Source organism: Paracoccus sp. pheM1 (assembly GCF_018499825.1).
Classification (GTDB): Bacteria; Pseudomonadota; Alphaproteobacteria; order Rhodobacterales; family Rhodobacteraceae; genus Paracoccus; species Paracoccus versutus.
In genome coordinates this window covers 2326201-2436039 of record NZ_JAGXCX010000001.1, presented here as the reverse complement: position 1 = coordinate 2436039, position 109839 = coordinate 2326201, and the positions used below count along the sequence as shown (strand labels likewise).

General features: G+C 69.3%; 112 protein-coding genes (2 of these 112 cut by a window edge). 55 read left to right on the top strand and 57 right to left on the bottom strand.

The window, feature by feature from the left end:
- Nucleotides 1-18, top strand: the 3' portion of a protein-coding gene (gene hslV / locus KF941_RS12360; RefSeq protein ID WP_214273455.1) for an ATP-dependent protease subunit HslV. Its footprint begins 537 nt before the window's first position; only the last 18 of its 555 coding nucleotides appear in the window; its start codon lies beyond the left edge, outside the window; its stop codon occupies nt 16-18.
- Between the two features lie 97 nt (nt 19-115).
- Here the strand turns inward: hslV and KF941_RS12355 are convergent, their stop codons facing one another.
- Nucleotides 116-733 carry a WYL domain-containing protein gene (locus KF941_RS12355; RefSeq protein ID WP_116171031.1) on the bottom strand — a complete coding sequence of 206 codons (618 nt, stop codon included), beginning with the start codon at nt 731-733 and terminating at the stop codon, nt 116-118.
- Between the two features lie 130 nt (nt 734-863).
- On the opposite strand from KF941_RS12355, the gene hslU reads away from it, so the two are divergent.
- Genes hslU through KF941_RS12340 form a run of 3 tightly spaced genes read left to right on the top strand, consistent with a single transcriptional unit; the run spans nt 864 to nt 3533 of the window.
- Nucleotides 864-2168, top strand: coding sequence for an ATP-dependent protease ATPase subunit HslU (gene hslU, locus KF941_RS12350; RefSeq protein WP_072462137.1), 1305 nt, complete (start codon nt 864-866; stop codon nt 2166-2168).
- A 54-nt stretch (nt 2169-2222) separates the two neighbouring features.
- Nucleotides 2223-2399 carry a PLD nuclease N-terminal domain-containing protein gene (locus KF941_RS12345; protein ID WP_072462136.1) on the top strand — a complete coding sequence of 59 codons (177 nt, stop codon included), beginning with the start codon at nt 2223-2225 and terminating at the stop codon, nt 2397-2399.
- A gap of 60 nt (nt 2400-2459) precedes the next feature.
- Complete coding sequence (locus KF941_RS12340) at nt 2460-3533, top strand: alpha/beta fold hydrolase (RefSeq protein ID WP_214273454.1); 1074 nt, start codon at nt 2460-2462, stop codon at nt 3531-3533.
- On the opposite strand, the gene KF941_RS12335 is transcribed toward KF941_RS12340, so the two are convergent.
- Together KF941_RS12335 and KF941_RS12330 are read right to left on the bottom strand one after the other, a co-directional pair.
- Entirely contained in the window at nt 3530-4126 is a 597-nt protein-coding gene (locus KF941_RS12335; protein ID WP_116223208.1) for a Smr/MutS family protein, read from the bottom strand. The genes KF941_RS12340 and KF941_RS12335 overlap by 4 nt on opposite strands.
- A 3-nt stretch (nt 4127-4129) precedes the next feature.
- Nucleotides 4130-4786, bottom strand: coding sequence for a Tim44/TimA family putative adaptor protein (locus tag KF941_RS12330; protein ID WP_072462134.1), 657 nt, complete (start codon nt 4784-4786; stop codon nt 4130-4132).
- A 114-nt stretch (nt 4787-4900) separates the two neighbouring features.
- Between KF941_RS12330 and KF941_RS12325 the strand changes: the two genes are divergently transcribed.
- The 3 genes from KF941_RS12325 (at nt 4901) to KF941_RS12315 (ending at nt 6801) form a co-directional block, all read left to right on the top strand.
- Nucleotides 4901-5470 carry an FxsA family protein gene (locus KF941_RS12325; RefSeq protein ID WP_214273453.1) on the top strand — a complete coding sequence of 190 codons (570 nt, stop codon included), beginning with the start codon at nt 4901-4903 and terminating at the stop codon, nt 5468-5470.
- A gap of 49 nt (nt 5471-5519) precedes the next feature.
- Entirely contained in the window at nt 5520-6044 is a 525-nt protein-coding gene (gene secB / locus KF941_RS12320) for a protein-export chaperone SecB (RefSeq protein WP_036758599.1), read from the top strand.
- A 148-nt stretch (nt 6045-6192) separates the two neighbouring features.
- Nucleotides 6193-6801, top strand: coding sequence for an HD family hydrolase (locus tag KF941_RS12315; RefSeq protein ID WP_072462133.1), 609 nt, complete (start codon nt 6193-6195; stop codon nt 6799-6801).
- A gap of 44 nt (nt 6802-6845) precedes the next feature.
- On the opposite strand, the gene KF941_RS12310 is transcribed toward KF941_RS12315, so the two are convergent.
- The 3 genes from KF941_RS12310 to KF941_RS12300 form a co-directional block, all read right to left on the bottom strand.
- Nucleotides 6846-7154: an H-NS histone family protein gene (locus tag KF941_RS12310; RefSeq protein ID WP_036758604.1), complete on the bottom strand. Its 309-nt coding sequence runs from the start codon at nt 7152-7154 to the stop codon at nt 6846-6848.
- Between the two features lie 81 nt (nt 7155-7235).
- Nucleotides 7236-7784: an ActR/PrrA/RegA family redox response regulator transcription factor gene (locus KF941_RS12305; RefSeq protein WP_036758606.1), complete on the bottom strand. Its 549-nt coding sequence runs from the start codon at nt 7782-7784 to the stop codon at nt 7236-7238.
- A gap of 52 nt (nt 7785-7836) precedes the next feature.
- Nucleotides 7837-8478: an SCO family protein gene (locus tag KF941_RS12300; RefSeq protein ID WP_214273452.1), complete on the bottom strand. Its 642-nt coding sequence runs from the start codon at nt 8476-8478 to the stop codon at nt 7837-7839.
- Between the two features lie 89 nt (nt 8479-8567).
- On the opposite strand from KF941_RS12300, the gene KF941_RS12295 reads away from it, so the two are divergent.
- The 3 genes from KF941_RS12295 (at nt 8568) to KF941_RS12285 (ending at nt 12308) form a co-directional block, all read left to right on the top strand.
- The gene (locus KF941_RS12295; RefSeq protein ID WP_139293963.1) at nt 8568-9911 is read left to right on the top strand and encodes an ActS/PrrB/RegB family redox-sensitive histidine kinase; all 1344 of its coding nucleotides are present in this window, start codon (nt 8568-8570) and stop codon (nt 9909-9911) included.
- Nucleotides 9912-9986: 75 nt separating this feature from the next.
- The gene (locus tag KF941_RS12290; RefSeq protein WP_214273451.1) at nt 9987-11582 is read left to right on the top strand and encodes a PAS-domain containing protein; all 1596 of its coding nucleotides are present in this window, start codon (nt 9987-9989) and stop codon (nt 11580-11582) included.
- Between the two features lie 60 nt (nt 11583-11642).
- Nucleotides 11643-12308, top strand: coding sequence for a 5'-methylthioadenosine/S-adenosylhomocysteine nucleosidase (locus KF941_RS12285; protein ID WP_240540290.1), 666 nt, complete (start codon nt 11643-11645; stop codon nt 12306-12308).
- Between the two features lie 298 nt (nt 12309-12606).
- Here the strand turns inward: KF941_RS12285 and KF941_RS12280 are convergent, their stop codons facing one another.
- From KF941_RS12280 to KF941_RS12255, 6 genes are all read right to left on the bottom strand, one after another.
- Nucleotides 12607-14232, bottom strand: a complete 1626-nt coding sequence (locus KF941_RS12280; RefSeq protein WP_214273450.1) for a DUF4139 domain-containing protein — start codon at nt 14230-14232, stop codon at nt 12607-12609.
- Between the two features lie 106 nt (nt 14233-14338).
- Nucleotides 14339-15361 (bottom strand): aspartate-semialdehyde dehydrogenase, encoded by a 1023-nt coding sequence (locus KF941_RS12275; RefSeq protein WP_036758613.1) that lies wholly within the window; start codon nt 15359-15361, stop codon nt 14339-14341.
- 101 nt (nt 15362-15462) lie between these two features.
- A complete protein-coding gene (locus KF941_RS12270) occupies nt 15463-16077 on the bottom strand; it encodes a glycosyltransferase family 29 protein (RefSeq protein ID WP_214273449.1) in 615 nt (204 codons plus the stop codon).
- Complete coding sequence (locus KF941_RS12265) at nt 16074-17120, bottom strand: glycosyltransferase family 4 protein (protein ID WP_036758617.1); 1047 nt, start codon at nt 17118-17120, stop codon at nt 16074-16076. The genes KF941_RS12270 and KF941_RS12265 overlap by 4 nt, the downstream gene beginning before the upstream one ends.
- Complete coding sequence (locus KF941_RS12260; RefSeq protein WP_214273448.1) at nt 17113-18306, bottom strand: MFS transporter; 1194 nt, start codon at nt 18304-18306, stop codon at nt 17113-17115. The genes KF941_RS12265 and KF941_RS12260 overlap by 8 nt, the downstream gene beginning before the upstream one ends.
- Before the next feature lie 76 nt (nt 18307-18382).
- The gene (locus tag KF941_RS12255; protein ID WP_036758622.1) at nt 18383-19639 is read right to left on the bottom strand and encodes an MFS transporter; all 1257 of its coding nucleotides are present in this window, start codon (nt 19637-19639) and stop codon (nt 18383-18385) included.
- A 121-nt stretch (nt 19640-19760) separates the two neighbouring features.
- Between KF941_RS12255 and KF941_RS12250 the strand changes: the two genes are divergently transcribed.
- Nucleotides 19761-20348 (top strand): glutathione S-transferase family protein, encoded by a 588-nt coding sequence (locus KF941_RS12250; RefSeq protein WP_036758630.1) that lies wholly within the window; start codon nt 19761-19763, stop codon nt 20346-20348.
- On the opposite strand, the gene KF941_RS12245 is transcribed toward KF941_RS12250, so the two are convergent.
- From KF941_RS12245 to KF941_RS12225, 5 genes are all read right to left on the bottom strand, one after another.
- A complete protein-coding gene (locus tag KF941_RS12245) occupies nt 20324-21562 on the bottom strand; it encodes a TIGR03862 family flavoprotein (protein ID WP_346428984.1) in 1239 nt (412 codons plus the stop codon). The two genes, KF941_RS12250 and KF941_RS12245, sit on opposite strands and share 25 nt — an antisense overlap.
- Nucleotides 21559-22587, bottom strand: a complete 1029-nt coding sequence (gene holA, locus KF941_RS12240) for a DNA polymerase III subunit delta (protein ID WP_214273446.1) — start codon at nt 22585-22587, stop codon at nt 21559-21561. Before holA ends, KF941_RS12245 begins: the two co-directional genes overlap by 4 nt.
- On the bottom strand, nt 22584-23069 hold the full coding sequence (lptE, locus tag KF941_RS12235) for an LPS assembly lipoprotein LptE (protein WP_036758638.1): 486 nt from the start codon (nt 23067-23069) through the stop codon (nt 22584-22586). Before lptE ends, holA begins: the two co-directional genes overlap by 4 nt.
- Nucleotides 23056-25653 carry a leucine--tRNA ligase gene (leuS, locus tag KF941_RS12230; RefSeq protein WP_214273445.1) on the bottom strand — a complete coding sequence of 866 codons (2598 nt, stop codon included), beginning with the start codon at nt 25651-25653 and terminating at the stop codon, nt 23056-23058. The genes lptE and leuS overlap by 14 nt, the downstream gene beginning before the upstream one ends.
- A 75-nt stretch (nt 25654-25728) precedes the next feature.
- Nucleotides 25729-26241: a DUF3576 domain-containing protein gene (locus KF941_RS12225; RefSeq protein ID WP_052096154.1), complete on the bottom strand. Its 513-nt coding sequence runs from the start codon at nt 26239-26241 to the stop codon at nt 25729-25731.
- Between the two features lie 305 nt (nt 26242-26546).
- Between KF941_RS12225 and KF941_RS12220 the strand changes: the two genes are divergently transcribed.
- From KF941_RS12220 to KF941_RS12175, 10 genes are all read left to right on the top strand, one after another.
- Nucleotides 26547-27539 carry a porin gene (locus tag KF941_RS12220; protein WP_214273444.1) on the top strand — a complete coding sequence of 331 codons (993 nt, stop codon included), beginning with the start codon at nt 26547-26549 and terminating at the stop codon, nt 27537-27539.
- Nucleotides 27540-27609: 70 nt separating this feature from the next.
- On the top strand, nt 27610-28263 hold the full coding sequence (locus tag KF941_RS12215; protein WP_214273443.1) for a YggS family pyridoxal phosphate-dependent enzyme: 654 nt from the start codon (nt 27610-27612) through the stop codon (nt 28261-28263).
- 158 nt (nt 28264-28421) lie between these two features.
- Nucleotides 28422-29285, top strand: coding sequence for a calcium-binding protein (locus KF941_RS12210; RefSeq protein WP_346428983.1), 864 nt, complete (start codon nt 28422-28424; stop codon nt 29283-29285).
- 144 nt (nt 29286-29429) lie between these two features.
- Nucleotides 29430-29699, top strand: a complete 270-nt coding sequence (gene rpsO, locus KF941_RS12205; RefSeq protein ID WP_024842753.1) for a 30S ribosomal protein S15 — start codon at nt 29430-29432, stop codon at nt 29697-29699.
- Nucleotides 29700-29869: 170 nt separating this feature from the next.
- On the top strand, nt 29870-30535 hold the full coding sequence (locus KF941_RS12200) for a hypothetical protein (protein ID WP_214273442.1): 666 nt from the start codon (nt 29870-29872) through the stop codon (nt 30533-30535).
- Between the two features lie 241 nt (nt 30536-30776).
- On the top strand, nt 30777-32921 hold the full coding sequence (gene pnp / locus KF941_RS12195) for a polyribonucleotide nucleotidyltransferase (RefSeq protein ID WP_036758720.1): 2145 nt from the start codon (nt 30777-30779) through the stop codon (nt 32919-32921).
- Between the two features lie 78 nt (nt 32922-32999).
- Nucleotides 33000-33746 carry a glycosyltransferase family 25 protein gene (locus KF941_RS12190; protein ID WP_166435619.1) on the top strand — a complete coding sequence of 249 codons (747 nt, stop codon included), beginning with the start codon at nt 33000-33002 and terminating at the stop codon, nt 33744-33746.
- Nucleotide 33747: 1 nt separating this feature from the next.
- A complete protein-coding gene (locus KF941_RS12185) occupies nt 33748-34644 on the top strand; it encodes a hypothetical protein (RefSeq protein WP_214273441.1) in 897 nt (298 codons plus the stop codon).
- Nucleotides 34645-34648: 4 nt separating this feature from the next.
- On the top strand, nt 34649-35395 hold the full coding sequence (locus KF941_RS12180; protein WP_036758654.1) for a hypothetical protein: 747 nt from the start codon (nt 34649-34651) through the stop codon (nt 35393-35395).
- A 44-nt stretch (nt 35396-35439) separates the two neighbouring features.
- On the top strand, nt 35440-36204 hold the full coding sequence (locus KF941_RS12175) for a glycosyltransferase family 25 protein (RefSeq protein WP_036758657.1): 765 nt from the start codon (nt 35440-35442) through the stop codon (nt 36202-36204).
- Between the two features lie 34 nt (nt 36205-36238).
- Here the strand turns inward: KF941_RS12175 and KF941_RS12170 are convergent, their stop codons facing one another.
- Nucleotides 36239-36895 (bottom strand): peroxiredoxin, encoded by a 657-nt coding sequence (locus tag KF941_RS12170; RefSeq protein ID WP_214273440.1) that lies wholly within the window; start codon nt 36893-36895, stop codon nt 36239-36241.
- 161 nt (nt 36896-37056) lie between these two features.
- On the opposite strand from KF941_RS12170, the gene KF941_RS12165 reads away from it, so the two are divergent.
- The 3 genes from KF941_RS12165 to KF941_RS12155 all read left to right on the top strand — a co-directional run bounded on the left by KF941_RS12165 (nt 37057) and on the right by KF941_RS12155 (nt 40208).
- Entirely contained in the window at nt 37057-38508 is a 1452-nt protein-coding gene (locus tag KF941_RS12165) for an aldehyde dehydrogenase family protein (protein WP_214273439.1), read from the top strand.
- Nucleotides 38509-38595: 87 nt separating this feature from the next.
- Nucleotides 38596-39333, top strand: coding sequence for an SDR family oxidoreductase (locus tag KF941_RS12160; protein ID WP_214273438.1), 738 nt, complete (start codon nt 38596-38598; stop codon nt 39331-39333).
- A 29-nt stretch (nt 39334-39362) separates the two neighbouring features.
- Nucleotides 39363-40208: an ureidoglycolate lyase gene (locus KF941_RS12155; RefSeq protein WP_214273437.1), complete on the top strand. Its 846-nt coding sequence runs from the start codon at nt 39363-39365 to the stop codon at nt 40206-40208.
- 115 nt (nt 40209-40323) lie between these two features.
- Here the strand turns inward: KF941_RS12155 and KF941_RS12150 are convergent, their stop codons facing one another.
- The 11 genes from KF941_RS12150 to efp form a co-directional block, all read right to left on the bottom strand.
- Complete coding sequence (locus tag KF941_RS12150; RefSeq protein WP_036758671.1) at nt 40324-41046, bottom strand: GntR family transcriptional regulator; 723 nt, start codon at nt 41044-41046, stop codon at nt 40324-40326.
- A 44-nt stretch (nt 41047-41090) separates the two neighbouring features.
- Entirely contained in the window at nt 41091-42101 is a 1011-nt protein-coding gene (locus KF941_RS12145; protein ID WP_240540288.1) for an aldose epimerase family protein, read from the bottom strand.
- Complete coding sequence (locus KF941_RS12140; protein ID WP_036758674.1) at nt 42098-42943, bottom strand: SMP-30/gluconolactonase/LRE family protein; 846 nt, start codon at nt 42941-42943, stop codon at nt 42098-42100. Before KF941_RS12140 ends, KF941_RS12145 begins: the two co-directional genes overlap by 4 nt.
- Nucleotides 42940-43542, bottom strand: coding sequence for a 2-dehydro-3-deoxy-6-phosphogalactonate aldolase (locus tag KF941_RS12135; protein ID WP_214273436.1), 603 nt, complete (start codon nt 43540-43542; stop codon nt 42940-42942). Before KF941_RS12135 ends, KF941_RS12140 begins: the two co-directional genes overlap by 4 nt.
- Nucleotides 43539-44471 (bottom strand): 2-dehydro-3-deoxygalactonokinase, encoded by a 933-nt coding sequence (locus KF941_RS12130; RefSeq protein WP_346428982.1) that lies wholly within the window; start codon nt 44469-44471, stop codon nt 43539-43541. The genes KF941_RS12135 and KF941_RS12130 overlap by 4 nt, the downstream gene beginning before the upstream one ends.
- Nucleotides 44468-45652, bottom strand: coding sequence for a multiple monosaccharide ABC transporter permease (gene mmsB / locus KF941_RS12125; protein WP_036751628.1), 1185 nt, complete (start codon nt 45650-45652; stop codon nt 44468-44470). Before mmsB ends, KF941_RS12130 begins: the two co-directional genes overlap by 4 nt.
- Nucleotides 45645-47219 carry a multiple monosaccharide ABC transporter ATP-binding protein gene (gene mmsA / locus KF941_RS12120; protein ID WP_214273435.1) on the bottom strand — a complete coding sequence of 525 codons (1575 nt, stop codon included), beginning with the start codon at nt 47217-47219 and terminating at the stop codon, nt 45645-45647. The genes mmsB and mmsA overlap by 8 nt, the downstream gene beginning before the upstream one ends.
- Before the next feature lie 62 nt (nt 47220-47281).
- Entirely contained in the window at nt 47282-48346 is a 1065-nt protein-coding gene (gene chvE / locus KF941_RS12115) for a multiple monosaccharide ABC transporter substrate-binding protein (protein WP_036751624.1), read from the bottom strand.
- Between the two features lie 239 nt (nt 48347-48585).
- On the bottom strand, nt 48586-48945 hold the full coding sequence (locus KF941_RS12110; RefSeq protein WP_346428981.1) for a GNAT family N-acetyltransferase: 360 nt from the start codon (nt 48943-48945) through the stop codon (nt 48586-48588).
- 39 nt (nt 48946-48984) lie between these two features.
- A complete protein-coding gene (locus KF941_RS12105) occupies nt 48985-49734 on the bottom strand; it encodes a hypothetical protein (RefSeq protein WP_214273434.1) in 750 nt (249 codons plus the stop codon).
- A gap of 106 nt (nt 49735-49840) precedes the next feature.
- Complete coding sequence (gene efp, locus KF941_RS12100) at nt 49841-50404, bottom strand: elongation factor P (RefSeq protein WP_036751620.1); 564 nt, start codon at nt 50402-50404, stop codon at nt 49841-49843.
- 346 nt (nt 50405-50750) lie between these two features.
- Here efp and KF941_RS12095 point away from each other — a divergent pair, with 346 nt between their 5' ends.
- Nucleotides 50751-51071 (top strand): DUF6280 family protein, encoded by a 321-nt coding sequence (locus KF941_RS12095; RefSeq protein ID WP_024842734.1) that lies wholly within the window; start codon nt 50751-50753, stop codon nt 51069-51071.
- 254 nt (nt 51072-51325) lie between these two features.
- Nucleotides 51326-51751, top strand: a complete 426-nt coding sequence (locus KF941_RS12090; protein ID WP_214273433.1) for a VOC family protein — start codon at nt 51326-51328, stop codon at nt 51749-51751.
- A 63-nt stretch (nt 51752-51814) separates the two neighbouring features.
- On the opposite strand, the gene KF941_RS12085 is transcribed toward KF941_RS12090, so the two are convergent.
- Together KF941_RS12085 and KF941_RS12080 are read right to left on the bottom strand one after the other, a co-directional pair.
- Nucleotides 51815-52531 (bottom strand): LrgB family protein, encoded by a 717-nt coding sequence (locus KF941_RS12085; RefSeq protein ID WP_036751616.1) that lies wholly within the window; start codon nt 52529-52531, stop codon nt 51815-51817.
- The gene (locus KF941_RS12080; protein WP_036751614.1) at nt 52528-52881 is read right to left on the bottom strand and encodes a CidA/LrgA family protein; all 354 of its coding nucleotides are present in this window, start codon (nt 52879-52881) and stop codon (nt 52528-52530) included. The genes KF941_RS12085 and KF941_RS12080 overlap by 4 nt, the downstream gene beginning before the upstream one ends.
- A 153-nt stretch (nt 52882-53034) precedes the next feature.
- Between KF941_RS12080 and KF941_RS12075 the strand changes: the two genes are divergently transcribed.
- The 5 genes from KF941_RS12075 to KF941_RS12055 are packed head-to-tail and all read left to right on the top strand — an operon-like array spanning nt 53035 to nt 59359.
- Entirely contained in the window at nt 53035-56478 is a 3444-nt protein-coding gene (locus KF941_RS12075; RefSeq protein ID WP_214273692.1) for an AAA family ATPase, read from the top strand.
- Between the two features lie 43 nt (nt 56479-56521).
- Nucleotides 56522-56977 (top strand): YbjN domain-containing protein, encoded by a 456-nt coding sequence (locus tag KF941_RS12070; protein ID WP_240540287.1) that lies wholly within the window; start codon nt 56522-56524, stop codon nt 56975-56977.
- 9 nt (nt 56978-56986) lie between these two features.
- A complete protein-coding gene (locus tag KF941_RS12065; RefSeq protein WP_024842728.1) occupies nt 56987-57427 on the top strand; it encodes a RidA family protein in 441 nt (146 codons plus the stop codon).
- On the top strand, nt 57427-58182 hold the full coding sequence (locus KF941_RS12060; RefSeq protein ID WP_214273432.1) for a glycerophosphodiester phosphodiesterase family protein: 756 nt from the start codon (nt 57427-57429) through the stop codon (nt 58180-58182). Before KF941_RS12065 ends, KF941_RS12060 begins: the two co-directional genes overlap by 1 nt.
- A gap of 31 nt (nt 58183-58213) precedes the next feature.
- Nucleotides 58214-59359 carry a GNAT family N-acetyltransferase gene (locus KF941_RS12055; protein WP_036751608.1) on the top strand — a complete coding sequence of 382 codons (1146 nt, stop codon included), beginning with the start codon at nt 58214-58216 and terminating at the stop codon, nt 59357-59359.
- On the opposite strand, the gene KF941_RS12050 is transcribed toward KF941_RS12055, so the two are convergent.
- Together KF941_RS12050 and KF941_RS12045 are read right to left on the bottom strand one after the other, a co-directional pair.
- Nucleotides 59346-60143 carry a TIGR02186 family protein gene (locus KF941_RS12050; protein WP_214273431.1) on the bottom strand — a complete coding sequence of 266 codons (798 nt, stop codon included), beginning with the start codon at nt 60141-60143 and terminating at the stop codon, nt 59346-59348. The two genes, KF941_RS12055 and KF941_RS12050, sit on opposite strands and share 14 nt — an antisense overlap.
- Nucleotides 60140-61063, bottom strand: coding sequence for a sulfite exporter TauE/SafE family protein (locus tag KF941_RS12045; protein WP_036751604.1), 924 nt, complete (start codon nt 61061-61063; stop codon nt 60140-60142). Before KF941_RS12045 ends, KF941_RS12050 begins: the two co-directional genes overlap by 4 nt.
- 190 nt (nt 61064-61253) lie before the next feature.
- On the opposite strand from KF941_RS12045, the gene surE reads away from it, so the two are divergent.
- Genes surE through KF941_RS12030 form a run of 3 tightly spaced genes read left to right on the top strand, consistent with a single transcriptional unit; the run spans nt 61254 to nt 63911 of the window.
- Nucleotides 61254-62048 (top strand): 5'/3'-nucleotidase SurE, encoded by a 795-nt coding sequence (surE, locus tag KF941_RS12040; RefSeq protein WP_036751602.1) that lies wholly within the window; start codon nt 61254-61256, stop codon nt 62046-62048.
- Between the two features lie 8 nt (nt 62049-62056).
- The gene (locus KF941_RS12035; RefSeq protein WP_036751599.1) at nt 62057-62707 is read left to right on the top strand and encodes a protein-L-isoaspartate(D-aspartate) O-methyltransferase; all 651 of its coding nucleotides are present in this window, start codon (nt 62057-62059) and stop codon (nt 62705-62707) included.
- A gap of 31 nt (nt 62708-62738) precedes the next feature.
- Nucleotides 62739-63911, top strand: a complete 1173-nt coding sequence (locus KF941_RS12030; RefSeq protein WP_214273430.1) for a LysM peptidoglycan-binding domain-containing protein — start codon at nt 62739-62741, stop codon at nt 63909-63911.
- A gap of 30 nt (nt 63912-63941) precedes the next feature.
- On the opposite strand, the gene kynU is transcribed toward KF941_RS12030, so the two are convergent.
- The 14 genes from kynU to KF941_RS11960 form a co-directional block, all read right to left on the bottom strand.
- Nucleotides 63942-65186: a kynureninase gene (gene kynU, locus KF941_RS12025; protein ID WP_214273429.1), complete on the bottom strand. Its 1245-nt coding sequence runs from the start codon at nt 65184-65186 to the stop codon at nt 63942-63944.
- The gene (locus KF941_RS12020; RefSeq protein ID WP_116223181.1) at nt 65183-66232 is read right to left on the bottom strand and encodes a substrate-binding domain-containing protein; all 1050 of its coding nucleotides are present in this window, start codon (nt 66230-66232) and stop codon (nt 65183-65185) included. Before KF941_RS12020 ends, kynU begins: the two co-directional genes overlap by 4 nt.
- Nucleotides 66233-66560: 328 nt before the next feature.
- The gene (locus tag KF941_RS12015; protein ID WP_214273428.1) at nt 66561-66848 is read right to left on the bottom strand and encodes an I78 family peptidase inhibitor; all 288 of its coding nucleotides are present in this window, start codon (nt 66846-66848) and stop codon (nt 66561-66563) included.
- Between the two features lie 2 nt (nt 66849-66850).
- Entirely contained in the window at nt 66851-67189 is a 339-nt protein-coding gene (locus tag KF941_RS12010) for a hypothetical protein (protein ID WP_024842717.1), read from the bottom strand.
- 120 nt (nt 67190-67309) lie between these two features.
- Nucleotides 67310-67954 carry a TetR/AcrR family transcriptional regulator gene (locus tag KF941_RS12005; RefSeq protein ID WP_036751594.1) on the bottom strand — a complete coding sequence of 215 codons (645 nt, stop codon included), beginning with the start codon at nt 67952-67954 and terminating at the stop codon, nt 67310-67312.
- 475 nt (nt 67955-68429) lie between these two features.
- Entirely contained in the window at nt 68430-68816 is a 387-nt protein-coding gene (locus KF941_RS12000; RefSeq protein ID WP_214273427.1) for a hypothetical protein, read from the bottom strand.
- On the bottom strand, nt 68813-69919 hold the full coding sequence (locus tag KF941_RS11995) for a flagellar type III secretion system protein FlhB (protein ID WP_214273426.1): 1107 nt from the start codon (nt 69917-69919) through the stop codon (nt 68813-68815). The genes KF941_RS12000 and KF941_RS11995 overlap by 4 nt, the downstream gene beginning before the upstream one ends.
- Nucleotides 69916-70674, bottom strand: a complete 759-nt coding sequence (locus KF941_RS11990) for a flagellar biosynthetic protein FliR (protein ID WP_214273425.1) — start codon at nt 70672-70674, stop codon at nt 69916-69918. The genes KF941_RS11995 and KF941_RS11990 overlap by 4 nt, the downstream gene beginning before the upstream one ends.
- Complete coding sequence (locus tag KF941_RS11985) at nt 70671-72752, bottom strand: flagellar biosynthesis protein FlhA (protein ID WP_214273424.1); 2082 nt, start codon at nt 72750-72752, stop codon at nt 70671-70673. The genes KF941_RS11990 and KF941_RS11985 overlap by 4 nt, the downstream gene beginning before the upstream one ends.
- Nucleotides 72749-73030, bottom strand: a complete 282-nt coding sequence (locus tag KF941_RS11980) for a hypothetical protein (protein WP_036751584.1) — start codon at nt 73028-73030, stop codon at nt 72749-72751. Before KF941_RS11980 ends, KF941_RS11985 begins: the two co-directional genes overlap by 4 nt.
- A complete protein-coding gene (motA, locus tag KF941_RS11975) occupies nt 73027-73893 on the bottom strand; it encodes a flagellar motor stator protein MotA (protein ID WP_116223175.1) in 867 nt (288 codons plus the stop codon). Before motA ends, KF941_RS11980 begins: the two co-directional genes overlap by 4 nt.
- Nucleotides 73894-73901: 8 nt before the next feature.
- Nucleotides 73902-74444: a hypothetical protein gene (locus KF941_RS11970; protein ID WP_036751579.1), complete on the bottom strand. Its 543-nt coding sequence runs from the start codon at nt 74442-74444 to the stop codon at nt 73902-73904.
- A complete protein-coding gene (locus KF941_RS11965; protein WP_036751577.1) occupies nt 74437-74784 on the bottom strand; it encodes a hypothetical protein in 348 nt (115 codons plus the stop codon). Before KF941_RS11965 ends, KF941_RS11970 begins: the two co-directional genes overlap by 8 nt.
- Nucleotides 74781-75263, bottom strand: coding sequence for a flagellar basal body-associated FliL family protein (locus KF941_RS11960; protein ID WP_036751574.1), 483 nt, complete (start codon nt 75261-75263; stop codon nt 74781-74783). The genes KF941_RS11965 and KF941_RS11960 overlap by 4 nt, the downstream gene beginning before the upstream one ends.
- A gap of 114 nt (nt 75264-75377) precedes the next feature.
- On the opposite strand from KF941_RS11960, the gene fliF reads away from it, so the two are divergent.
- The 7 genes from fliF to KF941_RS11925 all read left to right on the top strand — a co-directional run bounded on the left by fliF (nt 75378) and on the right by KF941_RS11925 (nt 83856).
- Nucleotides 75378-76937 (top strand): flagellar basal-body MS-ring/collar protein FliF, encoded by a 1560-nt coding sequence (gene fliF / locus KF941_RS11955; protein ID WP_214273423.1) that lies wholly within the window; start codon nt 75378-75380, stop codon nt 76935-76937.
- Complete coding sequence (locus tag KF941_RS11950) at nt 76934-77494, top strand: hypothetical protein (protein ID WP_072461407.1); 561 nt, start codon at nt 76934-76936, stop codon at nt 77492-77494. The genes fliF and KF941_RS11950 overlap by 4 nt, the downstream gene beginning before the upstream one ends.
- Nucleotides 77495-77496: 2 nt before the next feature.
- A complete protein-coding gene (locus KF941_RS11945) occupies nt 77497-77754 on the top strand; it encodes a FliM/FliN family flagellar motor C-terminal domain-containing protein (protein WP_072461405.1) in 258 nt (85 codons plus the stop codon).
- Entirely contained in the window at nt 77751-78476 is a 726-nt protein-coding gene (gene fliP / locus KF941_RS11940; protein WP_083539034.1) for a flagellar type III secretion system pore protein FliP, read from the top strand. Before KF941_RS11945 ends, fliP begins: the two co-directional genes overlap by 4 nt.
- A gap of 135 nt (nt 78477-78611) precedes the next feature.
- Nucleotides 78612-79667 carry an efflux RND transporter periplasmic adaptor subunit gene (locus KF941_RS11935; protein ID WP_214273422.1) on the top strand — a complete coding sequence of 352 codons (1056 nt, stop codon included), beginning with the start codon at nt 78612-78614 and terminating at the stop codon, nt 79665-79667.
- Nucleotides 79668-79681: 14 nt separating this feature from the next.
- Nucleotides 79682-80764 (top strand): efflux RND transporter periplasmic adaptor subunit, encoded by a 1083-nt coding sequence (locus tag KF941_RS11930; RefSeq protein ID WP_240540285.1) that lies wholly within the window; start codon nt 79682-79684, stop codon nt 80762-80764.
- Nucleotides 80761-83856 (top strand): efflux RND transporter permease subunit, encoded by a 3096-nt coding sequence (locus tag KF941_RS11925; protein WP_214273421.1) that lies wholly within the window; start codon nt 80761-80763, stop codon nt 83854-83856. The genes KF941_RS11930 and KF941_RS11925 overlap by 4 nt, the downstream gene beginning before the upstream one ends.
- 488 nt (nt 83857-84344) lie before the next feature.
- Here the strand turns inward: KF941_RS11925 and recQ are convergent, their stop codons facing one another.
- A complete protein-coding gene (gene recQ / locus KF941_RS11920; protein WP_214273420.1) occupies nt 84345-86378 on the bottom strand; it encodes a DNA helicase RecQ in 2034 nt (677 codons plus the stop codon).
- Nucleotides 86378-86671: a YggT family protein gene (locus KF941_RS11915; RefSeq protein WP_036751557.1), complete on the bottom strand. Its 294-nt coding sequence runs from the start codon at nt 86669-86671 to the stop codon at nt 86378-86380. The genes recQ and KF941_RS11915 overlap by 1 nt, the downstream gene beginning before the upstream one ends.
- A gap of 142 nt (nt 86672-86813) precedes the next feature.
- On the opposite strand from KF941_RS11915, the gene KF941_RS11910 reads away from it, so the two are divergent.
- The 6 genes from KF941_RS11910 (at nt 86814) to KF941_RS11885 (ending at nt 92464) form a co-directional block, all read left to right on the top strand.
- The gene (locus tag KF941_RS11910) at nt 86814-87386 is read left to right on the top strand and encodes a thioesterase family protein (RefSeq protein WP_072461400.1); all 573 of its coding nucleotides are present in this window, start codon (nt 86814-86816) and stop codon (nt 87384-87386) included.
- A 67-nt stretch (nt 87387-87453) separates the two neighbouring features.
- On the top strand, nt 87454-88812 hold the full coding sequence (locus KF941_RS11905) for an MFS transporter (RefSeq protein ID WP_072461398.1): 1359 nt from the start codon (nt 87454-87456) through the stop codon (nt 88810-88812).
- The gene (gene mepA / locus KF941_RS11900) at nt 88809-89681 is read left to right on the top strand and encodes a penicillin-insensitive murein endopeptidase (protein WP_036751551.1); all 873 of its coding nucleotides are present in this window, start codon (nt 88809-88811) and stop codon (nt 89679-89681) included. The genes KF941_RS11905 and mepA overlap by 4 nt, the downstream gene beginning before the upstream one ends.
- Nucleotides 89654-90622, top strand: coding sequence for an esterase-like activity of phytase family protein (locus KF941_RS11895; RefSeq protein ID WP_036751549.1), 969 nt, complete (start codon nt 89654-89656; stop codon nt 90620-90622). Before mepA ends, KF941_RS11895 begins: the two co-directional genes overlap by 28 nt.
- On the top strand, nt 90619-91752 hold the full coding sequence (locus KF941_RS11890; RefSeq protein ID WP_214273419.1) for a serine hydrolase domain-containing protein: 1134 nt from the start codon (nt 90619-90621) through the stop codon (nt 91750-91752). The genes KF941_RS11895 and KF941_RS11890 overlap by 4 nt, the downstream gene beginning before the upstream one ends.
- 97 nt (nt 91753-91849) lie before the next feature.
- Nucleotides 91850-92464, top strand: coding sequence for a queuosine precursor transporter (locus KF941_RS11885; RefSeq protein WP_036751545.1), 615 nt, complete (start codon nt 91850-91852; stop codon nt 92462-92464).
- Between the two features lie 401 nt (nt 92465-92865).
- Here the strand turns inward: KF941_RS11885 and KF941_RS11880 are convergent, their stop codons facing one another.
- Nucleotides 92866-94047: an acetyl-CoA C-acyltransferase family protein gene (locus KF941_RS11880; RefSeq protein ID WP_114536447.1), complete on the bottom strand. Its 1182-nt coding sequence runs from the start codon at nt 94045-94047 to the stop codon at nt 92866-92868.
- 106 nt (nt 94048-94153) lie between these two features.
- Here KF941_RS11880 and KF941_RS11875 point away from each other — a divergent pair, with 106 nt between their 5' ends.
- From KF941_RS11875 to KF941_RS11855, 5 genes are all read left to right on the top strand, one after another.
- A complete protein-coding gene (locus tag KF941_RS11875) occupies nt 94154-94510 on the top strand; it encodes a LysR family transcriptional regulator (RefSeq protein ID WP_214273418.1) in 357 nt (118 codons plus the stop codon).
- Nucleotides 94511-94576: 66 nt separating this feature from the next.
- Nucleotides 94577-95317 (top strand): molybdate ABC transporter substrate-binding protein, encoded by a 741-nt coding sequence (modA, locus tag KF941_RS11870; RefSeq protein ID WP_036751542.1) that lies wholly within the window; start codon nt 94577-94579, stop codon nt 95315-95317.
- Nucleotides 95314-96030 (top strand): molybdate ABC transporter permease subunit, encoded by a 717-nt coding sequence (gene modB, locus KF941_RS11865; RefSeq protein ID WP_036751541.1) that lies wholly within the window; start codon nt 95314-95316, stop codon nt 96028-96030. Before modA ends, modB begins: the two co-directional genes overlap by 4 nt.
- Nucleotides 96030-97085 carry a molybdenum ABC transporter ATP-binding protein gene (gene modC / locus KF941_RS11860; RefSeq protein ID WP_072461393.1) on the top strand — a complete coding sequence of 352 codons (1056 nt, stop codon included), beginning with the start codon at nt 96030-96032 and terminating at the stop codon, nt 97083-97085. Before modB ends, modC begins: the two co-directional genes overlap by 1 nt.
- 74 nt (nt 97086-97159) lie before the next feature.
- The gene (locus KF941_RS11855; RefSeq protein WP_036751539.1) at nt 97160-97738 is read left to right on the top strand and encodes a lytic transglycosylase; all 579 of its coding nucleotides are present in this window, start codon (nt 97160-97162) and stop codon (nt 97736-97738) included.
- A 14-nt stretch (nt 97739-97752) separates the two neighbouring features.
- Here the strand turns inward: KF941_RS11855 and KF941_RS11850 are convergent, their stop codons facing one another.
- Together KF941_RS11850 and KF941_RS11845 are read right to left on the bottom strand one after the other, a co-directional pair.
- Nucleotides 97753-98349: an outer membrane lipoprotein carrier protein LolA gene (locus KF941_RS11850; protein ID WP_036751537.1), complete on the bottom strand. Its 597-nt coding sequence runs from the start codon at nt 98347-98349 to the stop codon at nt 97753-97755.
- Nucleotides 98350-98438: 89 nt separating this feature from the next.
- Nucleotides 98439-99698 (bottom strand): UbiH/UbiF/VisC/COQ6 family ubiquinone biosynthesis hydroxylase, encoded by a 1260-nt coding sequence (locus KF941_RS11845; protein ID WP_214273417.1) that lies wholly within the window; start codon nt 99696-99698, stop codon nt 98439-98441.
- Nucleotides 99699-99794: 96 nt separating this feature from the next.
- Here KF941_RS11845 and KF941_RS11840 point away from each other — a divergent pair, with 96 nt between their 5' ends.
- From KF941_RS11840 to KF941_RS11830, 3 genes are all read left to right on the top strand, one after another.
- Nucleotides 99795-101120 (top strand): amidase, encoded by a 1326-nt coding sequence (locus KF941_RS11840; protein WP_214273416.1) that lies wholly within the window; start codon nt 99795-99797, stop codon nt 101118-101120.
- Between the two features lie 128 nt (nt 101121-101248).
- Complete coding sequence (locus tag KF941_RS11835; protein WP_116223158.1) at nt 101249-102442, top strand: aminotransferase class I/II-fold pyridoxal phosphate-dependent enzyme; 1194 nt, start codon at nt 101249-101251, stop codon at nt 102440-102442.
- A 3-nt stretch (nt 102443-102445) separates the two neighbouring features.
- Nucleotides 102446-105133, top strand: a complete 2688-nt coding sequence (locus tag KF941_RS11830) for a DNA translocase FtsK (protein WP_214273415.1) — start codon at nt 102446-102448, stop codon at nt 105131-105133.
- 60 nt (nt 105134-105193) lie between these two features.
- Here KF941_RS11830 and KF941_RS11825 read toward each other — a convergent pair whose 3' ends face one another.
- From KF941_RS11825 to KF941_RS11805, 5 genes are all read right to left on the bottom strand, one after another.
- Entirely contained in the window at nt 105194-106072 is an 879-nt protein-coding gene (locus KF941_RS11825; protein ID WP_214273414.1) for an alpha/beta hydrolase-fold protein, read from the bottom strand.
- A 105-nt stretch (nt 106073-106177) separates the two neighbouring features.
- On the bottom strand, nt 106178-107260 hold the full coding sequence (locus KF941_RS11820; protein WP_214273413.1) for an HlyD family secretion protein: 1083 nt from the start codon (nt 107258-107260) through the stop codon (nt 106178-106180).
- On the bottom strand, nt 107257-108930 hold the full coding sequence (locus tag KF941_RS11815) for an MFS transporter (protein WP_214273412.1): 1674 nt from the start codon (nt 108928-108930) through the stop codon (nt 107257-107259). Before KF941_RS11815 ends, KF941_RS11820 begins: the two co-directional genes overlap by 4 nt.
- Nucleotides 108927-109358, bottom strand: a complete 432-nt coding sequence (locus tag KF941_RS11810) for a MarR family transcriptional regulator (protein WP_036751520.1) — start codon at nt 109356-109358, stop codon at nt 108927-108929. The genes KF941_RS11815 and KF941_RS11810 overlap by 4 nt, the downstream gene beginning before the upstream one ends.
- Nucleotides 109359-109471: 113 nt before the next feature.
- On the bottom strand, nt 109472-109839 hold the final stretch of the coding sequence (locus KF941_RS11805) for a translocation/assembly module TamB domain-containing protein (RefSeq protein WP_214273411.1). 4138 nt of this gene lie beyond the right edge of the window; only the last 368 of its 4506 coding nucleotides appear in the window; its start codon lies off the right edge, out of view; the stop codon is at nt 109472-109474.

Sequence of the window (109839 nt, the reverse complement as noted above, 5' to 3'; positions counted from 1 at the left end):
GTCGAGGTTCTGGGCTAGCGGGGGCTTCGCCCCCCGCCCCGCAAGCCCCTCGACGGGGCTTGCGGGGCGTCCCCCAGGGTATTTGTGCAACGAAGAAAGCGGGCAGGCGCCGGGCTTAGGCGCCTTCCTTTGCCGCCAGCCCTTGCAGCAGCGCCAGGCGGTCGCGGCGGAAATCGCCGGAGCCGGTGGCTAGCCCCTGCATGGCGCGCACGAAGAACTGGCGGTAGTCCTGCGCCTTTTCGCACCAGGCCAGCAGCTTGACGCCCTGCGGCGGGTGGACCAGCGCCAGCGGCAGGGCCGTTCGCTGCGTTTCATTGCCGGCAAGGTCGGCATAGCCGAAGGCGACCGGCCGGCATGCGCGCATCGCCGCATGCAGCAGCGCCAGGTCGGCGGCGGCCGCTTGGGGCATGTCCTCGCGGTAATGGGCGGCGGGGCGCACGTCCAGCTTGCGATAGAGGCGCAGGAGCAGCGCGCCTTCGGGGTCGGCCTGTTGCAGCCGGTCCATCGCCGCGCGGGCGGCGGCGGCATGCACCGGATCGCCGCGATGATCCGCCAGCGCCAGGCCGCGCAGCGCGGCGTCGCGCAGCTCCGGGTCGAGCGCCGGCGCGGCGGGCGCCTGCGCCGCGGCCGCGCGCGGGCCCAGGCCCAGCGTCGCGGCAGCCGCGGCCAGCCGCGACGCCAGGGCACGGCGGGACAGCATCGGGGCGGCGGGCGGGTCGCGACGCGGTCGCATGTTCGGCTTCCTTGCTGGCCTGGGGAAAAAGGCGGCCGATCTGGCGCGGATTCGGACTTGGGTCCAGCCGCTTGGTTGAATCGGCCCCCCGCGGACTTTAAGTGATGCCGAAATGAGACAGGAGCCCCGAATGTCCGACCTGACCCCGCGCGAAATCGTCTCCGAACTGGATCGCTTCATCATCGGGCAAAGGGATGCCAAGCGCGCCGTGGCCGTGGCCTTGCGCAACCGCTGGCGCCGGCGGCAGCTGGGCGACGACCTGCGCGACGAAGTCTATCCCAAGAACATCCTGATGATCGGCCCGACCGGCGTCGGCAAGACCGAGATCAGCCGCCGCCTGGCCAAGCTGGCCCGCGCGCCCTTCCTGAAGGTCGAGGCGACCAAGTTCACCGAAGTGGGCTATGTCGGCCGCGATGTCGAGCAGATCATCCGCGACCTGGCCGATGCCGCCGTCATCGAGACCCGCGAGCGCATGCGCGAGGAGGTCAAGGCCCGCGCCCATAAATCCGCCGAGGAGCGCGTGGTCGCCGCCCTGGCCGGCGAGGGCGCGCGCGAGCAGACCCGCGAGATGTTCCGCGACAAGCTCAAGCGCGGCGAGCTGGACGATACGGTGATCGAGCTGGAGGTGCAGGACAATTCCAGCCCCTTCGGCATGATGGAGATGCCCGGCCAGCCCGGTGCCATCGGCGGGATGATGGACCTGTCGGGGTTGATGAAGGCATTCGGCGGGCGCCGGGTGCGGCGCAAGGTGACGGTGGCGGAAAGCTATGAGCTGCTGATCGCGGAAGAGGCCGACAAGCTGCTGGACGACGAGGCCGTCAAGGCCGCCGCGCTGGAGGCGGTGCAGGAGAACGGCATCGTCTTCATCGACGAGATCGACAAGGTCGCCGCGCGGACCGACGCCCGCGGCGGCGATGTCTCGCGCGAGGGGGTGCAGCGCGACCTCTTGCCGCTGATCGAGGGCACCACGGTTTCCACGAAATACGGGCCGGTCAGGACGGATCATATCCTGTTCATCGCCTCGGGCGCGTTCCACATCGCCAAGCCCTCGGACCTCTTGCCGGAATTGCAGGGCCGGCTGCCGATCCGGGTCGAGCTGCGCGCGCTGACCGAAGAGGACTTCGTCCGCATCCTGACCGAGACCGACAACGCCCTGACCCGGCAATATACCGCGCTGATGGCGACAGAGGGCGTGACGGTCCAGTTCACCGAGGATGGCATCCGGGCGCTGGCGCGCATCGCGGCCGAGGTGAACGGCTCGGTCGAGAATATCGGCGCGCGGCGGCTTTATACCGTGATGGAGCGGGTGTTCGAGGAGCTGTCCTTCAGCGCGCCGGACCGCTCGGGCGAGACGGTGGTGGTGGACGGGGCCTTCGTCGAGAAGCACCTGGGCGACCTGGCGCGCTCGACCGACCTGTCGCGCTACGTGCTGTAAGGAACCCCGGCGCCTTCCCGCCGTTGTGGAATGACGCAACGGCGGGGGACGCGCATGAACTATCTTTTCGGCATCATCATCTTCGTGCTGGATGTCTGGGCCATCGCCTCGATCATCAACACCAACGAGACCATGACCACCAAGCTGATCTGGATCGCGCTGGTGGCGATCCTGCCGGTGCTGGGCTTCATCATCTGGTGGTTCGCGGGGCCCAAGGCGAATTACGGCTGAGGGCTTTCCCTGCCCCCGCCGCGGTGGCATTGTCGCCCGCAAGACGAAAGGGCGGGGGACATGCCGGGGCGGATCCTTGTTTCGCTGTTGCTGCTGCTGGCGGCCTGCGCGCCGCGCGGCGAGATCACCGTCGCCCCAGAGGCGGCGCGCCTTCGCCATGTCGAGCGCATCTATGTCGCCAGCAACCGCACCCCCGAGGGCAGCCGGCAGGAAGGCGTCAGCTTTGGCCGGGTCGATGTCTCGGTCCCGCCCGAGCGGCGGCCCGGCACCATCACCTATCCCCGCAAGGGCGCGAGGCCCGATCCGCAGCGGGACTTCCTGGTCTCGGAATATGCCCGCTTTGCCCGGCCCGAGGATTTCCAGGCCGACCTGCGCCGCGCCGTCGCCGCCCGCCCGCCGGGCGACCGCGACGTTGTGCTGTTCGTGCATGGCTACAACAACACCTTCGCCGAGGGGCTCTATCGCTTTGCCCAGATCGAGCGCGACCTGAGCCTGCCGGGCGTGCCCTTGCATTTCTCATGGCCGTCGCGCGGGCAGCCGTTGGCCTATGCCGCGGATCGCGACAGCGTGCTTTATTCCCGCGACGGGCTTGAGCGCAGCATCGAGATCGCCACCGAGGCGGGCGGCGGCAGGGCGATCCTTGTCGCGCATTCGATGGGCGCCCTGCTGCTGATGGAAAGCCTGCGCCAGATGGCCATCGCGGGCGAGCGCCGCACCCTGGACCGGATCGGCGCGGTGGTCCTGCTTTCGCCCGACATCGACGTGGGCGTGTTTCGCACCCAGGTCCGGGCCATCGGCAGGCTGCCGCAGCCCTTCGTCATCTTCACCTCGGGGCGGGACCGGGCACTGAACCTGTCGGCGCTGATCTCGGCCGAGCCGGTGCGGCTGGGCAGCCTGACCGATGCCGGGCCCGTGGCGGACCTGCCGGTGATGCTGGTCGATGTCGGTGCCTTCTCGACCGGGGACGGGCATTTCAACGTGGCGACCTCGCCGGCGCTCTTGCGCATCCTGGCGCAGGCGCAGGAGCTGAACAGCGTGTTTTCCGAGGACGTGGGCGGCGGGGTCGGGCCGCTGACCCGCGCGGCGCTGCATGCCGAGCGGGCGGCGCAGATCGTGATCTCGCCGGCTTTCTAGCGGCGCAGGTAGACGTAATAGGCGCCCTCGCCGCCATGGCGGCGGTGCGCGGGGCGGACTTGCAGCACCACGGCGTTCAGGGGCGGCATGTGCAGCCAATGCGGCACGTTGTGGCGCAGCGCGCCCGGCCTGACCGGCAGCGGCGCGTCCGGCCCGCCTTCGCGCCCCTTGCCGGTGATGACCAACACCAGCCGCCGCCCTTCGGCCTTGGCTTGCAGGATGAAGCGGATCAGCACCGGCTGGGCCACGGCCAGCGTCATGCCGTGCAGGTCGATGCGTGCCTCGGGGGCGAGCTTGCCGCGGCTCATCTGGCGATGCGTCTTGTGATCCATGCGCAGCGGCTGGGCATGCAGCGCCTCGCGCGGGGGCGGCGACAGGTCCAGCCGAGTCGAGCCCGAGCCGGGCTGCCCGCCGATCCGCAGCCCGGCCAGCGGCAGGGGCGCGGCCTGCGGCATGGCGGGCGGCTTTTTCAGCGGCTGGGGCGCAGGCGCGGGCTCCGCCTGCTTGCGGGCAGGGTGCATCGGCACCGCGGTCGCGGCGACGCGGGACCACAGGGCCTTGTCCTCGGCCGAGAGTCCCCGCCGCCGTGCCATGGTTCAGGCCGTGGCGACCAGCTGCCAGTTCGGGTCGTCCTGACCCATGCGGCGGGCGAAGGTCCAGGTGTCGCGCTGCTTGCGGGCGGCCTTGGGGTCGCCCTCGACCACGTTGCCGTCGGCGTCGCGGGTGGCGACGATCATCTCGCCGACGAAGCGCACCGAAAGCTCGGCCATGCCGGTCGCCGGGGTGAACTCGGCCCCCGCCAGCGCGGTTTCGCGGGTGCCCAGGAACTGCGCCTCGGTGGTCAGGTTGCGGGCCTTGCGATCCTCGATCACCGATTCGAACGCTTCGGCCACCGGCGGCGCCAGGAAGCCGCGCACCTCGGACAGGTCGCCGCGCTCGAAGGCCATCAGGATCATCTCATAGGCGGATTTCGCGCCGGACAGGAACGGGCCCACGGCGAAGTCGGGCTCGACCCGCTTCATCTCGGCCAGGGCCTTGGCGGCGGGGCTGCCCGGTTCGGCATGGTCGGTGATGTCGCTGTCGCCCGCCTCGGCGGTGCCGTCGATCACGTCGAAGCGGCGGCGCTGGACCGGCTCTTCGGGGACGCGCGGCGGCTCGAATCCGTCGCGGGTGCCAAGAACCCCGCGCAGGCGCAGGATCAGGAACACGGCGATCGCCCCAAGGACGAGCAGTTGCAGCAGGGGGTTCGACATCAACGGACCTAACGAGCTTTGTAACGGCGCTTTCGCATGCTTATGTAGGGTGAGGACCGGCCCAAGTCCAGTTTGGGCGCCGGGAAATAGAAAGTGCCGGAGGAAAAAGGCGTTATGTGGCTGCTGTTGCCCTTCGTGATCCTGCCCATCGTCGAGATCGCGCTGTTCATCCAGGTGGGGGGCGCGATCGGCGTCCTGCCCACCATCGCGCTGGTCCTGGTCTCGGCCGTGGCCGGCGTGGCGGTGATGCGCCACCAGGGCGCACGCGCCGCGCTGGACGTGCAGCGCGCCATGCAGGATTTTCGCGATCCCGCCCGGCCGATGGCACATGGTGCGCTGGTGATGATCGCCGGGCTGCTGATGGTGGTGCCGGGCCTGTTCACCAGCACGCTGGGGCTTTTGCTGCTGATCCCGGCGGTGCGCAGCCTGATCCTGCGGCAGATGGCCGCGCGCATGCGGGTGACGGGCGCCGGCTTCAGCTATCGCCAGAGCTATGGCGCCGAGGGCGATTTCGGCGCCGATCCGGCGGGCTTGCGCCGCGGTCCCGGCTGGCGCGAGGACGGGGTGATCGACGGCGAATATTCGGTGCAGGACGACCCGCCCGGCCCGGTGCGCGAAGGGCTGACCGACCAGGGCGACGCGGCGCCTCCGCGGCGTGGCAATTCCGGCTGGACCCGGCATTGAGCGCCGGGCGGCGGGGTGCTAGAACCCCGTCAGATCCGAGGAGATTTCCATGAGCGACGAGAACAACAGCGACGCCGCCGCCGCGTCCGAGGCCCAGAATGCAGCGCAGCCGGCCGTGCGGCTGCAGATCCTGACGCAATATATCCGCGACCTGTCCTTTGAGAACGCGGTAGCGCAAAAGGGCCTGCCCTCGGGCGAGGTGCAGCCGGAAATCAGCGTGCAGGTCAGCCTGGATGCCCGCAAGCGCCCGACCGAGCACCAATACGAGGTGATCAGCAAGTTCCGCGTGCAATCCGCGAACGCCGCCGACAAGTCGCCCCTGTTCCTGTGCGAGCTGGATTACGGCGGCATCTTCCATGTCGAGGGCGTGCCCGAGGACCAGCTGCACCCCTTCCTGATGATCGAATGCCCGCGCATGATGTTCCCCTTCGTGCGGCGCATCGTGTCGGACATGACCCGCGACGGCGGCTTCCCGCCCTTCAACATGGACCCGGTGGATTTCGTGGCGCTTTACCGCCAGGAAATCGCGCGCCGGGCGCAGGCCCAGCGGCCGGCCGACCAGCCGCTGTCCTGAGCTGATCACTTCTGCGTGAGGCAGGCCCCCATCGGCCCGCGGCTCCCCCGGTCGCGGGCCTTTCGCTTGTCCGGTGCACCCGCCCAGGCGGCGCTGGCGCGGCCGCGGCGATGGCGCTAGTTTCGCGCGGCACAAGACGGAGAGCGGCATGGCGAAAGGCGCGAAACGGGCCTGGCAGAGGATGCTGTCGGGGCGCAGGCTGGATCTTCTGGACCCGACGCCCATGGATGTCGAGATCGGCGACATCGCCCATGGCCTTGCCTTCGTCGCGCGCTGGAACGGCCAGACCCGCGGCGACTGGGCCTATAGCGTGGCCGAGCATTCGCTGCTGGTCGAGGAAATCCACGCCCGCAGCAACCCCGATTGCGAGCCGCGCTGGCGGCTGGCGGCGCTGCTGCACGATGCGCCGGAATATGTCATCGGCGACATGATCTCGCCGGTCAAGGCGGCGCTTGGGCGGGAATACGGGGAAATGGATGCGCGGCTGGCGGCGGCGATCCATCGCCGCTTCGGCCTGCCCGCGCAATTGCCGGCGGTGGTGAAACGCGCGATCAAGCGGGCCGACCGCATCTCGGCCTGGCTGGAGGCCGTGCAGATCGCCGGGTTTTCCAGGGCCGAAGCGGACCGCCTGTTTCCCGCGCCCCGGCCGGAATTGCTGCAGGGGCTGGAAATACGCCTGCGCCCGCCCCTGGAAACGCGCAATGCGTTTTTATCGCGCTTTACCCAGCTTATTGCGGAAATCGACCGCAAAGCGTGATCCCGGACGAAAAAGCCCCGCATCCTGGATGCGGGGCGATGGGCTCAGATTTCCATGGCGTCCAGTTTCTTGCCGGCATCCAGCGCCTCTTGCACCCAGCGCGGCTTGCGGCCGCGGCCGGTCCAGGTCTGCGAGGGATCGGCGGGATTGGCGTATTTCGGCGCCACCTTGCCGCGCGCCTGCTTGGCGACGGTCAGGTCGGCAAGGTTGAAGCCAAATTCGCGCGCCGCACTTTCGGCAGCCGCCAGCGCCTCGCGCTTGCGGCGGTCCTCGAAGGTGGAAATGGCACGGTCGAGCTTGTTGCGCAGATCCCGAAGTTCCCGCAAGGACATTGCGTCCAGGTCTATGCTCATATCTTTATCCTTGGTTTTGGCAGTATGCTCTCACTATTTGCATTCCAATATGAATTGCAATCTTTTTTGAGAACCGGATTATTAACGCGGGCTGCGTTTGGCCAAAATCCGCTGGAGAGTCCGCCGGTGCATATGCAGCCGGCGCGCCGTTTCGCTGACATTGCGGTCGCATTGCTCATAGACGCGCTGGATATGTTCCCAGCGCACCCGGTCGGCCGACATCGGCGTTTCGGGCGGGGGCGGCAAAGTGTCGCCCCGCGCCAGCAGCGCATGGGTCACGTCGTCGGCATCCGCCGGTTTCGACAGGTAATCCGTCGCCCCCATCTTGACCGCGGCCACCGCCGTCGCGATGGCGCCATAGCCGGTCAGCACGACGATCCGGGCATCCTCGCGCGCCTCGCGCAGGGCATCCACCACATCGAGCCCGTTCCCATCCTCGAGCCGCAGATCGACCACCGCATAGGCGGGCGGGTGTTCGGCCACCGCCGTCCGCGCCTCGGCGACCGAGGCGGCGCGGGCGACCGAGAAGCCGCGTTTTTCCATCGCACGGGCCAAACGGTTCAGAAAGATCTCGTCGTCGTCGACCAGCAGCAGGCTGGGGTCGGGGCCGATTTGGTAATCCTCTGCCATATTCACTTGCCCTTGAAAGTTCACTGTTGATTAGAGTGTTTTGTCCAGTCGGTCAAACCCCGTTGCCTGACGCCGCGTCAATGAAACAGGCGGTGCGTTCCGCAAGTTGCTGCGCGGAAAGCTCGCGGCCGAAGAGCTCGACAGTGCCGATGCCGGGAATCACAAGATAGGTATTGGTCATGTGATCCACCAGATAGTTCTGCGGATCTTCCTGGTCATTCACCTTGTAATAGTTGCGCCAGGCTTTCGCGACCGCATCAATCTCGGCCGTGGTTCCGGTCAATCCGATCATCCGTTCGTGCATGGCCTGGGTAAAATCGCCCAGCACCTCGGGCGTGTCGCGTTTGGGATCGACGGAAATGAAGACCGGCGTGACCGTCATTCCCCGTTCCTCCAGCATCGCCACCGCCTCGGCATTGCGGGCGCTGTCCAGCGGGCAGACATCCGGGCAATAGGTATAGCCGAAATAAAGCAGCGCCGGCTGCGCCAGCACCTGCCGGTCGCTGACCCGCCGCCCGTCCTGGTCCGTCAGCTCGAAGGGCGCGCCCAGACTGTCCAGCCCGCCCTGCACCCCGCCCTGGCGGCAGGGGGCAAAGGGATCGGCCGCGCCGCGCGACAGCCACAGCCCGCCCGTCACCAGCACCAGGGCCGCGGCCAGGCTGCCGAGGATCAGGATCGTTCCGTCTTTGCCCATCAGGCGCGTCTCCGTCCGCTTGGACGCATTGATCGCCCATCCGGCCATGGGTATCAATGCAAAAGCCCGTCCCATCAGGAAGTCCCAGCGTGCCCCTCGGCCTTGTTTCCCACCGCATCGACCTGCTGCCCGGCCAGCCCGCGCCCGAGCCGATCCGCCTGCGCACCCTGATCCTGCTGCGCTGGGTGGCGATCGCGGGACAGCTGGCCGCCGTCGGCGCGGCGCTGGTGATCGGGGCGGATTTCCCGCTGGCGGCGGTGCTGGCGGTGATCGGCCTGGCGGTGGCGCTGAACCTGGCGCTGACGATGCGGCCGGACCGGCGCATCTCGGCCCGCGAGGCGGCCTGGCAGCTAGGCTTCGACCTGGGGCAGGTGGCGGCGCTGCTGGCGCTGACCGGCGGGCTCTCGAACCCATTCGCCCTGCTTTTGCTGGCGCCGGTGACAGTCGCCGCCACCGCCCTGCCGCCGCGGCAGCTGCTGGCGCTGGGGGCCGCAACCTTCCTGATGGTCACGCTGTCGGCGATCTGCGCCCAGCCGCTGACCTTCGGCGCCGGCGGCCTGGTCACGCTGCGCGAGCCGCTGCTGGTCGGCCACTGGTTCGCCATCGTGATCGGCGCGGTGTTCTTTGCCGGCTATGCCCGGCTGGTCGCGGCCCAGGTCAACGCCACCTCGGACGCGCTGTTCGCCGCCCGCCTTGCGCTTGAGCGCGAGCAGAGGCTGCAGCATCTGGGCGGCGTGGTCGCCGCCGCCGCGCATGAGCTGGGCACGCCCCTGGCCACGATCAAGCTGGTCAGCGCCGAGCTGGCGGACGAGCTGGACGAGGCCCTGCCCGAGCGCGAGGATCTGGCCGAGGACGTGGCCCTGCTGCGCCAGTCCGCCGACCGCTGCCGCGACATCCTGAAATCCATGGGCAGCGCCGGGCGCGACGACCTGCTGATCCGCTCGGCCCCGCTGACCGAGGTGCTGGCCGAGGCCGCCGCCCCCCACCGCGGCCGCGGCGCCGAGATCATGGTCCAGCCCCCGCCCGAGCCGCTGATCGTCCAGCGCGACGCCGCGGTGATCCACGGGCTGCGCAACCTGATCCAGAACGCCGTCGATTTCGCCGCCCGCCGCGTGACCATCGAGACCGGCGCCGACCGCCGCGACCTGTGGGTGCGGATCGCCGACGACGGGCCGGGCTTTCCCCCCGCGCTGCTGCCGCGCATCGGCAGCCCCTTCCTGACCACCCGCCCGCGGGCCGAGGACGGCCGCAGCTACGAAGGCATGGGGCTGGGCCTGTTCATCGCCAAGGCGCTGCTGGAACGCTCGGGCGCGCGGCTGCGCTTTGCCAATGGCGCCAAGGGCGGGGCCGAGATCCTGGTGACATGGCCGCGCGACATGATCGAGGCCCAGGATCGTATCCCCCTGGGCCCCAATCCCGAGATTCTGGCCTGATCTCCAGCCGCGTTAACCACTTCTTAAATTATCCCGCTATAGTTGTAGGTGGCTGTATCGTGCGGGGATGTTTCGATGGTTGCGCAATTCCTTATCGCCTTCGCGGCGGCGGGGCTGGCCGTCCTGCTGGCGCTGGTGTGGCTTCGGCTGGCGGACCGGGGCCTTGCCGGGGCGCCGGTGGCGCGCGGATTGGAGCGTGCGCTTGAACCGATCGCCTTCCTGTTTCGCGACGGGACGCTGGTCGATGCCACCGTGCCGGCGCGCACCCTGCTGGCCAGCCTGCCCGGCGACAGCGAATGGCAGCGGCTCAGCGCATGGCTGGGCATGCGCCTGCCGGAATTCAGCGCGCTGCTGCCCGACCTGGGCGGCGCCGCGCGGATCGAACTGACAGAGCGCGGCGGCCACAGCCCGCTGCGGCTTCTGGCCGAGGATCTGGGAGAAGGGCTGCTGCGGCTGACGCTTGCCGACCCCGCGGCCGAGGATGCCGGCATCCTGGTCGATTCGCTGTCCCTGCACGCGATGGAGCAGGAGCTGGAAATCCTGCGCAGCGCCATGGACCATTCGCCGATGCTGGCCTGGCGGCAGGATTTGCAGGGGCAGGTCACTTGGGCCAATTCGGCCTATCTGAACCTGGTCGAGGCCAAGGCCCAGGGGCAGACGGTCTGGCCGCTGCCCCGCATCATCGACTTGTCGGCCCGGCCGGTCCAGCCCGCCGCCCCCGGCGGCGCGCGGCGGATGCAGATCGACCATGACGGGCAAAGCCGCTGGTATGATTGCCACCTGCACGAGATCGGCGGGCAGACCGTGGCCATCGCCCTGCCCGCCGATGCGGCGGTGCGGGCCGAACGCTCGTTGCGCGAATTCGTCCAGACCCTGACCAAGACCTTTGCCGACCTGCCCATCGGGCTGGCGATCTTCGACCGCGAGCGCAACCTGCAGCTGTTCAACCCGGCGCTGATCGACCTGACCGGGCTTGCCACTGGCTTCCTGACCGCGCGGCCGACGCTTTACGCCTTTCTCGACCGGCTGCGCGAGGCGCGGATGGTGCCGGAGCCCAAGGATTACCGCAGCTGGCGCAACCAGATGAACACGCTGGAGGCCGCCGCCTCCTCGGGGCACCATGTCGAGATGTGGTCGCTGCCCGGCGGGCAGACCTATCGCGTGACCGGCCGGCCGCATCCCGACGGCGCGGTCGCCTTCCTGTTCGAGGACATTACCTCGGAAATCTCGCTGACGCGCAAGTTCCGCGCCGACCTGTCGCTGGGCGCCGAGGTGCTGGACGCGCTGGAGGATGCGGTGGCGGTCTTTGCCGCCAATGGCGAGCTGCTGATCTCGAACCGCCGCTATGCCGAGCTGTGGGGCGCGGCGGCGCCCGCCACGCTGGAGGGCCATGTGCAGGTCTGGACCCAGGCCTGCGGCGCAAGCCCCGGCCTGGTCGCCCTGCGCGACGCGCTGAACGCGGCGCTGCCGGACGAGCCGCTGCGCGGGGCCATGGCCGGGCCGGCGGGCGGGCTCTTGTCCTGGGGGCTGCGCGGCCTGTCCGGCGCGCGGCTGCTGCTGAGCTTTGCCGCCCCGGTGCCGCCCCTGCCGATGGGGCGCGAGGCGCCGCGCGCCGCCGACAAGCCCGAGCCCGCGGCATCTGCCGCGATGCAGCGCGCCCTGACCGGCTGATCGGGTCTTGCCCTGCGGGCGCGGCTGCGCTTCCCTTGCGAAAACTGTCGGAAAGGGATCATGGATGGCGGATGCAAGGGGGCGGTCGTGACCGCGGGGCCGGATGTCCTGGCCGGGCGGCGGGTGCTGTTCGTCATGGCCGTGGATGCCGAATACGGCCCGCAACTGCGGGCGCGGATCTCGCCGCTGATGACCGGCGTCGGCCCGGTCGAGGCGGCGGTGGCGCTGACCGCGGCGCTCTCGGTCCTTCAGGCGCGGGGCGAGTTGCCGGACCTGGTGGTCTCGCTGGGCTCGGCCGGTTCGCGCCGGCTGGCGCAGCTGGGCATCTACCAGGTCGCCTCGCTGGAATATCGCGACATGGATGCCTCGGCCCTGGGTTTCGCCAGGGGCGAGACGCCGCTTCTGGGCCTGCCGGTGCGCGTCGAACTGCCCTTGCGAATCCCCGGCATTGCCGCGGCCAGCCTGGCGACCGGGGCCAGCATCGTCAGGGGGGCCGGCTATGACGCCATCGCCGCCGAGATGGTCGATATGGAAAGCTTCGCGGTGCTGCGCGCCTGCCAGCGCTTCGACCTGCCGCTGATCGGGCTGCGCGGCATTTCGGACGGGGCCGAGGAACTGGCGCAGCTCTCGGACTGGACGCGCTACCTGCACCTGGTCGATGAGCGCCTGGCCGAGGCCGTGGACCGGCTGGCCGAGGCGCTGGAGCGGGGCGAACTGGCGCTGTAGGTGGTGCCGTCCTTGGCGGCTCCGGCGAGAGGCATGGCGCGCCCGCGTCCAGCCCGTCCGGTGCCCTTGCCGCGTCGCAGGGGGCGTGTCATCGGGGCAAAGCCGGCCTGCGGCAAGATGCGCCGGCCGGCGCCTTGCGGGATGGCGCCATCGCCCAGCACCACCGCGGCGACAAGGGCTGCGGCATCGTCGCCGGCGATCTCGATCATCGCGTGGTTGCGCATCATCGACCCGTCGACCGAAAGCGGGAAGGGCTTGACCAGCCCTCGCCCCCCCTTGCCGGCGGCGGGCCAGGCGCCTAGTCGCCGCCGACCAGCACCTGCCCCTCGGGCCAGCGCAGCGTGGTGGTCAGGGTGATGATGCGTTCCTCGCCCGCGCCGATGCTGCCGTTCCAGACCAGCAGCCCGCGCTTGCCCTCGGGGTCGGTCTCGTCGGGGCTGGGATCGGCGGACCAGTCGATGCGCAGGTTTTCCTGGGTCGAGACCGGCACGCGGTCGATCACCCGCAGCGGCCATTCCTCGCCCGTCAGGTTGCGCAGCCGCAGGATCGCGGTTTCCCGCCGCTCCGAGGATTTCGAGATCAGCCCGCGATTGCCCTCGATCTCGTCGGGGATGCGGCGTTCCAGCTTGATGCTGGTCAGCGGGCCGAAGCCCAGCTTCATGTCGTCCCCGGCGGCGGTCAGTTCCAGCGCGCCGCGCCCGACCATGGCGCCGTCGGCATGAAAGGTCGCGTCGCCGGGCAGGATCACCGCCCCGGTGGAGTTCACCGTATCCGCCACCAGATAGGCGGTGTCGTCGCGGCGCGGCACCGCCTCGGCGACGATCTCGGGCGCCAGCTCGTGCGAATCCAGCGGCAGGCGCAGCGCATCGGCGCCGGCGCGCATGTCCACCGGCGTCGGATAGTCGTAGACCACGGTCTCGCCCACCATCCCCGCCAAGGCCGCGCCGGCCATGGGTGCCGGTGCAGCTATCGCGCGTTCCATCGAATCCATGGCGGCTTCGGCCATAGGCGCGGCCGAGCGGCTGTAAAGCTTGGCCTCGGACTCGCCGATGCGGGGGAAGTCCGGCTGCAATTCGCTGGGCGCCGACTGGTCCATCGGCCGGGCTGTGGACAGCACCAGATGCACGCCGCGCCAGTCCTCGCCGGTGTCCTGCCGCACCAGCAAGCCGCGATCCAGCCGCAGCCTGCCCTCCTTGCGCTGCAGGGACAGGTCGTAGACCGGCACCCAGCTGGCCGCGCCGGTCAGGCTGGTGATGCGGATGCGGGCGGGCTGGCCCTGGCCCTGCACGGCGATCACCAGCGCGCCGCGATCCGCATCCGGGCCGCGCAGCGCCTCGAGCCGGGCCTCGGCGCGGGCCAATTCGTCGGCCAGCTCCTCGCGGCCGGCATCGGCGGCCTCGGCTTCCAGCCCGGCGCGGATCGCGGTCTGGCGGGCCTGCAGCAGCTGTTCGCCCACCACGCGGGCCAGCGCCGCGATGTCGGCGGTGCTGGCAGCGTCGGATTCGGCCAGCTTCATCAGGAAGTCGATGCTGTCCTCGGCCGCCTCGGCCCGCGCCTTGATCTCGGCCACGCCGGCATCGCGTTCGGCCAGCGCGGCTTTCAGGCGGCGGACCTCATCCTCGGCCGCGCGCAATTCGGGGGATTTCGCCGGGGTTTCCGGCAAGGCGCGTTCCTGCTGGAGGCCGGTCGCGCCGATCACCGCGCCTTCGGCCGCAATGCGCAGGCTGGCGGGGTCGATGCCCGCGGGCATGCCGGGGATCACCAGCTCATGCGCGCCGGCGGGCAGGTCCAGCGCCGCCTCGCGGGTGACGCCGGCACCCCAGGGATAGACGGTGACATCGGTGACGCGGGCCACGGTCTCGATCCGATCGGCCAGGGCGGGGCCGGCCAGCAGGATGGCGGTGGAAATCAGCAGATGGCGCATCGGGCCCCCCTTGTCATGACCCGGCCAAGGTCCGCGAGGGGGCCCCGAAATGCAAGAGGGCGCCCCCGCGAAACCCGCGGGGGCGCCCTCACATATCCGTATCGGATCAGCCCTTCTTCAGGCAGCGATTGCCCAGAAGCTCGGCGATCTGCACCGCGTTCAGCGCCGCGCCCTTGCGCAGGTTGTCGCTGACGATCCACATGTTCAGGCCGTTTTCCACCGTCACGTCCTGGCGGATGCGGCTGACGAAGGTGGCGAAATCGCCCACGCATTCCACCGGGGTCGAGTAGCCGCCCGGCTCGCGCTTGTCGATGACCAGGATGCCCGGCGCCTCGCGCAGGATGTCGCGGGCCTCGTCCTCGTCCAGGAAATCCTCGAATTCGATGTTCACCGATTCCGAATGGCCGACGAAGACCGGCACGCGCACGCAGGTCGCCGTGACCTTGATCGCCGGATCGACGATCTTCTTGGTCTCGACCACCATCTTCCATTCTTCCTTGGTGTCGCCGCTGTCCAGGAAGACGTCGATCTGCGGGATCACGTTGAAGGCGATCTGCTTTTGGAACTTCTTCGGCTCGACTTCCTGGCCCGGAACATAGACGCCCTTGGTCTGGTTCCACAGCTCGTCCATGCCCTCTTTGCCGGCGCCCGAGACCGATTGGTAGGTCGAGACGACCACGCGCTTGATGCGGGCACGGTCATGCAGCGGCTTCAGCGCCACCACCATCTGCGCGGTCGAGCAGTTGGGGTTCGCGATGATCATCTTGTTGCGGTAATCCTCGACCGCGTCCGGGTTCACCTCGGGCACGACCAGCGGGATCTCGGGGTCGTAGCGATAGAGCGACGAGTTGTCGATCACCACGCAGCCCTGCGAGGCGGCGATGGGCGCATAGGTCTTGGTCGCGTCCGAGCCGATGGCGAATAGCGCGATGTCGCAGCCGGTGAAGTCGAACCCCTCGATGTCCTTGCATTTCAAGGTCTTGTCGCCATAGCTGACCTCAGTGCCAATGCTCCGGCGCGAAGCCAGAGCGACAACCTCATCAGCAGGAAACTGGCGCTCGGCCAGGATGTTCAGCATTTCACGGCCCACGTTCCCCGTGGCGCCGGCGACAACGACCTTGTAGCCCATTGGGGTCTCCTTCAACAAAGGACGCCGCGATATAGGGGGTATTGCGGCAAAGGGAAAGCGAGATTTCGTCAAAACGCCCGCTGATCTGGCAGGATTTCGGCTTAATGCCGAAGAATCCGGCGATCTGCCACAATGAGTTCCCGCACCCATTCGGATTCGCCTTTGAAATCATGGGGAACCTGCTCGGCGGTCCGCCGGCCGGAAAGCGAGAGCGAGGCGAAGAAATCAAAGCCGTAAAGCTCCAGCCGCGCCATTTGCGAGCGCGCGATCAGGTCGATCATCATCGCGCCGGTGGTGGGCGGGGCGCCCAGCCGCGCCATCAGCGCCCGGTAATCCGCCAGCGGGTGCAGGTAGAAACCGGGGCTGGAGGCGGTGCGCCAGTCCAGCCGCTTGCGCTTGGGCGACATCCACAAAAGGCGCGCGGGCGCGATGCGGGCGCGGTCGGCATCCGAAAGCCGCACCGCCAGCGCCAGCCAGTCGGTGCGGCTGCCGTGGCTTTCGGCCGAGGGCATCGGCGCGCGATTGATGCGGATCACCAGGTCGGCGGCGTCGATCTGCGCGCCGTGCCGGGCCTCGGCCAGCGCGCGGGCATTGCCGACCAGCGCGACACGCTTGCCCGCCAGATCGTCCAGAAGCGCGGATTGCGGCGCCGAGAGACATTGCAGCGCGCCCTCATCCCGCAGGGTGCGGGCGACCAGGAAGCCGAGCCGGTTCACGACAGCAGCCCGCGATAGACCTCGACCAGGGCGCGGGCCTCGGTCTCGATGGCGTGGTTCGCCGCGACATGGGCGCGGGCCGCCTGCCCCGCCGCCTGCCGCGCGGCATCGTCGTCCAGCCAGCGCGCGACGGCGGCCTGCATGGCGGGCTGGTCCTCGGGCGGGACCAGGCTGCCGGTCACGCCGTCCCGGACCAGTTCCTCGAAGGCGCCGACGCGGGTCGCCACCACGGGAACGCCGCAGGACATGGCCTCGAGCGGGGTCAGGCCGAAGCCCTCCCAGCGTTGCGGCGCGACATACAGGTCCAGCGCGCCATACCATGCCGCCATCCGGTCCACCGGCACCTCGGGCGGGAACAGGATGCGCTGGGACAGGCCCGCCCCGGCCACCTGCGCCTTCAGGTCCGCCAGATAGGCGCGGTGCTTTTCCGTGGCCCGGCCCATGACCAGCGCGGTCACGCCGGGGCGCGAGGGCAGCAGGGCCAGCATCGCCTGCACGAAATCGCCGGTGCCCTTTTGCGCCCGGATGCGGCCGTAGCAGCCGACCAGCACCTGGTCCGGCGGCAGGCCCAGGCTTGCGCGCAGCGCGGCCCGGTCGGCGGGCGGCGCGAAGCCGTCGGTGTCGATGCCGTGGTGGATCACGCGGGCCGGACGCTCCAGATAGGCCGCGCCCCTGGCCGAGGTCGCCACCAGCGCGTCCATCCGCGAGATCAGCCATTTCGTATAGCGGCTGTGCCGGCGCTGCGAGGCCGAGGTGAAGAGCAGCCGGTAGCGCCGCCGCAGCACATGCCGCAGCACCAGCCCCAGCGCCATTTCCGTGTTGCGCCGGGCGTGCCAGACCCGCCAGCGGTCGCGCGGCAGCAGCGCGGCGCGGGCCAGCGGGATATGCGGCAGGCCGGGCGGCAGGCCGGGGCCGGTGGCGACGATGCCGATCATCCCGGCCTGCACGGGGATCAGCCGCACCACGGTCGCCGTCACGCCCGACAGGCGGCGTTTCAGGTTCGGGGCGACCACGTCGATCCGGTCGGCGGGTATCTCAGGCATCGGGGGTCTCGGGCGTCAGGAAATACAGCAGGAACCCCACCGTAAGCGGAATCAGGAAGAACAGGAACAGGGTCGAGTAAGCCTCGGCCGGGGTGCCGTGGGCGCTGGCCCAGCGATAGACCGGGCGCGAGGTGAATTGCAGCACCCCGGCCCCGCCGATCGAGAACAGGTTGAGGAAGGTGACGCCCCGCCCCACCAGGTGCGGGGGCAGGAAGGCCCGGCCATGCGCCATCAGCACGGTATAGGTCGCGCCCGACAGCCCGACCAGCGCCAGCAGCGCCACCGACAGCGCCACGCCCTCGGCCGGAAACAGCCACAGCCCGGCCATGACCGCCACGCCCGCGGCATTGGCGATCAGCGCCAGCCGCCGGATCGAGCCGACCAGCCGCGTCGCCGGCCCGACCAGGAAACTGCCGACCACCATGGCGACGCCCATGGCCAGCGTCGCCCAGCCGATCAGCTGGTCCGAGGCGCCGTGGACCTCGGCCATGTAGGGCCCGGCCCAAAGGCCGCGGATCGCGGCCGAGGCGGCATAGTTCACGGAAAACAGCGGCAGGATGAACCATAGCGGCCGCAGCCGCAGGATCTCGGCCAGCGATCCGCGCGGCGCGGTGGCCGCCAGCCGTTCCGGGTCGCGGGTAAAGGCCAGGATCGCCAGCGCCACCGCCAGCGTGACCCCGGCCAGCGCCCACAGCGTCTCGCGCCAGCCGAAGGCCTCGGTCGCCCAGACCAAGGGCGCGGCGCCCAGGATGTTGCCCATCGAGCCAAAGCCGACCACCGCGCCCGCCAGGGTGCCGAACAGCGCCGCCGGATAGGTGCGGGCAAAGATGTAATAGCTGCCCATCAGCGCCGGCGCGCAGCCGATCCCCATCAGCGCCAGCGCGACATGCAGGTGCCAGGGCGCCTGCGCCAGGGCAAAGACCGCCGCCCCGCCCGCGCCCCCCAGCGCCAGCAGCACGGCCACCGTGCGCCGCGGCCCGGCGCGGTCCAGCGCGCCGCCGATGGGGATCTGCATCAGCGCGAAGGTCAGGAACCACATCCCCGACGAGATCGCCAGATCCTCGGGCCCCGCCCCCAGCTCGGCCTGCAAGACCGGCGACAGCACGGCCAGGAAGGCGCGGTAGAACTGACTGAGCGTATAGGCCAGGATCAGGCTGATGATCCCCGCCGACAGCAATGCGCGCATGAACCGTCCCCCTCCGCTGCACCGGGCCGAGATTTGTCGATTGCCCGGCGGGACGCAATGGCCCCCGCGGGCCGGATCAGGCGGTTTTCGCGGCGCCCTCCAGCCGGGCCGGCGCCTCGCGCACCGGCAGGTGGATCAGCGCGCTGAAGGCGCCGACGCCCACGCCGACCCACCAGACCATGGTGTAGTCGCCATAGATGTCATAGAGCTTGCCGCCCAGCCACACGCCCAGGAACGAGCCGATCTGGTGGCTCAGGAACACGAAGCCGTAAAGCGTGCCCATGTAGCGCAGCCCGTAGATATAGGCGACCAGCCCCGAGGTCAGCGGCACCGTGGCCAGCCACAGCCCGCCCATCACCAGCGAAAAGACGATGACGCTGGTGGGCGTGATCGGCATCAGGATGAAGGCGGCGGCGGCGATGGTGCGCAGGGTATAGATCCCGGCCAGCAGGTATTTCTTGGTATAGCGCTTGCCCAGCCAGCCGGCAAAGATCGAGCCGGCGATATTCGCCAGCCCGATCAGCGAGATCGCGGCCGCCCCCAGCGTCGAGGTGGTGGTGATGCCGATGCTGGCCAGCGTGCCCATGGGGCTGATCGGCCCGCACATCTCGGTCACCATGGCGGGGAAATGCGCGGTGATGAAGGCCAGCTGGTAGCCGCAGGAAAAGAAGCCGGCAAAGATCATCAGATAGGACGGGTCGGTGAAGGCGCGCTTCAGCACCGAGCCCATGCTTTCTTCCAGCTCGCTGCGGCTGGCGGGCTTGCCGCTGCCCAGCATGGGCAGGAAGAACAGGCAGGCCAGCACGATCACGCCGAAGATGACGAAGACGCTCTGCCACGGGTAATGCATCAGCAGCACCTCGGCCAGGGGCGCGCCGAAGACCTGCCCGGCCGAGCCGGCGGCGGTGCCGATCCCTAGCGCCAGGCTGCGGTTCTCGTCGCTGGCGGCCCGGCCGATCACCGCCAGGATGACGCCGAAGCCGGTGCCGGCGATGCCGAAGCCGACCATGACCTCCAGCAGCTGCATGGCCAGCGGGTCGGTCGCATAGGCTGTCAGGATCAGCCCGGCGGAGTAAAGGAAGGCGCCGATGATGACCGACCAGCGGTCGCCCCAGCGCTCGGCCAGGGCGCCGAAGATCGGCTGGCCGATGCCCCAGGCCAGGTTCTGGATGGCGATGGCCATGCTGAACTCGGCCCGCGGCCAGTCGAATTCCTGCGCGATCGGGATCTGGAAGACGCCGAAGCTGGCCCGCAGGGCAAAGTTGATCAGCAGGATGATCGAGCCGCCGATCAGCACCGGCGTGAACAGCGGCGCGCGCATTGCCTTGGTCATGTTGCCCTCCCTCTCGCAGCCTGCAATTCCTGCGCCCGGCCGGGGGCCGCGTCAATGGCGTCGATTGCCTGAATCGGGCGGCGGCGCTAGCCTTGGGTTTCAACGCCATGCGGGGAACTGGATGTATCAGGTGATCGGAACCGGCAAGAGCCGCGCCATGCGCGTGCTGTGGATGCTCGAGGAACTGGGCCAGCCCTATGAACATGTCGCCGTCAACCCGCATAGCGAGGGCGTCAGGCCCTTCAACCCGGCCGGCAAGGTGCCGGTCCTGGTGGTGGACGGCGTGCCCGTCACCGATTCCACCGCGATCCTGACCTATCTGGCCGACAAGCACGGCGCGCTGACCCATCCGGCGGGCACGCTGGACCGGGCGCGCCAGGACAGCCTGACGCAATTCGTGCTGGATGAATTCGACGCCGCGCTGTGGCTGGCGGCGCGCCACAGCTTCGTGCTGCCCGAAGAGATGCGGCTGGCGGCGATCAAGAACACGCTGCGCTGGGAATTCGAGCGCAGCCAGCGCACCCTGGTGCATCGCATCGCCGAGGGGGGCTTCCTGATGGGCGACCGCATGACCGTGCCCGACATCATCCTGGCGCATTGCCTGACCTGGGCGCTGACCGCGCGCTTCCCGATCACCGAACACCGGCTGACCGACTACCTCGAGATGATGCGCGCCCGCCCGGCCTACCTGCGCGCCGCGGCCAGATAGGCGGCGGCGCCGCGCCCGGCCAGCCGCCCGGTGGCCAGGCAGCCGGTCAGCAGGTAGCCGCCGGTCGGCGCCTCCCAGTCCAGCATCTCGCCGGCGGCAAAGACGCCGGGCAGCGCCTTCAGCTCCAGCGCCGCGGTCAGGCTTTCGGCAGCGATCCCCCCGGCCGAGGAAATCGCCCGCTCGATGCCCATCGCGCCCTGGTGCCGCAGGTGCAGCGCCTTGGCGCGCATGGCCAGCCGCTCGGGCTCAAGGGGCAAGGGCCGGCCCCATTCCATCAGCAGCGCCGCGCGCAGCGGATCGCCCAGCACCCGCCGCAGCCGGTTGCCGACCGAGAGCTTCGAGGGCGCGCGCGCAAGGCGCCGCGCCAGTTCCTCGGGCGCGAGATCGGGGGCCAGGTCGACGAAAGCCTCGGCCCCGTCGCGCATCGCGGCCGCGACCTCGTAGATGCCGCCGCCCTCGATGCCTTCGGCCGTCACCACCCATTCGCCGCGGCCGACGCGATCGCCGACATGCAGCGCGACGCCCTTGGCCGCCTGGCCGAAATGCCGCGCCATCGGCGCCGACCAGGCGACGCGAAACCCCATGTTCGCCGGCCGGAACGGCGCCACCACCACGCCGCGCCCGGCAAGCCACGGCACCCAGGCCGCATCCGAGCCGAGCCGGGGCCAGCTCGCCCCACCCAGCGCCAGCACCACGACGCGGGGCCGCAGCAAGGCTACCCCGCCCGGAACCTCGAAGCACCAGTTCTGGCCCTGAAAGCCGGTCCAGCGCCAGCGCGTCCGCAAGGCGACGCCCTGCCCCGCCAGCCGCGCCAGCCAGGCCCGCAGCAATGGCGAGGCCTTCATGCCCACAGGGAACACCCGCCCGGTCGAGCCGGTGAACAGCTCCACCCCCAGCCCGCGTGCCCAGGCCATCACCGCTTCGGGCCCGATTTCTTCGTTCTGCAAATACTCCGGGGGACGCGCGCCCGACCCCGTCGAGGGGTCGGGCGCGCGGGGGGCAGAGCCCCCGTATCGCGTCACGAACAGCGCCCAGGGCTCGTCCCTGGTCAGGTTCAGCCCGGATTTTCCCGCCATCAGGAACTTGCGCGCCGGGGTCGGCATGGCCTCGGCCACCACCACCCGCGCGCCCTGCCCGGCCAGCACCTCGGCCGCCATCAGCCCCGCCGGCCCGGCACCGATCACCAGCGCCTCGACCTCTGCCGCCTCGCTCACCGCCCGCCCCGCGGCATCATGCACAGCCGCAACAGCATCCGCTCCATCAGCGCCATGGCCGGCGCGCGCGAGGACGAGCGCAGCACCAGGTCGGTGTCGATCAGCTGGTGGATCGCATCCTCCAGCGCCCGCATGCCCCAGTCCTGCGCCTGGCGAATCATCCGGTCGCGGCGCGGGCCGAAGACCGGCGGCCGCAGCCGGGCCAGCCCCGCCCCCGGCCCGCCGGGGTCCGAGGCCGCCGCGTGCAGCGCCCGGAAATGCCGCAGCGCCGCGATGCACAGCGTCACCGGCAGGGTTCCCTGCCCCTCGATCCGCCGCATCAGCGCGCCGAATTCGCGGGCGCGGCCCTCGGCCACGCAGTCGATCAGCTCATCCACCTCGGCCTCGATGGTCGCGGGCGCCAGCGCGGCGATCTCGGCCGGCGTCAGCGGCTCGGCATCGCCATGCTTGTAGAGACCGATCTTTTCCACCGTCTGCCGGAAATCGCCGGGATCGAGCGCCCGCGACAGCGCCATCAGGTCGCGCATGGCGTCGCGCGGCACCTCGCGCAGGCCGGCATCCTTCAGCCAGCGCCCGACCTCGTCCTCGCCGGGCGGGTCGTCATAGATCGGCGCGGCCACGGCGGCGGGATGCGGCTCGAACAGCTTGCGCAGCGCCGAGGACTTGCTCAATCCGCCCGCCGCGACCACGATCACCGCGTCGCCCGGCTTCCATTCCGCGATGGCCGAGGCGACGGCCGGCGCCGCCGCATCCGGCGCATCATCGACCAGCACCACGCGCTGGCCGGGAAAGAACCCCACCGCCTTGACCGCGTCCAACAGCGCCGCCGGATCCTTGCGCAGGTCGGCGCCGGGAATGCGGGTCAGGCGCATCTCTTCCTCGGCCCCCGCCCCGACCAGGGCCTTGACCGCCTCGGCCCGCTTCAGCGCCACGCGCATCGCGTCCTGGCCATGGATCAACAGCGCCGGGCGCGTCGGATCGGGCCGCGCCAGGTAGCGTCCGATCTCGGCGCCCTTCAGGATCATGGCACGGCGTCGGGCTGGATGGCCAGCAGCCGCGTCACCACCTGGTCGGCCAGCATCCGCGCCAGCCGCTCATGCGCGTCCTGTTCGGCGGCCATGGTGGCGATGGTGGTGCCGGTGGTGGAATAGGAGGTAAAGCTGCTGACCTGCCCGCGCGTCACCTCGCGGCCGGTGCCGGCCTCGGTCAGGGTGAAATCGGCGGTGCCGTTCAGCGCATAGCGCGTCGTCACCTCGTCGGGGGTGATCGCCTGCGGCACCACGGCGATGCGCAGCCGGTAGTCGAGCAGGAAGCGCGCCTGCGCATCGGGCCCCAGCCGCTCGGCGATGCGGCCGGCAAAGGCAAAGTCGTCGGGCGTGCGCGGATCGGCGGTGCGGACCTGGCCGAACAGCTTGCCCCCCGTCCCCCCCGGCCCGTAGACCGGGGAAAAGCCGCAGCCGGCCAGGGCCAGCGCGCCCAGGATCACCGCCCGCCTAGACCACGACATTGACGATCCGCCCCGGCACCACGATCAGCTTCTTCGGCGCCTGACCCTCCATGAAGCGCTGCACGGTCTCGTCGGCCAGCACGATGGCCTCGATCTGGTCCTTGGGCATGTCCTTGGGCACCTCGATCTCGGCCCGGCGCTTGCCGTTGATCTGGATCGGCAGCACCACGCTGTCGGAAACCAGCATCGCCGGGTCCGCCTTGGGCCAGGCGGCATCGACCACCATGCCCTGCCCGCCGGCCTTGGCCCAGACCTCCTCGGCCAGGTGCGGCACCATCGGCGCCATCAGCTGCGCCAGGATGCGCAGCGCCTCGCGCCGACTTTCGCCGCCCGCGGCCGACTTGGCCGTCGCGTTCGCCAGCTCATAGATCTTGGCCACGGCCTTGTTGAAGGCAAAGCCCTCGATGGCGCGCGTCACCTCGTCGATGGCGCGATGCGCGGCGCGCGTCAGCTCGGGATCGGCCCCGCCCTCGGGGATCTCGTCGGCCAGCCGCCAGACCCGGGCGAGGAAGCGGTTCGCGGCCTCGGCCCCGGCGGCGGTCCATTCCACGTCGCGCTCGGGCGGGCTGTCGGACAGCATGAACCAGCGCGCGGTATCGGCGCCGAAGCTTTCGACGATGTTCACCGGATCGACGACGTTCTTCTTGGATTTCGACATCTTGGCCGAGGGAATCACCTCGACCGGGGTGTTGCTCCCTTTCAGAAACACACCATCTTCACGGCGTTCTACCTCTTCCGGGAGATGATAGATTTTTCTTAAGCCAGAGTATGTCTGAGAGCCGTCGCGCTTCACACTACCATCATGCAGGAATGGCTGCTGAGTCATGTAGATCTCATGCGTGACCATGCCCTGGGTGAACAGCGCGTCGAAGGGCTCCTTCGCGCCTTCCGGCAGGTGGCCGGTCCTGACCATGGCGCGGGCGAAGAAGCGGGAATAGAGCAGGTGCAGGATCGCGTGTTCGATGCCGCCGATATACTGGTCCACGTTCATCCAGTAGTCGGTCTCGGCCCGGTCGGTCGGCGTCGCCGCGTGCGGCGCGGTAAAGCGGGCGTAATACCAGGACGAATCGACGAAGGTGTCCATGGTATCCGTCTCGCGCCGGGCCGGGCCGCCGCATTTCGGGCAGGTGGTCGCGGCCCAGGTCGGGTGCCGGTTCAGCGGGTTTCCGGGCACGTCGAAGCTGACGTCCTGCGGCAGCAGCACCGGCAGGTTCGCCTTGGCCTCGGGCACGGTGCCGCAGGCGTCGCAATGCACCACCGGGATCGGGCAACCCCAATAGCGCTGGCGCGAGATGCCCCAGTCGCGCAGGCGAAACTTGGTCACGCCCTCGCCATAGCCGGCGGCCTCGGCGTGCAGGATGGCGGCATCGACCGCGGCCTCGCCGGTCTGGTCGGCCTCGCCGGCGAAGCCGCGCACATAGGTCACGGTCTCGGATTTCAGCGGCACATAGGGCGCCTTGGCCACCAGCGCGTCGGCGGCGGCCAGGTCCATGCCGCGCTCGCCGAAGGTGGCGCGGATCGGCAGGCCGTATTTGGTGGCGAATTCATGGTCGCGCTCGTCATGCGCGGGGCTGCCGAAGATGGCGCCGGTGCCGTAGTCCATCAGCACGAAATTGGCGATCCAGATCGGCAGCTGCCAATCCGGGTCCAGCGGGTGGCGCACGGTCAGCCCGGTGTCGAAGCCCATCTTGGGCGCGGTCTCGATGGCTTCCTCGGTGGTGCCGATGCGGCGGCACTCCTCGACGAAAGCCGCGACCTTCGGGTCGGATGCGGCCAGCGACTTGACCAGTGGATGATCCGGCGACAGCGCCACGAAGCTGGCGCCCATCAGCGTGTCGGGCCGGGTGGTATAGACCTCGATCTGCGGGAAATCGGGCAGGCCGACGGTTTCAAAGCGGAATTGCAGCCCGCGCGACTTGCCGATCCAGTTGGCCTGCATCAGCCGCACCTTTTCCGGCCAGCCCTCCAGCCCGTCCAGCGCCGACAAAAGCTCGTCCGAGTAATCCGAGATCTTGAAGAACCACTGCGTCAGCTCCTTGCGCTCGACCGTGGCTCCGGATCGCCAGCCCTTGCCGTCGATCACCTGCTCGTTGGCCAGCACGGTCATGTCGACCGGATCCCAGTTCACCTGCGCCGACTTGCGGGTGATGAGGCCGGCCTCCAGCATGTCCAGGAACAGCGCCTGCTGCTGGGCGACATAGGCGTCGTCGCAGGTGGCGAATTCGCGGCTCCAGTCGATGGACAGGCCCAGCGGCTTCAGCTGGCCGCGCATGGTGGCGATATTGCCATAGGTCCAGTCGCGCGGATGGCCGCCCTGCTCCATCGCCGCGTTCTCGGCCGGCATGCCGAAGGCGTCCCAGCCCATCGGGTGCAGCACGGAAAAGCCCTGCGCGCGCTTGAAGCGGGCCACGACGTCGCCCATCGTGTAGTTGCGCACATGGCCCATGTGGATGCGCCCCGAGGGATAGGGGAACATCTCCAGCACGTAATACTTGGGCCGCTCGTCCCGCATGGCGCGGAACGTATCGGCCTGCTCCCACGCCTCTTGCCAGCGCGGTTCGCTGATTGCGGGATCATAGGGCATGGAAACCTCCGGGCGACAGATTGCCCGCAGGGTATTAGCCGCTTGCCCGATGCAGGTCCAGCGGGCTCGGCGGGATCAGAGGTTGCGGTCCTGCACCCGCAGCTGCCGGGCCCGCGTCAGGATCGCATCCTCGACCGCGCGCACGGTATCGGGCGCCACGGCGGCGCCGCCCGCCCCCTGCAACGAGACCTTGAGCGCGCGCGCATCCAGTGCCGGGTCGCTGACCTTGATCGTGGCGCGATAGGACCGCCCGCCGCCCGGCGGGGTGCCGTAGCCGGTGACGATGACGCCGGTGAAGGGGTCGATCGACTGGATCGGCAGGAAGTTCAGCACGTCCAGGCTGGCGTTCCACAGGTATTTGTTGACCGCCACCGTGTCGTTGGGGTTGCGCCGGTCCGAGAACACGTCCCAGATCGTCTCGCGCCGCTCGACGGTCTGCGGCTGGGCCTGGCGATTCCCGCCGCCCGGCATCGAGGTCGCCGATCCGGCCGAGCCTGCCGAACCCAAGCCCGAGCCGCCCCCCGAACAGGCGGCAAGCCCCGCCAGGATCAGCAGGGCGGCGGTCAGCCGTGCGGCGCGTCTGGTCATCTGATGTCCCCCGGATCGTCCTTGCCGCGAGCCATAGCGCAATTCCGCCCCTTGCGACAAGAGAGGCTGCGCCCCTGGCCCGCAATCCCCCGTCCCGGAGGGGATATGGCTCGCGCGCGTAAGGGCGTCCGCGGCGGGGCGGGGGGCGTTGCAACGGGGTGTGGCCCATGTGCATCACAGCAGGTCGGAATCGGGCTAAGCCGATGCGATTCCGTTGCAATGCAGGGGGGAAAGCGCGACACAACTGGCATACCCCAAACCGGCATACCGGGTGGGGCATACGAGAGAGACAAGAGGGAAACATCATGAAAAAGGCTCTTATCGCCTCCACCGCGCTGCTCCTGACCGCGGGCGTGGCCGCCGCCGACGTCACGATCTCGGGCTACGGCCGGACCGGTGTGATCTACTACGAAAACACTGCTGCTCAAGACGCCGCCGGCGTGAACGAAGCGCGCATCGTCAGCCGCCTGCGGATGAACATCGACGCCTCGACCTCGACCGATTCGGGCGTCGACTTCGGTGCCCGCTTCCGCCTTCAGTGGGACCAGGGCGATGCCGGCACCGGCTCGAACCCCGGCAAACTGTGGGTCAGCGCCCAGGGCTTCACCGTTGAGGTCGGCAACGTCGACACCGCCCTCGACTCGAACGGCCTGATCTACGCGACCGAACTCGGCTCCTATGACCGTTCGGTCGGCTTCAGCGCCGTGACCGGCAACTTCTTCGCCTACTCGGCGAAGAGCTATGGCCTCGACCAAGCCGATCGCGTGGGCATCCGCGCCCTCTACACCCTGGCCGACGTGGAGCTGCAAGCGTCCTATGTCGATCCCGACCAGTCGGGCGTGAATGAAGCGAACCACGAAGAAGAGTTCTCGCTGTCGGCCGACTACACCTGGAACGACCGTCTGGAACTGTCGGCCGCTGCCGCGTTCAACGGCGAAGGCATCGACGGCAACGACATCTTCTTCCTCGGCGCCCGTTATGCCGTCATGGAAAACGCCCGCATCGGCCTGAACTATGTCAACGCCGAGGACTCGGCGGTGAACGCGGGTCCGGTGTCGGCCACCAACAACTATGGTCAGACCTTCGCCCTCTATGGCGACTACACCCTGGTTGACGGCCGCACCAACATCGAAGCCTACATCGCCAACAACGACGGCGACTGGGCTGCGAAAGAAACCGACAACGCGTTCGGTATCGGCGTGAACTACGACCTGGGCGGTGCCCGTCTGGGTGCGTCGCTCCAGCGCGACTACGAAGAGCGCGTGACCGCCGACATGGGCGTGCGCTTCGAGTTCTGATCCTACGGGATACGGAAAACAGGAAGAGCGGGCCTTGCGCCCGCTCTTTTCTTTTGGAAATCATGCCGCCATGGAACTGGATGACATCAGGCGCCGCATTGCCGCGGCCGAGAAAGCCGCCGGACGCGCGCCTGGCGCGGTCACGCTGATCGCCGTCAGCAAGGTGCAGCCCCCCGACCGGGTCGAAGCGGTGCTGGACGCCGGCCAGCGCGTCTTCGGCGAAAACTACGTGCAGGAGGCGGCGGGGAAATGGCCCCGCTGGCGCGAGCGTTTCCCCGGCATCGAGCTGCACATGATCGGCCCCCTGCAGACCAACAAGCTGAAACCCGCGCTGGAGCTTTTCGACGCCATCCACACGCTCGACCGCCCCTCGCTGGCCGAAAAACTGGCGCGGCAGGTGCAGGCGCGCGGGGCCTGCCCGCAGCTTTTCGTGCAGGTGAACACCGGCGCCGAGCCGCAAAAGGCCGGCGTCCTGCCGGACGAGGCCGACGCCTTCATCGCCCGATGCCGCGCGCTGGACCTGGCGATCGCCGGGCTGATGTGCATCCCGCCCGAGGATCTGGACCCGGTGCCGCATTTCCGCGCCCTGCGTGATATTGCCGCACGCAACGGCCTGGCCGGCCTGTCGATGGGCATGAGCGCCGATTTCGAAACCGCCATCGCCGAGGGCGCGACCCATGTCCGCATCGGCAGCGCCATCTTTGGCGCGCGCGACTACGGCTGACCGCGGGGGCGCCCCGGTCCGTTAAGCCTTTATTAGCAATAAGGATGCGGGGCGGGCGGCGACGGGATAAGGTGCCAATGTGGGTCGCGTGATTCGCTTGGGTTCCCGTCATGTTGTTGATCAGTAGTCTGCTCAGTTTGGTATTCGCCGGCCTTGCCGTGGATGTGACCGGGACCGCCCGCACTCCCGGCGGCGAGCATGACCCCGACGACCCGCCTTTTCCTGAATCATCCGATCGCGACGGGCCCAAGGGGCTGACAACCGAGGGCAGCGAGGGCTCGGACTGGCTGGCCGGCAGCGATGGCGACGACCTGTTGACCGGCCTTGGCGGCAACGACGACCTGCATGGGGGACTGGGCAGCGACACGCTGCTGGGTGGCGACGGCACCGACTGGATCTATGGCGACGGCGACTATGGTCCGGGCGGCGACGATTCCATCGACGGCGGCGCGGGCGACGACTATCTGGCCGGGCAGGGCGGCAACGACACCGTGCATGGCGGCCCCGGCAACGACACGATCTTCGGTGGCGAGGGGGACGACCTGCTGACCGGGGGCGACGGCGACGACTGGATCTCGGGCAATGCCGGCAACGACACGCTGATCGCCGGCGGCGGCGAGGATGACCTGGACGGCGGCGAGGGCGACGATTTGCTGATCGGCTCGGCCGAGCACGAGCGGGCCTGGCTGCATGGCGCCGCCGGCCGCGACACGCTGCAGCCCGGCCTGGGCGATTTCGCCGAGGGTGGCGAGGGCGAGGATCTGTTCCTGCTGGACGTGCCGGGCGAGGATCTGGACGATCCGGGCGAGACGCTGCCGGTCATCGCCGATTTCGACCGGCAGCTGGACCGGATCGAGCTGCGCTATCGCGGCGACGGCCCCGATCCCGTGGTCGCGCTGGAGCACGAGACCGACGGATCGGCGGTGATCCGCGTGGACGGGGTGGCGGTGGGCCGGGTGTTGCAGGCCGAAGGGCTGCGGGTTGCCGACATCGCCCTGACGCGGATCGCACCGGGCGGCTGAGCCGCAGAAAACCCTTTCCTTTTCGGCCGATTTTGCCTATACGCCCGCATCCGACCGGGCGATTCCGGCGGATCTCTCCACGGGCCTGTGCTGGACGACATCCCGGCCTGTGCCATAACCCTTTGATCCTGAAAGGAGACCCCGATGTCGATCACCGTCGAGGAAAAGAACCGCGTGATGACCGAATTCGCGACCAAGAAAGGCGACACCGGCTCGCCCGAGGTGCAGGTCGCCATCCTGTCGTCGCGCATCGCCACGCTGACCGAGCATTTCAAGACCCACAAGAAGGACAACCATTCGCGTCGTGGTCTGCTGAAGCTGGTCGCGCAGCGCCGCAAGCTGCTGGACTACCTGAAGCGCAAGGACGAAGCCCGCTATACCGACCTGATCGGCAAGCTGGGCCTGCGCCGCTGACCGGCCGGCCGCGATCCCGCGGCCCTTGGATTGCAGGAAACGCCCGCGGCAAAGGCTGCGGGCGTTTTTCGTTGCGGTGCGGCCGGTCAATTAAAATCCAACGGATTGCTTTCTGGATTCCTAACGGGCGGCCTTTATCCTGTGGCTTTCTTCAAGATGGAGATCGTAAGATGGTAATCAGTTCACTTTTCAAGCCTATTTCCTCTTCTGCCCCAGCCGCCGCCTCGGGGGCCGGTTCGACGCCCTTGCAGGCTGTCTCGAACGCCGTCGATACGCTGGCCGGATCGCTGCTGGGCGTGAAGCCCGCGGATGGCGACGGGGTCCGGTTCGACTTCTCGTCCCAGGCGATGCAGGCTTCTGCCGATGGCGCGGCCCCGGCCGATGAACCACCGGCCCCTGTCGCCGCCGCGGCCGCGAAGCACCCGGCGCCCGAGGCTGCAGTCCCTGCGGCGGCCCAGGCCCCGGCCGGGGGCGCCGATCCGGCGGAGGCGGCAGCGGGGCCTGCCGCCGTGGTGCTGGCCGCGCAGGCTTCGGCCCAGGCGGCGGCCGCGTCCGGCGGGGTTGATGCGGCCACCCCGGACGAGGTTGCGGCCCCAGCCGAAGCCGCGGCCAGAAGCGCGGCCCAGGCCGCCGATCCCGATGCCGAGGCGCTGGCCCGCGCCTGGGCGATCAAGGCCCAGGACAAGGAGGGCGTGCAGACCATGGTCGATCGCGTCGCCGCGCTCAGCACCCGGCCCTGGCCGACCGACGCGGCCGCCGAAAGGACCGAAAAGGCGGTGAAGGTGCTGAAGGCCGATCAGGAAGCCGCCGCGTCCAGAACGCTGGCCGTGGCCTGATCGCCCCATGCGCGGAACAAGGCGGGCGGCTGCCGACCGGGCGCCGCCCGCTTCGATTCGCAGGGGCGGGGCGGATGCCAAGCCACTTTCCATGTGCCTTGATTTCCTGTATGGGGCGTCTCCATCTGTGACGTGACGCCAGGCCCCTGGGCACATGCGAAGGATAGGGGCGGCGGCAATGGGGCCGCCATTTGACACGGGACGCGACCGGAAGGGCCGGCGCGTCGCCAGAGGAAACCAGATGTTTGATGAAGTGAAGAAATCCATCCAGTGGGGCCAGGAAACGCTCACGCTGGAAACGGGCAAGGTTGCCCGCCAGGCCGACGGCTCGGTCATCGCCACCCTGGGCGAGACCAGCGTGATGGCCAACGTCACTTTCGCGAAAGAACCCAAGCCCGGCCAGGACTTCTTTCCCCTGACGGTGCATTACCAGGAAAAATACTATGCCGCCGGCAAGATCCCCGGCGGTTTCTTCAAGCGCGAGGCCCGGCCTTCGGAAAAGGAAACCCTGACCGCGCGCCTGATCGACCGGCCGATCCGCCCGCTGTTCGCCCCCGGCTTCAAGCATGAAGTGCTGGTGATGTGCACGGTGCTGAGCCACGATCTGGTCAACGATCCCGACATCGTCGCCATGATCGCCGCCTCGGCCGCGCTGACGATTTCCGGCGTGCCCTTCATGGGCCCGATCGCCGCCGCCCGCGTCGGCTTCGCCAATGGCGAATACGTCCTGAACCCCGAGGTGCAGGACATGGACCAGCTGCGCGGCAACCCCGAGCAGCGGCTGGACCTGGTGGTCGCCGGCACCCGCGACGCGGTGATGATGGTCGAATCGGAAGCCTATGAGCTGACCGAGGCCGAGATGCTGGGCGCGGTGAAATTCGGCCACGAGGCGATGCAGCCGGTGATCGACCTAATCATCGACCTGGCCGAGGCCGCCGCCAAGGAACCCTTCCCCTTCGCCTCGCCGGATTACAGCCCGCTTTACGCCCGCGTGAAATCGCTGGGCGAGACCGAGATGCGCGCCGCCTATGCCATCCACGACAAGGGTGAGCGCCGCGACACCATCGAGGCCGTGAAGGTGAAGATCCTCGAAGGGCTGACCGAGGAAGAGCGGCTCGACCCGAACCTGGGCTCGGCGCTGAAGAAGCTGGAATCGGGCATCCTGCGCGGCGGCATCATCGACGGCCGCCCGCGCATCGACGGCCGCGACAACAAGACCGTGCGGCCCATCGACTGCGAAGTGGGCTTCCTGCCGCGCACCCATGGCTCGTCGCTGTTCACCCGCGGCGAGACGCAGGCACTGGTCGTGACCACGCTGGGCACCGGCGACGATGAGCAGATCATCGACGCGCTGCATGGCAATTCCCGCTCGAACTTCCTGCTGCACTACAACTTCCCGCCCTATTCGGTGGGCGAGGTGGGCCGCGTCGGCAGCCCCGGCCGTCGCGAGATCGGCCATGGCAAGCTGGCTTGGCGTGCGCTGCAGGCCGTGCTGCCGGCCGCGACCGACTTCCCCTATACCATCCGCGTGGTTTCCGAGATCACCGAGTCGAACGGCTCGTCCTCGATGGCCTCGGTCTGCGGCGGTTCGCTGTCGATGATGGATGCGGGCGTGCCGCTGAAGGCGCCGGTCGCCGGCGTCGCCATGGGCCTGATCCTGGAAGAGGACGGCCGCTGGGCGGTGCTGACCGACATCCTGGGCGACGAGGACCACCTGGGCGACATGGACTTCAAGGTCGCGGGCACGGAAAACGGCATCACCAGCCTGCAAATGGACATCAAGGTCGCGGGCATCACGCCCGAGATCATGGAGCAGGCGCTGGCCCAGGCCAAGGACGGCCGGCTGCACATCCTGGCCGAGATGTCCAAGGCGCTGTCCGAAGGCCGGCGCGAGTTCAGCGCCCATGCCCCGCGCATCGAGACGATGACCATCCCGACCGACAAGATCCGCGAAGTGATCGGCTCGGGCGGCAAGGTGATCCGCGAGATCGTCGAGACCTCGGGTGCGAAAGTCGACATCAGCGACGACGGCACCATCAAGATCGCCTCGGCCAATGCCGATTCGATCAAGAAGGCCTATGACATGATCTATTCGATCGTGGCCGAGCCGGAAGAGGGCAAGGTCTATGTCGGCAAGGTCGTGAAGCTGGTCGATTTCGGCGCCTTCGTGAACTTCTTCGGCAAGCGCGACGGGCTGGTGCATGTCAGCCAGATCGCCAACAAGCGCCTGAACCACCCCAACGAGGTGCTGAAGGAGGGCCAGGAGGTCAAGGTCAAGCTGCTGGGCTTCGACGACCGCGGCAAGGTGCGCCTGGGCATGAAGATGGTCGACCAGGAGACCGGTGAAGAGATCACCGAGAAGAAAGAGGAATCGGCCGAAGGCTGAGGCTTTCGCCGCGATTCGACTGTTGGAGCCTCGGCAATGCCGGGGCTCCTCCATGTTCGGCGGGACGGGATATCAACGATGCAGACGAATTGGCCGATCTTCGTATTGACATTGGCAGGCGACGAGGCGCGTCGTCAGCCATTGTTGGACCGGCTTGCCGAAAACGGCTTGCAATGGCGCCTGGTCTACGGGGTCGATGGACGGCGGGGCCTGCCGCCGGAATACTTGCCGATGATCGACCGCGACGCCGCTCAGGATCGACTGAAACGGCCGATGACGGATTCGGAATTTGCCTGCGCCTTGTCGCATCGGCGTATTTACGAGATTATCATGGCCGAGGGTCTTGATGGGGCGCTCGTGCTTGAGGATGATGCAATCCTGACGCCGGACTTTCCCGACTTCATTCGTGCGGGGCACCATTTGACCGATACGTTGGCCTTGCTGTATCACTATTCCGGCCGCGCGCTGCCCTGGCAACGCAGGAAAGCCGGTCGGTGGTTGATGTATCGTCCGACGCGACGGGCATCGGGCTGCACCGGCTACACGCTGTCCCGAAACATGGCGCATGAGCTGTTGCAGGCGATGACCCCGGTCAGTTTCGTGTCCGACTGGCCCGTGGACTTGTATGATTCGCGAGCTTGGTTGGTCGCCCCGCGTGTCGTGCATCATGCCCCTCCGGGACAGGGGCTTTCGCATCTAGCCCAGGAGCGAACCGTTGCGGAGATGCAGCGGCCCTGTGAAAAGAGGAATCCGGCCCGTTTCCTTAAGGCAAGTTATTACCGCGGGCTTGTTCGGCGCAGGCTGGCGCGCCGCGTGGACTCCTAGCATGACTCCTTCGGATTATATCGCCGGGGCGGGCCTGTCCTTCCGGCCGGTGCCAGAGGCGCTGGCGGACCCGCGGGGCAGAGTGATTGCCCATCTGCGCCGCCCGGACGGTGTCGATCTGGCCTGCACGGCCGATCTCACGCAAGAGATCGCGCTTTACGAAACCCCCCAGGGCGAGGCGCCGCTTTTCGTTTCCTACTATACCACCGATACGCCATATGAGGCGCTTGCCGCCGATCTGCGCGCCTCGCTGGACCGCCACGGCCTGCCCCATCGGATCGAGCCGGTGGCGTCGCGCGGGTCATGGGTCGCCAATACCGGGCTCAAGGCGCGGGTGATCCAGGCGGCCTGGCAAGACAGCGGCCGCCCGGTCTGCTGGATCGACGCGGATGCGGCGATCCTGCGGCCGCCCAGCTTTCTGATGGGCAATCCCTTTGATGTGGCTTTCGTCCGCCGCGCGGGGTGGGAAGATATTTCCTATTTGATTTACCTTAACGCCACCGAGGCGACGGGCAGGATGCTGGCGGAATGGGTGCGGCTTTGCGACCAGCATCCGAATGTCTGGGATCAGGTGCTTTTCAGCCTGGCCTGGTTCCGCACCGCTCGCGAGACGGCGCTGGCGAGCCAATGGTTCAACGGCGGGGTGTCCCGCACTCCCCGGCCCAAGATCCGCGATCTGCGGGACAGGCTGTTCTACTATCCGTTCGGGCGCAAGATCCGGCCCTTCATCGACCAGAAACAGGCATCGCGCCGGCTCAAGGCATATGTGAACGCCTCAGCCCGGCCGAAGGATGAGATCGGAAGCGACGACCTGAGCGCTGGCTATCGCGCCGCGCTGGCGAACCTTGATTTCAGTTTCGATCCGCAACTGGATGCGATCGTCTCGCGGCGGACATAGGCGAATGGTCAGGCGCAGGAAATCCCGGCTAGAGCGCTTCTTTTCGCTCAATCAGCATCGCAAGCGCTGGGGCGCGCGGCGACATGTCCTGGCCGCCCCCGACCTGGTCGCGATGCGCGAGCGGATCGTCCAGGCGGGCGAGCCGGTGCAGACCCGCGGCTCGGATAAGTCGCTGGAGCGGCACCTGGCGAACCTGCGCTGCGAGTTTTCGGGCCGCCCCGAGCTTTTGCTGCATCACGCCACGCTGATCGTTCTGATCCGTCGCGAGGTGCGGCTGGCCGAAAGTCTCGGCCAATTCACCGCGCTTTGGGCGCAGGAGGCGGAGTTTCTGTGTCGGCACCTGAACCTGCGCTGGCTGATCTCGGCGGCGGATACCTTTGCCGACCATGGCCCTGATCCGCAGGCCCGCGCGGTCGCGATGATGGCCTCGCTTCTGGCCAATACCGTCAAGATCGGTGAATCCGACCGCTATGTCCGCGGTTCGGAGACATCGGCGCCGCTGCCGGAGCGGATCGAAGAACTCCAGACCGAACTGGTTCCGCTTTTCGAGGGGATGTCGGTTTTTACCGTCGGCACCGACGATACGCTGCGCAACATGTATTGGCGGCTGGAGCCCTTCTTCGCCGCCGGTTCTGCGGGGATGATCCTCAAGACGGTCTATGATCGGATGCAGGTCAACGATACGGCTTTTGCCCGGCTCCGGGCGCTGCACCGCCGCGACCGCACCGGTTGGTGGGAGGACGAGACATGAGTGTCCTTGGCTTGTCGGATTGCTTGGTCGCGAGGGGCGAATAGATGCGCCTTCCCGCCTATCTCATCAACCTTGACGGCTCGGACGAGCGGCTTCGTTCAGCCTCCCGGCAGTTGGACGAGGCGGGCGTGCCCTTCGAGCGCGTCCCGGCCTTTGACGGCAGGGCGCTGCGGGTCGAGGAATTTCCCGATTACGATCCCGCTGGGGCGATGGCCTATATGGGCCGGCCTTTGCGCGGGGGCGAGATCGGCTGCTATCTCAGCCATCTCGACTGTGCGCGGCGCTTTCTGGACAGCGGCGCCGAATATGGCCTGGTGTTCGAGGATGACATGCAATTGCAGCCTGGCTTTGCCGAGGGGATGCGCATCCTCATGGGCTGGCTGGACCGGCATGATCGCGACTGGGATCTGATCAATTTCGGCGCCAGACAGCACAAGATCTATACCCCGGTCATGGGGTTCGAGGTTGCGGGTCGGCATCATGAGCTGACCCGCGCCCATTACTTTCCGATGACGGCCACCGCGCTGCTCTGGTCGCGGCAGGGGGCCGAAACCTTTATTCGCACCCATCGGCGCATCACGGCGGGCGTGGACAATCATTTCCGCCACTGGCTGACCCGCAACGACCGGGGGCTGGCGGTCTGGCCGCCTCTGGTCACGACGACCGGCGTGGAAAGCCAGATCGAAGACGGCAAGGGCAAGCGGTCGGCAGGCGGGCGGCACCCGCTTTACGGATTGATCAAGCAACGCCGGCAGATCGTCAACAAGCTGATCGCGTGGCGCCACAAGCGGCGGCTGGCACGCCGGTAGAAAGGCCGCGGGCGGTGCCGCGGCCTTTGCAGGATCAGGCCGGATCCTTGGCAAAGCGCAGATAGGGCAGCGCCTTGTTCAGCTGGCCGTATTTCGCCTCGGCCGCCGCGTCGTCCAGCGCCAGCGCTACGATCACGTCCTGGCCCGGTTCCCAGTTCGCCGGGGTGGCCAGCGGCACGCCGTCGGTCTTTTGCACCGCATCCAGCGCGCGGATGATCTCGGCGAAGTTGCGGCCGACCGACATCGGATAGGTCATCGTCAGCCGCACCTTCTTGTCCGGCCCGATGATGAAGACCGTGCGCACCGTGGCCGAATGCTGCGGCGTGCGGCCCTCGGCCGGCAGGTAATAGTCGGCCGGCAGCATGTCATAGGCCTTGGCCACCGTCAGCTCGGTGTCGTCGATGATGGCGAAATTCGCCGGGACGCCTGCGACCTTCTCGATGTCGGCCTTCCATTTGCCGTGGTCCTCGGCCGAATCGACCGAGACGCCCAGAACCTTGGTGCCGCGCTGCTCGAACTCGGGCACCAGCTGCGCCACCACGCCGAATTCGGTGGTGCAGACCGGGGTGAAATCGCGCGGATGCGAGAAAAGAACCGCATAGCTGTCACCGATCCAGTCGTGGAAACTGATCTGGCCCTCGGTCGAATTGGCGGTGAAATCCGGGGCGGTGTCGTTGATGCGCAGGGACATTGCAGATCCTTTCGGTTGGCCTTCGGCGACAAGATAGGCATCTGCGGCGGATTGTCCAACTCGATCTGTTCAGTCGTGATAATTCGCAGGGCCGCTGCGGCTTGCAGCCCGGTCTTGCGGGTGCCAGTCTGCGGGCCAATCGCAGATCAAGGGAGGCTCTCATGAGCGGACTTGCCGACAAGCGGAAATTCTACATAGGCGGCGAATGGGTTGCGCCGCGTGCGCCCAACGACCTGGAGGTGATCGACCCCTCGACCGAGGAGGCGGTGGCGGTGATCAGCCTGGGCGGCCAGGCCGACACCGATGCGGCGGTGGCCGCGGCCAAGACGGCCTTCCCGGCCTGGGCGGCGACGCCCCCGGCCCAGCGGCTGGCCCATGTCGAGAAGATCCTGGAAATCTACAAGCGCCGCGCGCCCGACATGGCCGCCGCCATCAGTGCCGAGATGGGCGCGCCGCAGGACATGTCGCTGAACGACCAGGCCGCGGCGGGCAGCTATCACATCGAGACCTTCATCGAGGCGTTCCGGGATTTCGAGTTCATCCGGCCGCTGCGCCCCGACACGCCGACCAGCATGGTGGCATGGGAGCCGGTCGGCGTGGTCGGGCTGATCACGCCCTGGAACTGGCCGATGAACCAGGTCACGCTGAAGGTGATCCCGGCGCTGCTGGCCGGCGATACCGTGGTGCTGAAGCCCAGCGAGATCGCGCCGCTGTCCTCGGTCGTCTTTACCGAGATCGTGGACGAGGCCGGGCTGCCGCCGGGGGTCTACAACATGGTGAACGGCGACGGCGCGGGCGTGGGCTCGCAGCTTTCGGTGCATCCCGACGTGGACATGATCAGCTTTACCGGCTCGACCCGCGCCGGCATCGCCATCACCAAGGCGGCCGCCGATACGCTGAAGAAGGTGGCGCTGGAACTGGGCGGCAAGGGCGCCAACCTGGTCTTTGCCGATGCCGACGACAAGGCGGTGACGCGCGGGGCGCGGCATTGCTTCTACAACAGCGGCCAGTCCTGCAACGCGCCGACGCGGATGCTGGTCGAGCGGTCCTTTTACGAAACCGCGGTCGAGCAAGCCCGCAAGGTGGCCGAGGAGACCGCGGTGGCGACGGCCCACCAGCCAGGGCGCCATATCGGCCCTGTGGTCAGCAAGCAGCAATGGGACAAGATCCAGGACCTGATCCAGAAGGGCATCGACGAGGGCGCGCGCCTGGTCGCCGGCGGCCCCGGCCTGCCCGAGGGCGTCAATCGCGGCTATTTCGTGCGCCCGACGGTCTTTGCCGACGTGACCAATGACATGACCATCGCCCGGCAGGAGATCTTTGGCCCGGTGTTGTCGATCATCCCCTTCGACAGCGAGGAAGAGGCGGTCGCGATCGCCAACGACACGATCTATGGCCTGACCAACTATGTCCAGACCAGCGACGGCGCAAGGCGCAACCGGCTGGCGCGGCAGCTGCGCTCGGGCATGGTCGAGATGAACGGGCAGGGCCGGGGCAGGGGCTCGGCCTTCGGCGGCGTCAAGGCCTCGGGCCGGGCGCGCGAGGGCGGCGTCTGGGGGCTGGAGGAGTTCATGGACAGCAAGCAGATCAGCGGCTGGGATCCCGATGCCTGACGTGCGGGGCCGCTTGGCGGGCGGCCCTTTTCCTTGCGGGGCCGTGCCGCTAGCATCCGCGCCGCGAAAGCCGAGGGGGCGCGACAGATGAGGACCATCCTGATCACCGGCGGCGGCAGCGGCATCGGCCGGCTGACCGCGCGGCGGTTTCTTGACGCCGGCTGGCGCGTCGGGCTGATCGGCCGGCGCGAGGCGGCCCTGGCCGAGACCGCGGACGGCCATCCGCAGGCGCTGGTCCTGCCCTGCGACGTGACGGTGCCCGAGGCGGTCGATGCCGCCTTTGCCCGCGCGGTGGCGCAATGGGGACGGCTGGACGTGCTGTTCAACAATGCCGGCGCCATCCTGATCTCGCGCCTGATCGACGAGATTTCCTGGGAGGAGTGGCAGGGCGTGGCGCGGGTGAACATCGACGGCATGTTCCTGTGCGCCCGCGCCGCTTTCCGGCAGATGCGGAGGCAGCAGCCGATGGGCGGGCGGATCATCAACAACGGCTCGATCGCGGCCGAGGCGCCGCGCCCCGGCTCGGTGCCCTATACGGTCTCGAAACACGCGGTGACGGGGCTGACGCGGACGCTGGCGCTGGACGGGCGGCCGTTCGGCATCGCCTGCGGCCAGATCGACGCCGGCAATGCCGCGACCGAGATGATTGCCGCCGTGGCGACGCAGGGCGCGCCGCAGGCCGACGGCTCGATCCGGCCCGAGCCGGTGATGGACGCCGCGAACGTGGCCGAGGCGGTGCTGCACATGGCCAGCCTGCCCGAGGGCGCCAATGTGCTGCACATGACGGTGATGGCGACGAACATGCCCTTTGTCGGGCGCGGCTGAACGGGCCCGGACAAGCGAAAGGATCAGGGATGAAACTGCTGCGCTATGGCCCGCCGGGCCGGGAAAAGCCGGGGCTGCTGGACGCCGAGGGCCGCATCCGCGACCTCTCGGCCCATGTCGCCGACATCGCCGGCGCGGTGCTGGGGTCCGAGGGGCTGGCCGGGATCGCGGCGCTGGACCTGGACGGGCTGCCCATCGTCTCGGGCCAGCCGCGGCTGGGGCCCTGCGTGGGCCAGGTGCCGAAATTCGTCGCCATCGGGCTGAACTATGCCGACCACGCCGCCGAGGCCGGGTTGCCGGTGCCGGCCGAGCCGGTGGTGTTCAACAAATGGACCAGCTGCATCATCGGCCCGGACGACGACGTGGTGATCCCGCCCGGCGCGCAGAAGACCGATTGGGAGGTCGAGCTGGGCGTGGTCATCGGTTCGCGCGCGAGCCAGGTTTCCGAGACGGCGGCACTGGACCATGTCGCCGGCTATTGCGTGGTCAACGACGTGAGCGAGCGCGAATGGCAGGCCGAGCGCGGCGGCACCTGGGACAAGGGCAAGGGCTTCGACACCTTCGGCCCGATCGGCCCCTGGCTGGTGACGCGCGACGAGGTGCCCGACCCGCAGGCGCTGGAGCTGTGGCTGGAGGTGGATGGGCTGCGCCGCCAGCAGGGCTCGACCGCGACGATGATCTTCGGCGTGGCCGAGATCGTCGCCTATTGCTCGCGGCTGATGACGCTGATGCCGGGGGATGTGATCACGACGGGCACGCCGCCGGGCGTCGGCATGGGCGCGACGCCGCCGGTGTTCTTGCGCGGGGGCGAGGTCATGCGGCTGGGCATCGAGGGCCTGGGCGAGCAGCGCCAGAGGGTGCGCTGCCGCGATTGACCGCGCGGGTGGGCGAGTATTTCGGAAACGGTGAAGCGGAGAGGCCGCGCGGAAGCTGGCAAGGCAGCGGCCGGCGGCGCGGTCGCAATGGGTATTTGGAGAACGAAGAAGGCCGTCAGCTTTCGGCGGCCAGGGTTTCCGCCAGCGTGTCGGTCTTGGTGAAATAGTCGGGCGACAGCCGCAGCACGCCGGGCAGGTCCAGCAGCACGCGGCGCAGGTGCTGGCGGATGGCGGCCTCGGCCCGGTCGGGGTCGCGGGCGGCGATGGCCTCGGCCACGGCGCGGTGCTGGGCCAGCATGGTGTCCTTGGGCGTCATCGCCGTCAGCAGGTGGCGGGCGCGGTCGAGATGCATCTTCATCTGCTGCAGGTGGCTCCAGACCCTTGCCTTGCCGGCGATCGCGGCCAGGGTGGCGTGGAATTCCTCGTCCAGCTGGGCCAGCGCGGTGGGGTCGGCCTCGGCCTCTTGCCGGGCGATCTGGGCGAACAGGGCCTCGCAATCCTGGGGCGGGGCGCAGGCGGCGGCCAGGCGGACGGTGTCGGCCTCGACCGATTCGCGGATGAAGCGCGTACACAGCACCCATTCCATGTCGATGCGGGTGACGAAGGTGCCGCGCTGCGGCCGCACCTCGAGCAGGCCCTCGCCGGCGAGGCGGATGAAGGCCTCGCGCACAGGCTGCCGCGACAGGGCGCATTGGTCGGCGATCTCCTGTTCGGAGAGGCGCGTGCCGGGCGGCAGCTCGCCGCGGATGATGCGCTGGCGCAGGCGGGCGTGCAATTGCGCCGCGAAGGGCGGCGGGCCCCCCGTGGCGGAAAGGGTTTCGGTCGATGCGGGGTCCATGAATCCTCCCTGGAACCCGCATTAGTTCGGGACCGGACCTTGCGTCAACCTTTGGGGCTGCGGTGAAAGCTCATCACCGTGGTCTGGCGGTAGAGCTGCCCCGCCTCCAGCCGCGCCGAGGGATAGTCGGCATGGTTGGGCGCGTCCGGCCAGAGCTGCGATTCCAGCGCGATGCCGGCATGGCGGCCATAAGGCCGGCCGCCAAGGCCGGGCGCGCCGGGCGCCAGGTGTTCGCCGGCATAGACCTGGAGCCCTGGCTCGGTCGAGCGCAGGGTCATCATCAGCCCGCCCCCCTGCAGCACCGCCGCCTTGCGCGGCACGATGCGGCGCCGGTCCGAAAGGCAGAGGTTGTGGTCGATGTGCGGCCCCTTGAGCCGCTCGGCCAGGGTGACGGGATTGCGGAAATCCAGATGCGTGCCCTGGACCGCCGCGGGCGCGCCCAGCGGGATCATGTCCTCGTCCACCGGCAGGTAGGTTTCGGCCGGGACGGTCAGCCGGTGGCCGGCCACGGTATCGGTGCCATCCAGGTTGAAATAGCTGTGCTGGGCGAAGTTGCAGAAGGTGGTGTCGTCCGAGGTGGCCAGGATGGTCAGCATCAGGACCGGGCCGGGCAGGATGGACCAGGTCGCCCGGATCAGCATGGCGCCGGGAAAGCCCATGTGGCCCGCAGGCAGGTGATCGGCCAGCGCCACCGAGCTTTCGTCCCAGTCGGCCAGCATCCAGTTGCGCGTGCCGCAGCCGTCGTGGCCGCCATGCAGCATGTGGCGGCCGTCCTGGTTGCGGTCCAGCTGCAGCCTTTGCCCGTCCAGCGTCGCGCGGCCATGGGCGATGCGGTTGGCATAGCGCCCGATCACCGCGCCGAAATAGCGGCCCTCGTCCAGATAGGGCGCGAGCCGCGGAAAGCCCAGTACCAGCGGATGCCCGATCCCGGCCAGCCGCAGATCCTGGAGCGAGGCCCCCAGCGTGATGACCGAGGCCGTCAGCCCATGGCCCGAGATCGTCGCCTGCATCACCGGCCGGCCGTCCGGCAGCAGGCCGAATGTGCGTGGCATCATGCCCGGACCCGCGGTTCCGGCCGGCCCTGGGCGTCGGGGTCCAGCAGCCAGGTCCGGCCGTCCTGCGGCCCGTGCCGGCCCTCGGCGGCGCTGGTCACGATCAGCTGCGCAAGGCCGGGGCCGCCGAAGGCCGGGCAGCTGGGCTGGCTGGCGGGCAGGGACAGGCGGCGCAGCAGGCGGCCGTCCGGCGCATGGCAGACGACCGCGCCGCTGCCCCAGCGCGCGTTCCAGAACCGCCCCTGCGCGTCGGTGACGGCGCCGTCGGGGAACTGGTCGGTCCTGGCCAGGTCCAGGAAGACGCGGGCCTCGGCGCAGGGCCAGCCGCGCGCGTCCAGGTCTTGCGACCAGACGGTCTGGGCGGCGGTGTCGGCGAAATAGGCCAGGCGACCGTCGGGAGAAAAGCAGATCGCATTCGGGATGGACATGTTCCCCCGCAGCAGGCGCAACTCTCCGTCAAGATAGCGATAAATCGCCCCCTTTCCAGCCCTTCCGTCGCGTTCCATCGTGCCGATCCAGAAACCGCCGAAAGCATCGGCCCGCCCGTCGTTCGAGCGGTTGCCGGGCCGGTCGGCTTCCAGCGCGGCCAGCCGTTCCTGGCGGCCGTCGCGCAGGTCGAAGCGGATCAGCCCGGTTTCGCTGGCGATCAGCAGGCGGTCGCGGTCGATCCAGCCCGCGGCCGAGACCATCTCGTCGAATCGCCATTCCAGCTCGGTCCCGTCGTCCAGCCGCGACAAAAGCCGGCGGCCGAGGATGTCGAACCAGAAGGGCTGGGCGCGTTCGGGATGCCAGAAGGCGCCTTCGCCCAGTTCGCAGATGCGGGGGTCGAAGACCCGCGCGTTCATGCGCAGGCCCGCAGCGCCGCCACGATGTCGCGCGCGCGGGCCGCAACCGTCTCGGGTCCGTCGCCGGGGCGATAGAGCGCGCTGCCGATGCCGAAGCCCTGCGCCCCGGCATCCAGCCATTCGGCGAAATTCGCCGGGCCGGCGCCGCCCACGGCATAGACCGGCATGTCGCGCGGCAGCACCGTGCGCAGCGCCCTGAGCGTGCCGGTGCCGGCCTGGTCGGCGGGAAACAGCTTCAGCCCGGTCGCGCCCGCGGCGATGGCGGCGAAGCATTCGGTGGCGGTGAAGACGCCGGGCCAGGATTGCAGGCCGCGCGCCCGCGTCGCGCCGATCACCGCCGGATCGGCATTGGGCGAGACGATCATCCGCCCGCCGGCATCGGCCACCTGCGCGACCTCATCCACCGTCAGCACGGTTCCGGCGCCGATGGTCGCCTGCCCGGCCAGCCCCCCTGTCATCCGCCGGATGCTTTCCAGCGGGTCGGGCGAGTTCAGCGGCACCTCGATGCGGTCGATGCCGGCATCGACCAGGGCGCGGGCGACGGGCAGGGCCTCGGCCGGGGTCAGGCCGCGCAGGATGGCGATGATGGGCAGGGTCATGTGTCCTCCGGCAAATCGAGGCTGGCGGCGGCAAGGCCGGCCAGGACCAGCGCCGTGCCGTCCTTGTGGCATGCCTGCGCGCCGGCCGCCAGCAGCAGGGTTTCGTAAAGCCGCGCCAGGTCGGGCGCGCCGATGATCGCGGTCGGGCCGTCCTGCCAGAAGTCGCGCGCCGCGGCCAGTTCGGCGCCGATCAGCAGGCCCGAAAGGCGGCCCGCCGCCCGTTCCGGCGCCAGCCCCTGCAGCAGGGCGGCGGCGCGCAGGGGAAACAGCCCGGATTGCGCGGCATGGGGATCGGCCAGCGCCTCGGCCCCGGCTTCGGCAAGGGCCGCGGGATCGGGGCGGGCCGCGCCGATGGTCAGCCGCAGCACCGACTGGCCGACAAGCAGCGAAAAGACCTCGCCGGTCATGAAGCTGCGGAAACGCTCGACCCGGCCCTGCGACAGGCGGACCCATTTGCTATGCGTGCCGGGCAGGCAGAGCGCGCCGTCGAAACCGGGGTTCTCGGCCAGGAAACCGGCGATCTGTGTTTCCTCGCCGCGCATGACGTCGGGGGGCTCGGCCTGCGACAGGCCGGGCAGGATGCGGACATCCAGCCGCGGGTCGTGGGCGGGGGCGCGGATGGCGCGGCGCGGGTCGATGGGCGGGCAGGGGACGGCGCGGTATTCGGCCTCGGCCCAGCCGCCGCGGGCGCCGGCCATGCCGCAGGCGATGACGCGCATCCGGCCGGCCGCGGGCAGCCAGTCGCCGATCAGGTCGAGCAGCGCCGGCTCGAACCCGGCCGGGGCCAGCCTGCCCATGCCGCGGTCCGAGGCGCGGGCGTCCACCGGCCGCGCGCCGCGCATGGCCCAGGCGCGCAGCCTTGTGGTGCCCCAGTCGACGGCGATCCAGCCGGGGGCGGTCGGGGCATCGGCGGTTGGTTCAGGCGTCACGCCTTGCTCTTGTTCGAGACGTCGAAGATCACCGCGGCCATCAGCACCAGCCCCTTGATGACCTGCTGGTAGTCGATGCCGATGCCCAGGATCGACATGCCGTTGTTCATCACCCCCATGATGAAGGCGCCGACCACCGCGCCGATCACTGTGCCGACCCCGCCCGCCATCGAGGCGCCGCCGATGAACACCGCCGCGATCACGTCGAGTTCGAACCCCACGCCGGCCTTGGGCGTGGCCGAGTTCAGCCGGGCCGAGACCACGATCCCGGCCAGCGCCGCCAGCATCCCCATGTTCATGAAGGTCAGGAACACCACCCGCTCGGCATTGATGCCCGAAAGCTTGGCCGCCTTGGCATTGCCGCCGATGGCATAGATGCGCCGGCCGATGGTGGTGCGCTCGGACACGAAGGCGTAAAGCGCGACCAGCACCGCCATGACCATGAAGACATTCGGCAGGCCGCGGAAATTCGCCAGCACCCAGGTCATCCAGACCAGCGCCAGGAAGATCAGCGCGTTCTTGGCGGCGAAGAAGGCGAAGGGCTCGTCCACGATGCCCACCGCCTCTTCCCGCTTGCGGCCGCGGATCTGCAGCCACAGGATCGCCAGCGCCGCGCCCCAGCCCAGGATCAGCGACAGCGTGTTGGGCTTGTCGGGGCCGAAGAGGTCCGGGATGAAGCCCGAGGCGATCATCTGGAATTCGCGCGGGAAGGGGCCGATCGACTGGCCTTGCAGGATCCACATGGTCAGGCCGCGGAACACCAGCATCCCCGCCAGGGTGACGATGAAGCTGGGGATCTTCCAATAGGCGATCCAATAGCCCTGGATGCCGCCGATTACCGCGCCGGCGGCCAGGCTCAGCACCACGACGACCGGGATCGGCAGGCCCAGCCGGACGATCATCAGCGCCGAAAGCGCGCCGACGAAGGCCGCGACCGAGCCGACCGACAGGTCGATATGGCCGGCGACGATGACCAGCAACATGCCGACCGCCATGATGACGATATGGCTGTTTTGCAGGAACAGGTTGGTCAGGTTCACCGGCCGGAACAGGATGCCGCCCGTCACCACCTGGAAGAAGGCCATGATGACGATCAGCGCAAAGAGGATGCCGTATTCGCGGATGTTGCGGCGGATGAAGCCGAAGGTGTCGCCGCGGCGTTCGGTGGTCGTGTCAGACATGGGCGGCCTCTGCCTCGATTTCCTCGGGGGTGACGGTTTCGTCGGTCAGGTCGTGGCCCGAGCGGATGATGACCTGCATGATGCGTTCCTGCGTGGCCTCGGCCGTCGGCATCTCGCCCACCAGCCGGCCCTCGTTCATGACCAGGATGCGGTCGGTGATGCCCAGCAGCTCGGGCATTTCCGACGAGATGACGATGATCGACTTTCCGGCGGCGGCAAGGTCGCGGATGATGGTGTAGATTTCATATTTCGCGCCCACGTCGATGCCGCGCGTCGGCTCGTCCAGGATCAGGATCTCGGGCTCGGCGAACAGCCATTTCGCCAGCACCACCTTTTGCTGGTTGCCGCCCGACAGGTTCACCGCCCGGCTTTCGACCGAGGGCGAGCGGATGTTGATGCGGCTCCGATAGTCGCGCGCCACCGCCCCCTCGCGCTGGCGGTCCACCACGCCGCGGACCGAGATGCCGGCCAGGTTCGCCAGCGGGATGTTGCGGCGGATGGTGTCGTCCAGCACCAGGCCCAGCGACTTGCGGTCCTCGGTCACATAGGCCAGCCCGGCGCGGATCGCGCGCGGCACGGTGGACAGGTCGGCCGGCTTGCCGTGCAGCGTGACCGCGCCCGATTTCCACTCGCCCGTCGAGCGGCCGAACAGGCTCATCGCCAGTTCGGTGCGGCCCGCGCCCATCAGCCCGGCGATGCCCAAGACCTCGCCGCGCCGCAGCTCGAAACCGGCGCCCTTGACCAGCAGGCGGCCTTCGCGCGCGGGATCGGCGACGGTCCAGTCCCTGACCTGCATCACCACTTCGCCGACCTTGGGCTGGCGCGGCGGATAGCGGTCGTTCATCGAGCGGCCGACCATGTCGCGGATGATGCGCGATTCCTCGACCATGCCGCCGTGATGCGCCACCGTCGCGCCGTCGCGCAGCACGGTGATGCTGTCGCAGACCTGGCTGATCTCGTTGAGCTTGTGCGAGATCAGGATCGCCGTCATCCCCCGGTCGCGGAAACTGGCAAGCAGGCGCAGCAGCGCGTCGCTGTCGTTCTCGTTCAGCGACGAGGTCGGCTCGTCCAGGATCAGCAGGTCGACCTTTTTCGACAGCGCCTTGGCGATCTCGATCAGCTGCTGCTTGCCCATGCCCAGGCCGCCGACCTTGGTTTCCGGGCTTTCACGCAGGCCGACCTGCGCCAGCAGCTCGGCGGTGCGGCGATTGGTCTCGCGCCGGTCGATGACGCCGCGCTGGGCGATCTCGTTGCCCAGGAAGATGTTCTCGGCGATCGACATCTGCGGCACCAGCGCCAGTTCCTGGTGGATGATGACGATGCCCTGCGCCTCGCTGTCCTTGATGTCGCGAAACGCCATCGGCTGGCCGCCATAGAGGATCTCGCCCTGATAGCTGCCATGCGGATAGACGCCCGACAGCACCTTCATCAGCGTGGATTTGCCGGCGCCGTTCTCGCCGACCAGCGCGCGGATCTCGCCGCGCCGGACGGTCATGTTGACGTCGTCCAGGGCCTTCACGCCGGGAAATTCCTTGGTGATCCCCCGCATTTCCAGAATCGCGTCCATGGCCACCCCCTGCGGTCACGCGGATGGCGCCGCCGCAATAGTCCTGCGGCGGCGCGCGAAGGTCACTTCAGCTGGTCTTCGGTATAATAGCCCGAGCCGACCAGAACCTCGGCAAGGTTCTTTTCGGTCACGGCCACCGGCTCCAGCAGGTATGAGGGCACGGTCTTGACGCCGTTGTCGTAGCTTTCGGTGTCGTTCACCTCGGGCTCCTCGCCCTTCATCATCGCGTTGACCATGCCGACGGTGACGCGGGCCAGTTCGCGCGTGTCCTTGAAGATGGTGGAATATTGCTCGCCGGACAGGATCGACTTGACCGACTGGATCTCGGCGTCCTGGCCGGTGACGATGGGCATGGCCAGGTCGCCCGAGCCGTAGCCCACGCCTTTCAGCGACGACAGGATGCCGATGGACAGCCCGTCATAGGGCGACAGCACCCCATGCACCTGCTTGTCGGTGTAATTGGCCGACAGGATGTTGTCCATGCGCGCCTGGGCCGTGGCCGGATCCCAGCGCAGCGTGCCCACCTTGTCCATGCCCATCTGCCCCGAGGCGACCACCACCGAGCCGTCGTCGATCAGCGGCTGGATCACCGACATGGCGCCGTCATAGAAGAAATAGGCGTTGTTGTCGTCCGGGCTGCCGCCGAACAGTTCCACGTTCCAGGGCTTTTCGTCCGGGAAGCGTTCCTTGAGCCCGTCGACCAGGGTGGTCGCCTGCTCGACCCCGACCTTGAAGTTGTCGAAGGTGGCGTAATAGTCGATGTCGGGCGTGTCGCGGATCAGCCGGTCATAGGCGATGACCTTGATGTCCGCGGCCTTGGCATTGGCCAGCGCGTTCGACAGCGTGGTGCCGTCGATGGCGGCGATCACCAGCACGTTCACGCCCTTGGTGATCATGTTCTCGATCTGCGCCAGCTGGTTGGGGATGTCGTCGTCGGCATATTGCAGGTCGGTCTGGTAGCCCGCCTCCTGGAATTGCTTGACCATGTTGTTGCCGTCGTCGATCCAGCGCGCCGAGGTCTTGGTCGGCATCGAGATCCCGACCATGCCCTCGGCCGCGGCCAGGCCGGGCAGCGAAAGCGCCGCCGCCGAGGCCAGAGCCAGGGCGTATTTCCTGAGATTCCGCATAAATCCTCCCTGTCGATATTGCCCCGGTTGGCGGCCGCCTCCACGGCCATGGCCAGCCGGTGCTTCCCCCTTGTTGCGCGGGACGCGGAAAACCGGCTCCTGCGACGATTCCGCGCGGCGGCGGCGGTCGCGGACCACCCATCCCACCGCGAGGCTAGACCCGGCCGATATGTCCGTCAATCATGCAGAAAGTGTGTTTGCATACCGGAATTGATATGCAGATGCCGGCCGGGGCGGCTTCAGGCATCGGCGCAGAGGTCGGACCAATCGGGATTGCGCTCGAATTGGGCGCGCACATAGCTGCAGGCCGGCACGATCAGCACGCCGCGGGCGCGCGCATCCGCAACCAGCCGCCGCACCATGGCGGCGGCGGCGCCCGAGCCGCGCATGGCGTCGGGGGCATAGGTATGGTCGGCGACGATGATGCCGGGCCCTCCGGCATGCCAGGTCAGCTCCGCCTCGCCCTCGATTCCGGGCATGGCGACGGCATAGCGGCCGGAACTGCCGTAATCCTCATGGGTGACATGGATGGTCGGTTGCACCATGGTTTCCTCCGTCTCGTTGCCGCCATAACGCATGGCGGGTCCGATCCGGTCCATCCCCGGCGCTTGCTACGTTGCGGCCAAGGGGCTTGGCCGTCACCCCGGCTGCGGGCGTGGCGGTCCGTGGCGGTTCGGCGGCGGCCGGGAATCCAGCGTCAGGGCGCGGCGCAATTCCGGCGAGAACGGCCCGGCCAGCCGTTCCAGCATGGCGATGTCGATCTCGATCCCGCCCATGCCGTCCTTGATGGCGCGCAGCCCGGTGCGGTGCCAGCGCCCGCCCAGCCGGCGCTCGATCTCCAGCGAATTCGAGCCGCAGTCGAGCGGCAGGCGCAGGTGCCGGTCAAGCCGCAGGTAAAGCGGCACGGGCGTGCCCTGGCGCGCGCCGCCGACCAGGTGCAGCCCCCGCCGGGCGCAGGGTCGGGCATGCAGCGGGGTTTCGCCCAGGCCGACCGCCAGCTCCACCAGCATGCGGCGCGAGATATAGCCGGGAACGGGCGCGCTTCCGGCGGTGCCGGCCGCGTCCTGCGGGCCGGCTGTCGTATGCGATTCGGCGCTCTTGGGCGTGGTGGCCAGGATCGCGGCAAGGGCGGCCGAGACCTCGGCCTCGGCGATTTCCCTGGGCGGGCCGGTGGCGATCAGCCCCTCGCCGCCGCCCACGGTGGGGGCAAGCCCGGCCTGGATCATCTCGCACATGACATCCTCGAGCCGGGAAAGCCGCTCGATCGCCTCGCCCATGGCGGCGCGGACCTCGTCCAGCCCGTCGGAAGCGTCGGGAACCTGGCGCAGCGGAAGGGCTTTGCCCTTGCCGGCCCGGCCTTTTCCCGTCTTTCCGATCCCTTTCGCCATCGCGACCCACCGCCGTTCGACATTGCCCTTTCGCCGATCCTATGACCGTGCGGCGCGCTTGGCCATATTCGTCGTGACGCGCGGCGGGAACGGGCCGACGGCCGGCTCAGGCGCGTTCGGAATACTCGAAAAGCTCGGTATTGACGACGATGGCCTCGTCCACCCCGACGAAGGGCGGGATCATGACGCGCACCCCGTTGTCCAGGATCGCCGGCTTGAAGCTTTTCGCGGCGGTCTGGCCGTTCAGCACCGGCTCGGTCTCGGCCACGCGGCAGACCACCTTCTGCGGGATGCGCACCGACAGCGCCTCGTCGCCGTAATATTCCACCGCCGCGACCATGCCGTCCTGCAGGAAGGGCCGCCGCTCGCCCAGCAGATCGGCGTCAAGCTCGGTCTGCTCGAAGGTTTCGCTGTCCATGAACACCAGCTTGCCGTCGGATTCGTACAGGAACTGCTGGTCCTTGGTCTCCAGCTGCACCTGCTCGACCTTGTCCTCGGAACGGAAGCGTTCGTTCAGCTTGCGCCCGTCGCGCAGGTTCTTCAGCTCGACCTGGGCAAAGGCGCCGCCCTTGCCGGGCTTGACGTGGTTCACCTTGACCGCCGCCCACAGCCCGCCGTCATGGTCCAGCACGACACCGGGCTTGATTTCATTGCCATTGATCTTGGCCATTCAGGATCACCTTGAAAGAATTGGAAAATCGCCCAGGGCTCGGGGGTTGAACCGCGATTGCGGGCACCTATATCCATTGCCGTGCCTCAAGGCAACCGAAACGCGTTTCATGCGTTGTCAAGGGTGCCATCGCATTTCTGCATGTCGCAAGATCGTTGCTTTTGGCGGCTATTCTGCGTATCTGCCGGGGCTTGCGCCCTGTGCATGGCGGTCATGCGGCTGGAGGCATACCGAATCACGGCACGGATCGGCTAAGCCGGCCAGCGCCGCCTAGAGGCAAGATGATGCAGCAGCCTTGGCAAGGGCCAAGGTGCGGGGGCTCCGCAAGAAAAACAGGATAATGATGATGCGCGATTTCGTGGATGGCTCGGCTTTCAATTTCGAACAGGGACAGCGGGCCCGCAAGCTTTTTGCCGCCGTTGTGCTGGCTGCGCTGGACGATGCGATCGCCGATGACAAAAAATACGGCAACGGGCCCGATCAGATTGCACGTTGGGCACGCTCGCGCGATGGGCGCGAGGTGTTGTCCTGCGCCGGCATCGACCCGAACGAGCGTGTCGTGAAGGGGCTGATGGAATTCGTGGCCAAGGGCGTGCGCACCTCGGTCGCGCTGTCGCGCGAGGAAAGCGAACGCCGCCACGCCGCCGAGGAAGCCGACGCGGCGTAATCGCCCCCGTCGCGCGCTGATGGGCCGTCCCGCGGGGCGGCCTTTTTCGTTGAATCGGCGAGGGAAGGTCAGCTTGGCGGGACATGCCCGACCTTGACCGGCCAGAACCCTCGGCCTAGCATCTGCTCGTCTGAAACAGGTTAGGCTCGGGAAGGTTGGCCCGGCCCCCGCCCTGCGGGTCCTTCCGTTGCTGGCAACGGCCCAAGACTATCAAGACGCCTGCGCGGTGCAGGTGTCGATAGAAAGGGCATGGCATGAAACCCAGGATTTCCGTTCTGACGCTCGGCGTTGCCGATCTGGAACAATCGCTTTCCTTCTACCGCGACGGCCTTGGGCTACCCACGAAAGGCATCGTCGGCCAGGAGTTCGAGCATGGCGCGGTGGCGTTCTTCGATCTCTCTGGCGGGCTGAAACTGGCGCTCTGGGCCCAGGCCGACATTTCCCATGATACCGGCTTGCCGAAGCGGCCCGTCAGTCCGACCGCCTTCACCCTCGGCCATAACGTAAGGCGACGGGAGGAGGTCGATCAGATCATGGCCGCTGCGGAACAGGCAGGTGCAGAGATCGTCAAACCCGCGCAGGACACGTTCTACGGCGGCTATGCGGGCTATTTCCGCGACCCAAACGGGCACTTGTGGGAAATTGTCTGGAACCCGGAACTGCTTCCGGCAGAGGATTGATTTCTTCTGCGAGTCGCTGGTCCGAATTTAGGCCGGAGCTAAGGGCTCAAGCTCCTTGCCCCCTTACCCGAACAGCCGCAGCGCCAGCGGTGCGATGATCGAGGTCAGCACCGCATTCAACCCCATGCCGATGCCGGCAAAGGCGCCGGCGGTCTCGTTCACCTGGAAGGCGCGCGCCGTGCCGATGCCATGCGCGGCCACGCCCAGCGAAAAGCCGCGCGCCCGCCAGTCGCGGATCCCCAGCGCGTTCAGCAGCGGCGTGGCGATGATCGCGCCGAAGATGCCCGTGACCAGCACCAGGACGGCGGTGATCGTGGGCTCGCCGCCCAGGCCCTCGGCGATGCCGATGGCGACGGGGGCGGTGGTCGATTTCGGCGCCAGGCTGGCCAGCATCACCTCGGACAGGCCGAAAGCCTTGCCGATGGCCAGCGCCGAGACCACCGCCGTCACCGAGCCCGCCAGCAGCGCCGCGACCAGCGGCAGCGCCGCCTTCCTGACCCGGCGCAGGTTGTCGTAAAGCGGCATTCCCAGCGCCACTGTGGCCGGGCCCAGCATGAAATGCACGAATTGCGCGCCCTCGAAATAGGTCTGGTAGCTGGTGCCGGTCAGCCCCAGCACGCAAGCCAGCAGGATCACCGCGCACAGCACCGGATTGGCCCAGCTTTGCCGGCCCATGGCGCGAAAGAAGGTGTCGCCCAGCCAATAGGCGATCAGCGTCGCCGTCAGCCACAGAAGCGGCCCTTGGGTCAAATAGCTCCAGATCAGCGCCGCGTCGGTCATTCCTCGGACCCGCCCGTCCAGCGCACCACGGCGCGAAACACCAGCGCCCCCGCCGCGATGGCGAGCGCGGTCGAGACGGTCAGCGCCAGCGCCACCGCCAGCCCGTCGCTGCGAAACTGCCCCAGATGCGCCACCACGCCCACCCCCGCCGGCACGAAGAACAGCGACAGATGGCCCAGGATGCCGGTGACGACCGGGCGCAGCATCTCGGCCAGCGCCGGGCGCAGCGTGCAGGACAGCACCAGCAGCAGCAGGCCCAGCACCGGGCCGGGCAACAAAAGGCCAAGGCTGCGCGTGGCAACCTCGCCGATGAGCTGGAAGACCAGGATGATGGCAAGCGCGGGAATCATGCCGGCCAGATTAGCAGCGGATTTCTTGTGGTGAACCCTTAAATCTTGTGGATAACCGCCGAGCGCCCGCCATATCTGGGGGTTTGTGTTGACTTGAGCGGCCCGATGGCGAAGAATCCGGGGGATTTGAACGATCTTCGTGGACCCTTCGCATTGCGTTTCGACCGCCTGCGCCTCAATGGTTTCAAGAGCTTCGTGGACCCGACCGACCTGGTCATCCACGAGGGCCTGACCGGCGTGGTCGGCCCGAACGGCTGCGGCAAGTCGAACCTGCTCGAGGCGCTGCGCTGGGTCATGGGCGAAAACCGGCCCACCGCCATGCGCGGCGACGGGATGGAGGACGTGATCTTTGCCGGCACCGCGCGGCGTTCCGCCCGCGCCCATGCCGAGGTCACGCTGACCATCGACAACAAGGACCGGCTGGCCCCCGCCGGGCTGAACGACGCGGATTCGCTGGACATCACCCGCCGCATCACCCGCGATGCCGGTTCCGCCTATCGCATCAACGGCAAGGAAGTGCGGGCGCGCGACGTGCAGATGCTGTTCGCGGATGCCTCGACCGGGGCGCATTCGCCGGCGCTGGTGCGGCAGGGACAGATTTCCGAGCTGATCAACGCCAAGCCCAAGGCGCGCCGGCGCGTGCTGGAGGAGGCGGCGGGGATCTCCGGCCTCTACCAGCGCCGGCACGAGGCCGAGTTGCGGCTGAACGCGGCCGAGGCGAACCTGACGCGGGTCGACGACACGCTGGACCAGCTGTCCACGCAGGCGGCCAGCCTGGCGCGGCAGGCCCGCGCCGCCGCGCGCTATCGCGAGATCGGCGCCGCGCTGCGTCGGGCCGAAGGGGTGCTGCTGTATCGCCGCTGGGCCGAGGCCGACCAGGCCAAGGCCGCGACCGCCGAGGCGCTGCGCGCCGCGATCCGCGCCGCCGCTGATGCCGAAGCGCAGGCCCGCCGCGCCATCGCCGCCCGCGAGGAGGCCGAGGCGAAGCTGCCGCCGCTGCGCGAGGAGGAACAGGTCGCCGCCGCCATCCTGTCCCGTGCCACCGTCGAGCGCGAGGCGCTGGACGAGGCCGAGGCCCGCGCCGGCCAGGCGATCCAGACCCTGCTGGCGCGCATCGCCCAGCTCGATCGCGACATCGAGCGGGAATCGGCGCTGAACCGCGACGCCGGCGAGGTGATCGAGCGGCTGGAATGGGAAAGGCGCGAACTGGAAAAGGCCGGGCAGGGCCATGACCAGCGGCTGGACGCCGCCGGCACCGCCGCCGAAGAGGCCGCCGAGGCCCTGCGCGAGGTCGAGGCCAAGCTGGCCGAGCTGACCGACGAATCCGCCCGCCTTGCCGCCCGCCACCAATCGGCCGAGCGGCTGGTCCACGACCTGCGCCAGATGCAGGAGCGCGCCACCCGTGCCGCCGCCGAGGCCGAGGCCGCCGCCGCCCGCGCCGCCGATGCCGGCGCCGAGGCCGATGCGGCCCGCGAAGCTGCCGAGGAAGCGCAGGAAGAGGCCCGCGAGCGCGTCGAATCCGCCGAAGAAGCGCTGGCCGAGGCCGAGGAAGCCCGCGGCGCGCTGGAGGCCGAGGAATCCGCCGCCCGTGCGGCACGGGCCGAGGCGGAGGGCGAGGTCTCGGCGCTGAATGCCGAGATGGCGGCGCTGAAGCGGCTGGTGGAACGCGGGCAGGGCGGCGATTCGATCCTGGACCTGGTGCGGGTCGCGCGCGGTCATGAGACCGCCTTTGGCGCGGCGCTGGGCGACGACCTGGGCGTCGGGCTGGCCGATGATGGCTCGGGCTGGCACCTGCTGCCGGGCTATGACGCAGCGCAGGCGCTGCCCGAGGGCGCCGAGCCCTTGGCGCCGCATGTCGAGGGGCCGGAGGCGCTGGCGCGGCGGCTGTCGCAGGTCGGGCTGGTCGCGGATGCGGCCATGGGCGCGGCGATGCAGGCCCGGCTTGCCCCCGGCCAGCGGTTGGTCACGCGGGCGGGCGACCTGTTCCGCTGGGACGGCATGCGGGTGATGGCGGGCGAGGCGGCGTCCTCGGCCGCGCTGCATCTGCAAAAGGTCAACCAGCTGGCCGAGCTGGCTGAACAGGCCGGGGCGGCGCAGGCCCGCGCCGAGGATGCGCAGGCCGCGCATCAGGCGCTGCGCGACCGCCACCTGGCCGCGACCGAGGCCGAGAAGCGCGCCCGCGACGCAAGGCGCGAGGCCGAGCGCGGGCTGTCGGACGCCGTGCGCGCCGTGACCCGTGCCGAATCCGAACTGGCCATGGCCCAAAGCCGCGCCGAATCCGCCCGCGCCGAACTGGCCCGGCATCGCGAGGATGCGCTGGACGCCCGCGCCCGGCTGGCCGAGGCCGAGCGGGCGCTGGCCGAGCTGCCCGACCGCGGTGCGGCCGCGGCGGCGCTGGAACATGCCCGCACCGGGGTCGAGGCGGCGCGCATCGCCACCATGACCCGGCGCAGCGGGCTGGACGAGCTGCGGCGCGAGGCCAATGCGCGGGTGAAGCGCCTGCAAGAGATCGCCAAGGAGGAATCCGGCTGGCGGCTGCGGCTGGACCAGGCCGGCACCCGCGCCGCCGAACTGGCCGCCCGCCGCGAGCAGGCGGCGGAGGATCTGGAGGAAGCCGAGGCCCAGCCCGAGATCCTGGCCGAGCGCCGCGGCGTGCTGACCGAGGCCGAGGCGCAGGCCGCCGCCCGCCTGGCCCGCGCCCGTGCCGCGCTCTCCGCCGCCGACCAGGCGCTGCGCCTCGCCGCCGAGGCCGAGCGCGAGGCCGAGCGCGCCGCATCCGACGCGCGCGAATCCCGCGCCGCCCGCGAGGCCCGCGCCGAGGCGGCGATCCAGGCCGAAACCGCCGCCCGCCTGCGCATCCACGAGGAACTGGAAGCCACGCCCGAGGCGCTGCTGGAATCCCTGGGCGAGGTCGAGGAAATCGCCCCCGAGGCGCTGGAGGACCAGATCGCCCGCCTGCGCCAGAGCCGCGACGCGCTGGGCGCGGTGAACCTGCGCGCCGACGAGGACAAGCGCGAGCTGGAGACCGAGCGCGACCGGCTGGCGACCGAGAAAGAGGACCTGACCGAGGCGATCCGCAAGCTGCGCCAGGGCATCGGCAGCCTGAACCGCGAGGGGCGCGAGCGGCTGCTGGCCGCCTTCGACACGGTGAACGCCAATTTCACCACGCTGTTCACGCATCTCTTCGGCGGCGGCGAGGCGCGGCTGGTGCTGGTCGAATCCGACGACCCGCTGGAGGCGGGGCTGGAGATCATGTGCCAGCCTCCGGGGAAAAAGCTCTCGACGCTCAGCCTTCTGTCGGGGGGCGAGCAGACGCTGACGGCGCTGGCGCTGATCTTTGCGGTCTTCCTGGCCAACCCCGCGCCGATCTGCGTGCTGGACGAGGTGGACGCGCCGCTGGACGACGCCAACGTCACCCGCTTCTGCGACCTGATGGACGAGATGACGCGGCGGACCGAGACCCGCTTTCTTGTGATCACGCACCATGCCGTCACCATGTCGCGCATGGACCGGCTGTTCGGCGTGACCATGGTGGAACAGGGCGTGAGCCAGCTGGTCAGCGTGGATCTGAAGCGCGCGGAGGCTCTGGTGGCCTGACGCGCAAAGCGGTAATCAGCGCGCGATTTCCGCAACGGAGAAGATGATGCGAACCCTGGTTCCTCTTGTGCTGGCGGCGCTGATCCAGGCGCCCGCGGCACAGGCGCAGGTCATGGGCGATCCCGAGGTGATTCGCCTGTTGATGACGGATTTCGGCCTGCCGGCCAAGCTGACCACCGACAGCGCCGGCGATCCGCTGATCGAAAGCCGCATCGACGGCACAAGCTTCCAGGTCTATTTCTACCAATGCGAAAAGACCTGCGGCGCGATCCAGTTCTCGGCCGGGTTCGACCTGGACGATTCGATGCCCGAGAGCATGGCGAACCGCTGGAACCGCGAGAAGCGTTTCGGCAAGGTCTGGCTGGACGAGACCGGCGATCCCTTCATCGAGATGGATATCGGGGTTGCAGGCGACGGCATCGGGCGCAAGAATTTCGACGACGCGCTGGATACCTGGCGCATCGTGCTGAGCGATTTCCGCGACTTCATCGACTGGTAGGAGAAAAGCATGTCCATCGAGACGAAACTGGCAGAGCTGGGGATCACGCTGCCCGACGCGCCCGCGCCGGCGGCGAACTACGTGCCCTATGTGATGACGGGCAACCTGCTGTTCGTCTCGGGCCAGATCAGCCCGGCCAAGGGGCGGCTCGGCGCCGACCTGGCGGTCGAGGAGGGGGCCGAGGCGGCGCGCGGCTGCGGCCTGGCGCTTCTGGCGCAGGCGCGGGCGGCGCTGGGGTCGCTGGACCGGGTGGTGCGGGTGGTCAAGCTGACCGGTTTCGTCAACTCGACGCCCGAGTTCACCGACCAGCCCGAGGTGATCAACGGCTGCTCGAACCTGATGGTCGAGGTCTTCGGCGACAAGGGCCGCCATGCCCGCGCCGCCGTCTCGGCCCCGGCCCTGCCGCGCGGCGTCGCGGTCGAGGTCGAGGCGATCTTCGAGTTCGCCTGATGGGTCTTGACCCGGATTTCCTGCGCTTGCCCATCGCCCATCGCGGGCTGCACGGGCCGGGCGTGCCGGAAAACAGCATGGCGGCGTTTCGCGCCGCCATCGCCGCGGGCTACGGCATCGAATGCGACATCCAGCGCGCCGCGGACGGCACGGCGCTGGTGTTTCACGACGACGACCTGCCGCGGCTGACCGGGGCCGAGGGGCTGGTCAGCGCCCTGGGCATCGACGCGCTGTCCATGCTGCGCATCATGGGCACCGCCGAGCATATCCCGACGCTCTCGGAACTGCTGGCCGAGGTCGCGGGCCGGGTGCCGCTGCTGATCGAGATCAAGGACCAGAGCATGCGCTCCTCGGCCGAGGTGGGTGCGTTGCAGGCCGAGGTGGCGCGGCTGCTTGCCGGCTATGGCGGCCCGGTCGCGGTCATGTCCTTCAACCCCCATGCGGTCGAGGCCTTCCATGCCGCCGCGCCGGGGGTGACGGTGGGGCTGACCACCTGCGGCTATGAGGCCGAGGACTGGGACATGCTGGACGCCGAAACCCGCGCGCATCTGGCCGCCATCGCCGATTTCGACCGGGTGGGGGCCGGCTTCATCTCGCATGACCGCCGCGACCTGGCCAATCCGGCGGTGACGGCGCTGAAGGCGCGGGGGGTGCCGGTGCTGTGCTGGACCGTGCGCTCGGCCGCCGAAGAGGCCGAGGCGCGCCGCGTCGCCGACAACATCACATTCGAGCATTACCTGCCCGCCAAGCCCTGACAATCGCCGCGCCCGCGCCTATGTTGCCCCCATGAGCGAGCTTGCCGTTTCCGTCCTGCCTGCGATTTCCGGGATCGACGCCGCCCAATGGGACGGCTGCGGGGCGGGCGCCAACCCCTTCACCACCCATCGCTTCCTGTCGGCGCTGGAGCAATCGGGCTCGGTCGGCGAGGGGACGGGCTGGCACCCCAGCCACCTGGTCGCGCGGCTGGACGGGCAGGTCGCGGGCGTCGCGCCCTGCTATGTCAAGACCGACAGCCAGGGCGAATACATCTTTGACCACGGCTGGGCGCAGGCCTATGCGCGGGCCGGCGGGCGCTATTACCCCAAGCTGCAATGCGCCGTGCCCTTTACCCCCGTCACCGGGCCGCGGCTGATCGCGTCCAGCCCGGCGGTGCGGCGCGGGCTGCTGGCGGCCATGGCGCAATTCGCGCAGCAATCGGGCCTGTCCGGCGCCCATGTCACCTTCTGCACCGAGGCCGAGGCGAGGCTGGGCGAGGCGGCCGGCTTCCTGCCCCGCGCCAGCGAGCAGTTCCACTGGCTGAACCGGGGCTATGCCAGCTTCGACGACTTCCTGGCGCAGCTGTCCTCGCGCAAGCGCAAGGCGATCCGCAAGGAACGCGAGCGGGCGCAGGCTTTCGGCGGCAGCATCCGCAGCCTGACCGGGGACCAGATCCGGCCCGAGCATTGGGACGCCTTCTGGACCTTCTACCAGGATACCGGCGGGCGCAAATGGGGCCGGCCCTACCTGACCCGCGCCTTCTTCGACATCCTGCACCGGACCATGCGCGACGACTGCCTGCTGGTCCTGGCCCTGCGCGACGGCCGCCCCGTCGCCGGGGCGCTGAACCTGGTCGGCAGCGACGCGCTTTACGGCCGCTATTGGGGCTGCACCGAGGACCACCCGTTCCTGCATTTCGAACTGTGCTATCACCAGGCCATCGACTGGGCCATCGCCCATGGCCTGTCCCGCGTCGAGGCCGGGGCGCAGGGCGAACACAAGCTGATGCGCGGCTACATGCCCAGCCAGACCCATTCGCTGCATTGGGTCGCCGACCGCGGCTTTCACGACGCCATCGCCGATTACCTGGAACGCGAACGCGAGGCCGTGGACCAGGAAATGGCGATCCTGGCCGAGATGGGGCCGTTCCGCCGCGGCGAGGTCAGGGACGCTTGACCAGCCGGAACGCGGCCGAGGCGCCCCAGCCCGCCGCCACCGCGATCGCCAGCGACATGATGCCGTAGATGAACGGCTGCTCCAGCGCCAGGCGATAGAGCCAGCGTTCCAGCCCGACCTTGCGCACCTCGATGGGCGCGCGGAAGGTGTCGATGACCCGGCCGTCGCGCAACAGGAAGATGCGGGTGCTGTAGACGCCCTCGACCAGGTTGGCGGGCAGGCGGACATCGGCGCGAAACAGCGTCTGCTCGGCCAGCCGCACGGCGCCGTCGTCCTGGCGGTAAAGGTCGGACGCGCGCCGCAGGCGGATCAGCGCCTCGGTATAGGGCACGGCATCCTCGACCTCCATCGGCCCGGCAAAGGCGCGCATCGCCAGCGGGATCGAGATGCGGTGGCGCTGGTCCTCGGCCGTGGGCAGGATCAGGTGCAGGGGCCGCGTCGTCGCCACCACGTAGAAGCTGGGGGCCGCGCCGACGCTGACCCGTCCGGTATTGATCCAGATGCCCAGCCGGCGTTCCTTGTGGCGCACGGTCAGCGCCTGGGCCGGCCCCTCCAGCGTGACGATCACGTCCAGGGGCGCGCCCGCCGGGATCCGCGTCTCGCGCTTGATGGCGCCGTAGATGATGATCTCGGAACCGTCGAAGCTGGTGGTGATGTCCACGTCGTCCCGCGACAGCCCGGCGACGATCTGCTCGGGCGGGGGCTGCGGGGTGGCCGGCTGCGCATTCGCCGGCAGCGCCAGCAGGACCGGCGCCAGGGCGGCGAAAAGCGCGTGCCGGATCATGGCAATATCCCCGGCGTGATCGAATAAAGCTCGTCCGGGCGCAGGAACAGGTCCAGCGCCAGCTTGCCGCAGACCCCCAGCACCAGAAGCGCCAGCAGGATGCGCAGCTGCTCGGCCCGCAGCCGGGCGCCCAGGTGGGTGCCGATCTGCGCCCCGGTCACGCCGCCGACGATCAGCAGCACCGCCAGCATCACGTCCACCGTGTTCGACGAGACGGCATGCATCAGCGTGGTATAGGCCGACAGGAAGGTGATCTGGAACAGCGAGGTGCCGATGACCACCTTGGTCGGCATCCCCAGCAGATAGATCATCGCCGGCACCATGATGAAGCCGCCGCCGACGCCCATGATCGCGCCCAGCACCCCCACGGCGGCGCCGACCAGCAGGACCGGGATCGCGCTGATATACAGCCCCGAGGCGCGGAACTTCATCTTCAGCGGCCATTTGTGGACCCAGCCGTGCTGGTGGCGGCGCATCGGCTTGATCGGCCCGCTGCGGCGTGCGCGGTGCAGCGCGCGCAGGCTTTCCTGCAGCATCATCGCGCCGATCAGGCCCAGGAAGACGACATAGCAAAGCTGCACCACCAGGTCGACCTGGCCCAGCCGCGACAGCATGTTGAAAAGCAGCACCCCCGCGGAGGAACCGACAAGGCCGCCCCCCAGCAAGACCCAGCCCATGCGGAAATCCACGCTCTTGCGCTTGACATGCGCCAGCACGCCGGAAAAGGACGAGGCGACGACCTGGTTGGCGCCGGTCGCCACCGCGATGGCCGGCGGAATGCCGATGAAGAACAAGAGCGGCGTGATCAGGAAGCCGCCGCCGACGCCGAACAGGCCCGACATCAGCCCGACGATGCCGCCCAGGCCGATCAGCACCAGCGCATTGACCGCCACTTCGGCGATGGGAAGATAGATCTGCATGTCCTGCCCGGCTTATTGCCTTGTCCCGATGCTGCCCCGGCAACAGCCCTGCGTCAAACGCTTCCGTGGCCCTTCCGGCGGGTTGTCGCAAGCCTGTGGCGCGGATAAAGCAGATGTGACGGGCAGATAACGGCAAGGGACGCGGGCGGCGTGGACAGCGGCCCGGCGCGGCCGCCGGACAGGGAAGACCATGCGCATTCTGATTACCAACGACGACGGCATCAACGCTCCGGGACTCGAGACGCTGGAGGCGATCGCGACCGAGGTCGCCGGTCCGGGCGGCGAGGTCTGGACCGTCGCCCCCGCCTTCGAGCAATCGGGCGTCGCCCATTGCATCAGCTATGTCCACCCGACGCTGATCGCCGAGCTGGGCCCGCGCCGCTATGCCGCCGAGGGCACGCCGGCCGATTGCGTGCTGGCCGCCATCGCCGACGTGATGCGGGACAATCCCCCGGACCTGGTGCTGTCGGGCGTGAACCGCGGCAACAACTCGGGCGAGAACGTGATGTATTCCGGCACCGTGGGCGGCGCGATGGAGGCGGCGCTGCAGGGCCTGCCCGCCATCGCGCTGTCGCAATACATGGGCCAGCGCACCGCGGCGCTGGACGATCCGTTCCAGGCGGCCCGGATGCATGGGCCGCGGCTGATCCGGCAATTGCTGGATTACGGCGACTGGACCTCGGACCAGGATTTCCGGCTGTTCTACAACATCAACTTCCCGCCCTGCGACGCGGCCTCGGTCAAGGGCACGCGGGTCGCGCCCCAGGGCCGCCGCCAGGGCGTCCGCTTCGAGGTCGAGCCCTATCACGCCCCGAACGGGCGGCGGTTCCTGTGGGTGCTGGGCGGCTCGCAGACCGCGCAGGCCACGCCAGAGAGTGACGTGGACGCGAATATGCGCGACTATATCTCTCTGACGCCGATGCGGCCGGACCTGACCTGCCACAAGACCCTGGCCGAATTGCGCGGCGTGCTGGAGGAGGGCTGAACCTGGGCATGAGCGACGATCCCGAGACCGCCGAACGCAAGATGCGCTTCCTGTTCGCGCTGCGGCAGCGCGGGGTCACGGATCCGCGCGTGCTGGAGGCGATGGAGCGCATCGACCGCGGCGAGTTCGTGCGCGGCCATTTCGAGGATCGCGCCTATGACGACACGCCGCTGCCCATTCCCTGCGGCCAGACCATCAGCCAGCCCTCGGTCGTGGGGCTGATGACGCAGGCGCTGGAGGTCGGGCCGCGCGACAAGGTGCTGGAGATCGGCACCGGCTCGGGCTACCAGGCGGCGGTGCTGTCGCTCTTGTGCCGCCGGGTCTATACCATCGACCGCCACCGCCGGCTGGTGGCCGAGGCCGAGGCGCTGTTTCGCCACCTGGGCCTGCCCAACATCACCGCGCTGGTCGCCGACGGCTCGCGCGGGCTGCCCGAGCAGGCGCCCTTCGATCGCATCATGGTGACGGCGGCGGCCGAGGATCCGCCGGGCCCGCTCTTGGCGCAGTTGAAGATCGGCGGTATCATGGTGGTGCCGGTCGGGCAGTCGGATGCGGTCCAGACCCTGATCCGCGTGCGGCGCGGCGAAAGCGGCTTTGACTATGACGAATTGCGGCAGGTGCGCTTCGTGCCGCTGGTCGAGGGGTTGGGACAGACATGACCCCCGGCCGTCCAGAGTGAGGAACGGGCAGATGATCAAGATCAGGCAGTTGGCGATGCTCGCCGGCGCTGCGGTGGCGCTGGCGTCCTGCGGGCCGCAGGGTGGCCTGGATTTCAGCAATTTCGACCCCGACCTGCGGCGTTGGGGCCGGGGCGGGCTGGAAACCTCCGGGGCGGCGGCGCGGGCCCAGCCCCGTCCGGCGCCGGACCAGCGCGGCGTGATCTCCTATCCGGGCTACCAGGTCGCCATCGCGCGGCAGGGCGATACGGTGGCCACCATCGCCGCCCGGCTGGGGCTGAACGCGGCCGAACTGGCCAGGTACAACGCCATCGAGGCCAATACCGTGCTGAACCCCGGCGCGGTGGTCGCCCTGCCGCGCCGCGTTTCCGCCGGGGTGCCGGCGGCGGCGCCTGTCGTCTCGTCCACCGGGCAGGTCAGCGATCCCTTTGCCGGGCAGGGCGTGCGGCAGCCGAACGTGCCCCCGGCCGCGGGGGCGGCGGGGGCGGTGACGGCGCAGACCCTGCCGGCCGCCAGCCAGCCCCGCCAGCATGTCGTCGCCGCCGGCGAGACGGCCTGGTCCATCGCCCGCAAATACAATGTCTCGGTCAACGACCTGGCCCAGTGGAACGGGCTGACGCAGCAGATGACGCTGCGCACCGGCCAGCGCCTGCTGATCCCCGTCGCCGGGCAAAGCCGCCCCGCCACGGCGGTCGTCACCGCGCCCGGAACCGGAAGCCCGACGCCCCGGCCGCCATCCTCGGCCGAGCCCCTGCCGAACGAGCGCACGCAGCCCGCCGCCAGCGCGGTGAACAAGCCGGCCGGCCCCGACCTGGGCCAGACCCGCACCGCCGCCTCGGGCAGCGGCAAGTTCCGCATGCCCGCCAACGGCGCCATCATCCGCACCTACCAGAAGGGCAAGAACGACGGCATCGACATTTCCGCGGCACCCGGCAGCACGGTTGCGGCCGCCGGCAGCGGCACCGTCGCCGCCATCACCCGCGACACCGACCAGGTGCCGATCATCGTCGTGCGCCACGAAGGCAACCTGATGACCGTCTATGCCGGGCTCGAGGATGTCGCCGTGACCAAGGGCCAGTCCGTCAACGCCGGCACCCCGCTGGGCAAGACCCGCAGCCAGGGCGTCGTGCATTTCGAGGTGCGCAACGGCTTCGACAGCGTCGATCCCGAGAAATACCTGAACTAGCCGCCCTGCGGCGCCGGGCGCATTCGTCCCTCAGGTCACGGCGGCGGGCCGGGCAAAGCGCGGGTCTTTCCAGCTTGCGCTTTTCAGCACCTCCTCCAGCACCTCGACCGCGCGCAGCACGTCGACATGGCGCAGGTAGAGCGGCGCAAAGCCGAAGCGCAGCGTCGAGGGCGCGCGGAAATCGCCGATCACCCCGCGCGCGATCAGCGCCTGCATCACCGGCCAGGCGTGGTCGTGGCCGAAGGCGACCTGGCTGCCGCGGCGGGCGGGTTCGCGCGGGCTTTCCAGCGTTAGCCCCAGCCCGGCGCAGCGCGCCTCGACCAGCCGGATGAACAGATCGGTCAGGGCCAGGCTTTTCGCCCGCAAGACGTCCATGTCCACCCTGTCCCAGATCGCCAGCGCGCCCTTGAGCGCCCGCATCGACAGGATCGGCTGGGTGCCGCATTGAAAGCGGCGGATGCCGGGGTCGCCCTCGTATCCCGTCTCGAAGGCGAAGGGCCGGGCATGGCCCCACCATCCGCTGAGCGGTTGGCGCGCCTGCCCCAGGTGCCGGTGCGCGACATAGACGAAGGCCGGCGAACCCGGCCCGCCGTTCAGGTATTTATAGGTGCAGCCGACGGCGAAATCCGCCCCCGCCGCGTCCAGTTCCACCGGCAGCGCCCCGGCCGAATGGCACAGATCCCAGACGGCGATGGCGCCCGCCGCCTGGATGCGCGCAGTCAGGGCCGCCATGTCGCGCAATTCGCCGGTCTTGTAGTTCACATGGTTGACCAGCACGGCGGCGACATCGGTATCCAGCAGATCCTCGATGGTGGCGCCGTCCACGCCCTCCAGCCGCAGCCGCGCGCCGGGCAGGGTCGAGGCGACGCCCTCGGCGATATAGAGGTCGGTCGGGAAGCTGCCGCTTTCCGCGACGATGGTGCGGCGCCCCGGCCGCAGCGCCATGGCGGCATGCAGCGCCTTGTAGATGTTGACCGAGGTGGTGTCCGCCACCACCACCTGCCCCGGCGCCGCGCCGACCAGCCGGCCGATGCGCTCGCCCAGCTCGACCGGCAGGTCGAACCAGCCGGCGCCATTCCAGCTGCGGATCAGCTGGCCGGCCCATTCGTCGCGGGCGGCGCGCAGCAGCTCCTCTTGCGCGGCGTGGGTCGGCACGCCCAGGGAATTGCCGTCCAGATAGACTTCGTCCGGGGACAGGATGAAGGCGTCGCGCAGGTGGCGCAGCGGGTCTTGCGCGTCCATCGCCTCGATCGCGGCACGGTCGGGAAGGGTCATGGCTCGTCCTTGTCGAATGGCTCCGGCGCCGGGCCGGTCGAGTTGCGGATGATCAGCTCATGCGGGCCCACGCGCTGCAATTCCTTCAGCGGCCGGCCCTCGAGCAGGCCGGCCAGGCAATCGGCCAGCGGCTCCCAGCTGTCGCGCAGCGGCGCCTTGGTCACGCTGAGCGCCGGGAAGAAGGCCGAGGCCCGCAGCGCCGGCAGGTGGTCGTCATGCGCCATGACCGAGACATCGCCGGGTATCCCCAGCCCCAGCGCCTCGAGCGCCTTGTAGACGCCCTTGGCGATATGGACATGGCTGCAGATGATCGCGGTCGGGGGCCGGTCGCCCTGGCGGAACATCTCGACGGTCGAGACCAGCCCCAGCGCCTCGGTCATCTCGCCGTGCCGGGTCAGCGCCGGGTCGAAGGCGATGCCGGCCTGCTCCAGCGCCCGGCGATAGCCGCGCAGCCGGGCCGAGGCGAAGCTCAGCCCCGGCCGGCCGTTGATCAGCGCGATGCGGCGATGGCCAAGCCCGGTCAGGTGGCTGGCCATCTGGTGCAGGATGCCTTCGTTCTCGATGTCGAAATAGGCGTGGTCGGGCGCCGGGCCGATGCGGCCATGCACCACGAAGGGGATGTCGTTGTCGCGCAGGAAGGCCGCGCGCGGGTCGTCGTCCGAGGGGCTGAACAGCACGAAACCGTCCAGAACCCCGTTGCCGATCAGGCGCTTGTAGACCTCGATGACCGGCTCTTGCGGGCGGGTGACATGCAGCACGAATTGCATGCCGCGCCCCGAGAATTGCGCCGAAAGCCCGGCGACGCCCTCCATGAACAGCCCGTCCTCGGCCAGGTTGGTCGATTGCGGCACCACCAGCGCCACCATGCCCGAACGCCCGGTCACCAGCTTGCGCGCCGAGATATTGGCCTGATAGTTCAGCGACCGCGCCACGGCCTTGACCCGTTTGCGCGTCGTCTCGTTCACATCGGAATGGTCGTTCAGCGCCCGGCTGGTCTGCGTGATCGACAGCCCGGCGGCCCGCGCGACATCCTTCAGCGTGGCCAATTCCCAGCTCCTCCTTGGGCCGCCTGCTTGCCCCGGAAAGGTCTAGAGCATCCGCCCCAGCCGGTCCATAGCCGCGATCCTGGCATGGCGCGCGGCAAGGCCCGGCCCTTGCCGGATCGGCCGCGCCTTGGGTCCAGCCCGGCGCGGCGCAACCGGGCTGGCCGGCCCCATATCGTAGCGCATATCGCGAAAGGCGCGGCCCGGTGGAACCGGCCGCCAGGGAATGCGGCGTGCTTCCGACCCAAAGGCCCCTGGGGCCTAGGACTTCGTCATGCCGCAAGCGCGTCGCATGGGGGCGCGGCGGTTCCGCCCGCCGCAGCCATGCGTGTCAATAACAGCCGATCTTGGCGATCCGGCCGTTCTCGCCGATCTCGAAATTCATCCGGTCGGCGCGGTAATCCATCGTCACCGCATCGCGCGGGCCGATGATGCGGGTGCCGGCGGGCAGGATCATCCTGTCCAGCACCGCGCGCGGCTGGCCGACCAGGCCCCGGAACGGCGCCGCGTTGCAGCTGTCGGCCTGCGACGCCGGCGGCTGCGCCGGGGGCGGGGCCTCGGCACAGGCTGCCAGCGCGCAAAGCGGCGCCAGCAGCAGGAAACGCCCGATCCTCCGCATCGTCAGCCGCAATCGATATTGTAGATATTGCCTGCCGCATCCAGCCGGAAGACGATGCGCAGCGGATCGTATTCCTGCGGCTCGATGCCGCGATATTCGACGACGCGATAATCGCGGGTCACGCCCAGGGTCGGGATGATGCTGCCGGGCTGGCCCAGGGCCGAGACATAGTTCTTGGCATGGCAGGCGTCAGGTTCGCGCGATTCCAGCCCGCTGACACCGGCCACCGGCACGGGCGGCAGCGGCGCGACGGCCGGAACCGGCTCGGGCGCCGGCGCATAGGCCGGGGCGCAGGCGGCCAGGGGGGCAAGGGCAAGAAGCGCGATCAGGGCTCGGGTCATCGGGCAATCATCCAGTAAGGGAATTTCTGGCGCGGCAGCATAAGGGCGCGGCGTCGGAATGAGAAGCGGCGCCTTGACGATTGCGGCGCGGCGTTGCTGCGAAACCGCGGGTGCGGCGGCCTATTCGGCCGCCTCGGCCAGCGCGTTCCGGCCGTTGCCGTAGCAGGACAGGAACATGGCCACCGCGCTGCGGTTCACCTTGCGCAGAAGCTCCTTGTCCACCGATTGCGGTCCCAGGAACAGGGCGCGGTCGTGGATCGTGACCCCGGCCAGCTCGATAAGCTGGTCGGCGGCCAGTTCCAGGTCGGGAATGCGCAATTCGCCGCGTTCGATGCAGCGCTCCAGATAGCCGATCAGCTGCTGGCGCAGCAGCGCCGGCCCCGATTCGTAATATTCCTGCGCGAGCGAGGGGAAGCGCTCGGCCTCGCCCACGCTGACCCGGAAGATCCGCAGCCCGAATTCCGAGATCATATGCGCCGAGATGATCTGGACGATGAAGGGCAGCACCTGCTCGACCGGCAGCTCGACCTCGATCAGGGCGCTGGCATCGGCCGCCTCGCGGGCAAGCTCGTTGCGGAAAACCTCCATGAACATGACGCGCTTGTCGGGAAAATAGCTGTAGAGCGTCGCCTTGGACACTGCTGCCTCGCGGGCGATGTCATCGACACTCGCCCCCTCGAAGCCATCGCGCAGAAAAATGGTCCGGGCGCCCTCCAGCACCTGCAAGAATTTGCGACCACGCGTTACCGGAAGAGCCTTAGGCATCCGCTAGAACCCCCTCATTACTCCTTAACCTGCCCTGCGTGTCCCGCAGAACGGAACTCAGACACCGTAACGCCGACGCAAATCGAGCCTTCCCGTTCCATAAGGGCAAACCGGATTCGTTGCAAAGGTTCTGCGCGGTGAAGTACAATATGTCTAAAAGTTGTTTCCTGATTGGCCCAGCATCTCCGTTGGATCAATAGCGAATCGTCTTTGCCGGGGCGGCCTTGTGACGCGGATGGCAAAAACCTGAAGAAGCGGCGCATTTTGCCGACCCGCATCGCCCCGCGCCGGCCGGATGGGAAGGCCGCGGGCGCGAAAAAAATTCGCAGGCGCCACGCCCGCTTGGCATGATTCGCCTGCGCGGGGCTCCTGGATCGGCCACGGTCGCCGCCCCGGCCAGGCCGGCCGTCGGGCAGGGCAGGCATCTGCCCTCCGGCTTGCCGGGCTAGCGGCGTTTTGTCGCAGGCCCGCGCCGTCATCCGCCGCCCCGCCGCGCCCTGTCGCGCCGCGCCTGCGCCTCCAGATCCTTTCGCAGCGCCTGCACGGCCTCGCCGCGGCCGAATTCGCGCGCGGCCGCCTGCCGGGCCAGCTCATAGCCGGGCAGGATCCGGGCCAGCTCTTCCTCGGCGGCCAGCAGCGCCCGGCTGCGTTCCCCGGCCAGCGCGTTGGTCAGCCGCGCCTCGGCCACGGAAAACGGCTGGTCGGCGCGATAGATCGCCTGAAGCTCGGTCTCCAGCTGGCCGATCCGATGGCGCGTCGCCTCGACATGGGCGCGAAAGGCGGCCAGGCGGCGCATCTCCATATCCGCCTTGAGCCGGGCGATCCGCTCCAGCCCGGCCAGCGCGTCGCGGTCCTGTCTCATGCTTCCTCCCTGCGGCGGGGGGCGCCGCCCCAGCCCTCGCGCGCCTTCTTGCGCATGGCCTCGGCAAAGCGGATCGCGGCGGCGACCGGGGCGAAATGCTCGGGCCTGATCTCGTGCCCGATCTCGACCGTGGCATGCAGCGCGCGGGCGCAGGGCGGATCCGACCAGATCGGCACCTGGTGTTCCTGCGCGCGCTCGCGGATGCGGCGGGCGACCTCGTCCACCCCTTTCGCCAGGCAGACCGGTGCCCGGCCGCTGCCGCGCTTCCATTCCAGCGCCACGGCGAAATGCGTCGGGTTGACGATGATCACATCGGCCTTTTCGACATCGGCCAGCATGGTGCTGAGCACGATGTCCACGCCCTTTTGCCGGCGTGCGGCCTTCAGGTGGGGGTCGCCCTCGTTCTCCTTGTGCTCGTCCTGCATCTCCTGGCGGGACATGCGGTGCCGCTTGAGGTATTCCAGGCGCTTCCAGATCAGGTCGATGACGGCGAAGACCGCGCCGATCCCCAGCGCCAGCAGCACCGCCCGGCGCAGGATCAGGCCCAGCCCCTCGACCCATTGCAGATCCTGCATGGCGCCCGAGGCCATCAGCCAGGACAGGAGCGAGGCGTAAAGGAACCAGCCGCCCACCCCGACCAGCAGCGCCTTTCCCAGCGAGATGGCAAAGGCGACCAGCCCGCTCTTGCCGAATTTCTGCGCGGCGTTCTTGACCGGGTTGATGCGCTTGAAATCGGGCAGCAGCTTCTTGGGCGTCAGCACGACCGAGTGCTGCGCCACCATGCCCAGCAGGATCGGCAGGGCGATGATCGCCACGCCGGCCAGGGTCGCCAGCCCCGCCTGTCCCGCAAGGGCGCGGGCCAGGTCGGTGACGGTGCGGCCCTCGCCGTCGGGCCAGGGCTCGCCGCCAAGCGCGCGCGCGGCCATGCCGATCCATGCCGGCGCGGCCCAGGCGCTGGCAAACAGCGCCGCGAACCAGAAGCCCAGATACATCAGCGCCGATTGCAGTTCGGCCGAGCGGGGGACGTCGCCTTCCTGCCGCGCCTTGCGCAGCTTGCTTTCCGAGGCGTCGAATTGCTTGTCGTCGCTGCTTTCCTGGCTCATCGCAGCAGCGTTCCCATCTTGCCGAGGACCACATCGGCCCAGACGGACAGGATCGAGGGCGCCAGCACGACCAGCGCCAGCAAGGCCAGCAGGATCGCGCCGGGGGCGACGATGAAGACGACCGGCAGCGTGGGCATGACCTTGCTGATCATGCCCGACAGCACCTGGAACAGGAACCCGCCCAGGATGAAGGGCGCCGCCAGCAGCATGGCCAGAACGAAGCCCTGCCCGACAAGCGCGACGGCGCTGGAGAGCACCTCGGAGACCTGCGGCCAGTCGCCCAAGGGCCGCAGCACCAGGCTTTCGCGCAACAGGTCGAAGGCGAGGATCGGAAAGCCCAGGGCCATCAGCAGGGCGAGGCCCGCCAGGTGCATCAGGTTGCCGATCGGATGCGGGGAATATTCGTTGGCGGCGCCGATCAGTTGCGACAGCGATGCGGTCGCGGCCATGGCCGTCGCCGCGATGTCCAGCGCCACCGCGAAGAGCCGCACCAGCCCGCCCAGCACCAGCCCGGTCAGGATCTCGGCCCCGGCCAGGGCGGCCAGGTGCAGCAGGCTGCCGATGTCCCCAAGGGGCTGCGCGCCTTCCGCCAGCAGGGGCGTGACCGCCATGGCCAGCGCGGCGCGCACCCGCACCGGCAGGGCGCGTTCGGAAAAGACCGGCAGCATCGCGAAACAGGCCTGCACCCGGCAATAGGTCAGCATCAGCGTGGCCAGCATGGCCGCCAGGCGCGGATCGGCCAGGAATTGCGTCATGGCGCCACCGTGCCGCGCAGCCGGATCTGCGCGGCGGGGTCGATCTCGTCCAGCCCCAGCACCGGCGTCGCGATCCCGGCCGAGGACAGCATCATCCGCACCAGGCGCCTGCGGTGATCGGGCACCGCAAGCACCACCTCCAGTCCGGGGGACAGGCCGGCCAGGGTGGCCTGGACGGCCTCGGCCAGGCGTTTCTGGATCTGCGGGACGGCACTGGCCCCGGCCCTGGCGCCCTCGGCCTCGCCGCGGGCGATCTCGGCCTCCCATTGCGGATGCAGCTGCAGCAACCCCAGATAGCCGTCCTGATCCAGGAACTGTTCGGTGATCTGGCCGCGCAGGCGCTTGCGCACCTGTTCATAGACGGCCTCGGGCGAGGCGGCATTGCGCGATTCGTGAACCGCGTCGGTGATGAGAACCAGGTTGCGGATCGAGATGCGTTCCTCCAGCAGGCCGCGCAGCACGGCCAGCAGCATCTCGGGCGACACCTTGTCGGGCACCATGCTGTCGAAGAAGCGCTGGTTGACCTGGGCGCGATGCTCGTCCGAAACGCCGCACAGCTCGCGGATCATGCGTTGCATCGAGGACAGGGTCAGAAGCGCGGGCAGGTTGGTCTTGACCACCTCCATCAGATGCGTGGACAGAACCTCCATCGGGGTGACGACGGTGGCGCCGGCGATCGCCGCCTCGTCCTGCCATTCCGGGGCGATCCAGCGCGCGGCGCTGTCGTAGACCGGCTCGCGCACGCTTTCGCCCGCAAGCCCCTCGAGCGTGGATTCCGCCCCCAAGGCCAGCACGCCCTGCGGCCGCAGGACGCCCTTGCCGCGCACCACGCCGTGCAGTCGGATGACATATTCGCCGTCCTGGAAGCCGGTGCCGTCGGTGATGCGGACATCGGGCAGGATCAGCCCGTAGGCGCGGGCGATATGCAGCCGCAGGTTGGTGATGCGCTGGCCCAGCCCGCGCGCCGGGTCCAGCGCGCTGACGATCAGCCCCGCACCGATCTCGACGCAGATCTCGTCGGTGTCCAGCACGTCGCCGATGCGGGTCGGCGCAGGTGCGGCGTTCCGGGGCTCGTCCGGCGCGGCCCTGGGGGCCGCCTTGTCCTGGCGGGCGCGGATGAACCAGGCCGTCGTGCCCAGCACCGCCGCCAGGCCGAAGAACACCAGCGTCGGCATGCCGGGCACCATGCCGATGACCAGCATCCCGACCGCGCTGATGAAGGGCACCTGCCAGTTGCTGAGGAATTGCTGCGACAGAAGGTCCGCCGTCGTCTCGGTCGCGCCGCCGCGTGACAGCAGCAGCGCCGCCGCCATCGAGGTGATCAGCGCCGGGATCTGGCTGACCAGCCCGTCGCCGATGGTCAGCTTGGAATAGGTGCTCATCGCCTCGCCCAGGGGCATGCCGTGCAAAAGGACGCCCGCGGCCAGGCCGACGAACAGGTTGATCAGCGTGATGACCAGGCCGGCGATGGCGTCGCCCTTGACGAATTTCGACGCGCCGTCGAGCGAGCCGAAGAAGCTGATCTCGCGCTGTTCGCGGGCGCGGCGGCGCTTGGCCTCGTCATGGTCGATGGCGCCCGAGTTCAGGTCGCCGTCGATGGCCAGCTGCTTGCCGGGCAGCGAATCCAGCGCGAAGCGGGCCGAGACCTCGGCCATGCGCCCCGACCCCTTGGTGATGACCATGAAGTTCACCACCGTGATCACGGCAAACACCGTCAGCCCGACCAGGAGCGAGCCGCCGGCGACGAATTCCGCAAAGGCCTGGATGACATGGCCCGCTGCGGCGGTGCCGTTCTGGCCGTCGGTCAGGATCAGTCGCGTCGACGAGATGTTCAGCGACAGCCGGATCAGCAGCGAGACCAGCAGCAGGACCGGGAAAGCCTGGAAATCGGTGGGCTTTTCCACCAGCGAGGCCATCACCAGGATCAGCGTCGCGCTGGCGATGGACAGTGCGATCCCCAGGTCCAGCAGCCGCGCCGGCATGGGGATGACCATGGACAGCACGATCAGCAGCAGAACCCCGGTGATGATCAGCGGCCGCGCCGCCCAGCCGGTTGCGGATGTCTCGGCAAGGCTCATTCCTGGGCTCCCTGGGGGCTGGGGGGTCTGGCGGGTTCAAGCAGGCGCTCGATGCTCCAGGCCGGGCCGGCCAGCATGCCCGAGCGCCTGAGAAAGATCAGGACTTCGATCCGGTCCGCGGGCGAAAGCCGCATCAGCCTGTCGCCCATGTCGGCCGGCAGCGGCTCGCCGTAAAGCAGCCGGTCGGTCGCCTCGCGGATCAGGCCGTCGCGGGTCGGCGCCCCGTCCGGGCCGGGTCCGGCGGCAAGCGCCGCGGACAGGATCAGCACCGCGATCACGATGCCCTCTTCAGCTCGCGCAGCGCGTTCTCGACGTCGCCGAACGAGGGGCGGACATGTTCGGGCGCGGATTGCCGGCCCACCTCGACGCAAAGGTTGGTCGCATGCTGGTGCAGCCCGGCGATCAGCACCGACTTGATCACGTCGTAGAAGGCCTGGTCCTGCCTGGTCACCGCCCCAAGCCGCTGGGCGAAGGGCGCGACGAGCCCATAGGCCAGGAACACGCCCAGGAAGGTGCCGACCAGGGCGCCGCCGATCATCTTGCCCAGCACCTCGGGCGGCTGGTCGATCGAGCTCATGGTCTTGATCACGCCCAGCACGGCGGCGACGATCCCCAGCGCCGGCAGGGCGTCGGCCATATTCTGCAGCGCATGCGGCGCATGCATGGCTTCCTCGTTCATCAGCCCGATGCGCTGCGAAAGCATCTCCTCGACCTGATAGGGGTCGTCGTAGTTCAGGCTGGCCGAGCGCAGGGTGTCGGCGATCAGCGTCACCACATGCTCGTCGGCCAGGATCCGCGGATAGGCCTGGAAGATCGGCGAGGAGCCGGGGTTCTCGATATGCTCTTCCAGCTCGACCGGGCTGGCGCGGGCGATCCGCAGCAGCTGGAACAGCAGGCACAGCACGTCCTGCACGTCGGATTCGTGCCAGCGCGGCCCCTTGAGCGAGCGGCCGATGCCGCCCAGCGCCTGCTTGATCACCACCGTCTCGTTGGACAGCAGGAACGAGCCGATCGCCGCCCCGCCGATCATCATCATCTCGAAGGGCAGCGAATGCAGGATGACCCCCAGCTTTCCGCCGGCCAGAAGGTAGCCGCCGAAGACCATCGCGAAGGTCACGACAATGCCGATCATGCCGAACATCTGTTCACCTACTTCCCGGCGGCCCGAAGGGCGCCCATGTATGAGGTCAGGACCGCGGCATGGCCCGGCTCGACCGAGGCCATGATGCGTGCGCCGGTTTCCGGCTGGACGCGGGCAAGGATCTGCGCGGCGAAATCCGGCGGCAGGTTCGACAGGACCATGGCCGCCTGTTCCGGCTTCATCTGGTCGTAGACCGCGATCAGCCGTGCGATGTCCTCGGTCTGCGCTTGGCTTTGGCCCCGGTTGTTCTGGGCGATCTGCTGCTTGATCTTGCGCAGTTCGATAAGCCGCTCGGTCAGCCGCCTTTCGGCCGAGGCGATCTCGGCCTTGCGACGCTCGATGTCCTGCATGTAGCGGTCGATGCGCAAGGCGCGTTCGCGCAGCGTCTCGGCCAAGGCCACCGCTTCGGGGACATCGGTGCAGCCGGCCATCAGCTCGGACGGCACGGCATGGGCCGACAGGCGCGACAGCCCGTCCATCAGCATCGCCGCCTGGCCGGCCGCGGCCAGGATCATCACGCCGCCCAGGATCGACAGGACCGGCTTACGCATCGGCCACCGCCCCCTCGCGCCGCCGGCGGCGTTGCAGCCGGTTCGGCCGCTGCGGGCCGGGCTCGGCGAATTTCTGCTGGAGCATCCAGAAGGCGCGTTCCTGCTTGGCGCGCTCGATCTCGTCGGCAAGGGCCTGGGTGGCGGCGGTGGCTTCGGCCTTGGCCAGCAGGATGGATTTCTCCAGCCGGCCGATCTCGCTGGTCATGACGGCGATGGCGCCGCCCAGGCCGGTCTCCAGGTCGTTCAGCTTGCGCAGCCGGCGGGCCAGCATGAAGCAGAATCCCGACAGCCCGATGGTGAAGGTGATCAGAACGACCTGTAAAAGCTGCGCAATCGTCATTGGATCCTGAACTCCGTGATGAGGACATCGGTGAACGCCTCCTTGCCCAGGACGAAGACGGCGCGGGTCGCCAGCTCGTCGCGGACGATGTCCAATATTCCGCGCTTTTCGAAAGCCGCGGGGTCTATGTCGGTGAGAAAGCCGTTGAAGCTGTCCAGCAGGCGCGGGATCAGGTGCTCGACCTCGGCGCGGCGGTTCTGGTCGGTCTCGATCTTGACCGTCATCACCAGGGTCCGCGCCCGCGGCCCGGCCAGCGTCAGCACGATCTGGGGAATGTCGACGAAAGCCACGGCCGGCGCGGCCACGGGCTGCACCTTTTCCTGCCTGGGCGCCAGAAGCGACATGGGCGACCAGAAGCCAAGCCAGGTCGAGGCGAAGCCCGCCCCGCCCAGGACAAGGGCCAGCCCCAGCGGCAGCAGGATGCGCTTGATCCCCCCGCCGGTTTTTTCTTCCGCGTTGATGTCGGCGACATCGGTCATGGTGATTCTCCGTCCGTCCGGGGACTGGATATCACCAGCGGGCTAACCAATTCTTAATCGCCCCCGTGCCATGAAGGTCGCGACAAGGATCACGGCGATTCGAAGGGGACGGTTTTGCTGAAGCTGCAGGACTACTGGCGCGAAAGAAGCGCAAGACAAAGGGCCGTGCTGGCGGCTGCCTTCCTGTTCACCTTTGCCGCCATTGCCGGGCTTTCCTGGCTGGCCAGCCGGCCCGGCATGGCGCTGCTGTATTCGGGGCTGGATTCGCAGCAATCCGGCGCCGTCATGACAGCGGTCGAGAAATCCGGCGTCCCCTATCAGATCCGGGGCGATTCGATCTGGGTCGCGGAAAGCCGGCGCGACGAATTGCGCATGATGCTGGCCGGCGAGGGGCTGCCCTCGGCCGGGGGCAAGGGCTATGAAATCCTGGACGGCATGTCGGGCTTCGGCACCACCTCGCAGATGTTCGACGCCGCCTATTGGCGCGCCAAGGAGGGCGAGCTGGCGCGCACCATCCTGGCCCTGCCGAACGTCAAGGCGGCGCGCGTGCACCTGGCGGTCCCGCAGGGCCGCGGCTATCGGCGCGAGGCCGAGGCGACCGCCTCGGTCACGCTGACGACCGACGGCACGCCGATCAACCGCAGCCAGGCCAAGGCGCTGAAGTTCCTGGTTTCCTCGGGCGTGCCGGGCATGTCGGCGGACCGGGTGGCGGTGATCGACAGCGAACGCGGCGTCATTTCCTCGGGCGAGGATTTCGCCGGCGAGGACCGCGAGGCCGAGATGAAGCGCAATGTCGAGCGCATCCTGGCCGCGCATGTCGGCCATGGCAACGCCATCGTCGAGCTGCACCTGGACGTGGTCAACGAATCCGAACTGCTGACCGAGCAGCGCTTCGACCCGCAGGAACGCGCCCTGATCTCGCAGGAAAGCGAGGAAAGCGCCGACGAAAGCAGCAATGCGCAGCAGGGCGCGGTCACGGCCGCCTCGAACCTGCCCGAGGGCCAGGAGAATGCCGGCGACCAAAGCCGCTCGTCGCGGTCGGAAACCCGCCAGCGCTCGAATTTCGAGGTCAGCAAGGTCACGCGCGAGGTGACGCGCCAGCCCGGCGCCACCCGGCGCCTGACCGTCGCCGTGCTGGTGAACGGCGTCGCCCGGACCGAGGCCAATGGCGAAACCGCATTGGTGCCGCGCGAAGAGGCCGAGCTTCAGGCGATTCGCGAACTCGTCGCCTCGGCCGTGGGCTTCGACGAGGGGCGGGGCGATGCGATCACCGTGAAATCGCTGGCCTTCGCCTCGCTGTCCGAGGCGGGCACCCTGGCCAGCACCGGCGGCCTCCTGTCCAGGCTGGACCTGAACGGGCTGATCCGCATCGCGCTGGTCGGCTTTTTCGCGCTGGCGTTGGCGGCCTTCCTGCTGCGCCCGCTGCTTCGCTCGAGGCCCGTGGGCAATCCGGCGCCCGCCCTGCTGGACCGCTCGGAGCCGCCGGCGGCCGCCAGGGCCGAGGGGGCCCCCCTGCCGGCCCAGGCCAGCATTGTCCCCGAGATCGACTTCACGCCCATGGGGGCAGAGGACGGCGATCCGGTCGGGCGGCTCAAGGAACTGATGAAATCGCGCAAGGACGAAAGCCTGCAGATCCTGTCGGGCTGGATCGAGAAACGTGAGGATGCGCTATGAGACCTGCCGCGCTTCGGCTTGATTCGTTTTCCTCGGGCGCTGCGGATGCCGGGCAGCTGGCCGCCGCGATCGAGCGCGAGGAAGCCTTTCAATGCGGCTATGAAAAGGGCCTGGCCGAGGGACGAGAGGCCAGCCTGGATGCGCTGACCCAGGCGCTGGCCGAGTTTCGCCGCGACATGCAGATCGGCCAGGAAAAAGAGGCCGCGTTGCGCGCCGATCTCCGCAAGGCGCTGGCGCCGGTGCTGCACGCGCTGGTGGACCTGCTTGGCCCGCGCTCGCAAAGGGAACGGCTGCGGCTTGCCCTGGCCGAGGAGGTGGCGCGCATCGTCGAGCATGCGCCGGACCGCACGCTGGTGGTCCGTTGCCCGCAAGACCTGCACCCGGACCTGGCCGATTGCCTGGACCGCGCGCAATTTCCCCAGGTTCGGATCGAGAACCTGCCGCCGGGCCGGGAGATGGTCGAGTTGGTCGCCGGCCAGGGCACGATCCTCTTTGACCCTGCGGCGGCCGGGGCCGAACTGAAGGCCATCATCGACGACATCAAGACCGAGGACTGATCATGGACGATCTTGCCAGCCTTATCGCCACCGACCAGATCCAGGTGGAAATCACCATCCGGCTGGGCGGCACGCAACTGACCGTCGCCGAGCTGTCGCGCCTGCGGCCGGACGACGTGCTGACCCTGGACCAGGACATGTCGGACGGCGTCGAGATCTGCGTCGGCGACAAGGTCATTGCGCGGGGGGAACTGGTCTCGGGCGATGAAACCGGCAACCGGCTTTGCGTCCGCATCCTCGGCCCGGCCAGCGCATCGTGATCCGGCTGGTCCTTGTCCTTGCCGCGTTGCTGCTGCCGCAGGTTGCGGCGGCGCAGGATCTGCCGCTGATCGACGCGGCGGGCCTCGATGCGGTGGCCGGCGGCATCGGCCGGCATTCGATCACCCTTCTGGCGGTGATGACGGCGCTGTCGCTGGCGCCGGGGATCGCCATCATGGTGACCTGCTTTCCCTTTATCGTGACGGTGCTGTCGATCCTGCGCCAGTCGCTGGGATTGCAGCAATCGCCGCCGAACATGCTGATCGTCAGCCTGGCCATGTTCCTGACCTGGTTCGTGATGAGCCCGGTTCTGACCGAGGCCTGGGAGGTCGCGGGCGCCCCCCTGCGCGATGGCGCGATCAGCGTCGAGCAGGCGTTCCAGCGCGGCATCGTGCCCTTCCGCGGCTTCATGGAGCATCGCACCGACCCCGAGATGCTGGCCACCCTGGCCGAGATCGCCCCCGATCCCCAGGCATCGCCCGACCGGCTGTCGGTGCTGATCCCCGCCTTCATGCTGAGCGAGATCCAGCGCGCGTTCGAGATCGGCTTCCTGGTCGCGCTGCCCTTTCTCATCATCGACCTTGTGGTTTCGGCCGTGCTGATGTCGATGGGCATGATGATGGTGCCGCCCGTCGTGGTGGCCCTGCCCTTCAAGCTGGCCTTCTTTGTCGTCGTGGACGGCTGGGGCATGATTGCGGCCGCGCTGGTGCGCAGCTATCAATAACAAACCGTTCGCCGGACGTTCCGGGCCAGCCTGGGGCCGGCGCATCCGCAAGGTCATGTCGTTCCGATATTTTCAGGAGCAGCGAATTTGAACATCCGACCGGAAACGGACAGCAGGCCAGGTGGGGGCAGGGCGATGCCCCGCCTGCTTGCGCTGATCCTGGCGCTTTTCGCGGCGGCGCCGGCCCTGGCCCAGGCCCCCCTGCGGGTCGAGTTCGTGCAGGTCGAGAAGGCCGCCCTGACCTTTGACGCCGCCCTGACCGGAACCGTCCATGCCAAGGACAGCGTCGATGTCGGTTTCCGGCTGGGCGGCCGCGTGATCGAGGTGCTGGTGCGCGAAGGCGATCACGTCACCCAAGGCCAGCCGCTGGCGCGGACCGATCCGGTGCAGCAGGAACAGGCGTTGCGCGTGGCGCAGGCGGCGGTCGCCTCGGCCGAGGCGGCCGAGGCCCAGGCCCGCCAGGCGCTGCAGCGCGCCGATGCGATGCTGAAGCGCGGCGTGGGCACGCGCGCCGCGCTTGACGCGGCAAGCCAGGCCCTGTCGGCGGCCAGCGGCGGGCTCGCGCAGGCGCGCTCCGCCCTGGGCCAGGCGCAGCGCGCGCTGGAGGATACGGTGATCCGCGCCCCCGGCGACGCCATCGTCACCGCGCGCCGGGCCGAGCCGGGACAGATCGTCGGGGCGGCGCAGGCGGTGATCTCGCTGGCTTCGGCCACCGGGCGCGAGGCGGTGTTCCAAAGCCCGGACACGCCGCTGCTGCGCGGTGCGATCGGCGCGCCGGTGACGCTGACGGGGATCGATTTTCCCGACCTGCACATGACCGCGCAGGTGACGGAGATCGCGCCGCTGGTCGATCCCGCCACCGGCTCGGTCACGGTGCGGGCCGAGATCGAGAACGCCCCGCCGACCGCCAGCCTGCTGGGCGCGGCGGTGCGGGGCGCGGTGCATTTCCCCGCAGGCAGCGGCATCGCCGTGCCCTGGACGGCGCTGACCTCGGTGGAGGGCGAGCCGGCGGTCTGGCTGGTGGGGGATGACAATCGCGTCTCTCTGGCGCCGGTTCGGATCGAGCGTTTCGCCAACGGCACGGTGATCCTGGGCGCCGGGGTGGAACCGGGGCAGACCGTGGTCGGGGCCGGGTCGCAGATGCTGTATCCCGACCGCGTGGTCGCGGATGCAGCGGTAGAGGGGGAATGATGCGCAAGGCCCTTATGTCCGCGCTGTTGGTCCTGGTCGCGCTTGCCGGCGTCGCGGCCGCTTTCTCGTGGCCCTGGCAGAAATCCGGCGAGGTGACCGCCCCGGCCCCGCGCCCGGTGGCCAGCATCCTGGTCAGCGACGCCCAGGCGGCCGGCCATTCCATCCCCGGCGTGATCGCCGCGCGGATCGAGGTCGCCCTGGGCTTCCAGACCCTTGGCCGCGTGACCGCGCGCAATGTCGATGTCGGCGATGTCGTCCGCCAGGGCGACGTGCTGGCCACGCTCAATCCCGACGACCTGCAGGGCGATGTCCGCGCCGCCCAGGCCGCGGTCGAGGCGGCGCAGGTGGAACTGCGCACCGCCCAGGCCACGGCCGAACGCACGCGGTCGCTGGCCAGCCGCAACGTCGCCTCGACCGCGCAGCTGGAACAGGCCGAACGCGCGCTGGCCGCGGCGCAGGCCGCCGAGCAGCAGGCGCAATCCGAACTGATCCAGGCCCGCGACGCCGAGGGCTTCGCCGAGATGCGCGCCCCTTTCGCCGGGGTGATCAGCGCGGTTTTCGTGAATGCCGGAGCCGTGGTCAGCGCCGGCGAGCCGGTGCTGCGGCTGTCCACCCAGGACGGCATCGAAGCGGTGATCGACCTGCCGGACATCGTGCTGTCGCGCGTGGGGCAGGGCGATCCCTATGAGGTCTGGACGGAAAACGACCCCGGACGCATCGTGCCGGCGACGGTCTCGCAGATCGAGCCGGTGGCGGATGCCGCGACCCGGACCCGACGCATCCACCTGGCGCTTGGCGAGGATGCCGATTTCCGCCTGGGCGCGCTGGTGCGGGCCCGTCCCGCCGGCGCCGCCGCCGCGCGGCTGGTCCTGCCCCAGGCCGCCATCCTTGAACGCGACGGCGCCCAGCATGTCTGGGTGGTCAGCCGCGACGGCGACCAGGGCACCGTCGCCCTGCGCCGGATCGAGACCCTGGGGCCGCCGATCGGCGGGCGCGTCACCGTCGCCTCGGGCCTGGCCCAAGGCGAGGAGGTGGTGATCCGCGGCATCCATTCCCTGGCCGAGGGCCAATCCGTGGGACAAGGCGTGACACCATGACCAGAGGCGGCTTCAACCTGTCCGACTGGGCGCTGCATCACCGTTCGCTGGTGTGGTTCCTGCTGATCGTCTCGATGGTGGCGGGCACGCTCGGCTATCTGCGCCTTGGCCGCGAAGAGGATCCGAACTTCACCATCAAGATCATGGTGATCAGCGCCTCGCTGCCCGGCGCCACCATCGAGGACACGCTGGAACAGGTCACCACCCGGATCGAGACCAAGCTCGAGGAACTCGACGAGCTGAAGTTCACCCGCTCGGTCACCATGCCGGGGCAGTCGGTGGTCTACCTGGAGCTGGACCCGACGATCCGCGGCCCGCAGGTGCCCGAGGTCTGGAAGCGCGTGCGCAGCATGATGTCGGACATCCGCCCGGAATTTCCGCAGGAGTTCCAGGGATTCCAGTTCAACGACGATTTCGGCGACGTCTTCGGCAATATCTATGCCTTCACCTCGGACGGCTTTACCCAGCGCGAGCTGCGCGACCGGGTCGAGGACATCCGCAAGCAGGTCCAGGCCCTGCCCATGGCGGGCAAGACCCTGCTGCTGGGCGTGCGCAAGGAACGGATCTTCCTGGAGTTTTCCTCGGCCCGGCTGGCGGCGATGGGGCTGAACCACAACCAGGTGGTGCAGACGCTGGCGCTGCAAAACGCCATCTCGCCCTCGGGCATCGTGCAGGCCGGCCCCGAGCAGGTGCTGGTGCGCGTCGGCGGCCAGTTCGACGACGCGGCCGCGATCGCGGCGGTGAACCTGCGGGTCGGCGACCGCTTCTTCAACATCGGCGACGTGGCCACCGTGCAGCGCGGCTACGAAGACCCGCCGAGCGCGCTGTTTCGCTATAACGGCAAGGAGGCGGTCGGCCTTCAGATCGGCATGCGCGAGGGCGGCAATATCCTGGAATTCGGCGAGCAGGTCGATGCGCTGATGGCCGAGGTGGCCCGCGGCCTGCCCATCGGCATCGAGATGGCCAAGTTCGCCGACCAGCCGCATGTGGTGAACGAGGCCGTGGGCCATTTCGTCCAGGCCCTGGCCGAGGCGGTGGCCATCGTGCTGCTGGTCAGCTTCGTCAGCCTGGGCCTGCGCGCCGGGCTGGTGGTGACGCTGACCATTCCCCTGGTGCTGGCGATCACCTTCATCGTGCTGGACATCTATGGCATCACGCTGCAGCGCATCTCGCTTGGCGCGCTGATCATCGCGCTGGGGCTTCTGGTCGACGACGCGATGATCGCCATCGAGACGATGATCTCGCGGCTCGAGGTGGGCGACAGCCTGGAACGCGCCGCCAGCCATGCCTGGAGCTCCATCGCCTTCCCGATGCTGACCGGCACGCTGGTCACGGTGGCGGGCTTCATCCCCATCGGGCTGAACAGCTCGGCGGCGGGCGAGTTCACCTTTTCGCTGTTCGTGGTGATCGCCGTCTCGCTGATCGTCAGCTGGATCGTCGCGGTGCTGTTCGCGCCGCTGCTGGGCGTCACCATGCTGCCTGCGACCATGGCGCATAAGTCCGAGCGGCCGACCTGGCTGCGCCGGCAGTTCCACGGCCTGCTCCTGTGGGGCATGCGCCACCAATGGCTGACCATCGCCATCACGCTGGCCGTGTTCGCGGTTTCGGTCGTGGGCATGCGCTTCGTCGAGCAGCAGTTCTTCCCGACCTCGGACCGGACCGAGATCATCGTGGACGTGACCGAGCGCGCCAATGCTTCGATCGGCAAGACCGACGCCGACATGGCCCGGATCGAGGCGATGCTGGCCGAGGAACCGGACGCGCAGTTCTGGACCACCTATGTCGGCCGGGGCGCGCCGCGCTTCATCCTGTCGATGGACGTGCCCACGCCCGGTCCCTACATGGGCCAGATCGTGATCCAGACCCCGGACCTGGCGGCGCGCGACCGGCTCAAGGCGCGGCTGGCCGAATTCGCCGGGCGCGAGCTGGTCGGCACCGACATCTATGTCAAGAACCTCGAGATCGGGCCGCCGGTGGGCAAGCCGGTGCAATACCGCGTCTCGTCGCCCGACCCGGAACAGGCGCGCGACGCGGCGCGCGAACTGGCCGCGGTGCTGGCGACCGAGCCGCGGCTGCGCGACATCGCGCTGGACTGGAACGAACCCGCCCGCGTGGTGCGGCTGCAGGTGAACCAGGACCAGGCCCGCCGGCTGGGCCTGACCAACGAGGACATCTCGGGCGCGCTTTCGGGCACCTTCAACGGCCGGACCATCACCCAGCTGCGCGACGGCATCTTCCTGATCGACGTCGTCGCCCGCGGCTCGCAGGCGGATCGCGAATCGCTGGAATCGATCCAGAACCTGCAACTGGCGACGCCGACCGGGATGCCGATCCCGCTCGCCTCGCTGGCCAAGCTGGAATACGATACCGAGCAGCCGCTGATCATGCAGCGCGACGGATTGCCGACGGTGACGGTAAAGGCCGCCATCGCCAGCAAGGACCAGCCCGCCACGCTGGTCGAGGCGCTGGCCGAAAAGGTCGCACGCTTCCAGGCCGGCCTGCCGCCCGGCGTCAAGGTCGTCGTCGGCGGCACGGTCGAGACCTCGGCCGAAAGCCAGCAGCCCATCGCCGCGGTGGTGCCGATCATGCTGCTGATCATGGCGACGCTGGTCATGGTGCAGATGCAGGGCTTCCGGCTGTCGTTGATCGTCTTTGCCGCGGCTCCGCTGGGGCTGATCGGCGTGGTCGCGGCACTGTTGCCCTTTGGCGTGCCGATGGGCTTCGTCGCCATCCTGGGCATCCTGGCGCTGATCGGCATCCTGATCCGCAACTCGGTCATCCTGGTGCATGAGATCCAGGAGCTGATCGCCAAGGGGCACGCGAAATGGGACGCGGTCTTCGAGGCATCGGACAGCCGCGCCCGCCCGATCCTGCTGACGGCGGCGGCGGCCAGCCTGGCGCTGATCCCGATCTCGCGGCAGGTGTTCTGGGGGCCGATGGCCTTCGCGATGATGGGCGGCATCATCGCCGGCACGCTGGTCACGCTGATCTTCGTCCCGGCGCTTTACTGCGCCGTCTTCCGGGTCCGCCCGCCCCAGGGCGACCCGATGCCGGACCCCGAGGACCGCGCCCGCGCCGCCGCGCAAGAATAAGGCCCCGGTGCGGGCGGGAAGGGGTCCGGTGGCGCAATGCGGATTGCCGTCCGCGGCGGTGCCTGGACGTGAGGCCGGCGACAGCAGCCCATCTTCGCCCTGTGGTGTAGGGCGGGCGGATGCGCGGATGCCGCGTCGGGGCCGGATTGCGGAGGCCGGGTCAAAACCCGGCCGCGACGTGCGCCGCCGGGAAGGACGGTCGCCCATCGCCCGGATGTCGCGACAATGTCCCTGCCGGAATCCACCGGGCCAAGAGAAGTGGGAAGAGGCTCCCGCAGCCATGGCGGGATCCGGGCTTTGACCCTGCGACAACGGAACGTGGCTGCCGCTGCCCGCCTTGCTGTGCCGCCACGAAGGCCATCCGGCCGACGGGCCGAAGATCACGACCGCGGCGAAACCGCCTAGGCCCGCGCGCCAACGGGAACGGCTCCGCCCGGTCCTCGCCTTCGGCAGGCGGCGCCTAGTGGCTGACAAGACATCGGCCCCGCTCAGCCCTCGGGGTCGGCGGAGATCTCGGCGGCGAAGGCGGTGCCGAACCGCTCGAGCCGCGCCTCGTCCAGATAGCGCGACAGCTCGCGCGGCCGGTCCTCGGCGATGCGGCGCAGGGCGGAGTTGCTGACGGAGAGCGGCTTTTCGGTGCCGTCCTCGCCGCGCGCCAGCCGGGACTGCGCCTCGGCCAGCCGGTCGAACAGGTCGCCCGAGGCACGGCCGGCCAGCGCCCGGCGCGCGGGATGCATCGGCGCGACCTCGCCGGCGATGACGCGCAGGAATTCCTCGCCATAGCTTTCCAGCTTCTTCGCGCCGACGCCGTTCACCCGCGCCATCTCGTCCAGCGTCCGCGGCCGGGTCTGCGCCATCTCGATCAGCGTGCGGTCGGGGAAGATGACATAGGCCGGCACCCGCGCCGCCTCGGCCAGCGCGCGGCGCTTGGCCTTGAGCGCGGACAGCAGCGGCGCGTCCTCTTCGTCGACCGAGGCGCGGACCACCACGGCGGGGCGCGCGCGGGCCATGGCGTCGCGGCGCAGGGTGATGCGCGTCTCGCCGCGCAGCACGGGATGGGCGGCGGCGGTGATGGCAAGGCCGCCATGGCGTTCCGGGTCGGGGCGGATCAGGTCGTGGCCCAGCATCTGCCGGATCACCGCCTGCCATTGCGGCTTGGCCATGTCGCGCCCGACGCCAAAGGTCGGCAGCCGGTCATGGCCCCGGCTGCGGATGCGGTCGGTCATGGTGCCGGTCAGCACGTCGATGACATGGCCCGCGCCATAGGTCTGGCCGGTGCGCAGGATGGCCGACAGCACCTTCTGCGCCGCCTCGGTGGCGTCGAAGCATTCGGGCGGGTTGTCGCATATGTCGCAATTGCCGCAGGGCCCGGCCTCTTCGCCGAAATAGCGCAGCAGGGCGACCCGGCGGCAGCCCGTCGCCTCGGCCAGGCCCAAGAGCGCGTTCAGCCGGGCGTGGTCGGCGGCCTTGCGTTCGGGCGGGGCCAGCCCCTCGTCGATCTGGCCGCGGCGCAGGCGGATGTCGTCGGGACCGTAAAGCGTCAGCGTCTCGGCCGGGGCGCCGTCGCGGCCGCCGCGGCCGATTTCCTGGTAATAGGCCTCGATCGACTTCGGCAGGTCGGCATGGGCGACCCAGCGGATGTCGGGCTTGTCGATGCCCATGCCGAAGGCCACGGTCGCCACCACGATCAGCCCGTCCTCGCGCTGGAAGCGCATCTCGACCTCGCGGCGCTGGTCGGGCTCCATGCCGCCGTGATAGGCGACGGCGGCAAGGCCGGCCTCGTTCAGCGCGCCGGCCAGCGTCTCGGTCTTGGCGCGGGTGCCGCAATAGACGATGCCCGACTGGCCGCGGCGGGCGGCGGCGAAATTCAGGATCTGCCGGCGCGGCCCGTCCTTGGGCTGGAAGGCCAGGTGGATGTTCGGCCGGTCGAAGCCGCGCAGGAAGATCTGCGGCTGCGCGCCGTCGAACAGGCGCTTGACGATCTCGTCGCGCGTTTCCGCATCGGCGGTGGCGGTGAAGGCGGCCAGCGGCACGGACAGCGCCCGGCGCAACTCGCCCACGCGCAGGTAGTCGGGGCGGAAGTCATGGCCCCACTGGCTGACGCAATGCGCCTCGTCCACGGCGATGGCCTGCACGCCCGCGCGGCGCAGCATCGGGATGGTCGCGCCCGAGGCCAGCCGCTCGGGCGCCATGTAGAGCAGCCGCAGCTCGCGCGCGTTCAGCGCGCGCAGAACCTCGCTGTTTTCCTCGTCCGAGTTGCCGCTGGTCAGGGCGGCGGCGGCGACGCCCGCCTCGGTCAGCGCCCGCACCTGGTCGCGCATCAGGGCGATCAGCGGCGAGATCACCACCGTCAGCCCGTCCCGCATCAGTGCCGGCAGCTGGTAGCACAGCGACTTGCCCCCGCCGGTCGGCATGATCGCCAGCACGTCGCGGCCCGCGGCCACGGCATCGACGATCTCTTCCTGCCCCGGCCGGAAGGCATCGAAGCCGAAGACCTGCCGCAGAAGGGGCGCGGCCGACATCAGAAGCCGTAGAACCAGGCCGCGTTATTGGCAAGCGCGCGCTGCAGGATGATGATGCCGATGAAGACCACCAGCGGCGCCAGGTCCAGCCCGCCGGTATTGGGCAGGATCGAGCGGACGGGGCCGTAGATCGGCTCCAGCAGGCGGTTGAGCCCGCTCCAGATCTGCCAGATCAGCGGCTGGCGCAGGTTCAGCACCTGGAAGTTGATCAGCCATGACATGATGATATGGGCGATCATCACGAACCAGACCACGTCGAGTATCAGCATCAAGGCTTCGTAGAGCGTGCCCATTCCATCCCCTTCCGGCTGTTCCCCGGACAGGTAAGGCAGGCATCCGCATTGCGCAAGCAGCAAGCATCGCCGCCGCAGCGTTCCGATTGACGCGCCGCCGGCCCAAGGCTAGCCCCGCAGCCGTTCCAAAGGGAGGCCGCCCATGTATCCCATGCTCCGCTTTGCCAAGGAGATGCTCAAGTTCCGCAGCAGTCCCCGGATCGGGGTGCTGGAGGCGCATGTCTCGACCCATCGCTGCTGGCCCTGGGATCTGGACCCCTGGATCGAGCTGAACAACGGCCGCACCCTGACGCTTTACGACCTGGGGCGCCTGCCGATGGCGGTCAGGACCGGGATCATCGACACCATGCGGCAGAACCGCTGGGGCATCACCGTCGCCGGCAATACCGTGCGCTATCGCCGCCGGATCAGGGCCTTCGATCGCTTCACCATGGTCTCGCGCACGCTGGGCTGGGACGCGCGCTTCCTTTACATGGAGCAAAGCATGTGGCGGCGGGGCGAGTGCTGCAACCACATGCTGCTGCGCGGGGCGATCACCTCGGAGCAGGGCATCGTCGCCCCGGCGCGGCTGATGCAGGCGGCCGGGCGCGACCCGCAAAGCCCGGAACTGCCGGGCTGGGTGCAGGCCTGGATCGCGGCGGATGCCGGGCGGCCCTGGCCGCCGGTGCTGCCGCCCGTCCTGCCGGACGAGCGCAATCCAGACTTGCCAGCCTGAACCGGCTGGGGCCTTATGCGCGCGGGCTGCGGGACGGGCGGCAGCACCGCCGGGCAAGAGGGGTGGCATGGAACGCAAACGCATCTGGGGCTGGTGGTTCTTCGACTGGGCCAGCCAGCCCTTTGCGACGCTGCTGCTGACCTTCATCTTCCCGGTCTATTACGCCGAGGTCGCCCGCCAACACTATGCCGCGCAGGGCATGACCCCCGAGGCGGCGGGGGCGGCGGCGCAGTCGCTATGGGGCTACGGGCTGAGCATTTGCGGCGTCATCATCGCGCTCCTGGCGCCGGTGCTGGGCGCCATCGCCGACACCAGCGGGCGCCGGTTGGTCTGGGTCTGGATCTTTTCCGCCTTCTACATGGCGGGCTCCTGGGGGTTGTGGTTCCTGATGCCGGACCAGCCGAACCTGCACCTGGCCATCGTCTGCTTCGGCATCGGGCTGATCGGCATGGAGTTCGCCACCATCTTCACCAATGCCCTGCTGCCGGGGCTGGCGCCGCATGGCGAGATCGGCCGCATCTCGGGCTCGGGCTTCGCCTTCGGCTACCTGGGGGGCGTGATCGCGCTGGCGATGGTGCTGCTGCTTTTGGCCGAGAATGCGCAGACCGGGCGCACCATGCTGGGCATCGCGCCGGTGCTGGGGCTTGATCCGGCGCTGCGCGAGGGCACGCGGGCGGTGGGGCCGTTCACCGCGCTGTGGTATCTGGTCTTCATGATCCCCTTTGCGCTTTGGGTGCCCGAGACGCGGGGGCCGCGCCGCCCGCTGCGGCTGGGCGCGTCAATGGCAGAGCTGGGCCGGCTGCTGGCCAGCCTGCGGCACCGGCATTCGCTGGCGGCCTGGCTGGTGTCGTCCATGTTCTCGCGCGATGCGCTGAACGCGCTTTACGCCTTCGGCGGGGTCTATGCCGGCACGGTGCTGGGCTGGCCGGTGTTCCTGGCCGGGGTCTTTGGCGTGGTCAGCGCCATCTCGGCCGCCGTCATCAGCTGGATCGGCGGCCGCGCCGACCGGCGCTGGGGGCCCAAGCCGGTGATCGTCGCCTGCACGCTGGTCCTGATCGCGGTCTGCATCCTGATCACCGGCATGAGCCGCCAGCAGATCCTGGGCCTGCCGCTGGCCGAGGGCTCGCGCCTGCCCGATGTGCTGTTCTTCCTTTGCGGTGCGCTGATCGGCGGCGCGGGTGGCGCGCTGCAATCGGCCAGCCGCACCATGATGGTGCGCCACACCACGCCCCAGCGCGCCACCGAGGCCTTCGGCCTTTACGCGCTGTCGGGCAAGGCGACGGCTTTCCTGGCACCCTTGCTGATCGCCACGATGACGGATGTGACCGGAAGCCAACGGCTCGGCATCTCTCCGCTCATCGTGATGTTCCTTCTGGCGCTGGTTCTGCTAGGCTGGGTCAAAGCAAAAGGAGAGGCCGCGCAGTGATCCGCAAATTCCTGACCGCCGCCGTGCTGGCGCTGACCGGGCTTGGCCTGGTCCAGCCCGCCGGGGCCGACCCGCTGGCCCGCAACGTCTTCGGCGCCGTCCCCGGCCCGACCGGGGGCGCCCCGGTCTCGATCGGGTTCTATTCCAAGGGCTGCGTCTCGGGCGCCATGCAATTGCCGGAATCCGGCCCGACCTGGCAGGCCATGCGCCTGTCCCGGAACCGCAACTGGGGCCATCCCGAACTGGTCAGCTTCCTGATCGGCCTGTCGCAGGCTGCGCGCCAGGTCGGCTGGCAGGGGCTTTACATCGGCGACATGGGCCAGCCGCGCGGCGGGCCGATGACCTCGGGCCATGCCAGCCACCAGTCGGGGCTTGATGCCGACATCTGGATGCTGCCGCCGCAAAGCCTGCGCCTCAGCGCCGCGCAGCGCGAGAAGATCTCGTCGCAATCGGTGGTGAACAAGGCCGGCACCGCGCCCTCGGGCCTGTGGAGCGGCGGTCACATGGCGATCATGCGCGCCGCCGCCCGCGACCCGCGGGTCGAGCGCATCTTCGTCGATCCGGTCGCCAAGCTGGCGATGTGCCAGTCCGAGACCGGCGACCGCAGCTATCTGCGCAAGATCCGGCCGCTGGGTGGCCACGACTATCATTTCCATGTCCGCCTGGCCTGCCCGGCGGGCTCGGTCTGCCAGCAGCAGGACGTGCCGCCGCCCGGCGACGGCTGCGCCGAGGCCGCGGAATGGATCAAGAACCGCATCGACCCCAGCCGGGTCAAGCCGGTGCCGCCCGATCCGAACTATCGCCACCCCCGCAGCTTCCGGCTAAGCGAGATGCCCCGTCAATGCCAGGTCGTCGCCACCGCCCGCTAAGGCGCGGCGGCACGGCCGGCGGCGCGGCAGGGCGGCCCCGCCGCCTGCCGGGCCTTGCGCTGGCGCTGCTGCTTGTCTCGGCCTCATCGGCCTGCGCGGCCGACCCCTCGCCTCCGCCCATGCCGAAGGTGGAATATGTCGCGACCTATGTCTGGCGGATGGAGGACGAGACATTCGGCGGCTTCTCGGGCATCGAGATCAGCGCCGACGGCAGCCGCTTCACCGCGTTGTCCGACCGCGCCACCATCCGCTGGGGCAGCGTCCAGCGCGATGCGCAGGGCCGCATCCGCGGGCTGGAGCTGGCCGGCCGCGCCCATCTGCGCGACAGCGCCGGCAAGCCGCTGAAACCCGGCTGGCAGGGTGACAGCGAGGGGCTGGCCATCGCCCCCGACGGCACGATCTGGATCAGCTTCGAGGGGCTGACCCGCGTCGCCCGCCACGACACGCCCGACAGCCCGGCCAAGCCCCTGCCCCGGCCGCCCGAGTTCAAGGCGATGCAGCGCAACTCCTCGCTGGAGGCGCTGGCGATCCTGCCCGACGGCACGCTGCTGACCCTGCCCGAGCGGTCGGGGGCGCTGACCCGGCCCTTTCCGGTCTGGCGCTGGCGGGAGGGCAAGTGGGACCAGCCCTTCGCGATCCCGCGCTCGGGCGACTGGCTGGCGGTCGGCGCCGACATCGGCCCGGACGGGCGCTTCTACCTGCTGGAGCGCGACTTCAAGGGCCTCCTGGGCTTCCGCACCCGCGTCAGGCGCTTCGACCTGTCGGAAAGCGGCGTCTCGAACGAGCGGGTGCTGCTGGAATCGCGGCCGCTGCAATATGACAACCTCGAGGGGATCTCGGTCTGGCATGACGGGCAGGGCATCCGCATCACCATGATCTCGGACGATAATTTCGGCTGGCTGCAACGCACCGAACTGGTCGAGTACCGGGTGGCGGAATGAGCCTTTCCGCCAGCATCGCCGCGCTGGACCGCGCCGTCGACAGCGCGCTGGCCGAGCGGCGGATCGTCGGCTGCGTGGTCCTGTTGGCCCAGGGCGGCCGGCTGGTCCATGCCCGCGCCGCCGGCCTGGCCGACCGCGAGGCCGGCCGGCCCATGCGGCAGGCCACCTGGCTGCGCTATGCCTCGGTCTCGAAGCCCTTCACCACCGTCGCGGCGCTGCGGCTGATGCAGGCGGGCCGGCTGTCGCCCGAGGACCGGGTGACGCGCTGGCTGCCGGATTTCGCCCCCGCCCTGCCCGACGGCACCCGCCCCGCGATTACCGTGGACCAGCTGATGTCGCATCTGGCGGGGCTGGACTACGGCTTCAACCAGCCGCCGGACGGCGCCTATGCCTGCGCCGGGGTCTCGGACGGGATCGGCGACAGCGGCATCTCGCTGGCCGAGAACCTGCGCCGCATCGCCTCGGTGCCGTTGGACCGGCCGCCGGGCACGCGCTGGCGCTATTCGCTGGCGACCGATGTGCTGGGCGCGGTGATCGAGGCCGCGGCCGACATGCCGCTGCCCGATGCCATGGCCCGGCTGGTGACGGACCCCCTGGGCATCGAGGCCGGCTTCCAGGCCCCGGACGCCGTGGACCTGGCCGCGAACTACGCCGATGCCCGCCCCGAGCCGCAGCGGATGTGCGGCCCGACCCGTGTCCGCAATCCGCTGCAACCCGAGCAAAGCTATGCCTACCTGCCCGAGCGCATCCGCGACCCCTCGGCCTATCCCTCGGGCGGCGGCGGCATGGCAGGGACGGCCGAGGCGGCGCTGGCGCTGCTGGAAACCCTGCGCGACGGCCCTTTCCTTGCCGAGAACCTGCGCGCCGAGGCCCGGCGCAACCGCATCCGCCAGCGCCATCCGCTGCGCGGTGCCGGATGGGGCCATGCCTGGGCGGGCGCGGTTGTCACCGATGCAGAGACGGCCGGCATCGGCCTGCCGCAGGGCAGCCTCGGCTGGGGCGGCATCTACGGCCACTGCTGGATCGTCGATCCCGCGCGCGGCCGCAGCCTGGTCGCGCTGACCAATACCGCGGTCGAGGGGATGAACGGCGCCTTTGCGGTGGAAATCGCCGCCGCGGCCGCGCTATAGACCCGCAAGCCCGTTGACAGATGGGCCCGGCGGCCTTATGGGGCCTTGCCCCGACGGGGCCGAGTCTCCGCGACCTTGCCAAAACGGAAAACCAGACATGTCCCGTATCCTTCCCGGCGTCATCGCCATGGCCGCCGTCGTGGTGGCCTCGAACATCCTGGTCCAGCATCTGCTGGGCTCCTGGCTGACCTGGGGGGCGTTGACCTATCCGGTCGCCTTCCTCGTGACCGACATCATGAACCGGGTCTATGGCCCGGCCGCCGCGCGCAAGGTGGTCTATGCCGGCTTCGTGACCGGCGTGCTGTGCTCGGTCGTGGCCGCGGGGCTGGACAAGACCACGCTGCGCATCGCCATAGCCTCGGGCGCGGCCTTCCTTTCGGCGCAGCTGATGGACATCTCGGTCTTCAACCAGTTGCGAAAATACAACTGGTGGCTACCACCCCTGGCGGCCAGCGTCGCCGGTTCGATCCTCGACACTGCCGTTTTCTTCAGCATCGCCTTTGCCTCGCAGCTGACGCCGATCTTCCCGGCGGACGATGTTTCCTGGGCAAATGAACTGGTTCCGCTGCTGGGCCAGGGGCCTGTCCAGCCGCTGTGGGTTTCGCTGGCAGTGGCCGACTGCGGGGTGAAGCTTGCGCAGGCAGTCCTGGCGCTCGTGCCCTTCCGCATCGTCGTCGGAAATTTGATCCAGCGCCGCGCGCAAATTCATTGACTGTTAAAGGTTCTGTGGCAGGCTGGACCCCATAAGGCAACTTATTGAAAGGAGGTGGTCCAGTGTCGAGAGTGATATTGGAGAGAGGTGTCGGGACAGTCAGGGGGGCCGTGGCCTGAGGGCAGCCCCAAGGGTCGTAAACCCTGGCTGGGACGGTGGGCACCAACCCTAACCGGACCATCTCCGTGGATCTCGCGGGCCGTTCTCCAGGGGGGCGGCCCGTTCCATTTTCCGCTGCTTCGGCATTCGCGCATGCAGGGCATGCTTGGCGAAGCGTGAAAGGCAGTTCGGGTATTTATGGAACGAAGAAGCCGGGCCTGCGCTTCTTCGTTCCCCAAATACTCATGCGACAGTGCAGCCGAAGACCCGGCCCAGCTGAGGGCCGGGTCGTCAACGCAGGCTCAGAGACGTTCGATGGCCAGCGCGATGCCCTGGCCGCCGCCGATGCACATGGTGATCAACCCCTTGCTGCCGCCGGTGCGCATCAGTTCATACATCGCCTTCACGGTGATGATGGCGCCGGTCGCGCCGACCGGGTGGCCCAGGGCGATGGCGCCGCCGTTCGGGTTCACCCTGGCGGGGTCGAGGCCGAGGCCCTTGTTCACCGCCAGCGCCTGGGCGGCAAAGGCCTCGTTCGATTCGATCACGTCGAAATCGCCGGCCTTCAGGCCGGTGCGCTTCAGCAGCGCCTCGACGGCCGGGACCGGGCCGATGCCCATGACCTCGGGGCGCACGCCGGCCACGGCATGGCCGAGGATGCGGAACAGCGGCTTGGCGCCCGCCGCTTGCGCCGCTTCGGCCCGCGCCAGCACCAGCGCCCCCGCGCCGTCGTTGATGCCCGAGGCATTGCCGGCCGTTACCGTGCCGTCCTTCTGGAACACCGCCTTCAGCCCGGCCAGTTTCTCCAGGTCGGTCGCCTTCGGATGCTCGTCGGTGTCGAAGGCGACCACGCCCTTGCGGGTCTTGATCTCGATGGGGACGATCTGCTCCCTGAAGCGGCCCTCGGCGATGGCGGCGGCGGCGCGTCTCTGGCTTTCCAGCGCGAATTCGTCCTGCGCCTGGCGCGAGATGTCATGTTCGCGCGCGACGTTTTCCGCCGTCACCCCCATATGGCCGGTGCCCATCGGGCAGGTCAGCGCGCCGACCATCATGTCCAGCATCTGCACGTCGCCCATCTTGGCGCCGAAGCGCGCGGCGGGCACGGCATAGGGCGCGCGGCTCATCGATTCCGCGCCGCCCGCCACGGCGAAATCGGCGTCGCCCAGCATCAGCGCCTGCGTGGCCGAGACGATGGCCTGCGCCCCCGAGCCGCAGAGCCGGTTCACGTTCATCGCCGGCGTGCTGTCGGGCACCCCGGCCTCCAGCATCGCCACGCGCGACAGGTACATGTCGCGCGGCTCGGTGTTCAGCACATGGCCGAAGACCACGGTGCCGATGCGCTCGGGGCCGATGCCGGCGCGCTCGATCGCGGCGCGGGTCGCGGTCGCGGCCAGCTGGATCGGCGGCACGCCGGCCAGGCTGCCGCCGAAGGTGCCGATGGCGGTGCGCGCCCCGGACAGGATGACGATTTCATTGTCGGACATGATTCCCCCCGATTGCCGTTGGCATGATGTTACTGCTAGAGCCGCGATAGCACATCGAAAAGACCCGCCCCCTTGCGACCTTGCGGAAAGACGGCAGAATATGGCCATGACCCAGGATCCCCGCATCAGCCTGCGCCTGCATTTCGAATCCGGCCTGACCTTTGGCCGCGGCAAGGCCGACCTGCTGCAGGCCATCGACGACGAGGGCTCGATCTCGGCCGCCGGGCGGCGCATGGGGATGAGCTATCGCCGCGCCTGGTCGCTGGTCGAAGAGATGAATGCGCATTTTGCCGCACCCTTGGTCGACAGCAGCCGCGGCGGCGCCCATGGCGGCGGCGCCCAGCTGACCGAGCGCGGCCGGCAGGTGCTGGTCGACTACCGCGCGCTGGAGGTGCTGCTGCGTGACCAGGGCGCCGCAGAGCTGGGGCGGCTGCGTGCGGGGCAGCGATCTGCTTCGGCGTAAATAACGGTTGCCAGCACGGGCAATGGCTGGTTATGTCCATCCAGACACAACGAATGGACCCGCCCGATGCGCCTGTCTTTCCTTGCCGCCGCCCTGATCGCGCTTGCGCCTGCCGCCCAGGCCGACGAGATCACCATCTTCGCCGCCGCCAGCCTCAAGGACGCGCTGGACGAGATCGCCGCCACCTGGCAGGAAAGCCATGGCGATACGGTGGTGATCTCCTATGCCGGCAGCTCGCAGCTTGCCAAGCAGATCCAGGAGGGTGCGCCGGCGGACCTGTTCATCTCGGCCTCGAGTTCGTGGATGGATGCGGTGCAGGAGTCGGGCGACATCGACCCGGCGACGCGCCGCGACCTGCTGGGCAATACGCTGGTGCTGGTCGGCACCGGCAAGCCGGCCGAGGCGCCCGTGACCGAACTGCCCGGCCTGCTGGGCGACGGCAAGCTGGCCATGGCGATGGTCGATTCCGTCCCCGCCGGGCAATACGGCAAGGAGGCGCTGACCTCGCTGGGCCTGTGGGATCAGGTCGAGGGCCAGGTGGCCCAGGCCGACAACGTCCGCGCCGCGCTGAAGCTGGTCGCCACCGGCGAGGCGCCGCTGGGCATCGTCTATGGCAGCGATGCCGTGGCCGAGCCGGGCGTGGGCGTGGTCGCGACCTTCCCGGTCGACAGCCATGAAAAGATCACCTATCCCGCCGCGGTGACGACGGGGGCCGATACGCCGCAGGCGGCGGCCTTTCTTGACAGCCTGTCGCAGGAACCGGCAAGGTCGGTCTTTGAATCGCAAGGCTTTACCGTCACGCAATGATCCCGACCGATTGGCTTGGCCCCCAGGAGTGGCAGGCCGTGCGGCTGTCCCTGCGGGTCGCCGCCGTCGCCACGCTGGCCGGCCTGCCGCCGGCCGTCGCCGTCGCCTGGCTGCTGGCCCGGCGGCGCTTTCCGGGGCATGGGCTGCTGAGCGGCATCGTCCACCTGCCGCTGATCCTGCCGCCGGTCGTCACCGGCTACCTGTTGCTGGTCACGTTCGGCACGCAGGGGCCGGTGGGCAGCCTGCTGAAACCGCTGGGCATCGTCTTCGCCTTTCGCTGGACCGGCGCGGCGCTGGCCTGCGGCATCATGAGCTTTCCGCTGATGGTGCGCGCCATTCGCCTGGGATTCGAGGCGGTGGACCCCAAGCTTGAACAGGCGGCCGCCACGCTGGGCGCGCCGCGGGCCTGGATCTTCGTGACCGTGACGCTGCCCCTGATCCTGCCCGCGATCCTGGCCGGCGCCACGCTGGGCTTTGCCAAGGCGATGGGCGAGTTCGGCGCCACCATCACCTTCGTCTCGAACATCCCCGGCCAGACGCAGACGCTGCCCTCGGCCATCTATGCGCTGTTGCAGGTGCCCTCGGGCGATGCAGCTGCGCTGCGGCTGGTGCTGGTTTCGGTCGTGATCGCCATGGGGGCGGTGCTGGTGTCGGAATGGCTGGCCTGGCGCATGACCGCGCGCATGAATGGGCGCGCCGAGGGGCGGGCCTGATGCTGGAGGTCGCCTTTCGCCACGATTTTCCTGGACTTGCGCTTGATGTCGCCTTCCAGGCACCGGGCGGGGTGACGGCGCTGTTCGGCCCCTCGGGCTGCGGCAAGAGCACGGCGATCAACGCCATCGCCGGGCTGTTGCGCCCCGACCAGGGCCGCATCGCACTGGACGGGCGGGTGCTGTTCGACGGCAGGGCCAACCTTTCGCCGCAAGCCCGGCGCATCGGCTGCGTGTTCCAGGACGCGCGGCTGTTCCCGCATATGACGGTGGCGGCGAACCTGCGCTACCCCTCGCGCTGGCGGCGCGGGGCGGCGCGGGACTTCGACCGCATCACCGGGATGCTGGCGCTGGAGCCCCTGCTGCATCGCCGCCCCGGCACGCTGTCGGGCGGCGAGCGCCAGCGCGTGGCCATCGGCCGCGCGCTGTTGTCGGACCCGGCGCTGCTGGTCATGGACGAGCCGCTGGCGGCGCTGGACGAGGCGCGCAAGGCCGAGATCATGCCCTGGCTGGAACGCCTGCGCGACGAGATCCGGCTGCCGATCCTCTATGTCAGCCATTCGGTGCCCGAGGTGCTGCGGCTGGCGACGACGGTGGTGCTGATGCGGCAGGGGCGGGTGGTCCATTCCGGCCCGCTGGCCGCGATCCTGGCCGATCCCGAACTGGCCCCGCAGCTGGGCGCGCGCGAGGCGGGGGCGCTGATCCGCGCCACGGTCGAGGCGCGCGAACCCGACGGCATGGTCCGGGTCGCCACCGCCGGCGGGCCGATGCTGCTGCCCGGACTGGACCTGGCGCCGGGGCAGGCGCTGCGGCTGCGCATCCTGGCGCATGAGGTGATCCTGGCGCGCGAGGCGCCGCGGGGCCTGTCGGCGCTCAATCTGCTGCCGGTCACGGTGACCTGCGTCGAGGGCGGGCTGGTGCAACTGGCGCTGGGGCAGGGCGCGCAGCATGAGCGGATGCTTGCGCAGGTCACGCCGCGCTCGGTCAAGGCGCTGGAATTGCAGCCGGGAACCGCCTGCCACGCCATCGTGAAATCGGTTTCGGTCCTGCCCAGCTAGGACGGTCGAGCCTTTGTCATTTGCGCCTCGCCCCGGATTGCGCTTATCCTGCCCGCAAAAAACATGAGGGCAGTATGAACAGGTTTCTCAAGCTCGCCATCGTCGGGCTGGTGGCCTCTTGCGGAGGGGGCGGGAACTACAAGGCGCCGCGCAATCTGGAAAGCGCCTGCGCCATCGCGGCCGAGCGGCCCGCCTACATGCGTGCGATGAAGGCGACCGAGCGGCGCTGGGGCGTGCCGGTGCATGTGCAGATGGCGACGATCCACCAGGAATCGAAATTCATCGGCAATGCCCGCACGCCGCATCAATATGCGCTGGGCATCATTCCGATCGGCCGGCAAAGCTCGGCCTATGGCTACAGCCAGGCGCTGGACAGCACCTGGGACGATTACCGCAAGCAGACCGGCAACCGCCGCGCCCGGCGCGACAATATCCGCGACGCCACCGATTTCATGGGCTGGTACATGAACGATTCGGCGCGGGTGCTGGGCATTTCCAAATGGGACGCCGCCTCGCAATACCTGGCCTATCACGAGGGCCGCTCGGGCTTTGCCAGGGGCTCGCACAACTCGAAGCCCTGGCTGATGGGCGTGGCCGGCAAGGTCCAGGCCCGGTCCGAGGCCTATCGCAGCCAGCTTGCCTCCTGCCGCTGACCCGGTTCGCCCGCCTATTGGCGGCGGGCGATCTCGTTCTGGATGGCGAAGGTCGAGGCGGGAAAGCTCATCCCGGTCTGCATGTCGCCCAGGATCACCGTGGTCCGCTTGCCGGTGTCGTCGGTCACCACCCATTGCCGCAGCTGGGTCGGATTGGCGGTAAAGACCATCTGGATATTGCCGTATTCGGGATGCTGCGGATCCTGCGCGGTGACGACAGTGGTGTTCTTCTTCTCGGCATAGCCTGTGACCATGCGCGCCCGGCTCAGGTCGATGTTGGGCGCCAGGATCAGCGACAGCGGCGTCTTGGACAGCGGGTATTGCTGCGGCGCGCCGCGCGTCTTGCCGTCGAACACGGCGACGTTGCCGGCCGAGGCCATGACCAGCGTGCGGTCGCCCTTGTATTCGAAGCGCACCCGCTGCGGGCGCTGGATATAGACCACCCCGGTCGAGATCGAGCCGTCGGCATTCACCTGGGTGAAATCCGCCTTGGCGGTCTTGAGGCTGTTGAGATAGCGCGAGATCTCGTTCAGCGGGATCTTCTCGGCCAGGGCGGGAAAGGCCAGGGCCAGGCACAGGACGGGCGCAAGGGCGAGCGACTTCAGTTTCATGAGCGGAATGATACCGATTCTCCAATGACTTGCACATCACGTTCGCTGGATGCGCGGCGCCTCAACGCTGACGAAGGCGTGAGCGTTCCCTAAAGCCGCCGCCCGGTCAGCAGGCGCGGCATCGGCTCGAGGCTCAGCCCCGCCGCCTGGCGCATGAAGCCGCGCCGCAGGGGCGGGATGGCATCGACCAGGCCCATGCCGATCTCGCGCGCGGTGCGCAGCAGCGGATTGGCATTGGAAAACAGCGCGTTCACCCCGTCCATGCCAAGCGCCAGCGCCGTCGCATCGGGCCGGCGCCAGTCCTGATAGCGCGCCAGCACCAGATCGGCGCCGATGTCCTCGCCGCGGCGGCGGGCGGCGACCAGCACTTCGGCCAGCACCGCCACGTCGCGCAGGCCCAGGTTCAGCCCCTGCCCGGCGATGGGATGCACGCCATGCGCCGCATCGCCGACCAGCGCCACGCGCGGGGCGAAGTAGCGCTCGGCCAGGGTCAGGTTCAGCGGATAGGAAAAGCGCGGCCCGGCCAGCCGGATCTCGCCCAGGAAATCGCCGAAGCGCGGGCGCAGCACCGCCAGGAATTCGTCATCCGGCAGTTCCATGATCGCGCGGGCGCTGGCCTCGGCCTCGGACCAGACGATCGAGCTGCGATTGCCCGGCAGCGGCAGGATCGCCAGCGGCCCGGTGGGCATGAAATACTGGTGCGCGGTGCCTTCGTGCGGCAATTCGTGATCGACCGCCGCGACCAGCGCGATCTGGCCATAGTCATGGCCGATGCGCCGGATGCCGGCCCGCGCCGCCACGCCCGATTGCCGCCCGTCGGCGCCGACCAGCAGCCGGCCGCTGATGCTGCGGCCGTCCGACAGAGTGGCGCGGATCGCCGCGCCCTCGGCCTCTTGCCCGGTGACGGACAGGCCGGGCAGATGCGTGACCCTCCCCTGCATCGCGGCCAGAAGCGCGCGGTAAAGGAAGCGGTCCTCGAGCATGTAGCCCAGCCGGCCTTCCTCGAGCTCGGCGCCGTCGAAATGCAGCCCGAAGGGGCCGGCGCCTTCGCCCGGCGCGCCCTGCGTCGCCTCGACCTTGCGGATTTCCTGCGCGTTCGGCGCCAGCTCGGGCCACAGCCCCAGCGCAGCCAGCAGCCGCTGCGAGGCCAGCGCCAGCGCATAGGCGCGGCCATCGAAGGCGTCGCCGGCGCGAGCATCGGCGGGGCGGGCGTCGGCCACCGCCACCGACAGGCCGGCATCGGCCAGGGCCAGGGCAAGGGCCGGGCCGTTCAGCCCGCCGCCCGCGATCAGGATGTCGAAATCGGTCCTCATGGGACGCAATATGACTGTCGGCCGGGCAATGTCCATGCGTCATGGCGGCCGCCAAGCGCATTGCGGGCCAGCCCGCGCCGGGATAGCCTGTGCATTATTTGGTATCTGGATTTGATCGGTCGGGGGAAGGGCATGGATTGGCTCAGGGCATCTGCGGCGGAACAGGGAAGGGCGATCCTGGCCGGGCTCATCAGCCCGGTCGAGCAGGCCGAGGCCTATCTGGACGCCGCGGCCCGCCATCCCTATGGCGACCGCATCTATGCCCGGCTGACCCCCGAGCGCGCGCGGGCCGAGGCCATCGCCGCCCATGACCGCGCCCGCGCCGGGCTGCGCCGCGGCTTGCTGGACGGGGTGGCGATCAGCTGGAAGGACAATATCGACAGCGCCGGCATCGCGACCGAGGCCGGCTCGCGCCTGCTGGAGGGCCGCGTGCCCCGGCAGGATGCCGCGATCCTGGCCGGGGCGACGCTGGACGGGCTGGTCTGCCTGGGCAAGACGCATATGACCGAGCTGGCCTTTTCCGGCCTGGGCGTGAACCCGCGCACGGCGACGCCGCCCAACAGCATCGACCAGGAACTGGCGCCGGGCGGCTCCAGCTCGGGCGCGGCGGTTTCGGTGGCGCTGGGGCTGGCGGCGGCTGCGGTGGGGTCGGACACCGGCGGCTCGATCCGGGTGCCGGCGGCCTGGAATGGGCTGGTGGGGTTCAAGCCGACCACGGGCGCAGTCAGCGGCGCCGGCATCGTGCCGCTGTGCCGCCGCTTCGACGTGGCCGGCCCCATCGCCCGCACGGTCGAGGATTGCGCCGAGCTTTTCGCCGTGCTGCGTGGCGAGCCCGCCCCCGACCTGGCCGATGCCAGCCCGCACGGGTTGCGGCTGATGGTGCTGGACGGCGTGCCCTTCGACGAGGCGCGGCATGAGCCGGTCGCCGGCTTCGAGGATGCGGTGAACCGCCTGGCCCGCGCCGGCGCCCGCATTACCCATGCCGCGCCGCCCTGCGTGGCCGAGGCGATGGTGCTGGCGCCGCTGCTGTTCGCGCCCGAGGCCTATGGCATCTGGCGCGAGCAGATCGAGGCCGCGCCCGAGCTGATGCACCCGCCGATCCTGGAGCGCTTTCGCGGCGGCCAGTTCGTGCTGGCGGCCGATTACGTCGCCGCCTGGGAGGAGTTGGGCCGGCTGCGCGCCGATTGGGCGCGGCTGGTCGCCGGTTTCGACGCGGTGATCCTGCCCACGGCGCCGATCCTGCCGCCGCCGGTGGACCGGCTGCTGGCCGAGGAAGAGTTCTTTGCCCGCGAAAACCTGCTGACGCTGCGCAATACCCGCATCGCCAACCTGCTGGACCTGCCGGCGGTCAGCCTGCCGACCGGCCATCCGGCCTGCGGCATCACGCTGATGGGCCGCGCCGGCCAGGACCGCGCGCTGCTGGTGGCGGCCGCCGCGGCCGAGGCGGCGCTGCGCTGAGGCGTGGATTTTCCGGGAAAATCCGGCACGGACGGGCGCAATCTGGCGGTGAAACTCTGGACGCATGGGGGGATTGCCGGTAGTCTTGCGGCAAAACGGGGCGCAACGACCCCGACTGAGAGGCAGTCATGGCAATTCCCGAGCGGTTCTCGAACCTGCCGGATTACGCGTTTCCGCGCCTGCGGACGCTGCTTGCGGGCATCGACCCCGGCGGCGATCCCCTGATCCTGACCATTGGCGAGCCGCGCCATGCGCTGCCGGATTTCGTCGGCCCGGTCATGGCCGAAAGCATCGCCGATTTCGGCAAATACCCCTCGAACGAGGGCACGGCCGAGCTGTTGGCCGCGATCTCGGGCTGGCTTGCCCGCCGGCACGGGCTGGATGTCGCGCCCGAGCGGATCATGGCGTTGAACGGCACGCGCGAGGGGCTGTTCAATGCCGCCCTGGCGCTGGCGCCCGAACGCAAGAACGGCCAGCGGCCGGCGATCCTGGTGCCGAACCCGTTCTACCAGGTCTATGCCGTGGCCGCCGCCGCCGTGGGCGCCGAGCCGGTCTTTGTCCCCGCCACGGCAGAAACCGGCCACCTGCCGCGCTTTGCCGGCCTGCCGGCCGCGGTGCTGGACCGCGCCACCGTGGCATATCTGTGTTCGCCCGCCAATCCGCAGGGCAGCATCGCCTCCGAGGATTATCTCGAGGAACTGATCGCCCTGGCCGACCGGCACGATTTCCTGGTTTTCGCCGACGAGTGCTATTCCGAGATCTGGCGCGACGCGCCGCCGCCCGGCGCGCTGGCGGTGGCCACGCGCATGGGGCTGGCCGATCGGGTGGTGATGTTCAACTCGCTGTCGAAACGCTCGAACCTGCCGGGGCTGCGCTCGGGCTTTGCCGCCGGTGGACCCCAGCAGATCGCGCAGATGCGGCGGCTGCGCAGCTATGCCGGCGCGCCGCTGCCCCTGCCGGTGCAGCGCGTCAGCGCCATGGCCTGGGGCGAGGAGGACCATGTCGAGGCCAGCCGCGCGCTTTACCAGCAGAAATACCGCATCGCCGACCGGGTGCTGGGCAATGTGCCGGGCTATCAGCCGGTGCAGGGCGGCTTTTTCCTGTGGCTGCCGGTGCCCGAAAGCGTCGGCGACGGCGAGGATGCGGCGAAAAAGCTGTGGGCCGAGGCGGGCATCCAGGTGCTGCCCGGCGCCTATCTGGCCCGCGACACCGAGGCCGGCAATCCGGGCCGGAATTTCATCCGCGTGGCGCTGGTCGCGCCGGCGGAGCAGACCGAGGCGGCGCTGAACCGCCTGAAGAATTGTTTGTATCAAGGGGGTTGACGCATGGCGAGCTGGCAGGCGAAACACCGCGATCCGCTGTTTGACCAAAGCACGCAGGCGGCGCTGGAGCGGCGCGGCAAGGAACTGCTGGGCGCGGGGCTGGTCATCCTGGGCGTGCTGATCGCGATGATGCTGGTCAGCTATTCCCCCGACGATCCCAGCTTCATGTCGGCGACCGACCAGCCGGCGCAGAACTACCTGGGCCGCTTCGGCGCCTATGTCGCCTCGGCGCTGTTCATGATCACCGGCTACGGCACCTGGATCCTGGTGGTCGGCGCCGTGGTCTGGGGCCTGCGGCTGATGCTGCACCGGGGCGAGGAACGGCTGATGCGCGGCATCTTCCTGCCCATCGCCATGGTGCTGGTCTCGATCTATGCCACCTCGATGGCACCGCCGCCGGACTGGACGCAAAGCTTCGGCCTGGGCGGGCATCTGGGCGACATGCTGATGGGCGGCATGCTGTCGGCCATGCCGATGAAGGCTTCGGTCGCGATCAAGCTGCTGGCGCTGCTGACCGCCGTCGGCACCGTCGCCTTCCTGGCCTTCGTGCTGGGCTTCGACCGCAAGGAGCTGACGACCATCGGCACCTTCCTGCGCGAGGGGCTGGCCACCGCCCGCGTCCTGGCGCTGCAGGCGATGGATCGCGGGGCGCGTCTGTCCTCGGGCGCGGCGCGCGGGCTCAAGACCCGCGCCGATGCCCGGCGCGAGCGCGCGGGCCAGGCCGGTTCCGCCGCCCTGCCGCAAGCGCCCCGCGGCGGCCTGCCGGGCCTGCGTCCCGCGCCGGCCCCCCTGGCCGATGATCGCGACTTCGCGCCCGAGCCCGAGCTGATCGACCCCGAGACGCATTATGCCGAGGATGACGAGCCGCCCTCGAACGCCGCGGTCAGCGCCCGCATCACCGATGCGATCCGCAGCCGTTCCGAAGGCGCCCGTTCGGAAGGCAAGGGGCTGCTGTCGGCGGTGACGGCGCGGCTGACCGGCGCCCGCGCCGCGCCCGCCCGGCACGAGCCGCCGCTGCGCGCCGGCGAGGACGAGGACGACGAGGATTTCGCCGAACCCGTCACCGTTGCGCCCTTCGGCGCCGAGACGCCGCGCGTGGTGGTGCCGCCCAAGAAGCCCGCCCCCTCGCGCCAGGCGCAATCCGAGGCGCAGCCGGCGCTGCGCTTCGACGATGCCGCCAGCCATTACGAGCATCCGCCGCTGTCGCTTCTGACCGCGCCGACCACCGTCGAGCGCCACCAGCTGTCGCAAGAGGCGCTGATGGAGAACGCCCGCATGCTGGAGGCGGTGCTGGACGATTACGGCGTCAAGGGCCAGATCACCGAGGTCCGCCCCGGCCCCGTGGTCACGCTTTACGAGCTGGAGCCCGCGCCGGGGCTGAAGGCCAGCCGGGTGATCGGGCTGGCCGACGACATCGCGCGGTCGATGTCGGCGCTGTCGGCGCGGGTCTCGACCGTGCCCGGCCGCTCGGTCATCGGCATCGAGCTGCCCAATGCCCGGCGCGAAAAGGTGGTGCTGCGCGAGATCCTGGCCTCCAAGGCCTATGGCGACGGCACCCAGCCGCTGCCCTTGGCGCTGGGCAAGGACATCGGCGGCGGGCCGGTGGTGGCCAACCTGGCCAAGATGCCGCACCTGCTGATCGCCGGGACCACCGGCTCGGGCAAGTCGGTGGCGATCAACACCATGATCCTGTCGCTGCTCTACAAGCTCACGCCCGAGGAATGCCGGCTCATCATGATCGACCCCAAGATGCTGGAGCTGTCGGTCTATGACGGCATCCCGCACCTGCTGTCCCCGGTCGTCACCGACCCCAAGAAGGCGGTGGTGGCGCTGAAATGGGTCGTGGGCGAGATGGAGGAACGCTATCGCCGCATGTCCAAGATGGGCGTGCGCAACATCGAGGGCTATAACGGCCGCGTCCGCGAGGCGCTGGACAAGGGCGAGATGTTCAAGCGCACCGTCCAGACCGGCTTCGACGAGGATACCGGCGAGCCGGTCTTCGAGACCGAGGAATTCCAGCCCGAGACCTTCCCCTATATCGTCGTCATCGTCGACGAGATGGCCGACCTGATGATGGTGGCCGGGAAAGAGATCGAGGCCTGCATCCAGCGCCTGGCGCAGATGGCGCGGGCATCCGGCATCCACCTGATCATGGCGACGCAGCGCCCCTCGGTCGATGTCATCACCGGCACGATCAAGGCGAACTTCCCGACCCGGATCAGCTTCCAGGTCACGTCCAAGATCGACAGCCGCACCATCCTGGGCGAGCAGGGCGCCGAGCAATTGCTGGGCCAGGGCGACATGCTCTACATGGCCGGCGGCTCGCGCATCACCCGCGTCCACGGGCCTTTCGTTTCCGACGAGGAGGTCGAGGAGGTGGTGAACCACCTGAAATCCTTTGGCCCGCCCAGCTACATGTCCGGCGTGGTCGAGGGCCCGGACGAGGAGCGCGCCGACAGCATCGACCAGGTGCTGGGCCTGTCCTCGGGCGAGGGCGGCGATGCCGAGCTTTACGACATGGCCGTCGCCATCGTGGCCAAGGACCGCAAATGCTCGACCTCCTACATCCAGCGCAAGCTGGCCATCGGCTACAACAAGGCCGCGCGGCTGGTCGAGCAGATGGAGGAACAGGGCGTCGTCACCCCGGCGAACCATGTCGGCAAGCGCGAGGTTCTGGTGCCCGAGGTATAGTCGGGCCGCGCATCGGGATCGGGGCCGGGCCGTCGCGCCCGGCCTTTTTCATGCGCCGGCCTAGCCCGCCAGCCGGCCCAGGTGCAGCGCCAGCGCGTCGCGCGCGGCGGGGCGGATGACCGAGCCGTGGTTTTCATCGGGATGCGGGCGGTGGACCAGGTCGAGCCCTGGAAGGTCCGACAGCGGGGCCAGGATCGGCGGCACCCCGGTCCCGGAATTGGCGACCAGCAGCGGTACTGCCGGGTCCAGCCGCCCGCCCGCCGCCAGGATGCCGCCGCGAAAGGCGCGGGCCTCGCGCAGCGGCTCGCCGGCGTTCCACCAGGTCGAGGGGTCGGCGGCGGCATAGCGGGCAAACAGGCGCGGCCGGGTGAACAGCGCGTTCAGCACGAAGAGCCCGCCCAGCGAATGGCCGAACAGCGTCAGGTTGCCCGTATCCAGCGGCAGGCGCCGGCCGAGTTCGGGCAGAAGCTGCGCCGCGATCATCTCCAGCAGGGCGTCCTGCCCGCCGGTCGGGCGGTCGCCGGGACCGCGCTGCCCCTGCCTCGCCGGGACCGCCTGCTTGCCGGGCGAGGTCAGGTCGAACCAGCGGCGGGTGGGGTCGAAGCGGGTCTCGACCGGATAGCCGATGCCGACCAGCGCCACCGGCGCCTCGGGCGCCAGTTCCTCGCGCAGATGCCACAGGATCGGGAAGGTCGCATTGCCGTCCAGCGCCAGGATGGCGGAATAGCCGCCCGGCGGCGCCGCGACCGAGGGCAGGCCCAGGAAGATGCGCCAGGGCGACTCGGCCGGGCCAAGGTCGAAATGGCTGGCGCGCGGATCGGCGATCTTCTCGGCCGGTTCCAGGCCGCGCTGCCGGCGTTCCTGCGCCCGCGCCATGCTGCCGGCCATTGCGACCAGCGATGCCGCAAGGATGCTGCGCCGGGTAAGGGGGATCTGCATCGTCGCCTCCGGTCGTCGGGGGGCTGGCGGGAAGCGGCTTGCCCTTGCCCGCACGGCCTAGCCGCCGCAGGCCGGACGTGCAAGCCCGGCGGCGCAGGCCCTGGATCAGCCCTCGTGCCCCATGATCGGCCGGGCCTGGGCCGCGCGGTCGGCGCCCGCGCCTTCGTCCACCGTCACCACCACCGACAGGCCCGGCTCCAGGTATTCCGCCATCTCTTGCCCAGGGTCGATGGCGATGCGCACCGGCAGGCGCTGCGCGACCTTGGTGAAGTTGCCGGTGGCGTTCGAGGCGGACAGCAGGCTGAACTCGGAGGCGGTGGCGGGCGAGAACGCCTCGACCCGGCCGGTGAAGGCGCGGTGGCGCATGGCGTCCACGGTGAACGTGGCGCGGTCGCCGATGCGGATGCCGTGCAGCTCGGTCTCGCGGAAATTGGCGATGACCCAGACCTCGGGGCCGACATGGCTGACCAGCGCCGTGCCCGCCGTGACATATTGGCCCAGCCGCACCCCGACCTGGCCCAGCCGCCCGTCCGAGGGCGCGCGGATCACCGTATTGTCCAGGTCGATCCGCGCCAGCTCCACCGCCGCGCGGGCCGAGGCGATCTCGGCGCGCTTGGCGGCCAGCCCGACCTCGGCGCCGGCGACGTTCTCGCGCGCCACCGCGATGGCGCTTTCGGCCTGGGTGACGGCCGCCTCGGCCTGGCGCAGCGACAGTTCGGACTGGTCGGCCGAGCTTTGCGCCGTCACGCCGCGCGATTGCAGGGCCTGCGCGCGGTCCCAGGTCGAGGCCGCCGTGTCCCGCGCGGCCTGCGCCGCGGAAAGCGCCGCCTGGGCCGATTGCAGGCTGGCCTGGGCGGAATGGACGCTTTGTTCCTGGATCTTCAGCGCCGCCTCGGCGCCTTCCAGCATGGCCTGGGCCTGGGCCAGCCTTTGGCGGTATTGCCGGTCGTCGATGCGGGCGATGACCTGGCCGCGGGCCACGGGCTGGAAGTCCTGCACCTCGACCGCCGCGACATAGCCCGACAGCTGCGGCGCGACGGTGGTCAGCTGACCGCGGATATAGGCGTTCTCGGTCTGCGGATGCGCCGGGCGAAACGGCGGCAGGTGCCAGGCGTAAAGCACGATCAGCAGGCCGGCCAGGCCGGCGGCAAGCGCGATCAGGGTCGGGATCAGGTGGTTTCTGGTCATGTCTCGGGCTCGGGCTCGGGATGGGGCTGGGCATCGGCGGCAGGCGGCTTGCCCCGCGCCACCAGCCAGTCGCGGAACAGGTGCAGCAGCAGCGCGCAAAGCGCCGCCGCCGCCAGCAGGAAGGTCAGGAAATAGGCGTCGTTATAGGCCATGACATAGGCCTGGGCGCTGGCGTCTTGCGCGATCTGCGCCACCGCCTGCGCCTGACGCTGCGCGGCATCGGCGATCTGCGGCGCCAGGGCCATGCTGCGTTGCGCGATCTCGGCCGCGGTCTGCGGGTCGGTGGCGGTCAGCTCTTCGCGCAGCACTTGCAGGTGCAGGGCCTGGCGGTGGTTGATCAGGGTCGAGAACAGGCCCGAGCCCATGGCGCCGCCCAGCGATTGCGTGGACAGAAAGACGATGACGAAGGACAGGATGTAGTTCGGCCCGCGCGCCAGGGCCGAAAGCAGCCCGCGCATCATCGCCGGCGCCAGGAAGAACGAGCCGGCAAAGGCGATCATCGCCTGGCTCAGCATCATCTGCGCCGGCCGGGTGTCCATGGTGGCATGGCTGTCCATGAAGGCGCCGGCGGCGATCAGCACCAGCGCGATGATGTGGAACAGCGGCACCCGCTCGGGCTTCATGAAGGGGATCAGCGCCAGCCCGCCCAGCACCGAGGCCACCGAGATCATCGCGAACAGCGGCACCAGCTGGTCCTGCGTCACGCCCAGCACCTGGAACATGCGCGGCGCGCCCGCGCTTTGCTCGGACAGCACCAGCCGAAAGATCAGCAGCGTCGCCGTCAGGTGCAGCATGGCGGGGCTGGCCAGCCAGCGGATGTCCAGCAGCGGCGCCTTGCGGTGCAGCTCGATCACCACGGCCAGGGTCAGCGCCACGATGGACAGGGCCAGCACCCAGCCCAGCCAGGCCACGTCGGTCCACCAATGGATCGAGCCCATGATGAAGCCGACCGTCAGCCCGCCGAAGCCGGTGGCGATCAGCAGCCAGCTGACCAGGTCCATGGCGGCGATCACCTTGACGCGCGGCGCCGAGGTCAGCGGCAGGGCATAGACCAGCCCCAGCGACACCGCCGCCAGCCCCAGGGCCATGTAATGCAGCCCGTCCCAGCCGTGGTCCCCCATCAGCGCGGGCGAGATCACCCGCGCCAGCATCGGCCCGGTCGCGACCATGGCCAGCACCATGGGCAGGCCCAGCCGCATCTTCCACTGGGGCGGCAACGGCTCCAGCATGTACATGAAGGCCAGCGTGGACAGCGGCGCCGAGGCCATGCCGGCCACGAATTGCACCGCCACCGCCGAGCGCAGGTCCGAGATGGCAAGGGCCGCCAGCGAAACCGCCAGATAGACCAGGATCGCCACCTCGGCAAAGCGGCGCAGGCCGAACTGGGTGCGGATCTTGATCAGCAACAGCGGCATCGAGGCGCGCGGGATCATGAAGGCCGCCATCAGCCAGGTCGCCTGGGTGGTGGTCGCGCCCAGGTCTCCGGCGATCTGCGGGATGTTGGTGCTGACGAAGCCCTGCGCCAGGCCCTGGGTCAGGCCGATGACGACCGAGGCGCCGATATAGCCCAGCGTGGCCGGCCAGGACATCGGCACGAAGGGCGGCGGCGCGCCCGCCGCGGCCGGGGCTGCGGGCGCAGGCGCCGCGGGGGCGGCCTGGGATCGGCTCATGCCTGCCGCAGCCTTTCGGCATTCCGCGCCATTTGCGCCAGCGTCCGGCGCGTCACCGCCAGATCCTCGGGCGCGATGCCCTGGGCCAGCGTGGCATCGACCTCGGCGCGAAAGCCCAGCACCGGCTCGATCCGCGCCGCCTCGGTCAGGTAGACGGCGTATTTGCGGCCGTCCTCGGGGATCGGGCGGCGCTCGGCCAGGCCCTGGTCCTCCAGCGCGTCCAGCAGGCGCTTCAGCGTGGGCGTCTCGATGCCCAGCATCGCGGCAAGCTGGGCCTGGCTTGCGCCCTCGTTGCGGCCGATGGTGGTCAGCAGCCGGGCGCGGGCAAAGGTCAGCCCGTATTGCTCGACGCGCTGTTCAAAGGCGGCGCGCAGGGTCCGGGTCAGTTCGATGAGCGATTCCACAAGCGTGAAGGGACGGTCTGGCATGGGTTTTCCCGCTGCTCCGCAAATTTCATTAGCAAGCTAATGAATCCGTCGCGGTTATGCAAGGGGCGGCCCCGCCCCCCGCGCCGCCATGGTGGCGGGCGGGGCGGAGGGGGTCAGTAATCGCGTTCATAGAACAGGCCGACGGTGCTTTCGCCCTCGCTGTCCACGGACCCGCGCGCGGTCAGGGTCGGGGAGATGTCGAGGTTCAGGTTCAGCTTGGTCTTGCCGTCGCCGCCGAGCTGCACGTCGGTATAGAGGTTTTCGGACAGGTATTTCCCCGCCCGGACCGAGACGTTGCCGTCGTCGTCCGTCGCCAGGTCCAGGTCATCGAGCCCGGTCGAGGCGCGCAGCCGCCCGACGATCCCCTCGCCGCCGCGCCCGGCCAGCGTCGCCACCGCGCTGGCCAGCTGCGCGGCCTGAAGCGCGCTGATATTGTCCAGCCCGCGGCCGAACAGCAGGTGCGACAGCACCTCTTCCTGCG

Coding starts and splice junctions, on each gene's coding strand:
- KF941_RS12355 (WP_116171031.1), bottom strand. CDS start 733: ATGCGACCGCGTCGCGACCCGCCCGCCGCCCCGATGCTGTCCCGCCGT.
- hslU (WP_072462137.1), top strand. CDS start 864: ATGTCCGACCTGACCCCGCGCGAAATCGTCTCCGAACTGGATCGCTTC.
- KF941_RS12345 (WP_072462136.1), top strand. CDS start 2,223: ATGAACTATCTTTTCGGCATCATCATCTTCGTGCTGGATGTCTGGGCC.
- KF941_RS12340 (WP_214273454.1), top strand. CDS start 2,460: ATGCCGGGGCGGATCCTTGTTTCGCTGTTGCTGCTGCTGGCGGCCTGC.
- KF941_RS12335 (WP_116223208.1), bottom strand. CDS start 4,126: ATGGCACGGCGGCGGGGACTCTCGGCCGAGGACAAGGCCCTGTGGTCC.
- KF941_RS12330 (WP_072462134.1), bottom strand. CDS start 4,786: ATGTCGAACCCCCTGCTGCAACTGCTCGTCCTTGGGGCGATCGCCGTG.
- KF941_RS12325 (WP_214273453.1), top strand. CDS start 4,901: ATGTGGCTGCTGTTGCCCTTCGTGATCCTGCCCATCGTCGAGATCGCG.
- secB (WP_036758599.1), top strand. CDS start 5,520: ATGAGCGACGAGAACAACAGCGACGCCGCCGCCGCGTCCGAGGCCCAG.
- KF941_RS12315 (WP_072462133.1), top strand. CDS start 6,193: ATGGCGAAAGGCGCGAAACGGGCCTGGCAGAGGATGCTGTCGGGGCGC.
- KF941_RS12310 (WP_036758604.1), bottom strand. CDS start 7,154: ATGAGCATAGACCTGGACGCAATGTCCTTGCGGGAACTTCGGGATCTG.
- KF941_RS12305 (WP_036758606.1), bottom strand. CDS start 7,784: ATGGCAGAGGATTACCAAATCGGCCCCGACCCCAGCCTGCTGCTGGTC.
- KF941_RS12300 (WP_214273452.1), bottom strand. CDS start 8,478: ATGGGCAAAGACGGAACGATCCTGATCCTCGGCAGCCTGGCCGCGGCC.
- KF941_RS12290 (WP_214273451.1), top strand. CDS start 9,987: ATGGTTGCGCAATTCCTTATCGCCTTCGCGGCGGCGGGGCTGGCCGTC.
- KF941_RS12285 (WP_240540290.1), top strand. CDS start 11,643: ATGGATGGCGGATGCAAGGGGGCGGTCGTGACCGCGGGGCCGGATGTC.
- KF941_RS12280 (WP_214273450.1), bottom strand. CDS start 14,232: ATGCGCCATCTGCTGATTTCCACCGCCATCCTGCTGGCCGGCCCCGCC.
- KF941_RS12275 (WP_036758613.1), bottom strand. CDS start 15,361: ATGGGCTACAAGGTCGTTGTCGCCGGCGCCACGGGGAACGTGGGCCGT.
- KF941_RS12265 (WP_036758617.1), bottom strand. CDS start 17,120: ATGCCTGAGATACCCGCCGACCGGATCGACGTGGTCGCCCCGAACCTG.
- KF941_RS12260 (WP_214273448.1), bottom strand. CDS start 18,306: ATGCGCGCATTGCTGTCGGCGGGGATCATCAGCCTGATCCTGGCCTAT.
- KF941_RS12255 (WP_036758622.1), bottom strand. CDS start 19,639: ATGACCAAGGCAATGCGCGCGCCGCTGTTCACGCCGGTGCTGATCGGC.
- KF941_RS12250 (WP_036758630.1), top strand. CDS start 19,761: ATGTATCAGGTGATCGGAACCGGCAAGAGCCGCGCCATGCGCGTGCTG.
- holA (WP_214273446.1), bottom strand. CDS start 22,587: ATGATCCTGAAGGGCGCCGAGATCGGACGCTACCTGGCGCGGCCCGAT.
- lptE (WP_036758638.1), bottom strand. CDS start 23,069: ATGTCGTGGTCTAGGCGGGCGGTGATCCTGGGCGCGCTGGCCCTGGCC.
- leuS (WP_214273445.1), bottom strand. CDS start 25,653: ATGCCCTATGATCCCGCAATCAGCGAACCGCGCTGGCAAGAGGCGTGG.
- KF941_RS12225 (WP_052096154.1), bottom strand. CDS start 26,241: ATGACCAGACGCGCCGCACGGCTGACCGCCGCCCTGCTGATCCTGGCG.
- KF941_RS12220 (WP_214273444.1), top strand. CDS start 26,547: ATGAAAAAGGCTCTTATCGCCTCCACCGCGCTGCTCCTGACCGCGGGC.
- KF941_RS12215 (WP_214273443.1), top strand. CDS start 27,610: ATGGAACTGGATGACATCAGGCGCCGCATTGCCGCGGCCGAGAAAGCC.
- rpsO (WP_024842753.1), top strand. CDS start 29,430: ATGTCGATCACCGTCGAGGAAAAGAACCGCGTGATGACCGAATTCGCG.
- KF941_RS12200 (WP_214273442.1), top strand. CDS start 29,870: ATGGTAATCAGTTCACTTTTCAAGCCTATTTCCTCTTCTGCCCCAGCC.
- pnp (WP_036758720.1), top strand. CDS start 30,777: ATGTTTGATGAAGTGAAGAAATCCATCCAGTGGGGCCAGGAAACGCTC.
- KF941_RS12190 (WP_166435619.1), top strand. CDS start 33,000: ATGCAGACGAATTGGCCGATCTTCGTATTGACATTGGCAGGCGACGAG.
- KF941_RS12185 (WP_214273441.1), top strand. CDS start 33,748: ATGACTCCTTCGGATTATATCGCCGGGGCGGGCCTGTCCTTCCGGCCG.
- KF941_RS12180 (WP_036758654.1), top strand. CDS start 34,649: ATGGTCAGGCGCAGGAAATCCCGGCTAGAGCGCTTCTTTTCGCTCAAT.
- KF941_RS12175 (WP_036758657.1), top strand. CDS start 35,440: ATGCGCCTTCCCGCCTATCTCATCAACCTTGACGGCTCGGACGAGCGG.
- KF941_RS12170 (WP_214273440.1), bottom strand. CDS start 36,895: ATGTCCCTGCGCATCAACGACACCGCCCCGGATTTCACCGCCAATTCG.
- KF941_RS12165 (WP_214273439.1), top strand. CDS start 37,057: ATGAGCGGACTTGCCGACAAGCGGAAATTCTACATAGGCGGCGAATGG.
- KF941_RS12160 (WP_214273438.1), top strand. CDS start 38,596: ATGAGGACCATCCTGATCACCGGCGGCGGCAGCGGCATCGGCCGGCTG.
- KF941_RS12155 (WP_214273437.1), top strand. CDS start 39,363: ATGAAACTGCTGCGCTATGGCCCGCCGGGCCGGGAAAAGCCGGGGCTG.
- KF941_RS12150 (WP_036758671.1), bottom strand. CDS start 41,046: ATGGACCCCGCATCGACCGAAACCCTTTCCGCCACGGGGGGCCCGCCG.
- KF941_RS12145 (WP_240540288.1), bottom strand. CDS start 42,101: ATGATGCCACGCACATTCGGCCTGCTGCCGGACGGCCGGCCGGTGATG.
- KF941_RS12140 (WP_036758674.1), bottom strand. CDS start 42,943: ATGAACGCGCGGGTCTTCGACCCCCGCATCTGCGAACTGGGCGAAGGC.
- KF941_RS12135 (WP_214273436.1), bottom strand. CDS start 43,542: ATGACCCTGCCCATCATCGCCATCCTGCGCGGCCTGACCCCGGCCGAG.
- mmsB (WP_036751628.1), bottom strand. CDS start 45,652: ATGTCTGACACGACCACCGAACGCCGCGGCGACACCTTCGGCTTCATC.
- mmsA (WP_214273435.1), bottom strand. CDS start 47,219: ATGGACGCGATTCTGGAAATGCGGGGGATCACCAAGGAATTTCCCGGC.
- chvE (WP_036751624.1), bottom strand. CDS start 48,346: ATGCGGAATCTCAGGAAATACGCCCTGGCTCTGGCCTCGGCGGCGGCG.
- KF941_RS12110 (WP_346428981.1), bottom strand. CDS start 48,945: ATGGACCGGATCGGACCCGCCATGCGTTATGGCGGCAACGAGACGGAG.
- KF941_RS12105 (WP_214273434.1), bottom strand. CDS start 49,734: ATGGCGAAAGGGATCGGAAAGACGGGAAAAGGCCGGGCCGGCAAGGGC.
- efp (WP_036751620.1), bottom strand. CDS start 50,404: ATGGCCAAGATCAATGGCAATGAAATCAAGCCCGGTGTCGTGCTGGAC.
- KF941_RS12095 (WP_024842734.1), top strand. CDS start 50,751: ATGCGCGATTTCGTGGATGGCTCGGCTTTCAATTTCGAACAGGGACAG.
- KF941_RS12090 (WP_214273433.1), top strand. CDS start 51,326: ATGAAACCCAGGATTTCCGTTCTGACGCTCGGCGTTGCCGATCTGGAA.
- KF941_RS12085 (WP_036751616.1), bottom strand. CDS start 52,531: ATGACCGACGCGGCGCTGATCTGGAGCTATTTGACCCAAGGGCCGCTT.
- KF941_RS12080 (WP_036751614.1), bottom strand. CDS start 52,881: ATGATTCCCGCGCTTGCCATCATCCTGGTCTTCCAGCTCATCGGCGAG.
- KF941_RS12070 (WP_240540287.1), top strand. CDS start 56,522: ATGATGCGAACCCTGGTTCCTCTTGTGCTGGCGGCGCTGATCCAGGCG.
- KF941_RS12065 (WP_024842728.1), top strand. CDS start 56,987: ATGTCCATCGAGACGAAACTGGCAGAGCTGGGGATCACGCTGCCCGAC.
- KF941_RS12060 (WP_214273432.1), top strand. CDS start 57,427: ATGGGTCTTGACCCGGATTTCCTGCGCTTGCCCATCGCCCATCGCGGG.
- KF941_RS12055 (WP_036751608.1), top strand. CDS start 58,214: ATGAGCGAGCTTGCCGTTTCCGTCCTGCCTGCGATTTCCGGGATCGAC.
- KF941_RS12050 (WP_214273431.1), bottom strand. CDS start 60,143: ATGATCCGGCACGCGCTTTTCGCCGCCCTGGCGCCGGTCCTGCTGGCG.
- KF941_RS12045 (WP_036751604.1), bottom strand. CDS start 61,063: ATGCAGATCTATCTTCCCATCGCCGAAGTGGCGGTCAATGCGCTGGTG.
- surE (WP_036751602.1), top strand. CDS start 61,254: ATGCGCATTCTGATTACCAACGACGACGGCATCAACGCTCCGGGACTC.
- KF941_RS12035 (WP_036751599.1), top strand. CDS start 62,057: ATGAGCGACGATCCCGAGACCGCCGAACGCAAGATGCGCTTCCTGTTC.
- KF941_RS12030 (WP_214273430.1), top strand. CDS start 62,739: ATGATCAAGATCAGGCAGTTGGCGATGCTCGCCGGCGCTGCGGTGGCG.
- kynU (WP_214273429.1), bottom strand. CDS start 65,186: ATGACCCTTCCCGACCGTGCCGCGATCGAGGCGATGGACGCGCAAGAC.
- KF941_RS12015 (WP_214273428.1), bottom strand. CDS start 66,848: ATGCGGAGGATCGGGCGTTTCCTGCTGCTGGCGCCGCTTTGCGCGCTG.
- KF941_RS12010 (WP_024842717.1), bottom strand. CDS start 67,189: ATGACCCGAGCCCTGATCGCGCTTCTTGCCCTTGCCCCCCTGGCCGCC.
- KF941_RS12005 (WP_036751594.1), bottom strand. CDS start 67,954: ATGCCTAAGGCTCTTCCGGTAACGCGTGGTCGCAAATTCTTGCAGGTG.
- KF941_RS12000 (WP_214273427.1), bottom strand. CDS start 68,816: ATGAGACAGGACCGCGACGCGCTGGCCGGGCTGGAGCGGATCGCCCGG.
- KF941_RS11995 (WP_214273426.1), bottom strand. CDS start 69,919: ATGAGCCAGGAAAGCAGCGACGACAAGCAATTCGACGCCTCGGAAAGC.
- KF941_RS11990 (WP_214273425.1), bottom strand. CDS start 70,674: ATGACGCAATTCCTGGCCGATCCGCGCCTGGCGGCCATGCTGGCCACG.
- KF941_RS11985 (WP_214273424.1), bottom strand. CDS start 72,752: ATGAGCCTTGCCGAGACATCCGCAACCGGCTGGGCGGCGCGGCCGCTG.
- motA (WP_116223175.1), bottom strand. CDS start 73,893: ATGTTCGGCATGATCGGCATTGTCGTGACCTTCGCGATGGTCTTCGGC.
- KF941_RS11970 (WP_036751579.1), bottom strand. CDS start 74,444: ATGCGTAAGCCGGTCCTGTCGATCCTGGGCGGCGTGATGATCCTGGCC.
- KF941_RS11965 (WP_036751577.1), bottom strand. CDS start 74,784: ATGACGATTGCGCAGCTTTTACAGGTCGTTCTGATCACCTTCACCATC.
- KF941_RS11960 (WP_036751574.1), bottom strand. CDS start 75,263: ATGACCGATGTCGCCGACATCAACGCGGAAGAAAAAACCGGCGGGGGG.
- KF941_RS11950 (WP_072461407.1), top strand. CDS start 76,934: ATGAGACCTGCCGCGCTTCGGCTTGATTCGTTTTCCTCGGGCGCTGCG.
- KF941_RS11945 (WP_072461405.1), top strand. CDS start 77,497: ATGGACGATCTTGCCAGCCTTATCGCCACCGACCAGATCCAGGTGGAA.
- KF941_RS11935 (WP_214273422.1), top strand. CDS start 78,612: ATGCCCCGCCTGCTTGCGCTGATCCTGGCGCTTTTCGCGGCGGCGCCG.
- KF941_RS11930 (WP_240540285.1), top strand. CDS start 79,682: ATGTCCGCGCTGTTGGTCCTGGTCGCGCTTGCCGGCGTCGCGGCCGCT.
- KF941_RS11925 (WP_214273421.1), top strand. CDS start 80,761: ATGACCAGAGGCGGCTTCAACCTGTCCGACTGGGCGCTGCATCACCGT.
- recQ (WP_214273420.1), bottom strand. CDS start 86,378: ATGTCGGCCGCGCCCCTTCTGCGGCAGGTCTTCGGCTTCGATGCCTTC.
- KF941_RS11915 (WP_036751557.1), bottom strand. CDS start 86,671: ATGGGCACGCTCTACGAAGCCTTGATGCTGATACTCGACGTGGTCTGG.
- KF941_RS11910 (WP_072461400.1), top strand. CDS start 86,814: ATGTATCCCATGCTCCGCTTTGCCAAGGAGATGCTCAAGTTCCGCAGC.
- KF941_RS11905 (WP_072461398.1), top strand. CDS start 87,454: ATGGAACGCAAACGCATCTGGGGCTGGTGGTTCTTCGACTGGGCCAGC.
- KF941_RS11895 (WP_036751549.1), top strand. CDS start 89,654: ATGCCAGGTCGTCGCCACCGCCCGCTAAGGCGCGGCGGCACGGCCGGC.
- KF941_RS11890 (WP_214273419.1), top strand. CDS start 90,619: ATGAGCCTTTCCGCCAGCATCGCCGCGCTGGACCGCGCCGTCGACAGC.
- KF941_RS11885 (WP_036751545.1), top strand. CDS start 91,850: ATGTCCCGTATCCTTCCCGGCGTCATCGCCATGGCCGCCGTCGTGGTG.
- KF941_RS11880 (WP_114536447.1), bottom strand. CDS start 94,047: ATGTCCGACAATGAAATCGTCATCCTGTCCGGGGCGCGCACCGCCATC.
- KF941_RS11875 (WP_214273418.1), top strand. CDS start 94,154: ATGACCCAGGATCCCCGCATCAGCCTGCGCCTGCATTTCGAATCCGGC.
- modA (WP_036751542.1), top strand. CDS start 94,577: ATGCGCCTGTCTTTCCTTGCCGCCGCCCTGATCGCGCTTGCGCCTGCC.
- modB (WP_036751541.1), top strand. CDS start 95,314: ATGATCCCGACCGATTGGCTTGGCCCCCAGGAGTGGCAGGCCGTGCGG.
- modC (WP_072461393.1), top strand. CDS start 96,030: ATGCTGGAGGTCGCCTTTCGCCACGATTTTCCTGGACTTGCGCTTGAT.
- KF941_RS11855 (WP_036751539.1), top strand. CDS start 97,160: ATGAACAGGTTTCTCAAGCTCGCCATCGTCGGGCTGGTGGCCTCTTGC.
- KF941_RS11850 (WP_036751537.1), bottom strand. CDS start 98,349: ATGAAACTGAAGTCGCTCGCCCTTGCGCCCGTCCTGTGCCTGGCCCTG.
- KF941_RS11845 (WP_214273417.1), bottom strand. CDS start 99,698: ATGGACATTGCCCGGCCGACAGTCATATTGCGTCCCATGAGGACCGAT.
- KF941_RS11840 (WP_214273416.1), top strand. CDS start 99,795: ATGGATTGGCTCAGGGCATCTGCGGCGGAACAGGGAAGGGCGATCCTG.
- KF941_RS11835 (WP_116223158.1), top strand. CDS start 101,249: ATGGCAATTCCCGAGCGGTTCTCGAACCTGCCGGATTACGCGTTTCCG.
- KF941_RS11830 (WP_214273415.1), top strand. CDS start 102,446: ATGGCGAGCTGGCAGGCGAAACACCGCGATCCGCTGTTTGACCAAAGC.
- KF941_RS11825 (WP_214273414.1), bottom strand. CDS start 106,072: ATGCAGATCCCCCTTACCCGGCGCAGCATCCTTGCGGCATCGCTGGTC.
- KF941_RS11820 (WP_214273413.1), bottom strand. CDS start 107,260: ATGACCAGAAACCACCTGATCCCGACCCTGATCGCGCTTGCCGCCGGC.
- KF941_RS11815 (WP_214273412.1), bottom strand. CDS start 108,930: ATGAGCCGATCCCAGGCCGCCCCCGCGGCGCCTGCGCCCGCAGCCCCG.
- KF941_RS11810 (WP_036751520.1), bottom strand. CDS start 109,358: ATGCCAGACCGTCCCTTCACGCTTGTGGAATCGCTCATCGAACTGACC.